The sequence below is a fragment of the Aeromicrobium erythreum genome (assembly GCF_001509405.1).
In the GTDB taxonomy this organism is placed as follows: Bacteria; Actinomycetota; Actinomycetes; order Propionibacteriales; family Nocardioidaceae; genus Aeromicrobium; species Aeromicrobium erythreum.
In genome coordinates this window covers 900,181-1,013,898 of sequence record NZ_CP011502.1, presented here as the reverse complement: position 1 = coordinate 1,013,898, position 113,718 = coordinate 900,181, and the positions used below count along the sequence as shown (strand labels likewise).

Sequence of the window (113,718 nt, the reverse complement as noted above, 5' to 3'; positions counted from 1 at the left end):
GTCGACCTCGGCTCAGCCCAGGAGGAGGCGGGCGGGTTCACCGCCACCCCGGCCTACGACGGCGTGCAGGTCACCGGGGTGCCGCAGGTCCGCCCGTACGGCTCGTTCCCGCAGTCGTTCATCGACTTCCAGCGCACGACCGGCACCGCCGCCTACTGGTACAGCAGCGGCGGCTCGGCCGACCCGTACAAGAAGGCGTCGCCGATGACGGTCTCCTGGGCCGGCGCCGACGTCACGCCGCCGCCGACGCCCGGTCCGGCTCCGCTCGACCCGATCGAGAACCCGGTCGTCCAGCCACCGCGGCCGTCCGCCGCCACCCCCACGACGTCGTCCGCCGGACGGCAGACCCGCACGGCCGCCCCCGGCACGCCCGCCGCCAACCTGGCCCCACCGGCCGGCGCCGCCGTCCGTGGCGAGCTGGTCCAGACCCGACCGGTCTCCACCCTGCTGCCGCCGCCGGCCGCCGCGTCCGAGCGCTCCGGGGACGCGCTCTGGTGGTGGCTCGCCGCCGCGCTGACCGGCATCGCCGCGCTCGTCGTCGCCGGCAGCAGCGTCGCGGCCTCCCGCACGTCCCGCCCCTCCCCCGACACAGCCCCCCGGCGGGGCTGACCACCTCCGAAAGGAACACCATGTCCACCACCCCCATCCGCCGCAGGACGCGACTCGTGTCGCTCCTCGGCGCCGGCGCCCTCGCGGCGGCGACCCTCGCAGTCGTCACGCCGTCGGCAGGAGCGGCACCCGCCGCCTCGGCCGCGTCGGACACCGTCAGCGAGGCCACCTTCACCTGGGGCCTGAGCGGCTACGCGCAGGACGGCATCTTCGGCCCTTGGACGTTCAAGAACCCGACCGGCGACGCCCGCTACCTCACCGGCGACGTCAGCACGGTGCCGAACACCTCCCCGCAGCAGGTCTACCGCGTCGCCCCCGTCCCCACGACGTCGTTCCCGACGTCGAAGGCGGGCAAGGCGCCGAACGTCGTGCAGTTCACCGGCGGCGACGGCACGGTCGACCGCAGCACGGGCGCGGCGGAGCTGAGCTGGAGCGGCAGCTACACCGTGAACGCCTACCCCGCGCAGTACGGCGCCCCCGACGAGATCTACGCCGACCCGCAGCTCGACGTGGAGCCCGACGGCTCCGGCACGCTGACCATGCGCTTCACCATCGGGGCCGGCCAGTCCATGACCGGGGAGGCCTTCCCCGCGAAGGACTTCGGCCGGCTCACGATCGCGACGTTCGACGCCGGCTCCCTGAGCGCCCAGTCGTCGACCGGGTACCGGGTGACCCCCGACTACCAGGGCGTCACGTGGGACGCCCCGTCGGGCGCCACCGCCCAGACACGCACGTGCTCGGCGCAGGACGGCGCCACCGGCTGGTGGGGCGCGTGGCCGACGGACTTCCTCGACGCCCTCGCCACCCACGAGGCGGGCTCGTCCGTCCTCGCGCACTTCTACTCCACCGGCTGCGCCGGCAAGCAGGACAACAAGCCGCAGCTGCCCTTCGACGTGACCTTCGCCCAGACCCCGACGGTCACCGTCTCCGACACCGAGGTCACCCGCGGCGACACCACCTCGGTGACCGTCGAGGGTCGCGGCTTCGACCCGTCCCTCGCCACGGGCACGCGGCCGCCGTTCGCCGGCCAGAAGTCCGGCGTCTACGTCGCGTTCGGGCGCTACGCCGACGTCTGGCGTCCGTCGCAGGGCGCGCCGTCGTCGGCGCGGGCCAACGCCGACAGCGGCGACACCTCCGCGCCGGCCGTCAAGTGGGCCGTCCCGCGCGCGTCCTTCGCCGCGAGCAGCCCGGCACAGGACCCCGAGGCGCCGAACTACACCGAGCTGCGCGCCGACGGCACCTTCACCGCGACGATCCCGGTCGACGAGGACTGGCTGAAGGACCGCACCGGCACGTACGGCATCTACACCTACGCCGGTGGCGGCGCGACCGTCGCCGCGTACGAGACCGCCACGCCGCTCACGTTCGTCGACCCCGCGCCCGAGCCGCTCACCCCGACGCTCTCGCGTGGCTCGGAGGTCAAGCCGACCCGCACGACGACGGGCTCGACCCGCGTGACGGTGGCGAGCCCCGACGACTCGGTGCCGACCGGCACGGTGCACACGACCCTGGTCAACGGCAGCACCACCCTCACCGGGCCGAAGGCGACGCTGAAGGACGGCGTGGCGACCGTCAAGGTGCCGAAGGCGACGCGGCTCGGGCGCTGGACGTCGACCGTGCACTACTCCGGCGACACGACGCACGCCGCCGCCACGGGTGCGACGACGACGATCGAGGTCACGCAGTACGCCGCCACGGTGCGTCGTCCGTCGACCACGCGGCCGACCAAGCGCAAGACCGGGCGCGCGACGGTGGTCGTCACGTCCGGCAGCCCCGCGCAGGCGACGGGCACGGTGCGCGCGGTCCTGAAGAAGGGCCGCACGGTGCGGTACAGCCGACCGGTGACGCTGAAGAACGGCCGCGCCGTCGTCGGCATCCCGGCAGCGGGCTCGACGGGCACGTGGACGTACTTCATCCGCTACTCCGGCGACGCCAACCACCCCGCGAAGGACGGCACCCGCACGGCGCTGCGCATCACGCGCTGACCCCACGGCGACGGACGGCCCGGCACCTGCAGGTGCCGGGCCGTCGGTCGTCCGCGACTCAGGCCGTCAGGGTCTCCACGACCGTGGCCACCCACTGCAGCAGCTCGCGACCGCGCAGGGGACGCCCGCCGACGGGTGCCGTCTTCGGCGCGGGCACGAGCGCGACGTGGGTCGCCGGCTTGTACAGGCTCTTCGGGTAGACCCGGCGCAGCCGCATCTGGGCCGACTCCGGGAGGTCGACGCCGCCGAAGCGGATCTGGGAGCCGGCCGACGTGACCTCCGTGAGGCCGGCGGTGCGCACCGCCACGCGCAGACGTGCGACGTCGAGCAGCACCTCCGTGACCTCCGGCGGCTCGCCGTACCGGTCGACCAGCTCCGCACGCAGCTCCTCGACGTCGGCGTCGGAGCGGACGTCGGCGAGCCGTTTGTACATCTCCAGGCGCAGCCGCTCGCTCGGCACGTAGTCGTGGGGAAGGTGGGCCTCCACGGGGAGCTCGAGCTTCACCTCGCGGCCGCCCGGCAGGCCGTCCTCGCCGCCGTCGCCGCGGAACTCCGCCACGGCCTCGCCCACGAGGCGCACGTACAGGTCGAAGCCGACGTCGGCGATGTGGCCCGACTGCTCGCCGCCCAGCAGGTTGCCCGCGCCGCGGATCTCGAGGTCCTTCATGGCGACCTGCATGCCGCCGCCCAGCTCCGAGTGCTGCGCGATGGTCGCGAGCCGGTCGTGGGCGGTCTCGGTCAGCGGCTTGTCGGGCGGGTACAGGAAGTAGGCGTAGGCCCGCTCGCGACCTCGCCCGACCCGGCCGCGCAGCTGGTGCAGCTGCGAGAGGCCGAGCGTGTCGGCCCGCTCGATGATCATCGTGTTGGCGTTGGACACGTCGAGGCCCGACTCGACGATCGTCGTGCAGACCAGCACGTCGTAGCGCTTCTCCCAGAAGTCGACCATGACCTTCTCCAGCGCCTGCTCGCCCATCTGGCCGTGGGCGGCCGCCACGCGCGCCTCGGGGACGAGCTCGGCCAGCCGCTTCACGACCTTGTCGATCGACTGGACGCGGTTGTGGATGAAGAACGCCTGTCCCTCGCGCAGCAGCTCGCGGCGGATCGCGGCGGCCACCTGCTTGTCGTCGTACGCGCCGATGAACGACAGCACGGGGTGCCGCTCCTCCGGCGGCGTGGCGATGGTCGACATCTCCCGGATGCCGGTGACCGCCATCTCGAGGGTGCGCGGGATCGGTGTCGCCGACATCGCCAGCACGTCGACGGCGGCGCGCAGGTGCTTGAGCGCCTCCTTGTGCTCGACGCCGAAGCGCTGCTCCTCGTCGACGATCACGAGACCGAGGTCCTTGATCTGGACACCGGGCTGCAGCAGGCGGTGGGTCCCGACGACGAGGTCGACGCTGCCGTCGGCCAGACCGGCGAGCGTCTCCTGCGACTCCTTCTCGGTCTGGAACCGCGAGAGCGGGCGGATGGTGACCGGGAACTGCCCGAAGCGCTCCGCGAACGTCGCGTAGTGCTGCTGGACGAGCAGGGTCGTGGGCACCAGCAGGATGACCTGCTTGCCGTCCTGGATGGCCTTGAAGGCGGCCCGCACCGCGATCTCGGTCTTGCCGTAGCCGACGTCGCCGCAGACCAGGCGGTCCATGGGCACCGAGCGCTCCATGTCGCGCTTGACCTCGTCGATGGTCACGAGCTGGTCCGGCGTCTCGACGAAGGCGAACGCGTCCTCGAGCTCGGCCTGCCACGGGGTGTCGGGCCCGAACGCGTGCCCCTTCGTCGACTGGCGGGCGGCATACAGCTTGATCAGCTCGCCGGCGATCTGCCGGACGGCCTTGCGCGCCTTGTTCTTGCGCGCGGTCCAGTCGGCGCCGCCCAGCTTGTCGAGACTCGGGCTCTCGCCGCCCACGTACCGGCTGACCTGGTCGAGCTGGTCCATCGGGACGAACAGCCGGTCGCCCGGCTGCCCGCGCTTGCTCGGCGCGTACTCGATCACGAGGTACTCGCGGGCCGCGCCCTGCACGGTGCGGTTGACGAGCTCGACGTAGCGCCCCACGCCGTGCTGCTCGTGCACGACGTGGTCGCCGGCCTTCAGCTCGAGCGGGTCGACCTGCTTGCGCCGGCGCGCGGGCATGCTCGAGCGGTCCGGACGCTCGGCGGCGCGCTGGCCGACGAGGTCGTCGTGGGTGAGCAGGACGGCGCGCGGCGCGACCAGGCCGTGGCTCAGGTCGGCGACGACGACCGCGACCACGCCAGTGCCGGCCGCCGGCAGCGCACCGTCGCTCCCTGCGTCGCCGGCGGCGTCGACGATCGTCGCGGGCACGTCGTGCTCGGCCAGCCACTCCACGGTGCGCTGGGCCTGGCCGGCCGCGGGCGTCGCGAGCACGACGAGGCGTCCTTCCCCGAGCCAGGCGCGGACGTCGGCGACCGCGGCCTCGGTGTCGCCGCGGTAGAGCGGGGCCGCCTCGGCGGTGGCGGCGACGGTCTCCTCGTCGTCGAGGCCGAACGGCGACACGCTCCACCACGACGACCCTCGGGCGAGCGCGACGTCGCGGACGTCGTCGAGCTCGCGGAAGGCCGCGGAGCCGAGGTCGATCGGCGCCTCGGCACCGGTCGCGGCTGCCGCCCACGACGCCTGCAGGAACTCCTCGTTCGTCGCGTTGAGGTCGGCGGCGCGCGCCTTGACCTTCTCCGGCTCGTGGACGACGACGACCGCGTCGTCGGGGAGCAGCTCGACGAGGAGCTCCATCTCCTCGACCAGGATCGGCGAGAGCGACTCCATGCCCTCGACGGCGTGCCCCTCGGCCAGCTTGCCGAACAGCTCGCCGAGCGACGGGTGCTCGACGGCGAGCGCCTTGGCGCGCTGACGGACCTCGTCGGTCAGGAGCAGCTCGCGGCACGGAGGCGCCCACAGCCGCTCGACGGGATCGGTCGTGCGCTGGTCCGCGACGGAGAACGAGCGGATCTCCTCCACCTCGTCGCCCCAGAAGTCGACTCGCACGGGGTGCGCCTCGGTCGGGGGGAAGACGTCGACGATGCCGCCGCGCACCGCGAACTCGCCCCGACGCTCCACCAGGTCGACCCGCACGTAGGCAGCGGCGGCGAGGTCGCGGACGACGTCGTCGAGCGGCGCCTGCTGGCCGACCACCAGCTCGACGGGGCGCAGGTCGGCCAGGCCCCTGACCTGCGGCTGCAGCACCGAGCGCACCGGCGCCACCACGACCCGCACCGGCGGCGCGCCCGGTCCCGGGTGCACGAGACGGCGCAGGACCGCCAGGCGACGACCGACCGTGTCCGAGCGCGGGGACAGCCGCTCGTGCGGCAACGTCTCCCACGCGGGGTAGACGGCGACGGCCTCGTCGCCGAGCAGCACGGCGACGTCGGCCGCGAGCTCGTCGGCCTCGCGCGCGGTGGAGGTGACGGCCAGCACGGTGGAGGCGTCGGCCAGCGCGCGGGTCACGAACGGCTGCACCGCGGCGGGGCCCTGCACCGAGAGGGTGCGCGGACGCTCGGCGAGCGCCTCGGCCAGAGGGCCGTTCAGGTGGGGCGAGAGGAGGGCGTGGAGGTCCATCTACCGGTTGAACGCGCTCTGCGTCTCGGATAGTCCGCGGGTGACGAGGCTCTCGATCGCGTCGGCGGCCTCCTCCAGGTACACGGGGAGGTCCTTGCGCTCGGTCGAGGAGTACGGCTTCAGCACGAAGTCGTGCACGCTCTGGCGTCCGGGGGGCCGGCCGATGCCGACGCGCACCCGGTGGAAGTCGCCGGTGCCGATCGACTGGCGGATCGACTTCAGTCCGTTGTGACCGTTGTCGCCGCCGCCGAGCTTCAGCCGCAGGGCGCCGAAGTCGATGTCGAGCTCGTCGTGGACGACCACGAGGTGCTCGGCGTCGACGTCGAAGTACTTCATGAGCGTCGAGACCGGACCGCCGCTCTCGTTCATGTACGAGCGCGGACGGCCGAGGACGGCGCGCTCACCCGCGAGCCGGCCCTCGACGACCTCGGCGCGGCCGGAGGCGTGCGCCTTGAAGCGCCCGCCCATGCGGTCCGCGAGCACGTCGGCGACCATGTACCCGACGTTGTGCCGGGTGGCGGCGTACGTGGGGCCCGGGTTCCCGAGCCCCACGACCAGCCAGGTCACGACTCGGTGTCGCCCTCGGCGTCAGCCTCGGACTCGCCCTCGGTGCTCTCGCCCTCGGCGTCCTCGGGCTCGTCACGCTCGATGCCGGCCTCGGCCTCGGCCTCCTCGAGCTCGGCCTCGATGTCGGCGGCCGTCGGGGCGGCGGTGACGTTGACGACCAGCAGGTCCTCCTCGACCGCGAGCGCGGCGCCGGAGGGCAGGGACAGGTCGGAGGCGAGCACCTGGGCGCCGACCTCGAGACCCTCGATCGAGACCTCGACGGCCTCGGGGATGTGGGTGGCCTCGACCTCGAGCGACACGGTGGCGTTCTCGAGGACGACCAGCGTCTCGGGCTGCGCGTCGCCCTCGAGCTGGATCGCGACGTCGACGACGACCTTCTCGCCACGCTTGACGATGAGGAGGTCGGCGTGCTCGATGAAGCCCTTCAGCGGGTCGCGCTGGACCTGCTTGGGGATGGCCAGGTGCGACTCGGAGCCGACCTCGATGGAGAGCAGCGCGTTGCTGTTCTTGAGGGCGAGCATGAGCGCGTGGCCCGGCAGCGTGACGTGCACGGGGTCGGTGCCGTGGCCGTACAGGACGGCGGGGACCTGGTCGGCGCGACGGATGCGGCGGGCAGCGCCCTTGCCGAACTCGGTACGGGGCTCGGCGGGGATGGTGATCTCGGCCACGAGGGAACTCCTGGAGGTGTGGTGCGGGCGAACGATGTGGGGCGGCCGTGGACTCGGCCGGACGTCGCCCCAGCAGGTCGGACACGACACTCCGCGGAGCGCCCTGTCGATCACGGTCGGACCTGCCGACCCTCGCCGAGGCAACTGCGTCAGCGTACAGGAGCCCTCCGCCGCCAGCGAAATCGGCCACCGTCGAGGGTGCCGGATTGCTAGGGTCGGCTCATGCGGACGCCGACTTCCCCGGGCGGTCCCGGGGAGATCCCCGCGACCCCGGGCGACGGCGTGCCCCGCACCCGCAGCACGGTGGTCCCGAGCGAGGTGTTCGCGGCGCAGTTCCTGTTCCTCACCGGGCTCGCGCTGCCGGTCGTCTCCGCCCTCGTGACGTCGCTGCCGGTGCACGAGGGCTCCTTCACCGCCGGGGTGGTGGTCGCAGGCGTCACGGCCCTCCTGACCGCCATGCTCGGGTCGCTCGGCATCGACCGCGCCGGCTCGACCGTGGTGGCGGCCACCCTCATCGCCGTGCTCGACGTGGTCGTGTGCGGCCTGCTCTACTACGCCACCCCCGGTGCCGGGTTCGCCGTGCTCGCCGTCCTGCCCGTCGCGTGGACGTCGATCCAGCTCCCCGCGCTCTCACGGGCCTGCGTGCTGGGCACGGCGCTCGCAGCGGTCGTCGTCGTGGTGACCGTGCGTGACCTGACCGGCGAGCAGTCGTGGACCACGGCCGTGACCACCCTCCTGAACCTCGCCCTGCTGTTCGCGCTGACGTCGTGGGCGGGCTCGCGCTGGACGGCGCGGAACCGCTCGCAGCGACGCCTGCTGGAGTCCCAGACCCGGCTCGTCGGCTCCGCGCTCGACTCCGCCCGCACGCAGGAGCGCACCCTCGCGGAGGTCCTCGACGTCGTCGACTTCGCCGTCGTCACGCTGGACGCGGACGGGGCGGTGACGGCCAACCGGGCCGCCGAGGCCCTCGCGCGTCGCGTCGGCGCGCCCGACGCGACGGAGGCCGTGCTGCACGCCCCGCTGTACCGGGCCGACGGCACCACGCCGCTCGCCGCGAGCGAGAAGCCGCTGGCGCTCGTCCGCTCGGGCCAGGACGTCGAGGGGCTGCTGGTCCGGCTGGGACCGCCCGGGCCTGCCCAGGTGCCGCTGAGCGTCAGCATCCGCCGCGTCACCGGTCCACGCTCGGACCGCTACGTGTTCGTGGCCCGCGACGTCAGCAAGGAGCTCGCCGACGCCCAGGCCCGCGACGACGCCGTCGCCGCCGTCTCCCACGAGATCAAGACGCCCCTCACCGCCGCGCTCGGCTACCTCGAGCTGGCGCTCGCGGAGCCCGACCTCGGCGACGAGGCCCGCGAGCTCGTCGAGGTGGCGCTCGACAACACCGAGCGGATGCTGGCGCTGTCGCGCGACTTCCTGTCGGCGCGCAGCCGCACCCCCGGTGTGCCCCTGCAGCTGCTGATGGAGCCGTGCCGGCCCAGCGAGCTGGCTCGCAGCGCCGTCGAGGGCGTGCGGCCGCTGGCGACCGAGCGGCTCATCACGGTCCGTCTCGACACCCGCACCGAGTCGACCATCCCGGCTGACCCGCTGCGCCTGCGCCAGGTGCTCGACAACCTGCTGACCAACGCGGTCAAGTACAACCGCTACGACGGGACCATCGACGTCGTGGTCCAGGACGCGCACCGTGCCGACGAGGCGCTCGACCTGCCCGTGGAGCACGACATCGCCAGCGAGGGGGCGGTGGCCGTGCCCGGTGTGGAGATCGTCGTCCGCGACACCGGACGCGGCATGACGGAGGACGAGCTGGCCTCGCTGTTCACCCGCTTCTACCGCACCGACCGCGCCCGCAGCTCCGGCGTGCAGGGCACGGGCCTGGGGCTGAGCATCACCCAGGACATCGTGCGCGCCCACGGCGGCTCCGTCGACATCACGAGCCGGCTCGAGGAGGGCACCACGGTCACCGTGTGGCTCCCCGCTGCGGCCGACGAGAGCGTCGCGCGGGACGTGGCCTGATGTCCGACCTCGACCTCGTGCTCCTGGGCACGGTCGTGCCCTACCTCGCGGTGGCCGTGACCTTCTCGGTCACCACCGCCATGCGGCACAACGACCCCGCCAACCGGCTCTGGGCCGGCGGGCTCATCGCCGCCGCCGGCGCCGCCCTCGCGAGCCTCATCACCAACGACACCGTCCTGAGCTTCGAGACCGACACCGCCGGTGCAGCCTGCGGGGTCGTGGCGATCGGCCTGGTCTGGTCGGGCCTGCGCTGCTTCCGCGGTGCCGTCGCGCTCCCGGTCGCCCCGCTCGTCGTCGCGGTGGGGGTCGTGCTGCTGCGCGGCGGCCTGGAGGCGGTCGGCTCGCCGATCCTGCCCGACGGCTACCTCGCGGCGGCCGGCTTCGCGGTCGCGGGCGTCCTCGAGCTGCGCCGCAGCAGCATGCGCATGAACGTCAACGTCACCCTCCTGCAGGTCGTGCTCGGCCTGTTCGCCGGTGCCGTCGTGGTGAACGTGCTCCTCGGCCGGGTCTACCGCGGCTCGGACCACCTGCCGGCCGTGTTCCTGCTGGTCACCATGCTCGTCCTGCTGCAGCTGCTCGTCGCCATGCGCGCGGAGCGCGAGGGCGCCTGGTGGTCCGAGGACCACGGCACCGGACGAGTGTTCGGTGTGCACAGCCGGGGTCAGTTCGTGGAGGCCGCCGCCGACCGGCTCGGGCGCATCCAGCTGCGCGGCGGGCACGCCGGTCTGGTCCTCGCCGAGATCACCGACCTCGTCGAGCTCAACGAGGCGTTCGGGCGCCGCGGCGGCGACCTCGCGCTCGCGACCGTGGCCGACACGCTGCGCCGTCACGTGCCCGCCTGGTCCGTGCTCGGGTACCTCGGCGTCGGCAGGTTCGCCGTCCTCGCACCCGCGGAGACCCCCGAGCGGACCGCCGAGATCGCCGCCGCGGTCGAGCGCGCCGTCTACACGCGCTCGAACGAGGCCCTCGGCGAGCAGGACGTGCCCGTCCCCGTGCTGTTCGGCACCTCCGACACCTTCACCACCGCGCCCGACCTCGACGCGCTGCTCGCCGAGGCCGGCTACGTCCCGCGCACTTGAGCAGATCTTGAGCAGACCTTGAGGCCGGACCGCCGGGTTTCCTGAGGTCGGCGCCCCAGGATGGGGTGACGCCCACCGTGCAGGAGCCCCTGTGTCCCACGACGCCCTCGGTCCCATGGACCGACACCCCACCGCCTTCGACCTCAGCGACGAGGCGCTGCACCGCGCCCTCGGCACCGCCGTCGAGGAGGTCGCGGGCAGCATCAAGCCGCGCGCGACGGTCGCCTGCGTCGTGCCGTCGTACAACGAGGCCGAGACCATCGCGTCCGTGCTCGACGCGCTCCTGGTGCAGACCCGACTGCCGGACGTCATCCACGTCGTCGTCAACAACACCACCGACGAGACCGTCGAGATCGCCAGCCACTACGCCGGCCAGCACCTCATGGAGCGCCCCGAGGGCACGCAGCTGGTCGAGATCTTCGTGCACGACATCGGCGAGAACCCCGACAAGAAGGTCGGCGCGCTGAACTACGGCTTCTTCCTGGCGGAGGGCTGCGACTACATCATCGGCGTCGACGGCGACACGACGCCCGAGCCGACGGCCGTCAAGGACCTGGTCGACGAGATCACCAGCGACGACCGCATCGGCGGCATCTCGGCGATCTACAGCATCGACGACAGCGCCCTGCCGACGACGATGGCCAAGTTCCTGACGGCCGGCCAGCGCGCGCAGTTCGCCGCCTTCAACATGCAGAACCTGCTGCGCGGCCGCAACATGGCGGTCCTCGGCGGCCAGTTCTCGATCTTCGCCACGCAGGCGCTTCGCGACGTCATGACGCAGACGCACCAGCGGGCCCCGTGGGTCAAGGACAGCGAGGTCGAGGACTCGCTGCTGTCGCTGCAGATCAAGAGCGCCGGCTACCTGACGAAGATCAGCGCCACCGCGCGCGCCCACGTGGGCGGCATGAACACGCTGCGCTCCCTCGACGCCCAGCAGGTCAAGTGGAACTTCGGCGCCATCGAGCTCATGTGGCCCGGCCAGCGCGGCGACACGAAGGGCCAGCCCTTCCACCCCAACCTGCGGCTGCGCTGGTTCGAGCACATGTCGATGGTGCTCAACATCATCACGCGGCTCATGTTCTTCAGCCTGCTGCTCGCGTCGCTCTCGATCCACGCGTTCGTCTTCAGCCCCTGGTGGCTCGTGCCGCCGGTCGTGGCGATCCTGCTGAACTACCGGGTCGCGCGGTCGATGCACTACGGCCACCGGCGCGACATCCTGTTCGCCGTGCTGCTCCTGCCGGCCGAGATCTACATGTGGATCCGTATCGGCCACTTCCTGCGGGCGTGGACGAAGTTCGCGAGCCGCAAGCAGACCGACAACTGGGCCGCCCAGGCCAAGGCCGAGCGCGGCTCGGGCAACAGCTACCTCTACCCCTTCGCGATCGCCCTGCTGGGCTTCGTCGCGGCCGCCGCCGTCTGGTTCCAGGTCCCGATCGACCTGCAGTCCTCCATCCTGGCCGTCGGCTGGCCGATCCTCGGTGTCATCACCGTCGCCCAGACCTTCTGGATGGGCATCAAGATCCTGCGCAACTACCGTGGCTACACGGTCTGAGCGCCTCCTCCATCCCCCTCGTCCTCTCGAAGGAAGCACACCCGTGACCAGCGCACCTCGCCGTCCCCTGCCCGTCGCCCGCGTGACGTCGACCGTCGTCCTCGCCCTCGTGGCGTCGCTGGTCCTCGGCGCGTGCGGCCTCGTCGACCGCGAGCCGGCACCCGCCGCCACCCCGACCGCCACCGCCTCGCGCACGCCGGCGTTCAACTCCCAGTTCACGCGCGACGGCACGTTCCAGTCGCACGTGAAGGTCGGCACCCTCGACTTCGTCTACACGATCTGGCCGACCAAGTCGACGCCGCGCACCAACGAGTGGTACCCCCTGGGCGACAAGTACTTCTCCTTCACGCTGCAGGCCTACGACCTGTCGCGCAGGCTGCGTGACCCGTTCCGCACGAAGCGGCGCGTCTACCTCGGGAAGATCCAGGTGTCGTCGGCCACCACGACCTCCTCGGGCGAGGTCGAGAACCCGTACACGCTCGACGCCGACGCACGACGCATCACCTTCGACCCGGAGCCGGTCGCCTCGCGCTACGGCATGCTCATCACGTCGCCGAAGGGCGCCTTCGAGCTGCGCAACCAGAAGATCGGCCCGCTCGCCGCGGACACCAAGGGCGTGACCCTGACCTTCAAGGCGACGGTGTGGATCCAGCGTCGCGCCGGCAGCCGGGAGTACGTGCCCGAGCTGGTGACGCAGGAGGTCCCGATCGCGATCTTCGCCTCCAAGACCCCCACCGAGGCCCAGAAGATCCCGATCAACGCCAACTGACGCGGGTGCCGGACGAGGACGCCGGGCGGGCTGGACCGCTCAGGCGTCCTCGGCCATGCGGTACCCGACGCCGCGGACCGTCTCGATCCACCGCGGCGTGGTGCTGGAGTCGCCGAGCTTGCGCCGCACGTTCGCCATGTGCACCTCGACGGCGCGTTTGTCGGCCTCGTTGACGAAGTAGGTCGTGACGTAGTTCTGCCCCCGCAGGGTCAGGACGAGGTCGGCCTTGCTGCGCACCCGACGACCGGTCGCCATCAGCGAGGCGACGAGGTCGAACTCGGTCCGGGTCAGGTCGACGGTGCGGCCGTCGACCGTGACCGTGCGGGTGTCGACGTTGACCGCGAGCCCGTTGCAGCGCATCCAGGCGTCGTTGCCGGTCTGGGCCGGCGGCGGCGCACCGGCGTGGACGGCCGGCGCGTGGCTCACCGCGTGCCCGCCCGCCTGGTGGGTCGGATAGGCGGGCCCGGGGTCGAGCGGCGGGGCCACCGGCTGGGGCGCGGCCTGGTAGCGCGGGCCAGGGTCGGTGTACGGAGCCTGCTGCTGCGGGACGTCGCCGTAGCGGGGCTCCGGGTACGCCGGCGCGGGGGGCTGGCGCTCGGCGTAGGTCGGCTCGGGATAGCCCGGCTCGGGGTAGGCGGGCTCGGGACGGGCGGGCTGCACGGGGTAGGAGGCCGGCGCCTGGTGCCGGGCTACGTCCTGGTGGGGCCGCTCGTACGGGGGTGCCTCGACCGGAGGCGGCACCGGACGTGCCTGCGACTGCTGCGGGAGGTCCTGCGTCGCCGACGGCGGCGTCGAGGCGACACCGTTCGGCACGGGCTCGAAGCCCTCGACGTCGACGTGGTGACGCGGTCGGCGCATGACCGACTCGATGCGGGCACGCAGCTCGCGGGGCCGGAACGGCTTCACGAGGTAGTCGTCGGCACCGGAGTCCAGACCCTGCACGACGTCGATCTCGTCGTCGAGTCCGGTGAGCATGATGATGTAGGTGGCGCTGAACTCGCGGATCAGCTTGGCGGCGGCGAACCCGTCCATGCCGGGCATGTTCACGTCGAGCGTCGTGAGCACGGGGTCGTACGCCCGCACCGCCTCGACACCCTCCGGACCGTCCTTCGTCAGGACGACCTCGAACCCGCTCCGGACGAGGATCGTCCGGAGCAGATGCCGGACGTCCGCGTCATCCTCGATGACGACGGCGATCGGCGCGCCACTCTCTCCCATGCCGCGAGCGTAGCAACGACCAGGGCCGCCGCAGACCGAACTGTCCCCGGTGGGGGCGAAGTCACCACCCGGCGGCGCGCGCCAGGTCGAGCGCGCGCTCGTCCCACCACTGCCCCGCGGGGGGCCCGCCGTTGCACGACCCGTCGCTCTCGCCGGGCGGCTTGATCCACAGGAAGGCGTCGAGCGATCCGTCCCCGGCGGCCGGCGTCCGACCCAGCGCGCGACCCGGCGGGTTGCACCACTCGCCGTCCGCGCCGTTGCCGTTGCGGCCCGTGTCGATCACGTAGTGGCTGCCGCCCAGCGCCTGCGAGACGGCCTCTGCGTAGGCCCGTTCCTGGGCGTCGTCGGCGTAGAAGGAGACGTTGGTCGCGAACCCGCGCGCGTCGCCGACGCCCGCGCGCTCGAGCCGCGAGGCCATCTCCTGGGGGTCCACCCAGTCCGAGTGGCCGCCGTCGACGTAGGTCGTGACGTGCGCGTCGGCGAGGGTGTCGACCGCGTCGTGCAGCAGCGCGAGCCGGCTGTCGGCGTCGGCGCACTGTCCTGCGTCGGCCACGGCGTCGGGCTCGAGCACCGCCACGGTCGTGCCGATGCCTCGCGCACCGTCCGCGACGGCACCGACCCAGTCACGGTACGCGTCCGGCGGCAGCCCGCCCGCCGACTCACCGCCCTGGCAGTCGCGGTCGGCGATGCCGTAGACGACGAGCAGCGCCACCCGGTCGGCGTCGCGCGCCGCGGTCGCGATGCGCCGCACGTGCGCCTCGACCTGCTGCTGCGGCCACGCCTCGGGCGTCAGCCAGATCGCCGTGGGCGTCTCGGCCACGCGGCGCAGCACCGTGGCGTCGTCGCCGGACGCGGCCTCGGCCGCCTGGCGCGCCTGCGAGTGCGGGTCGACGTAGACGCGGCCGGATGAGAACGGGTTCGAGCCCTGCGCCCCTGCCGGCCAGAACGGCAGGGAGACCCCGAGCAGGTGCAGCACGACCGAGACCGCCACGGCGGCAGCGACCACCCCGGCGGCCAGCTCCCAGCGACGCGTGTGCGACGACTGCACCTCGGCCCTCCCTCTCGGACCGGCACCCGGTCACGCGCCGAGGATACTGGCCGGTGCCTCGTCGCGCGGGCCGACGGTCCCGACAGATCCAGGACCTTCGGCCCCTGCGAAACCGGGGATCGCGGCGCAGCCCCGCACTAGGATCGCGGTGGGAGACACGAGAGCCGTCCGCCGGCTCCGGAGGGAGATCGTCATGTCCGACGTACGCACGCGGGTGTCCGCACCCCGGCTGCTGCTCGGCATCCTCGCCGTCGTCGCCCTGCTCCTCGGTCTGGTCGCCCCCGTCCAGGCCGACGAGACCGGCCGTGTCCGCGGTGCGATCACCGAGGCCGGTACCGGTCGTCCGGTCAAGGACGTCACGGTCACCGTGTTCGACGCGTCGTGGCGCCAGAAGACGTCGTTCCGCACGAGCGGCGGCTACGCCACCCCGTGGCTGGCTCCCGGCACCTACCACCTGCGCGTGAGCGACCGCCGCCCCCGTTGGGACGTCAACGCCCGCGTCTCCCGCGACGTGAAGGTCGTCGTGCGTGGCGGCAGCACGACCATCGCCAACATCAGCATGGCCCGCGGGGCGAGCATCACCGGCCGCATCTCCAAGGGCCCGGCGAAGCGTCGGGTCCTGGCCGCCGGAGCCCGCGTCACCGCGGTCACGCGTGACGGCACCGCCTACACCGTCACGGCCGACCGCCGCGGCGGGTTCGCGATCGGCGGCCTGCCGGCCGGCAGCTACTCGGTGTTCGTCTGGGACGCCCGCCAGAAGTGGGTGGGCCGCAGCCTGTGGGTCAGCGGGCTGCGCCAGGGCCGCAACCGCGACGTCCGCATGGCCCTCGGCACGCGCGCGGGCACCCTGGTCGGCGACCTCTACGCCGGCCAGTCGGGCGTGCGGTCGGCGGTCACCCTGACCCTCGTCAACCGCACGACCGGACAGTGGTGGGTCGTGCGCGCCCGCGGCGGCGCGTTCACCGCGAAGGGTCTGGCCCCGGGCCGGTACGACGCGATCATCCCGGGCGTGCAGGGCTACGCCGGGGCCCGCGTCCACCTCGCAGGGAGCGTCCGCTCCGGCAGCACCACCGCCACGTCCGCCCGACTCACCCGCGTCGGCGGCCGGCTCATCGGTCAGGTCAAGGACGCCACGTCGAACGAGCCGCTCGCCGGCGTCAAGGCCCTGCTCTTCGACGACAACGGCACGCGCATCGGGTCCGCGACCAGCGAGGCCGACGGGGTGTTCCGGCTCGGTGGCACCCTGCCCACCAAGAGCTGCTGGCTGACGCTCGTGCTGCAGGTCGAGCAGCCCATCAAGGGCCAGAAGTACCACAAGCTCACCGTCTCCGGCCTCGGCTCGAAGATCGGCACCGTCGTCTCGGCCGCCCAGCCGACCGTGGACGGCGGGCCGTGCCGCAGCGTGAACGCACCCTCCGGCGGTGCCTTCGGACTCGTCCGCGACGGGGCTCCCGCGCCCACGCCCACCCCGACGCCCACGCCTACCCCCACGGCCACGCCGAGCCCGACCGCCTCGCCGACGCCGACCGTCTCCCCCACGCCGACCGCCGGCTGACCGCAGCTCGACCAAGCAGCACCACGACGTAGCACCACGACGAGGGGCCCCGGCACGTGTGCCGGGGCCCCTCGTCGTGCGGTGGTCAGCTGAACAGGCTGGTGACCGAGCCGTCCTCGAACACGGCGGCGGTGGCCTGGGCCAGCAGCGGCGCGATGGAGAGCACGGTCAGCGAGTCGAAGCGCTGCTCGTCCGACAGCGGCAGCGTGTTGGTGACGACGACCTCGCGCGCGACCGAGTTCTTGAGCCGGTCGACGGCCGGCCCGGAGAACACGGCGTGCGTCGCGGCGATGATCACGTCGGCGGCGCCGTCGGCCTTGAGCGCCTCGGCCGCCTGGACGATCGTGCCGCCGGTGTCGATGAGGTCGTCGACGAGGATGCAGGTGCGACCCTCGACCTCGCCGACCACGCGGTTGGCCTTGGACTCGTTGGGGCGACGCGGGTCGCGGGTCTTGTGGATGAACGCCAGCGGCGCACCGCCGAGGGCGTTGGCCCACGACTCCGCCACCTTGATGCGGCCCGCGTCGGGCGAGACGACCGCGAGCGGCTGGTCGCCGTAGTTGTTCTTGACGTAGCGGGTGAGGATCGGCATGGCCAGCAGGTGGTCGACCGGGCCGTCGAAGTAGCCCTGGATCTGCGCGGTGTGCAGGTCGACGGTCATCAGCCGGTCGGCGCCGGCAGCAGTGAACAGGTCGGCCATGAGGCGCGCCGAGATCGGCTCGCGACCCAGGTGCTTCTTGTCCTGGCGGGCGTAGCCGTAGAACGGCAGGATCACCGTGATGCGCTTGGCCGACGCGCGCTTGAGGGCGTCGATCATGATGAGCTGCTCCATGATCGCCTCGTTGATCGGCGCAGAGTGGCTCTGGATGACGAAGGCGTCGCTGCCGCGGACCGACTCGTCGAAGCGGACGTAGATCTCGCCGTTGGCGAAGTCGTACGCCGTCGTGGGCACCAGCGGCACCTCGAGCAGGTTCGCGACCTCCTCGGCGAGCACGGGGTGAGCACGACCCGAGAAGAGCATGATCTTCTTGGTCGGCGTCTTCTTGAGCAGGTCACTCACCGGCGGTCTCCTCGGCGGGGTCGTCGACAGGGGCAGCGGCGTCGGCGGAGGGGGTGCCCGGCCGCTTGCGCTGCACCCACCCGTCTATGGTCCTCTGTGACCCCGAGCTCACGGCCAGCGCCCCCGGCGGGACGTCCTCGCGGACGATCGTCCCGGCCCCGGTGAAGGCTCCGTCGCCGATCGTCACAGGTGCCACGAACACGTTGTCCGAGCCGGTGCGGGCGTGCCGGCCGACGACCGTGCGGTGCTTGTGCACACCGTCGTAGTTGGCGGTGATCGTGCCGGCGCCGATGTTCGTGCCCTCGCCGATCTCGGCGTCGCCGACGTAGCTCAGGTGCGGGACCTTGGCACCCTCGCCGAGGGTCGCGTTCTTGACCTCGACGAACGTGCCGATCTTGCCGCGCGCCCCCAGCTCGGCGCCGGGACGCAGGTAGGCGAACGGGCCGACGCTCGCGCCCGCCCCCACCACCGCGTCGGACCCGTGCGTGCGGACGACGCTCGCACCGTCACCGACCTCGACGTTGCGCAGCGTGGTGTCGGGCCCGATCGTGGCCCCCTCCCCCACGGTCGTCGCGCCGAGCAGCTGCGTGCCGGGGTGCAGGACGGTGTCGGCGCCGAGCGTCACGTCGGAGTCGATCCACGTCGTGGCGGGGTCGACGATCGTCACGCCCTGGCGCATCCAGTGCTCGGTGGTGCGCCGGTTCAGCTCGGCGGCCAGCTCAGCCAGCTGCACGCGGTCGTTGACGCCCTTCGTCTGCCAGACGTCCTCCAGCACGTGCGCCCCGACGGGCTGGCACTCGTGGACGGCGCGGTCGACGATGTCGGTGAGGTAGAGCTCGCCCTGGGCGTTGTCGGTGTCGAGCGTGCTGGTGGCGTGGTCGAGGAACACGGCGTCGACCACCATGATCCCGCTGTTCACCTCCCGCACCTGACGCTCGGTCTCGGAGGCATCCTTGTGCTCGCGGATCGCGACGACCGCCCCGTCCGCGTCGCGCAGGATCCGCCCGTAGCCGGTGGGGTCGTCGACGATCGCCGTCAGGATCGTGACGCGACTGCCCGAGCGCTGGTGTCCCTCCAGCAGCTCGACGAGGGTGTCGGGAGACAGCAGAGGGACGTCGCCGTAGGTGATGAGGACCGTGTCGTCGAAGTCCTCGAACGAGGTGCCCTCGGCTTCCAGCTGCGACGCAAGGGTGTCGAGCGCGACCCGCACGGCGTGGCCGGTGCCGCGCTGCTCCTCCTGGACCGCCTGCACGACGCCCGCGTCGTGCGCGGTGACGGCAGCGGACACCTGCTCGCGGTCGTGCCCGACGACGGCGACCACCCGCGCCGCACCGACCTGCCGGACGGCCTGCAGCGCGTGGACGAGCATGCTCCGCCCGCCCAGCTCGTGCAGCACCTTGGCGGTGCGCGACTTCATCCGCGTCCCCGCCCCGGCGGCGAGGACGATCGCGGTCACGGGCGACGAGGAGGTCTCAGGCACGCCCGCCAGTGTACGGAGCCACCCGGCCCACCCGCCCCGTCCACCACCCGGCCCCCGAGCGGCGGGATCCGCTGGTCGAGTAGCCGTCACGGCGAGCGCCAGCGAGCGCGCGACGGCGTTGGAGCCGTCGCAAGAGGGGCGTAGCCGCGACGGAGCGAGACCACCCGGCAACGGCCCGCGCGGGCCGACCCCCAGCGTCTGCTTGGAGCGGTCTCGATACGTCGCTGCCTGCTCCTCCGTCGCGGCATCGACTACTCGACCAGCGAAACCCTCCGCTGGTCGAGTAGCGGCGACGGCGAGCGCCAGCGAGCTCGTCGCTGCGTATCGAGACCACCCGGCAACGGCCCCGCGCGGGCCAACCCCCAGCGTCTGCTCGGAATGGTCTCGATACGCCCGGAGCACGCTCCTTCGTCGCGGCGTCGAGTACTCGACCAGCGGAAGGTTCCGCTGGTCGAGTAGCGGCGACGGCGAGCGCCAGCGAGCTCGTCGGTGCGTATCGAGGCCACCCGGCAACGGCTCAGCGCGGGCCAGTTTCCAGCGACGGCTTGGAGTGGTCTCGATACGTCGGCCCCAGGCTCGTTCCTCGCCGGGACCGACTACTCGACCAGCGGAGGGTTGCGCTGGTCGAGTAGTCCGACCGGCTGGGGGCACCTCCCGCTTGCGGGGGCCGAAGGAGCTCGTCGGTGCGTATCGAGACCACCCGGCAAGGGCCCCGCGCGAACCAACCGAGACCCCACTGTCAACAGGGGTTTTCCGGGTTGGAGGGGGGTGTCGGAGGGGGTCTCTAGGTTGGAGACATGAACCCCACCGACACCCTCCTGGCCGACGCGCTCGATGCGTCGCGGACGGTGTGGGCTGGTGAGGCGGAGCAGGCTCGGGCGGTGCTGCGGTTCGTGGAGACCCGCCGCACCGACGCCCTCGCCCAAGGGTTGAGCGCTCGTCAGGTCGAGGACGCCCGTCAGGTCGCGATCCTGGAAGTCGCCGTCGAGCTCCACGTCGCCACCGCTCTGATCTCGAACCTGGTCTCGTCCACCCGCACCCTGGTGATGGACCTGCCGACCGTGTGGGCTGCTCATGTGCGGGGTGAGGTCGACCGGGCGAAGGCCCGCGAGATCGCCTCGACCGCCTGGAAGCTGCACGCACCCGAGAACATCACCCGGCTGGACGAGACCGTCCTGGCCTACGCCACCACCCACACCCTGGGTCAGTTGAAGGGGTGGCTGCGCCGGTTCCTCGTCCGGGTCGAGCCCGACCGTGCGATCGAGCGCCGCAAGGCCGCCCACGCGGACCGCACCGTCACCATCACCGCCCTGGATGACGGGATGAGCCTGCTGCAGGCCCTCATCCCCACGGTCGACGCCCTCCTGATCGAGCGTGACCTGACCCTGGCCGCGAAAGCCTCCCGTACCCAGACCCTCGACGATGACCGGACGTTGGCGCAGGCCCGCGCCGACGCCCTCGTCGACACCCTCCTGCACAAGGACGAGACCGACACCGCTGACCACGCGCCGGTGAGCACGTCTGGCCGCGGTCGGTTCCACGTCGGGATCACTGTCTCCCTGGCCACCCTCCTCGGCCTGTCGAGTGAGCCGGGCGTCTCCGCTGATGGACAGCACGTCCTCGACCCCGCCCTGATCGCCGAGCTCGCCGCCCAGGACGGAACCCTGTTCTCGCGGTTGTTGACCGACGAGAACGGCGGGATCCTCGACGTCACCGAGCTCGGCCGGTTCCCCACCCAGCCCCTGCGCCGGGCGTTGAACCTCATCGACGGGACCTGTGACGTCCCGGGCTGCACCCGACCCGCCGTCGCGTGCGACGTCGACCACCAGATCCCCTACGACCCCGGACAACCACCCGGACAGCAGCGCGGACCCACCGCCGCAGGCAACCTGCACCACCGCTGCCCACCCCACCACGGACTCAAGACCCGAGGAGCACTCACCGTCAGCCACGACAAGGACGGCAACGCCCACTGGCACCTACCCACCCGCACCATCGAGGCCGAGACCGCGTTCACCCGCGCCTGGAACCGCCGAGACCGCACCATCCAGTTCGTCGAGATCCACCACACCCGCCTCGACCACATCCAGTACCGACCCCGATGAGACAGGCCGCGCTCGCCCAGCGGGGTGCCCGCGTCCGCGTCACCATGGACGCATGAGCGACCCCATCGAGGAGACCACCGACGTCCGGACGCAGGAGGCTCTGCGCTCCCTCGAGAAGGCCCTGGAGGACCCCGAGATCGCGGACGCCTTCCGCGGCGTGCAGGAGCACCTCGGGTCCTTCACCTTCGACCCGGTCGGCACCCTCGACGAGGACTGACCCTGCGGCTCCCCGGGTAGGAGTCGAACCTACGTCGCTTGTCCTGATTCAAAGTCAGGCGGGCCCTGCCGGCAGACCAACCGGGGATTGTCGCGACGCACGGCCACGACGGCCGTCCCAGGCTACCCGAGCGGCCGGACGGCGACCGCGAACGTCCGACGGAACGGCAGGACCGTCCCGTACGGCCGGCGAGGGTAGGCCTCGCGCAGCGCCGCCTGGTACTCCGTGACGAACTGCTCCCGCAGACCGTCCGGCAGCGCCTGCAGGACCGGGCGCGCCCCCGTGCCCTTGACCCACTCGAAGACCGGGTCGTCGCCCGGCAGCACGTGCAGGTACGTCGTCTCCCAGGCGTCGCACGACCAGCCCAGCGACGCGAACAGGTCGAGGTACGTCTGCGGACCCGTCCCCCGCACCGAGAGCACCCCCGCCGTGTGGTCCGCGTACGCGGGACGGTCCGCGACCTCGCGCATCAGCGCATGGCTCGGCGCGTCGGCGTTGTTCGGCACCTGCACGGCGATCGCGCCACCGGGCGTCACGTGCTCCGCCAGACGCCGCAGGACGTCCTCCTGCTCCGGCACCCACTGGAACATCGCGTTCGACGTGATCACGTCCACCGGCCCGTCGGGCGCCCACGTCGTCACGTCCGAGACGACGTACGACGCCTCGGGGTCCTCGTTCGTCGCCGTCGCGCGCGCGACCATCTCCGGCGAGGAGTCGACGCCCAGCACGCGGGCGTCGGGCCAGCGCCCACGCAGCACCGTCGTGAGGTTGCCGGCTCCGCAGCCGAGGTCGACCACCACGTCGGCGTCCGACGGCACCCGGGCGACCAGGTCGACGAACGGACGCCCCCGGTCGTCGGCGAAGCGCAGGTACTGCTCCGGGTCCCACCTCATGCGGAACTCCGCAGCGCCGCCTCGACCTGCGCGGCCACCGACATCAGGAGCGGGTCCTGCTCGCGGCGAGCGACGAGCTGGACGGCCAGCGGGAGCCCCCGCTTGCGCGACCGGCCGACCGGGAGCGAGACCGCCGGCAGCCCCGCGTGGTTCCACTGCGCCGTGTACGGGTAGAACGCGTTCATGCCGAGCACGGTGCGCAGGCCGCCCTTGCCCGCGAAGTGCCCGACGGGCAGGGCCGGACCGCTCATGACGGGCGACAGGAGCACGTCGACGCCGAGCCGGTCGAGCACCGTCGAGCCGAACCGGTGCCCGGCGCGCTGCGCCCACGCCACGGCCGACGGGCCGAAGGGGCGGCCGAGGCGCGCCACCTGACGCGTGCGGGGCTCGAGCAACGACGGGTCGTCGACGCGCGACGCCGACTCGGCGATGCCGGCGAGGTAGCGCACGGTGAGCGCCTTCGCGTCGAGACCGTACGGCACCTTGACGGTGGTGACCTCGTGCCCGAGCCCGTCGAGCAGGCCCGCCACGTGGTCGACGGCCGACTTCACGTCGCGGTGCAGCGGCTCGGGACGCCCTGCGGCCGCAGCGCTGGTCGTCACGCCGATCCTGAGCGTCCGTGGAGCCGTGTCAGCCGCGTGCGCGAGCGCGCCGGGAGCACCGTGCCCCACCGCGTCGAGGTAGACGGCGGTGTCGCGCACCGTCGGGGTCACGCAGCCCTGCGTCGAGAGACCGTGCCAACCCCCCGAGCCAGGCACGAACCCGTGGGTCGTCTTGAACCCGACGAGACCACAGCTCGCCGCGGGGATGCGGATCGAGCCGGCACCGTCGGACGCCGTCGCCACCCCGACCGCGCCCGCGGCGACGAGCGCGGCCGACCCTCCGGACGAGCCCCCGGGCGTGCGGTCGAGGTCGTGCGGGTTGCGCGTCACGCCCCGGGCCGCCGACTCGGTGAACCCGTAGATCGCGAGCTCGGGGAGCGTCGTCGTGGCCACCGGGACGGCACCCGCCGCGAGCAGCGCCTCGACGAGCGGGCCGTCCTGGCGCGCCACCTGGGTGACCGCCCGCGACCCCAGCCCGGTCACCCGTCCAGCGAGGTCGACGTCGTTCTTGATGGCGACGGGCACGCCGAGCAGCGGCCCCGTCTCGCCGCGGGCGATCCGCGCGTCGGCCTCCGTCGAGGCGTCGAACGCCTCGTCGGCGAGCAGCTCGACGACGGCGTTCACCCGGGCGTCCTCACGCTCGATCGCGTCCAGCGTGGCGATGGTCAGCTCGCGCGCGGACACCGTGCGGTCGCGCAGCAGCGGAACGAGGGTGGCCGGGCCACGGCCCACGAGGTCGTCGACGTCCATGGGCGACACCGTAGGCCCCCACCGGCTCGACAACAATCTCGACATCAAGATTCTTAACGAACTACAGTGTCGCCATGGGTGCTGACGAGCTCGACGAGGTCGACGGCATCGTCGCGGCCTGGCAGCGCGAGCGCCCCGACCTCGACACGCGCCCCATGCAGGTGCTCAGCCGGGTGACCCGTCTCGCCCGCCACCTCGACCGCGCGCGCCGGGCGGCGTTCGCGGCCCACGCGCTCGAGCCGTGGGAGTTCGACGTGCTGTCCGCCCTGCGCCGGTCGGGTCCGCCCTACCAGCTCTCCCCCGGCCGGCTCGTCACCGAGACCATGGTCACGAGCGGCACGATGACGAACCGCGTCGACCGGCTCGCGGGGCGCGGGCTCGTCGCCCGCGAGGCCGACCCGGGCGACCGGCGGGGCGTGCTCGTCACCCTCACGCCCGCGGGGCGCGCAGCCGTCGACGCCGCCCTCGACGAGCTCCTCGAGCAGGAGCGCTCGCTGCTGTCGAGCCTCGACCCGGACGACGCGGACACGCTGGCCGCGTCGTTGCGCACGCTGGCCCGCCACGTCTGACCCGACGTCGGATCAGTCGGCGACCTCGAGCCACCGCTCCTCCAGGCGCTCGCGCTCCGCGACGACCTCCGCGTGCTCCGCGGAGAGCGGCACGAGTCGGGCCGGCTCGGTCGCCGCCTCCACCATGCGTCGCTCGAGGTCGGCCTCCTGCGCGCTCAGCCGCTCGATCTGCCGCTCCAGGCGGGCCGCCTCCTTCCGCGCCTGACGGTCCTGGGCGGAGCCGCTGCCCGGCGACCCGGCCGGGACGGTGGGCGATGCCGGCGCGGGAGCGGGCACATCGGACCCCGCGGGCTGGGCGGACCGACGCAGCCGCAGGTACTCGTCGACGCCGCCCGGCAGGTGCCGCAGCCGGCCGTCCAGCACCGCGTACTGGTGGTCGGTCACCCGCTCCAGCAGGTAGCGGTCGTGGCTGACGACGAGCAGCGTGCCGGGCCACGTGTCGAGCAGGTCCTCGATCGCCGCCAGCATGTCGGTGTCCATGTCGTTGGTCGGCTCGTCGAGGATCAGCACGTTCGGCTCGTCGAGCAGGGTGAGCAGCAGCTGCAGGCGACGGCGCTGGCCGCCCGACAGGTCCTTGACCCGGTTCGAGAGCTGGGCGCTGGAGAACCCGAGCCGCTCGAGCATCTGCGACGGGGTCACCTCCGCCCCGTCGGCCTGGTAGCTGGCGCGCCGCGACGCCACGACGTCGCGCACGCGGTCGTCGGCGATCGCGTCGAGCTCCGTCAACGCCTGCGTCAGCGTGGCCACGCGGACCGTCGTGCCGCGCTTCACCCGACCGCGCGAAGGCTGCAGCCGGCCGGCGACGAGCGAGAGCAGCGTGCTCTTGCCGGCGCCGTTGGGGCCCAGGATGCCGGTCCGCTCCCCCGGCGCGATCCGCCACTCGACGTGCGAGAGCACCTCGCGGTCGCCGAAGGAGACCGACACGTCGAGCAGGTCGACGACGTCCTTGCCGAGCCGCGCCGTCGCGACCCGCCGCAGCTCGACGCTGTCGCGCACGGGCGGCTCGCGCTCGATCAGCTCGTTGGCCGCGTCGATGCGGAACTTCGGCTTCGACGTGCGGGCCGGCGCGCCGCGCCGCAGCCACGCCAGCTCCTTGCGCAGGAGGTTCTGCCGACGCGACTCGGCCGCAGCGGCCTGGCGGTCGCGCTCGACGCGCTGCAGCACGTAGGCGGCGTACCCGCCCTCGAACGGCTCCACAACCGCGTCGTGGACCTCCCAGGTGTCGGTGCACACCTCGTCGAGGAACCAGCGGTCGTGCGTGACCACCACGAAGGCGCCCTGCCCCGACGCGAACCGCGCGTTCAGGTGGGCGGCCAGCCAGGTGACGCCCTCGACGTCGAGGTGGTTGGTGGGCTCGTCGAGGAACAGCACGTCGTGCTCGTCGACGAGGACGGCGGCGAGCGACACGCGGCGACGCTGGCCGCCGCTGAGGCCGGCGACGGGACCGTCCCAGTCGACGTCGCCGAGCAGCCCGGCGACGACGTCGCGCACCCGCGGGTCGCCCGCCCACACGTGCTCGGCGGTGTCACCGACGACGGTCTGCGCGACCGTGAGCCCGGGGTCGAGCGTGTCGGACTGGTCGACGTAGCCGACGCGCAGGTCGCGACGCCACGTGACCCGGCCCTCGTCGGGCTCGAGCCGACGTGCCAGCACCCGCATCAACGTCGACTTGCCGTCGCCGTTGCGGCCGACGACGCCGACGCGCTGCCCCTCGGCCAGGCCGAGGGTGACGTCGTCGAGGACGTCCTTCGTCGGGAACGACAGCTGCAGCCCCTCGCCGCCGATGAGCGGGGTCCGACGGCTGGCCGGTGCGGCCACCTCAGACCACCCGCACGCCGGGCACGGGCCCGATCGACTGGACGACGTCGGCGCAGCGCCCCGTGCCGGCGAGCGCGATCGCGATGTCGAGGCTCTGCTGCTCGTCGGCGGCGAGGAACACGCACGTGGGGCCGGAGCCGGACACCAGCGCGCCGAGCGCACCGGCCTCCACCCCCACCTCGAGGGTCTGGGCCAGGTCGGGCCGCAGCGAGAGCGCGGCCTCCGTGAGGTCGTTGGAGAGGGCGGCCCCGAGCGCGACGGCGTCGCCCGAGCGCAGGGCCGCGAGCAGCGCGTCGGGGACCTCGGGCGTCGCCAGCTCCCGGTCGGCGTTCAGCCGGTCGAACTCGGCGTACACCGAGGCCGTCGACAGTCCGATGCCGGACACGGCGACGACCCAGTGGTAGGAGCCACGCGCCAGGACCGGGCTGACCAGCTCGCCGCGTCCGCCGCCGATCGCGTTGCCGCCGTGCAGGAGGAACGGCACGTCGCTGCCGAGACCGGCCGCGACCGGCTCGAGCTCGTGCCGCGACCACCCGAGACCCCACACGTCGTTGCACGCGACGAGCGTCGCCGCAGCGTCGGCCGAGCCGCCGGCCATGCCACCGGCCACCGGGATCGCCTTGCGGATCACGAGATCGACGCCGGCCTCGACGCCCGTCTGCTCACGCAGCGCGAGCGCGGCGCGCACGGCGAGGTTGTCCCGACCGCGCGGCACGAGCGACGCCTCGGTCTCGGCGCCCGGGACGTCGCTGGTCGTCTCGACCGTCACCTCGCCGGTGTCGTTCGCCGTCGCCCGGACCTCGTCGTAGAGGTCGACGGCCTGGTAGACCGTCGCGAGCGGGTGGAAGCCGTCCTCACGGACGCCGCCGACGCCGAGGGCCAGGTTGATCTTGGCTGGCACGCGCACGCTGACGGTTCTCACCGCACCAACCTACCGATCCGCTCAGCCGAGGGCAGCGGCGATCCGCGCGAACGCCACGACGTCGAGCTGCTCACCCCTGGCCTGCGGGTCGACGTCGGCCGCGCGCAGGGCCACCTCGGCCGCCGCGCCGGAGCCTGCGAGGCCGGAGAGCGCGGCCCTCAGCGTCTTGCGACGCTGCGCGAAGGCGGCGTCGACGACGCGGAAGGTGGCACGCCGTAGGTCGTCGTCGCCGGGCGTGCCCCGCCGGCGCAGCGACACGAGCGCGGAGTCGACGTTCGGCACGGGCCAGAACACCTGACGTCCGACCGTGCCCGCGAGGGCGACGTCGCAGTACCAGGCCGCCTTGACGCTCGGGACGCCGTAGGTGCGGGAGCCGGGAGGCGCCGCGAGCCGGTGGGCCACCTCGGCCTGCACCATGACGAGCACCGACGCGAGCGTCTCGAAGCGCTCCAGCAGGTGCAGCAGCACCGGGACCGACACGTTGTAGGGCAGGTTCGCGACCAGCGCGGTGGGCGTGGGGCCGGGAAGCTCCTCGACGCGCATCGCGTCGGCCAGGACGAGGTCGAGACGCTCGACGTGACCCGGTGCCTGCTCGGCGACGGTGGTCGGCAGCCGCTGGGCGAGGACCGGGTCGACCTCGACGGCCACGACGTGCCGGGCGACCTCGAGCAGCGCCAGGGTCAGCGAACCGAGACCGGGACCGACCTCGACGACGACGTCGTCGGGGCCGATCCCGGAGTCGCGGACGATACGGCGCACGGTGTTGCCGTCGACCACGAAGTTCTGGCCACGCTGCTTGGTGGGCCGCAGTCCGATCGCGTCAGCGATGCGTCGGACGTCGGCCGCACCCAGCAGCGAGACCGGGGTGGGCGGGGTGCCGCTCAGTGCACACCGACCTTCGCGGCGCAGGACCACTGGCCCCAGCCGGAGCGCTGCTGCAGGATCTTCGCGTACTTGATCTGCACCTCGCGGCTGTTCTCGTGCGGGAGGCCGGGGCCGCCGACGCTGTGCCACGTGGCGGCGCTGAACTGCAGTCCGCCGTAGTAGCCGTTGCCGGTGTTGATGCTCCAGTTGCCGCCGGACTCGCACTGCGCGATGCGGTCCCAGACGCTGTCGTCGCCGACCGCAGGGGCCGACTCGGGAGCCGCGGCCGCCAGCGTGGTCTCTTCGGGCTCGGGCTCCTTCGTGCCGCGGAGCACGACGCGCTTGCTGCCCTCGTCGGCGACCTTCTGGGTCAGCACGAGGGTCGAGCGGACCTTGCCGTTCGCGCGGGTGACGAGCACCTTCTGCTGCACGACGCGCGGGGCGCCGGCGCGCAGCACCTTCTCCGTGCCCTTCTCCAGGGTGTCGTCCTCGCGGACCTCCGTCTGCGGGGCGGTGCGCACCGTGCGGGCGGTGTCGACCATGCGCACCCGCACGACGTCGACGCGCTCGCCCGGCTTGACCAGGGCGGCTTCGCCGAGCGCGTCGCCGGCGCGGACCTCGTCGGCGGCACCGAGACGTACGCCGGCCTCCTCGAGCACCTCGCCCGCGGTGGGGGCGGCGCTCGTGACGGTCTTCTTGCGGCCGTCGGCGCGGACGGTGAGCTTCTTGGGGTTGGAGACGACCACGGTCGACGCGGTGTCGTCGAGGCGCGTGTCCTTCGCGGCGTTGACCTCGGCACCCTTGCGGGGCGAGACGTCGAGCTCGTCGAGGACGTCGCCGACGGTGGCGGCGTGCAGCCGCTCACGACGCACGGTGCCGTCGACGGCGACCGTGACGTCCTTGGCGTAGCGGACCTTGATCGTGTCGCCGTCGGAGACCGACGCGGTCGGCTCGGCGTCGACGGCGGCGTCCTTCGTGCGGACGTCGTGGCTCTTGAGCAGCGACCCGACGGAGGTGCCGAAGGTGCGGACGGTGTCCTTGCGGCCGTCGACGTCGAGGGTCACGGTCTTGGAGAGGCTGCCGTAGGCGGCGACGCCGGCTCCGAGAACGAGGAGGACGGCCAGGTTGAGGGCGATGACGACGCGCTTCGTGGTCTGGCGGTGGCGGCGCCGAGTGGCGTCCGCGGAGTCCTGGGGGGTGGTCTGAGGGGTGTTCTGTCGAGGGTGGTGCACTGCTTTCCTCTGGTCGGGGACAAGGTCAGCTGGAGATGGGCAGCCCGTCCACCCTGCGGGAGGACGGCGCTGACGTCAAACAGCCGGGGTGTGCCGAGGCCAGGAGCCGCCGAACGCGCGGTCGGTGTTCTCATCGATCGCCCGGCACAGGTCGTCGACGGATCGGCCCAGGAACTCGGCCATGAAACGCACCGTGTACGGCACGAGGAACGACGCGTTCGGCCGTCCACGGTGCGGCGTCGGTGTGAGGAAGGGCGCATCGGTCTCGACGAGGATCCGGTCGGTCGGCGTGACGGCCAGCGCCTCGCGCAGCGGCTCGGCGTTCTTGAACGTGACCGTCCCGGAGAACGAGAGGTAGGCGCCACGGTCGAGGCAGCGTCGGGCGACGTCGGCGTCGCCGGAGAAGCAGTGCATGACGGTGCGCTCGGGGACGCCCTGGTCGTCGAGGATCGCCAGGACGTCGTCGTGCGCGTCGCGGTCGTGGATGACGAGGGTGCGGTCGTGACGTCGGGCCACGTCGATGTGCGCCCGGAACGAGCGGTGCTGCGCGGCACGTCCGTCGACGCCGGTGCGGAAGTAGTCGAGACCGGTCTCCCCCACCGCCCGGACGGTGGGGTCCTGCGCGAGGGCCTCGATCTCGGCGAGCGCGGCGTCGAGCGTGCCCGCCTGCTCCAGGAGCGGCGCCTCGTTGGGGTGCAGGGCGACGGCCGCGACGATCGCCTCGTGCTGGCGCGCCGTCTCGACCGCCCAGCGCGACCCCTCGAGGTCGCAGCCGACCTGCACGATCCGGTCGACGTTCACGGCCGCGGCCCGGTCGAGGGCGTCCTCGACGTCGATCAGCAGGCCGCCCTTGATCCTGTGGTCGAGGTGGCAGTGGTTGTCGACCACGGGCGACGGGAGCGGCTCGGGCGCGTCGGGCCAGGGCCAGTCGGCCTCGCTCACGCGTCGTCCTCGAGGCGCGGGAACAGGCTGGGCACCTTCGTGACCACCGAGCCCTCCGGCAGACGTCCCCACTGCGCGACGGTCCCGATCGGCTGGTCGGCAAGCGCACCGAGCGCAGGCTCGGCACCCAGCGACTCCCACAGCGACGCGGTGGCGCGCGGCATCACCGGGTGCAGCAGCACCGCGAGCACACGCAGACCCTCGGCCGCGGTCACGAGGATGGTGGCGAGCCGCTCCCGCTGCGCCGCCTCGTCCGCCTGCTTCGCCACCTGCCACGGCGCCTGCTCGGTGAGGTAGCCGTTGAGGGCCTCGACGATCCGCCAGACCTGCGCCAGCGCGTCCTGCGGCGCGATCCGGTCGATCGCCCGGTCGGCCTCGACCGAGGCCTCCGCGACGAGCGCGACGAGCGCCTCCTCGGCGGCCGTGTGCTCACCGGCGGCCGGCAGCGTGCCGTCGAAGTACTTGCCGATCATGGCCGCCACCCGCGACGCCAGGTTGCCGAACCCGTTGGCGAGCTCGGCGTGGTAGCGGGCGCGCATGTCCTCCCACGAGATCGAGCCGTCGGAACCGAACGTGAGCGCGCGCGAGAAGTAGTAGCGGTAGGCGTCGGAACCGAACACCTCGACGATCTCGTCGGGGCGGATGCCGTTGGCCTTGCTCTTGCTCATCTTCTGCCCGCCCACCAGCAGCCAGCCGTGCGCGAACACGCGGTGCGGTACGGGACGTCCGGCGGCCATCAGCATCGCCGGCCAGATGACGGCGTGGAAGCGCGCGATGTCCTTGCCGACGAGGTGCACGTCGGCGGGCCACAGCTCGCCGAAGCGCTCGTCGTCGACGCCGTAGCCGGCGGCGGTGACGTAGTTGAGCAGCGCCTCGATCCACACGTACATGACGTGCGAGGGGTCCCACGGGACCTGGATGCCCCAGTCGAACGTGGAGCGGCTGATCGAGAGGTCCTTCAGGCCGCGCCGCACGAAGGAGACGACCTCGTTGCGCGCCGACTCGGGCTGGATGAAGTCGGGGTTCGTCTCGTAGAGCTCGAGCAGCCGGTCGGCGTACTTGCTGAGCGGGAAGAAGTAGTTCTCCTCCGTCACGTGCTCGACGCGCGACCCGTCGAGCGACGAGACCTTGTGCCCCTCGTCGTCGCCCTCGCCGTCGACGACGTCGTCCTCGGCCACGAACTCCTCCGAGCCGACCGAGTACCAGCCGCTGAACTCGCCCTTGTAGACCTCGCCGCGGTCGTACAGGTCCTGCCAGAACGCCTGGGCGCTCTTCTCGTGTCGCTCCTCGCTCGTGCGGATGAAGTCGTCGTTGGCGATGTCGAGCAGCTCCAGCAGCGGCTTCCACTCCGTCTCGACCAGCCGGTCGGTCCACTCCTGCGGGGTGGCGCCGTTCTGCTGCGCCTTGCGCAGCACCTTCAGGCCGTGCTCGTCGGTGCCCGTGAGGTACCAGACGTCCTCGCCGCGCTGACGGTGCCAGCGGGTCAGGACGTCGCCGATGACCGTCGTGTAGCCGTGGCCGATGTGCGGGGCGTCGTTGACGTAGTAGATCGGCGTGGTGACGTAGTAGGACACACCACGATCCTAGTGACCCGGTGGGACGCCCTCAGCGGGCGTGCGCGGCGTCGTAGACGACCCGCTTGCGCACGCCGGTGTCGGCGGCGACCTGGGCGACCGCGTCCTTGCGGCTGAGTCCCGTCGCCTCGGCGTCGGCCACGAGGGCGCGGAGCGCGTCGGTGTCGAGGTCGGCGACGACGGGGACGTGGCCGGCGACGACCAGGGTCACCTCGCCGCGCACCCCGTGCTCCTGCGCGTCGGCCCAGGCGACGAGCTCGGCGAGGCTGCCGCGGGCGACCTCCTCGTACGTCTTCGTCAGCTCGCGGCACACGGCGGCGGCACGGTCGGCCCCGAGCGCGGCGGCGAGCGCGGCGAGGGTCGCGCGGGTGCGGTGCGGCGACTCGAAGAAGACCATCGTGCGCTGCTCGGTGGCGAGCGCCGCGAAGGCACGGTCGCGCTCGCCCGCCTTGCGGGCCGGGAACCCCTCGAAGCAGAACCGGTCGACCGGCAGGCCGCTGACGGCGAGCGCCGTGAGGACGGCCGACGGTCCGGGGATGGCGCGCACGTCGACGTCGGCCTCCAGCGCCGCGGCCACGAGCCGGTAGCCGGGGTCGGACACGCTCGGCATCCCCGCGTCGGTGACGAGCAGGACGTCGAGCCCGGCCAGGAGGTGCTCGACGAGCTCGGGCGTCCGCTCCCGCTCGTTGCCCTCGAAGTAGGACACGACACGTCCGCCGACCTGGGCCCCCAGGTCGCCCGCGAGCCGCCGCAGCCGCCGCGTGTCCTCTGCGGCCACCACGTCGGCCGCCCCGAGCGCCGCCACCAGCCTCGGCGACGCGTCGTCGGGCCGACCGATGGGCGTCGCAGCGAGGATCAGCACCCCCTCATCCTCCCACCCGCACGCTGCTCCCCCTATCGGTGGATGAGCAACCCCAGACCCGCCCGTCGGCCCGGGCGGTGGTCCAGCAACCGCAGGACGCCGCCTGCGGTTGCTGGACCACCGATGCGCAGCGTCGGCGTCACGCCGCACAGCGTCCACAGCCCGGCCGAGAGGGCGAGGTCGAGCGAGTGCTCGTCCACAGCGTCATGCGACGCCCTCCCGTCGCTGCACTCCGCACGGTGTCCTGGACGTCATGGGAACACCCCGCCCCCTCCCCGAGGCGCTGCGGAAGGCGCCGTTCAGCCGCCAGCAGGCCCTCGACCTCGGCCTCACGTCCCGTCAGCTCCAGCACGAGCGGTTCGAGCGACTCTTCCCGGCCGTCTTCCGTTGTCGCAGTCACCAGATGTCAGCACGCGACTGGGTCCAGGCGGCCCGACTCACGCTCCCGCCCGACACGGCGGCCAGCCACCAGACGAGGTTCGTCGAGCTGGGGGTCGAGGTCGGGCCTCTCTTCCCCCTGCACTTCACGATCGGCCGTGACCTCCACCTTGCTGCCGATCGCGACCGGTTGTTCCTGCACCGCACGCTGGTCATGCCGAGCGTCGACGGCGGCGGGGTCAGCGTGGCGGCGGCGCTGGTGGGAGCAGCCAGTCTGCTGCGGCGCCTCGACGTCGTGAGCCTGGCCGACTGGGCGCTGCACCGAGGTCACGTGGCTCTCGGGGAGCTGCGGCACGTCGTGGAAGCCGAGCCGTGGCGCCCAGGAGCCGCGCAGCTCAAGGCAGCGCTCGCGCTCGTCGACCCGCGGGCCCGGAGCCTGCCGGAGAGCCAGCTGCGCTGCCTGCTCGTGGCCGCCGGGCTGCCGCGGCCGGAGACGAACGCCGACGTCCACGACTCCTCGGGCCGCTTCCTGGCCTGCGGCGACCTCGTGTACCAGTGGCTGCGGCTCCTCCTGGAGTACGAGGGACGTCAACATGCCGCGGACCCGTACCAGTTCAACCGCGACATCCATCGGTACGCGGGTCTGCGGGACGAGGCCTGGCGCTACCTCCAGGTCACGGCGGCGATGCTGGGCGCACCGGTGACGCTCGTGCGCGCGGTGCACCGCGTCATGGTGCAGCAGGGGTACGACGGACCAGCCCCGTCCTTCTCGCGGTCGGCCTGGCTCGAGCTCTTCGACACTCCCGACGACTGGCGCCACGACCGACGACGGCAGGGTCGGGCCGCGTCCTGACCCTGGCCCCGCCCGGCCGCCCCAGTCTCGGTGCCACAAGTACCGGCACCTCAGCGTCGGTGCCTCAGCAACCGCAGCAGCGCTCGTGCGGTTGCTCGTACACCGTCACGATCCCGACACCCCTCAGATGTTGCTGAGCCACCGATGGGGGGCGCGGGTGACAGGATGTGCCCGTGGAGGCACGGGATCGGGTGGTGGGCTGGCTGGGACCGGCGGCGGTGGCGCTGCTGGCGCTCGGGCTGCGGGTGTGGCACCTGGGTCGGCCGAACCTGCTCGTCTTCGACGAGACGTACTACGCCAAGGACGCCTACTCCCTGCTGCAGCACGGCTACGTCCAGGACTTCGTGTCCGACGCGAACGAGAAGATCGTCGACGGCGTCCTGACCGGGCTGACGAACGGCCAGCCGGCCTACATCGCGCACCCGGACGGCGGGAAGTGGCTGATCGCGGTCGGCGAGGCGATCTTCGGCATGAACTCCTTCGGCTGGCGGATCAGCGCCGCGGTCGTCGGCGCGCTCACGGTCCTGGTGCTGGCCCGCCTGGTGCTGCGGCTCACCGGGTCCGTGTGGGTGGGGTGCCTCGCGGGACTCCTGCTCTGCCTCGACGGGTTGCACTTCGTCATGTCGCGGACGGCGCTGCTCGACGTCTTCCTGACGTTCTGGGTCGTCGCGGGGGTGGCCTGTCTCGTCGCCGACCGCGACGCCGTGCGCGAGCGGCTGGGCACCTACGTCCGCTGGCGGCCGTGGCAGCTGGCCGCCGGCGTGTGCTTCGGCATGGCCGTGGGCACCAAGTGGAGCGGGCTCTACGTCCTCGCGGCGTTCGGCGTGGTGGTCGTCGTGTGGGAGGTGCTGGCCCGCCGCACCTACGCCCGGATGCACGCCGCGCACGGCGCGAGCGACGCGGACGTGTCGACGGTGCCGCGGTTCGGCTGGGTCCGCACGACCCTCGCGACGGGCCTGCCCGCGTTCGGCTACCTCGTGCTCGTCGCCCTGGTCGTGTACCTGCTCACCTGGACCGGGTTCCTGCTGCACCAGGAGGCGTACGCCGTCCGGTACGGGCTCGGCGACCCGTCGTGGGGGTCGTACGTCAGCTCACCGACGCCGGGCTTCCTCGGCGGGGTGCTCGACGCGTTCCGCTCCCTGTGGCACTTCCACGTCATGGTCTTCGACTTCCACACCGGCTCCTACCTCGCGGGCAAGACCCACCCGTACGCGTCGAACCCGGCCGGCTGGCTGCTGCTCGAGCGGCCCGTCGCGTTCGACGCGCAGTTCAAGCTCCCGGCCACCGCGTGTGGGGCCCCCGAGGGCTCGACGTGCATCCGCGAGGTCACCGCGCTCGGCAACCCGGCGGTGTGGTGGCCGGCCGCCGTCGCCGTCGTGGCCGCGGTGGTCGCCTGGATCCGCACCCGCGACGGTCGCTGGGCGGTGCCGGTCGTCGGCGTCGCGGCGGGCTGGCTGCCCTGGTTCGGCAGCACCGACCGACCGATCTTCAGCTTCTACGCCGTGCTCGTGGTGCCGTTCATGATCGTGGCGCTGTGCCTGCTCGTCGACGAGGCCCGACACTGGGCCGACACCGCCCAGCGACGCTACGCGGTCGGCCTCGGCGTCGGACTGCTGGTCGTCGCCGTCGTCGCGTGCTTCTGGTACTTCCTGCCGATCTGGACCGACCGGACCATCCCCTACGACGCGTGGCTCGACCGGATGTGGTTCCGCCGCTGGATCTGAGGCCTGCGCCCCGTCCCGCGATCAGCGCGCGGCGGCGCGGGTCGCGGTCTGACCCTCGAGCGCGAGGCCGAGGATCCACGCGATCTCCTGCGCGGCGACGGCCGCAGGCTTCGACGGTCGCGTGATCGAGGAGAGCACGAGCCGCACCACCGCCTCGACGGCCACGACGAGCTCAGCGTCGTCGAACGGCAGCGGCGCGAACCGGTCCAGCAGCTCCTGCCGCACGACGAGCGACGCGGCCTCGACGATCTCGCCCGACTCGGTGGTGAGGACGCTGAGCAGGTCGCCGTCCTGCTCCGACGGCACCGACGTGACGATCGTGCGGACGAGCAGGCTGCGCTCCCCGAGCTCGAGCGCGCCCTCGCACGCCGACCGGACGGCCTCGACCACGTCGTCCGCGGCTCGCAGCCGGTCCCGCACGACGGCGAGGAACCGGTCGAGCTCGCGCAGGGCGAGCGCCTGGGCGAGCGCGTGCTTGGTGCCCAGCTCGTTGTGCACCGTCTGACGGCTCACCCCGGCGAGGCGCGCGATGCGCGCCATCGTGACGGCCGTCCACCCGTCGTCCTCCACCACGTGCTGGGCGGCGTCGAGCAGGCGTTCGCGGGTCGAGGGCACACCCGCACGGTACGCCCCCGCGCCCAGCGCCAGGTCGGTCATGTCGCCTGCAGCGCGGCGGCCAGGTCGTCGGTCGTGTCCAGGGCGGACACGTCGGGACGGGCCTTCGCACCGATGGCCTGACGAGCCACCCGCACCTCGGCGGGCCGGCCGATCGAGACGGCGCCGCGCAGGACCCCGTCGTCGAGCAGGAACGCGGTGAAGTCGCGCGCCTCGAGCGAGCCGCGCACGACGAGCTCGTGGGCCGCCGCGAGCCATCCGGTCACCTGCAGCGTGTGGCCGTACTGGTCGGACCAGCACCACGGGACCTCGTCGAAGGCCGCGTCCTGGCCGGCGACGTTGCGGCCGACGGCCGTGCCGTGGTTCTGCGCGCCCTGCCAGTGCTCGACCCGTTCGGGACCGCCGCGCAGCACGCTGGGGCGCAGCACGACGTCGCCCGCCGCGTAGACGTCGGGGGCGCTCGTGCGGCCATGGTCGTCGACGACCACGGCTCCGCGCTCGACGGCGAGGCCTGCGGCGGCGGCGAGCTCGCCGTTCGGCGCCATCCCGACGGCCACGACGACCACGGGCGCGGACCAGCGCCGACCGTCCGCCGCCTCGACGACCGTCTCGCCGTCGTCGCCGGCGACGATCGCGGTGACCTCGACGCCGAGCTGGAGGTCCGTGCCGTGCGTGGTGTGCAGCTCGGCGCACAGCGCACCGAGGTCGGGCGGCAGGAGGTGCTGCAGCGGCGACGCGGCCGCCTCGAGGAGGGTCACCTCGGCGCCGAGCTCCCGCGCGCTGGCGGCGATCTCGGACCCGATGAGCCCCGCCCCGACGACCACGAGCCGGCCGCCGGGACGCAGCGCCTCGAGCACGCCGTCGACGTCGGCCAGGTCGCGGAGGGTCCGGACGCCGGGCGCGTCGGGTGCGGTGATCGCCTCGAGCGTCCGGGCCCGACCTCCGGTGGCCAGCACCAGGCTGCCGTAGTCGAGCTCCTCCCCCGACGCCAGCGTGACGCGGTGCGCCTCGACGTCGATGGCAGCGACCCGCTCGCCCGTGCGCAGGTGCACCCGCTGCGCCTCGTACCAGTCCGCCTTGCGGATCCGGATGTCGTCGGCGCCCTTCTCCCCGCGCACGACCTCCTTCGACACCGGCGGGCGGCGGTAGGGCAGCTCGGGCTCCTCGCCCAGGAGCACGACCTCGCCCTCGAAGCCGGCGAGCCGCGCGGCACCGACGACGCTCACGCCAGCGATGCCCGCACCGACGACGACCAGCCGGTCGGTGTCACGACCCACGCCTCAACCCACCTGCGTCATCGTGAAGTCGGCCTTGGCCGCACCGCAGTCGGGGCAGGTCCAGTCGTCGGGGATGTCCTCCCAGCGGGTGCCGGGCGGGAATCCTTCCTCCTCCCAGCCCTGCGCCTCGTCGTAGATGAACCCGCACTGCTGACACTCCCAGACCTTCACTGCTGCGCTCCCTGCTCCGCCTGCCGGGCCTGGGCGGCCCGGGTCTCGGCACTGATGATGTCGCCATCCTGGTCGTTGTGCGTGAACTCCGCCTCCGGCACGAAGTCGACCTGCTCACGCACGCCGCAGTCGGGGCAGGTCCAGTCGGGGTCGACGTCGGAGAACGCCGTGCCGGCGGGCCAGCCCTCGCGCGGGTCGCCGACGGCCTCGTCGTAGACGTACTCGCAGTTGGGGCAGATGAACCGCGCCATCAGGCCACCGCCTCGTGCGTGCCGCGGCGACGGTCGCCGTAGCGGGCGCGGTAGGTCTCGGCCATCCGCGGGTGCAGGTTGGCACGCTCGACGTCGCCGTCGTAGTGCGCCAACACCCGCTCGTCCATGACCTTGCGCCAGACCGCGGGAATCCAGGTGGCGACGATCATGCCGGCGTAGCCGGTGGGCAGCACCGGCGCCTCCTTGAAGTCGCGCAGGGCCTGGTAGCGACGCGTCGGGTTCGCGTGGTGGTCGCTGTGGCGCTGCAGGTGGTAGAGCAGCACGTTGGTGCCGATGTTGTTGCTGTTCCAGCTGTGCGAGGGGTTGACGCGCTCGTACCGGCCCGACTCGAGCTTCTGGCGCTTCATGCCGTAGTGCTCGAGGAAGTTGACCGACTCGAGCAGCCAGATGCCGAGCACGGCCTGCACGAGCAGGTAGGGCAGCAGCTGCCAGCCGAAGGCGGCGAGGGCGAAGCCCCAGAGCAGCACGCTGAACATCCAGGCGTTGACGAGGTCGTTCTTGAGACTGAGCGGGCTCTTGCCGAGGCGTCCGAAGCGCTTCTTCTCCAGCTCCCACGCGCTGCGCAGGCTGCCGACGACGGTGCGCGGCATGAACTCCCAGACGTTCTCGCCGAGCCGGCTGCTCGCGGGGTCCTCGGGCGTGGCGACACGGACGTGGTGGCCGCGGTTGTGCTCGATGTAGAAGTGGCCGTAGAAGGTCTGGGCCAGGGCGACGCGGGCGAACCAGCGCTCGTGCTCCTCCTTCTTGTGGCCGAGCTCGTGCGCGGTGTTGATGCCGATGCCGGCGACCATGCCCATGCCGGTGGCGAGGCCGAGCTTGTCGTACCAGGTGAGCGGGTCGGTGATCCCGGGAAGCACGCTGGCCGAGAACGGGTCCCAGCCGAAGATCGTGCCGTCGCCGAGCAGGAAGCAGCCCCACAGGAAGCCGGCGAGCTGCAGCGGGATGAACGCGTACGTGACCCAGCGGTAGTAGCGGTCCTCCTCGAGGGACTCGATGAGCTCGTCCGGCGGGTTGTTCGGGTCGAGCCCGGCGACGAGGTCGACCAGCGGGACCACGACGAACAGGAAGAACGGTCCGAAGTACCACCACACGTGCCAGCCGGTGGCGGCGACGGCGCCCCAGATGACGAGCGGGATCAGGGGGACGATCGCCCCGATGAGCCACAGGTAGCGCTTCTTGTCGGTCCACTCGACGGTGCGTCCGTCGACCGTGGTCGAGAGCGTCATGGGTACCTCCTGGTGCCGGTCACGCTGCGGCGGGGTGCGGCGTGGATCACTTGACAGGACGGTACCGACTGTCAAGTGACTTGACAACCCCTCGAGGAGTGTCAAGTGAGCGGTGTCACGTCGACACAGGGGCGAGCCGCCCCCGATTGGGAGATCGGGGACGGCCCGCTGAGGGCCCCGGACCGGGGCAACAGGGAAACCGCGGTCCGGGGTGCCTGGGGACCGGACGAGCCGGTGTCTTCGGTTGTGGTCGGGTGCGGCGTCAGTTGATGGCGTAGGCGTAGACGATGGCAGGACCCATGACGATCGCGAACAGCACGGGCAGGATGCAGGTCATCAGGGGAATGAGGATCTTCACCGGCACCTGCTGAGCCCTGGCCTCCGCCCGACGGCGGCGGCTGAGCCGCATCTCCTGCGCCTGGCTGCGGACGACGGACGCCACGGAGACGCCGAACTCCTCGGCCTGCACGACGGCCTTGCAGAACGTCCTGAGCTCGTCGACCGACGTGCGCTCGGCGAGGGCCAGGTAGGCCTCCCTTCGCGCCATGCCCAGGCTCATGTCCTGCATGAGCCGCGACGCCTCCTCGGCGAGCGGGCCGGTCCCCCGCTCCGCCGCCTTCGACAGCGCCGCCTCGAACCCGACGCCTGCCTCGAGCGAGATGACGATCTGGTCGAGCATGTCCGGCAGCCGCTTCTGGATCTCGGCCTGTCGTTTGGTGGCCTGGTTGTAGACCAGCAGGTCCGGGACCATGTAGCAGAAGCCGATGATGCCGAGGGCGACGAGCGGCATGAGCGGGTTGCTGGTCTTGCTCACGAGCAGCGCGCCGAAGAGCAGGCCGAGGACCGCGGTCGCCGGCTTCATCAGCACCACGCGTTCGCGCGTCCACCCCTCGGGGTGACCCGCCAGCACCAGGTTCCGCTCGAGACGGCGCAGGGTCGAGCTGGGCGTGAACCGCTCCCAGAGGTCCGCACGGGTGCGGTCGACCTTCACCACGCCGGTGTCGGAAGCCGCCTCGGCCGCCGCCGACAGGCTGCGGGCGCGCTTGCGCACCCCGCCCCCGCCAGGCGTGGCGACGGCTCCGGTGCCCATGAGGAGGAGCAGGAGGGAGCAGACGAGCAGGAAGGCTGCGAGCATCACCATGTCAGAACTCGATCCGGACGATGGAACGCATCCAGAACCCACCGAGCACGTACATCAGCCCGCACACCACCATGATCACCTTGCCGATGAACACGTCCACGAAGACGCCCATCTGGGTCGACGCGACCATCGAGTAGTAGATCCCGACACCCACGGGGAGCCCCATGAGGATGTAGGCGGAGAGCCGGCCCTCGGCCGACAGCGCCATCACCTGCTCACGCACGTGGTGCCGCTCGCGGATGGTCTCGGCCACTTGGTCGAGGATCTCGTTGAGGTTGCCGCCGGTCTCGCGCTGGGACTCGATGGCCTGCGCGATCCACCGGAAGTCCTCGGACTGCATGCGGTCGGCCACGTCCTCCATCGCGTCCACCAGGTCGCGCCCGATGCGGTACTCGTTGACGACCCGCGACAGCTCCTCCGACATCGGCGCCTCTGCGTCGTGGGAGGCCGCGTCCATCGCACGCGGCAGGCTCTGGCCCGCGCGCAGCGACGACGCCATCATCTGCAGCAGCGGCGCCAGCTGGCTGGCGAACCGCTTGCGCCGCCGCGCGACCTTGACGCGGACGCCGACCTTGGCCGCGACCGGGACCAGCAGCGACAGCAGGAAGGCCGCGACGACCGGCAGCTGCAGGATCACGAGCCCGAAGAAGGTGGCCCCTCCCAGCACGAGCACGGTCACGACCAGCGAGGCGACCGAGCGGCGCACACCGGCGAGTTCGAGCTCCTCGGCCGAGAACGGCCGCCAGCCGCGTCGGCTCAGCAGCTTCTCGACGGCCTCGACGGCCCCATCGTTGGCCCGGCGCAACAGCGGCTTCTGCTCCACCACCGCATAGGCGGCCACCCGCCCACGCGTCCCGCGCGTCTCCGGCACTCCGACGACCGCGAGGTAGGCGCACACGAGCGACCCGATCACCAGCACCGCACCGATCACCAGCATCGCGCTCACCCCACCCGTCCCTGGCGCACCAGGTTGTCCAGGTCGAACGCGATGCCGTGGTCGGCGAACCGCTCGCTGAACCGCGGCCGGATGCCGGTCGGCACCGCGTTGCCGCGGAACCGTCCGTGCTCGTCCACGCCGGCGGCGAAGTCGAAGGTGAAGATGTCCTGCAGCACGACCGTGTCGCCCTCCAGGCCCATCACCTCGGTCACGTTCACGACACGGCGCGACCCGTCGCGGAGCCGCTGGATCTGCACGATCAGGTCGACCGCGCTGGCCGCCTGCTCGCGGATGGCACGCAGCGGCAGGTCCATGCCGGCCATCAGCACGAGCGTCTCCAGACGTGACATCGCGTCGCGCGGGGAGTTGGCGTGCAGGGTCGACAGCGAGCCGTCGTGGCCCGTGTTCATGGCCTGCAGCATGTCGAGGGCCTCACCGCCACGACACTCGCCGACCACGATGCGGTCGGGCCGCATGCGCAGCGAGTTGCGCACGAGGTCGCGGATGGTCACCTCGCCCTGGCCCTCGATGTTCGCCGGCCGGGCCTCCATGCGCACCACGTGCGGCTGCTGCAGGTTGAGCTCGACGGCGTCCTCGATGGTGACGATCCGCTCGCCGGCCGGGATGAAGCGGCTCAGCACGTTGAGCAGCGTCGTCTTTCCGGTACCGGTACCGCCGCTGACCAGGATGTTCAGCTTCGCCTGCACGCAGGCCTGCAGGAGGTGGGCCATCTGCTCGGTCATGCTGCCGAAGCCGATGAGGTCGGTGACCGTGAACGGGTCCTTGCTGAACTTGCGGATGGTGAGCGACGAGCCGTCGACCGCCAGCGGCGGGATCACGGCGTTCACGCGGGAGCCGTCGGCGAGCCGGGCGTCCACGAGCGGCGACGACTCGTCGATGCGACGGCCGACCTTGCTGACGATGCGCTCGATGACGCGACGCAGGTGGTCCTCGGAAGCGAAGCGCGCCGTCACTTGGGTGAGTCGACCGCGCCGCTCCACGTACACCTGGTCGAAGCGGTTCACCATGATCTCGGTGATGCTCTCGTCCTCGAGCATCCGCTCCAGCGGGCCCAGCCCCAGAGCGTCGTCCTCGACGTCGCGCACGAGTCGACGGCGCTCGTCGGACGTGAGCAGCAGCTGCTGGTCGCCCTCGATCACCGACGTCAGCTCCTCGCGCACGAAAGCGTGCAGCTGGTCCTCGGTGAGGCTCGGGTCGTTGATGCGTGCGCCGATGCGCCCCATGAGGGCGTCGGACGCACGCGCCTTCATCGACGCGTAGGCATCGCCCAACGCGCCCGAGCCGTCGACGTCCTCCAGCTCCTCGGTCTCGACGACGGCGCTGGTGAACGTGCTGGCCTCGCGCGCACTGGCAAGTCGGTCGCTCAACCGCATGTCAGGCCACCTCCAGCCGCTTGTGGCCCGGCTTGGCCTCGGCGGCCCGGGCCCGGTCGTAGACCTTCTTGGCCAGGGCCTTCACCGACTTCACGAACGGGTTCGACCGGCTGCTGACGACCAGCGGGACGCCCTTGTTGGACGCGACCGGCACCTCCTTCGCGCGCGGCATGACGACGTCGACCGGGAGGCCGAGCATGGCCTCGACGTCCTTGACCTTGAGCCCGGACTGCTTGTCCGCGAAGTTCAGCACCACGTGACGCGACGCCGGCAGGATCGCCAGCTCGCTCAGCAGCTCGACCTCCTTGCGCACGCTGCGCAGGCAGGCGATGTCCATCGTGCTCACGAGCACCGCGTCGTCACTCGCCTCGAGCGCCCCGAGCGTCGCCTCGTCGAGCCCTGCGGCGGTGTCGACGACCACGTAGCGGAACTGCTCCTGCAGCTGGCGCACGAGCGCGGTGACCTGCTCGGCGGTCACGTGGTCGTTTGCGGCAGGCGACTCCGCACCGCACAGCACGAAGAACCCGGCGGTGTGCACCGTCAGGTACGTCTTGAGCAGCAGGTTGTCGCGCGCACCCGGGCCGAACGCGTCCTCGAGGGTGTGGCTCGGGCGCAGGTCGAGCACCGTCGACACGTCACCGAACTGCAGGTCGAGATCGACCAGCACGACCTCCATCGGCGACTGCTGCGCCAGCGCGACCGCCAGGTTGGTGGCGATGCTGGTCTTGCCGACCCCGCCCTTCGGCGAGAGCACGGTGAGCGTGCGCGAGCGGAAGTCGACCGGCGCCGCGGGCCTGGCGAGCTTGAGCGGGTCGCTCGTCGTGGCCGGCGTGCGAGCGTCGAGCCGTGCTCGCAGACCTGCGAGCAGGTTGGGGTCGTCGATGCTCGGCGCGACGTCGCGGATGCCGGAGCGCATCGCCTCGAGCATGACCTCCTTCTCGGTCGCCGCGACGAGCACGAGGTCGACGTCGGGTCGCACGGCGGCCACCTCGCGCGCCAGGGCCATGGAGGCCTGCAGGGGCACCGCGGCGGTGAGGATCATGGCGTCCGGGATCACCGTCGGGTCGAGCCCGCGCAGGAAGCTGGAGGAGTCGCCCTGCATGGCGTCCGCCCCGAGCGCCACGCACTGGTGGCCGATGGTGCCCTCGACCCGACCGGCGAGCTCGTCGTCGCCGCCGACGATCAGCACGAGGCTCATGGCGCCACCACCTGGCTGTCGATCGTCCGGCCTCCGCCGGTGTCGGTGTCGGTGGTCTGCTTCGTCAGCCAGACCTTGCCGAACTCCATCGCGTTGACGATCTTCTCGGCGTCGAGCGTCCGGACGGCGACGGTGACGGTGGCGTTGGAGGCCACCTGCGCGTCGCCGACGCCCGCAGCGACCGCGAGCACACGGACCCGGTTGACCGCTACCGCGGTGCGCCCCTCGTAGCTGGCCATGACGCCCACGAGGTCGCCCGGGGCCAGCGCACCTCCGACGATGCGCTGGCTCTCGAGCTGGACGGCGAGCTCCTGCATGCCCTTCGGGACCGAGGTCTCGCCCTTGACGTCGTCGGGCGAGGCGAACTTGGCCGCCGTGAGCTGGTCGCCCGGCACGAGCACGCCCTGGGTGACCTCGCCCTCGACGTCCGACAGGTCGGTGAGTGCTCCAGGCACCACCGCCGCCTTCGGCAGGTCGACGGTCTCGACGCTCTTCGCGAGCTCGCTCGCCGGCGTCTTGGTCGCCACCTCCCGGGTGACCCGCAGCACCGTGGTGCGCTCGGTGCCCTCGAAGGCGCGGTCGTCGGCGCCCTGCGCGTAGACGACGAGCGCGGCGAAGCCGAGCACCGCCAGCAGCACCGCAGCGCCGATGGCCAGTCGTTGCTTGTTCACGACAATCTCCCTGTTCCCGTGAAGCGTGCGTCCCATGACCCCGGGACGCGGGGGCGGTGGGGATCACGACAGGACGCCCCGAGATGCTGCTGCACCCCGTCGCGGGACGGTCCCTCACCCTGTTGCCTGATGTGCCGCCCTCCGGGCTCCCTCTCCGGTGGGCGGCGGGGACGGTCCGAAAGTCTCAGATCTTTCGAACCGTCCGTGGTGTGCCGGGGCGGCGGCGCGAGCCCGAGCTCGCGCCGCCGCGTCTTCCGGACTCAGCCCAGCGCGGGCAGGTTGCCGCTGATCTTCGTGAAGGCCGCGTTGATCTGGCCGCCGAGCGTGACGACGATGGTGACGATCACAGCGGCGATCAGGGCGACGAGCAGGCCGTACTCGACGGCGGTCGCGCCCTTCTCGTCGCGACGGTTCTGCGCGGTCGCGAAGTAGGCCAGGATGGTCGACAGTGCGTACATGACATAACTCCCTCAGATGTTTCGAGCCCCGGTTCCCCGATTGCTCCGTCACCCCTGTTGGTGACGCTCCCTGAGAAAAAAGTTAAGTCCGAAAGTCCTGTTTGTCATGCGAGTTACGGGCCATCTTTTGTTAGTCCGGTCGGACTATGGCGTTCGTCACATGCATGGTGTGGCGCAGGTCTCAGAACGGGGGCACGCGCTCGAACAGCTCGAGCACGTCCTGGCCGAAGATGCCCACGGTCGCAGCGATCACCGCGGCGATGAACACCGCCAGCAACGCGTACTCCACCGCGGTCGCGCCGCGCTCGTCATGGGTCATCGTGCCCTCCTCCGGACATCGTCACCGTAGGCGAACTAGTCCGGCAAGGGTGACCAAACCCGCGAGAAAGTGCTCTCAGACGCCCCGGTCGGGGACCTTGGACAGGGCCACGAGCACGAGCTGGGTCTGCGACACGCAGGTCTGCAGCACGACGTCTGCACTTGGGCGCAGGTCGCGCACGAACACGTCGCGACGCTGGTGCCGGTCGACGACGTCGACCCGGTAGAGACCGGCGTCGACACCGGGGCCGTCCAGCTCGACGACGTCACCGCGGTCGAGCTCCGGGATCCAGGCCGCCCCGCCGCAGTAGTCGTGCTCCGAGACCAGCAGCGGACGGCCCTCCTCCTGCACGTCGATCGCCACCGGGCCGCGGCACGCGTCCAGCGGCGCCTTGAAGGTGGCGAGCGTCGCCGCCGCCGACATCGTCCGCCGCACGTCCGGACGAGGGGCCGGCGAGGGTGACGCCGGCGCGGCCTCCAGCCTCGGCAGCGTCGCGGCGGAGAACGACTCGCCGCCGCCCGGCTGCTCGGGGCTGGTACATCCCGCGACGAGCGCGGCCGTCGCCGTGGCAGCTGCCACGGCGGCAACGCTGGCGCAGGCACGGACGGACATGCGTCGATCGTAGGCGGACCGGGCGCCGGGCGGCACCCGCCGGCGGCACGTCGACGCATGACCTCGCACGAGCCGGGTACTCGACCAGCACGGGCTCGTCCCCCTGGCGGGCCGCGAACGGTGCGGGCCCGTCCCCCTGGCGGGTCCGCACCCTCATGTCTGGAGGTCCTCGTGCCATCACCCCGTCTCCGGTGGGTCCTGGGCGTGTCCGCGACCCTGGCGCTCGCCGTCGCCGGCCTCGCCGGCTCCGCCGTCGTCCGCTACGGCCCGCTGACACAGCCTTGGGGCTACCTGTTCCTCACCCTCGCCGTCCTCGGCACGGTGGGCACGACGCTGCTGTTCGTCATGCGCGCGCACGGCATCGACGACTGAGGCGGTCGCCTGCACGTCCCGGCCCCGCCGGGGTACTCACCCCGCGACCCCGACCGAGGAGAACGCCATGGACGACCAGCCCGACGACGACTGGAGCGGAAGCACCCGTCGACCCTGGTACAACCCCCCGATGCGAACGGGCGGCTCGGAGACCGGCGTCGGCGCCTGGCGCTGGGCCGTGCTGGGCATCGCCGTGCTCGTCGTGGCGGCGATCGTCGTGATCGTGCTGGTCGACCAGGACGTGCTCCCCCGCGCCTGGGCCTACGCGGTGCTGCCGGTCGCGATCATCGCCGCGGCCGCCTCGCGTGTCGTCACGACCCTGAAGGCGAAGGCCGCGACGGACCGCCGCACCTCACGCGACCCCGACGGACCCGACGTCGACGAGCCGTAGGGCGCGCGTCACGGCGCGGGACGGGGCGCCGACGCGGGACCGAGGCCGCGTGTCGCCGGACCCTCCACGAGCGCCCCGTCGGGCTCGAACCGCGACCCGTGCAGGGGGCAGTCCCACGTCTGCTCGACGTCGTTCCAGCGCACCACGCCGCCCAGGTGCGGGCAGACGCCGGAGACCGAGCGGACGCACCCGTCCACCGTCGAGGTGGCCACCGGCGGCCGGCCCCGCGTGACGACGCCCTGGCTCTCCCCCGGCACCTCGCTCGGGCGTGCGAGGGCGCCGAGCCAGCCCGACGCGAGGTGCCCGCCGACCGCGGCGTTCCACTGGGCCAGCGACGTCATCGAGCGCGGTCCCGTGAGCCGACCGGGCGGCACGAGCGGGAGCCGACGGCCCTGCGCGACCGCCGCGGCGACCGCTCGCGCACCTGCCACCCCGGCCAGGAGGCCCCATCCTCCGAGACCCGTGACGACGTGGACCGGGGCCCGTCCTGGGGCCCGTCCGGCGATGGGCACCTCGTCGGGCGTCAGGTAGTCCTGTGCCGACCAGGCGGCGACCTCGGCGCCGACGTCGAGGTGCTCGCGGGCCCACTGGCGCACCGCCTCGAGGTGACGCCCTGCGGGTCCGGAGCGGCCCACCACGTGGCCGTGGCCCCCGACGAGCGCGAGCGGCGCCCGACCCGGTCGCGGCACCCCTCGAACCGTCCACGACGGCGACCCGACCGACACCGCCATCGGCAGCGCCTCCTCGCTCGTCTCGAAGGCGACGACGTACGAGCGGTGCGGCTTGACCGTCGCGAAGGCGGCCGTCCGGTCGAGCACGGGGATGCCGGTGGCGACGAGCACGTGAGCGGCCCTCAGCTCCTCACCGCCCTCGAGCGTGACGCAGGGGCTCGCGCCGCCGCTGACCTGACGGACGCGACGCCCGAGCCGGACGTCGACCCCCGCGGCGACGGCCTCGGCGCCGAGCGCCGCCACGTACGCGAGCGCGTCGACCTGCGGCTGGTCGTCCAGCACCACGGCTCCGTAGCCGGGCAGGCCAGCAGGTACCTCACGCTGCCAGCGCGTGGGAAGTCCTGCGCGCCGGGCGGCCGCGTCCTCGGCTCGCGTGTCGGACGTCCGGTCGCCGTCCGACGCCCAGGTGACCGCAGGGCGGTGCTGCACGTCGACGTCCCAGTGGTCGAGCAGCTGCTCGACCCACGTCTGCGCCTCCCGGCAGGCCTCGACGTACCGCGCGCTCGTCGCCGGCCCGTGGTGGGTCTCGATCGTCGAGAGACGCGTGCCCTGGAGCAGGCTGAGCTTGCCCGTCGACCGTCCGGACGTGCCGGCGCCCAACGTCGGGTGCGCCTCGACGAGCACCACCCGCCGTCCGTGGCGCGCGAGCTCGACGGCCGCGCTCAGGCCGACGACACCGCCACCGATGACGATGTCGTCGACGATGCCGCCGAGGGTGGTCCGTGTCGTCGGTGCGAGGCTCGCCTCGGTGTGCCAGCTCGTCCGTGCCGTCATGCCTGCTCCGTCCGTCGGGTGTCGCGACCCTCCTCGTACCCGGCGAGGTCCGTGGCATGCAGGCGGACGACGTGGGTACGACGACGGCGTGACCACCCCCACGACCCCCGAGACCGACCCCAGCAGTTCCGAGCCCAGCACCACCGGGCCCAGCACGCCCGGCCCCAGCAGCACCGCCCTCGTGCTGATCGACCTCCAGGAGGACTTCCTCTCCACGCCCGGCCTCGCCCGACGTCGCGCCGGGCTGCTGGCGGCCGTGCACTGGTGGGTCGGTCAGGCGCGTCGACACGGTGCGCCCGTCGTCGAGGTCCGCACGGTGCTGCCGCGGGACCCGGCCACCTGGGCGCTGAACATGCGCGACGACGACAGTCCCGTCGCCCTCGAGGGCACCGACGGTGCGGGGCCGGTCTCCGAGCTGGCGGACGTCGACACGATCCTGGTGACCAAGCGTCGTGACGACGCCTTCCTCGACACCGAGCTGCTCGAGGTGCTGCGGGCCCACGACGTGGACCGGCTCCTGCTCGCCGGCGTCGCCACGCAGGCGTGCGTCGCGATGACCGCCGCGAGCGCGTACGCGCACGACTTCCGGGTCAGTCTCGCCGGCGGCGCGGTGGCCTCCGACGACGACCACGCACACCAGGAGGCGCTGCGCTGGCTGGCCGAGGAGTACCGCCAGGACGTCCGGGAGCCTCGCGAGGGCTGGCCGACGGCCTAGCGGCGTTGCTCGACCCGTGCCCGGCACTGCGGGCGCGGCGGCATCCGTCGCAGCGAGACGGTGCCCTCGTGCACGACGGCGCCTGAACGGGCCAGCTCGGGCAGCATGACGCTGAGGTAGGCGAGCGTCAGGTCCTCGCCGGGACACCGGTGGCCGCGCTCCCGCGAGCCCCCGCCCTGCGGCACGAGGTTGACGGCGGTGACCCGCTCCCTGGCGTACCGGAGCGGGTCAAAGACGTCGGGCCGCGCCCAGCTGCGCGGGTCGTGGTCCGTTCCCCACACGTCGAGCACGACCAGGGTGCCTGCCGGCACCTTCACGTCGCCCCAGCGGGTGTCCCGCCCGGCGCGAGCGGCGAGCAGCGGGACGAACGGCGTCGTCCGGCGCACCTCCTGCGCGACGTCGATCGGTGACAGCGTCCCGTCCGCCAAGGCCGAGCGCAGCGCCGGGTGCTCGTCGAGCGCTCGCGCCCCACCGGCCACCAGCCAGGCGACGGCCACCTGCGGGCGCACGACGTTGAGGAGCTCCGTCGCGGCGACCTCGGCGGCGACCTGTCGCCCGTCCTCGTCGCCCAGGTCCGCCACCGCGCGCACCAGGCCCGAGGCCTCCGTGCCGTGTCGCGCCGCGCGCACCTGGTCGACGACCCAGGCCTGGGTCCTGGCCCGCGCGGCTCGCGCACGCTGGTGGCGAGGGCCCGCGACGGCACCGAACCCGTCGACCATGGCGACGAGGTCGCGCCGCAGCGGCTCCCACCCCCGAGGGTCGACCGCCAGGCCGGCCCGCTCCACGGCGACGCGCGTGAGCACCGCGCTCGCCCGCTCGAACACGTCCACCTCGCCGTCCCAGCCGGACACCTCCTCCCGCCAGGCCGTCCCGAGACGCGCGGTCGAGGCTCGCACCGCCTCCGCGTCCAGCACGTCGACGAACCAGTGCTTGCGCACGGCATGGTGCTCACCATCGAGGGTGTGCACGGCACCCGGACCGAAGAGCGGTTGAGCCACGAGGCCCGGCACGGCGTCGCGCCGTCGCAGGGCTTCGTCGCCGTAGAACCAGGCCGCCGCCTCCGCGCCGCGCACGATGAGCGCCCGCGCACCCGCGACCCGGGTCGGGGTGACGTCCTCGGCGTCCCGACGACGACGCTCGGAGAAGCGGTAGCCGTCCAGCAGGAGGAGCGGGCTGCGATCGAGCCAAGGGTGGTCCAGGGCGATGTTCTTGGTCATGCCCCTCGTGTTCCCGTCACGGCGTCGGGGAACCGCCGTGTGGCGGACGCGGGACGGGGTACGTCGTGCGACGGACGTGAGGAGGACCTGATGCGCCCCACCGGCAGCGGGAGACGCGCGGGGGTCGCCCTCGCGGTCGCGACGCTCCTCGTCGCCGCCGGGTGCGGCGTCGCGGACGATCCCTTGGCGTCGACCGTCGACGAGCTCACCTCGTCCGCGCGCTCGGCGTCGCTGGCCGTCCAGCTGCACGCGGAGGGTCGGACGACGTCCGCAGCGGTCAGGACGCAGCTCGACGACGCGACGCTTGATGCGTCGGACGCGCTACGCCGGACGGCCTCGCTCGACGTGCAGCCAGGACAGGTCGAACCACGCCACCAGGCCCTGCGCGTCGGTGCCGACACCCTCGACCTCCTGCACCGCGTGTCCGACCTCGTGCGCGCGGGACGCGACGTACCTCGGCGGACCGCTGCCCGCCTCGACGACGTCGCGAACCGCCTCGCGCTGCTGTCGGCCGACGCGCGAGGAGCGACCTCGTGAACCGCCTGTTCGCTGCGACCCTCGGCATCCTCACCGCCATCGGCGGGTTCGTCGACATCGGCGACCTGGTGACGAACGCGGTGGTCGGATCGCGCTTCGGCCTCTCCCTCGCCTGGGTGGTCGTGGTCGGCGTCGTCGGCATCGTCCTGTTCGCGCACATGTCGGGCAAGGTCACGGCGATCAGTGGACGCGCCACGTTCGAGATCATCCGGGAGCGTCTGGGGCCGCGCGCCGCCCTGGTCAACCTCGGCGGCTCGATGGCACTCACGCTGCTGACGCTCGCCGCCGAGATCGGCGGGATCGCCCTGGCGCTGCAGCTGCTGGCCGGCGTCGCGCCGCTCACGATCGTGCTTCCCCTGGCGTTCGCGGTCTGGTGGATCGTCTGGCGGGTGCGCTTCAGCTGGATGGAGAACGCCGCAGGGCTCCTCGGCCTGCTGCTCGTCGGCTTCGTCGTCGCTCTCGTCGCCCTCGACCCCGACTGGACGGCTCTCGGCCGGCAGCTCGTCCCCTCCGTCCCGGCCGGGGGTGGCGAGAGCGGTCTCACCTACGCCTACTACGCCGTAGCCCTCTTCGGGGCCGCGATGACGCCGTACGAGGTGTTCTTCTTCTCCTCCGGCGCGGCCGAGGAGGGATGGACCTCCCGCGACCTGTGGATGTCGCGGCTGAACGTGCTGGTCGGCTTCACGCTCGGCGGTGTGCTCTCGCTCGCCATCGCCGGCTGCGCCGCCGTCGTGCTCCTCCCGGCGGGCATCGCGGTCACGAGTCTCTCGCAGGTGCTGGCACCGGTCGCGGTCGCTCTGGGCGTCGTCGGCGTCGTCGTGGTGCTCGTCGGGGTCGTGGCCGCCACGACCGGAGCAGCGCTCGAGACGGCGCTCGCGTGCGGCTACTCCATCGCGCAGTACGCGGGCTGGCCCTGGGGCAAGCGTCTGCGGCCGGTGCAGGCGCCGCAGTTCCACGTCGTGGTCGCTGGCGCCGTCGCCCTGGCGTGCGTCGTCCTGGCCACGGGCGTCGACCCGATCATGGTCACCGAGTTCTCGGTCGTCTTCAGCGCCGTCGCCCTCCCCCTGACGTACTTCCCGGTCCTCGTCGTCGCGAACGATCCTGACTACGTCGGCGAGCACGTCAACGGGCGAGTCGTCAACGCGGTCGCGCTGGTCTACCTCGTGATCATCGGCGTCGCCGCGGTGGCAGCAGTGCCGCTCATGGTCCTCACCAGGATGGGGGCCTGACATGACCGAGGGCCCGCGACACCCGGCTCGGGGCCGGCTGGTCGACGTCAACCTGCACCTGCTCGACCGTCAGGTGCTCGACCGCGACGGCCTCCCCGTCCTCGCGGTCGACGACCTCGAGATCACGTGGCCAGGCCCCGGACCCACCGGGCGGCCTCAGGTCGACCGTCTCCTGCTCGGTTCCGGCCTGCTGACGCGGTTCTTCGGCGCTCGTGCGCCGTCATGGCAGCGCCGCGGCGTCCCTTGGCACGACGTCGCCTCGATCGACACGGCCGTCCACCTCGCCGTCGGCCGTGAGGAGCTCGATCTGCTCTGGGTGGAGCGGTGGTGGCGCGATGTGGTCGTCGCACGGATTCCCGGAGGCCGTCATGATCCTCGGTGAGCTGCTCGGCGCACTGGTCCTGCAGGACGGCGAGCGGGTCGGCGTGGTCGTCGACGCACGGCTCCTGGTGCCCGACGACCGGTCGGCGCCCGAGGTCGTCGGTCTCGTCATCGGTCCGCGACGAGGCACGGCGTTCCTGGGCTACGAGCGACGCAGCGCGCGTCGGCCGGCCCTGCTCGCGCACCTCTTCGCGTGGCGTCAGCGCGGGTCCTACCTCGTCGACGTCGCCGACCTGAGCTGGCAGCCCGACGACCGTCAGGTCGTGCTCACGAGCGGCTGCACGCGCTGGTCGTCGAGGCTGGACGACTGATCGGGGTCCTGGCCGGGGTCGAGCTCCTCCGCGTCGGCGTCGGGCTCGGCGCCTTCGGCGGATGCCTCGGGATGGGGCGTGGTCATGACGGTCCTCCTCGGATCGGGTGACCGACGCGTACCCCGACGGCGGTCCCCCACGCACCTGTCGGTGTCGAGGCGCGGATCGGGTACGTCAGCCTCCATGGACGACACCGCCTGCACCCCTGCCGACCTCGACCGGCTGCACGACGCCATGACCGAGGAGAGGTCGCGGCTCCTCGAGCGGGTGGGCGACCACCACCGCTCGGGACCGGTCAGCGGCGACTCGGCCGACCGCGCGGAGCTCGGCGTCGAGACTGAGCTCGACGTCCTCATCGAGACGCAGGACCGTGAGCTCCTGCGCCAGGTCGACTTCATGCTCGAGCGGCTCGAGAGCGGCCTCTACCCGGTCTGCGTCGCCTGCGGCGCGCCCGTCGGCCGCGCGCGCCAGGAAGCCTTCCCGCGCGCCACGAGCTGCGTCGACTGCGCCCGCAGACCACGCCGCTCCTGAGCGGAGAACCCCCTCCCCCGCTCGGGACGCGTCAGTCCTGCTGCTCCCCGCTGATGCCCAGTTCGTGTTCGAGTTGGGTGATGCGTTGGGGTGCGTCGGTGGTGTGGTGGGGGTCGGTGGCGATGACGCGGTGGAACCATTGGAGGGCTTCGTGGGTGTTGCCGGTGGTGTGGAGGGTGTCGGCGTAGGTGTATTTGAGGCGGGTGGCCCAGGGGGCGCGGGTGGTGGTGTGGAGGGGTTCGGTTTGGAGGAGTTGGAGGGCGGCTTGGTGTTGGCCGAGGTCTCGGCGGGCGCCGGCGATGACGATGGTGAGTTCGATGTTGCCGGTTTGGTCGAGGTGGTTGCGGGTGGTGGGGGTGTCGTAGGTGAGGGCTTGGGTGGGTCGGCCGAGGGCGCGTTCGCAGTCGGCCATGATGGGGGCGTAGAGGTGTTGGCCGTTGATGCGGCGGGCGGCGCGGAGTTCGGCGAGGGCTTGGGCGTAGTGGCCGGCTGCGTAGGCGGTTTCGCCGCAGGCTTCGCGGATGAGGGCGTTGCGGGGTGCGCGGGCGCGGGCTGCGAGGGCGTGGGCGTAGGCGGTTTCGGGGTCTTCGTCGAGGAGGAGGCCGGCCATGATGAGGTGGCGGGCGACGCGGTCGGCGAGTTTGGCGGGGAGGTTGGAGAGCTGGTCGCGGGCGTAGCGGTCCAGGTCGGTGGCGGCGATGTCGTCGGGGATGGGGGGTCCGTCGTAGGTCTGTTGGTCGACGGTGCGTTCCTCGCGGTCGCGGTTGCGGGCCGGGCCGCCACGACGGTCGCCGGGCTTGCCGCCACGACGCTCCCCGGGCTTGCCGCCACGACGCTCCCCGGGCTTGCCGCCACGGGTGTCTGCGGGCTTGCCGCCGCCGCGGGTGTCTGCGGGCTTGCCGCCACGCCGGTCGGCGGGCTTGCCGCCGCCGCGGGTCTCGGCGGGCTTGCCTCCGCGGGTGTCGGCGGGCTTGCTGCCGCCCCGGTCGCTCGGCTTGCCGGGCCTGCTGCTGCCGCGGGTCTCGGCGGGTCTGCGGGGGCGGTTCGGGCCGCGTCCAGAGGACTGGTTCATTCCTTGTACTCCTGGTGAAATGCAGCAAGGCCGCCCCCAGTGGGGGCGGCCTTGTGCGTAATGATTGTCCGGCGGCGTCCTACTCTCCCACGCAGTCTCCCGCGCAGTACCATCGGCGCTGAAGGGCTTGACTTCCGGGTTCGGAATGTAACCGGGTATTTCCCCTTCGCCATGGCCGCCGAAACTCTATGGAGATATCAATCGTTCCCGACTCATATCTCGGGAACCTCACAGTGGACGCGCATGCTCTTGTTGTAGTGAAACAAGCCCTCGGCCTATTAGTACCGGTCAGCTCCATGCATTGCTGCACTTCCACTTCCGGCCTATCAACCCAGTGGTCTGCTGGGGGCCTTACCTGGTAAACCAGTGGGAAACCTCATCTTGAAACGTGCTTCCCGCTTAGATGCTTTCAGCGGTTATCACTTCCGAACGTAGCCAACCAGCCGTGCTCTTGGCAGAACAACTGGCACACCAGAGGTTCGTCCATCCCGGTCCTCTCGTACTAGGGACAGCCTTTCTCAAGTTTCCTACGCGCGCGGCGGATAGGGACCGAACTGTCTCACGACGTTCTAAACCCAGCTCGCGTGCCGCTTTAATGGGCGAACAGCCCAACCCTTGGGACCTGCTACGGCCCCAGGATGCGACGAGCCGACATCGAGGTGCCAAACCATCCCGTCGATATGGACTCTTGGGGAAGATCAGCCTGTTATCCCCGGGGTACCTTTTATCCGTTGAGCGACGCCGCTTCCACATGCCAGCGCCGGATCACTAGTCCCGACTTTCGTCCCTGCTCGAGCTGTCACTCTCACAGTCAAGCTCCCTTGTGCACTTACACTCGAAACCTGATTGCCAACCAGGCTGAGGGAACCTTTGGGCGCCTCCGTTACATTTTAGGAGGCAACCGCCCCAGTTAAACTACCCATCAGGCACTGTCCCTGATCCGGATAACGGACCTAGGTTAGATATCTAGTACGACCAGAGTGGTATTTCAACGATGACTCCACTCGAACTGGCGTCCGAGCTTCACAGTCTCCCACCTATCCTACACAAGTCGAACCAAACACCAATACCAAACTATAGTAAAGGTCCCGGGGTCTTTCCGTCCTGCCGCGCGTAACGAGCATCTTTACTCGTAGTGCAATTTCGCCGAGTTCATGGTTGAGACAGCGCCCAAGTCGTTACTCCATTCGTGCAGGTCGGAACTTACCCGACAAGGAATTTCGCTACCTTAGGATGGTTATAGTTACCACCGCCGTTTACTGGGGCTTAAGTTCTGTGCTTCGCTTGCGCTAACACGTCCCCTTAACCTTCCAGCACCGGGCAGGAGTCAGTCCGTATACGGCGTCTTTCGACTTAGCACGGACCTGTGTTTTTAGTAAACAGTCGCTTGGGCCTGGTCTCTGCGGCCTTCAACGCTTCGTGGAGCAAGTCCACTGACGAATCCGGCCCCCCTTCTCCCGAAGTTACGGGGGCATTTTGCCGAGTTCCTTAACCATGATTCACTCGATCACCTTAGTATTCTCTACCTGACCACCTGAGTCGGTTTGGGGTACGGGCGGCTCTGAAACATCGCTAGATGCTTTTCTCGGCAGCATAGGATCACTCACTTCGACTAAAACGTCTCCCCATCAGCTCTCAGGCACATGAACGGCGGATTTGCCTACCGTTCGCCCTACGACCTTGGCCGCGGTCTACCATCGCCGCGGTTGAGCTACCTTCCTGCGTCACACCATTGCTTGCCTAGTACCAGTTCGGGTCATGCGCTCTGCCGGTTAATGCTCCCGAAGGAGCTGGAAACCGGTTTCGGGCACTTAGCATCACTGGATTCAGCAGGGTCGCTTCAGTGCCGGTACGGGAATATCAGCCCGTTGTCCATCGACTACGCCTGTCGGCCTCGCCTTAGGTCCCGACTTACCCAGGGAAGATTAGCTTGACCCTGGAACCCTTGGTCATCCGGTGGAGGAGTTTCTCACTCCTCATTCGCTACTCATGCCTGCATTCTCACTCGTGTCGCGTCCACGACTGGGTTACCCCGCCGCTTCACTCGCGACACGACGCTCCCCTACCCATCCACGCACCTGGACCACGAAGGCCTGGTTCATGCGCGAATGCCATAGCTTCGGTGGATTGCTTGAGCCCCGCTACATTGTCGGCGCGAAATCACTTGACCAGTGAGCTATTACGCACTCTTTCAAGGGTGGCTGCTTCTAAGCCAACCTCCTGGTTGTCTCTGCGACTTCACATCCTTTTCCACTTAGCAATCTCTTGGGGACCTTAGCTGATGGTCTGGGCTGTTTCCCTCTCGACTACGGAGCTTATCCCCCGCAGTCTCACTGCTGCGCTCTCACTTATCGGCATTCGGAGTTTGGCTGAGTTCAGTAAGCTTGTAGGCCCCCTAGCCCATCCAGTGCTCTACCTCCGACAAGAAACACGCAACGCTGCACCTAAATGCATTTCGGGGAGAACCAGCTATCACGGAGTTTGATTGGCCTTTCACCCCTATCCACAGGTCATCCCCCCAGTTTTTAACCTAGGTGGGTTCGGTCCTCCACGCGGTCTTACCCGCGCTTCAACCTGCCCATGGATAGATCACTCCGCTTCGGGTCTAGATGGTGCAACTCAAACGCCCTGTTCGGACTCGCTTTCGCTACGGCTACGGCCCTCGCCTTAACCTCGCTACACCACGCTAACTCGCAGGCTCATTCTTCAAAAGGCACGCTGTCACCCTTCACAAGGAAGAGCTCCAACGGATTGTATGCACATGGTTTCAGGTACTCTTTCACTCCCCTCCCGGGGTACTTTTCACCTTTCCCTCACGGTACTAGTCCGCTATCGGTCATCGAGGAGTATTTAGGCTTAACGGGTGGTCCCGCCAGATTCACACCGAATTTCAGGGGTTCGGTGTTACTCGGGGTAACGAACAAGAGCCATGAGCTTACGACTACGGGGGTATCACCCTCTATGCCACGACTTTCCAGTCGGTCTCGTCTTCACTCATGGTTTATGACTCTTCGCTGATACGGCAGTCTCAGCAGTTCGGCCCCACGACCCCCCAGTGACAACGCCTGCCGGCTATCACATCACTAGGGTTTAGCCTCTTCCGGTTTCGCTCGCCACTACTTCCGGAATCACGGTTGTTTTCTCTTCCTGCGGGTACTGAGATGTTTCACTTCCCCGCGTTCCCTCCACACGCCCTATGTGTTCAGGCGCAGGTACCTGGACTTTCCTCCAGGTGGGTTTCCCCATTCGGACATCCCCGGATCACAGGTCGGTTGTCACCTCCCCGGGGCTTTTCGCAGACTCCAACGTCCTTCATCGGCTCTCGATGCCAAGGCATCCACCATGTGCACTTAGTAGCTTGTTACATACATTGCTACAAGATGCTCGCGTCCACTGTGAAGTTCTCAAGATACGTCCGGTCCCGCACTCCGATCCGACGCCTACCCACCAACACGCGGGCGGTTCACCGGGAAGAACGGTCCAAGAAGACCCAACCAACGGCTGATCCTTCAGGACCCAACAGTGTGCTAAGCGCGACCGCCACCAGATACTCGAGGTTCCTGCCCCCACCCGAAGGAAGAGGTGTACTGACAAGCACCAGTCAACGACCGGCCAACTAATCGACGTCCACTAGTGAGCTGCACTGCGCAGGACATTCGCCCACGACCAGCACATATGGACCCACCGACACTGCGGCGAGCCAAAAGCTCCTTAGAAAGGAGGTGATCCAGCCGCACCTTCCGGTACGGCTACCTTGTTACGACTTCGTCCCAATCGCCAGCCCCACCTTCGACGGCTCCCTCCACAAGGGTTGGGCCACCGGCTTCGGGTGTTGCCGACTTTCATGACGTGACGGGCGGTGTGTACAAGGCCCGGGAACGTATTCACCGCAGCGTTGCTGATCTGCGATTACTAGCGACTCCGACTTCATGGGGTCGAGTTGCAGACCCCAATCCGAACTGAGACCGGCTTTTTGGGATTCGCTCCACCTTACGGTTTCGCAGCCCTTTGTACCGGCCATTGTAGCATGCTTGAAGCCCTGGACATAAGGGGCATGAAGACTTGACGTCATCCCCACCTTCCTCCGAGTTGACCCCGGCAGTCTCCTATGAGTCCCCACCATCACGTGCTGGCAACATAGGACGAGGGTTGCGCTCGTTGCGGGACTTAACCCAACATCTCACGACACGAGCTGACGACAGCCATGCACCACCTGTATACCGACCACAAGGGGGGCCACATCTCTGCAGCTTTCCGGCATATGTCAAACCCAGGTAAGGTTCTTCGCGTTGCATCGAATTAATCAGCATGCTCCGCCGCTTGTGCGGGCCCCCGTCAATTCCTTTGAGTTTTAGCCTTGCGGCCGTACTCCCCAGGCGGGGCGCTTAATGCGTTAGCTGCGGCACGGAAACCGTGGAAGGTCCCCACACCTAGCGCCCAACGTTTACGGCATGGACTACCAGGGTATCTAATCCTGTTCGCTCCCCATGCTTTCGCTCCTCAGCGTCAGGTAATGCCCAGAGAACCGCCTTCGCCACCGGTGTTCCTCCTGATATCTGCGCATTCCACCGCTACACCAGGAATTCCGTTCTCCCCTGCATACCTCTAGTCTGCCCGTATCGGAAGCACGCTCAGGGTTGAGCCCTGAGTTTTCACTCCCGACGCGACAAACCGCCTACGAGCCCTTTACGCCCAATAATTCCGGACAACGCTCGGACCCTACGTATTACCGCGGCTGCTGGCACGTAGTTGGCCGGTCCTTCTTCTGCAGGTACCGTCACTCTCGCTTCGTCCCTGCTGAAAGAGGTTTACAACCCGAAGGCCGTCATCCCTCACGCGGCGTTGCTGGATCAGGCTTTCGCCCATTGTCCAATATTCCCCACTGCTGCCTCCCGTAGGAGTCTGGGCCGTGTCTCAGTCCCAGTGTGGCCGGTCACCCTCTCAGGCCGGCTACCCGTCGTCGCCTTGGTGGGCCATTACCCACACCAACAAGCTGATAGGCCGCGAGCCCATCCTTCTCCGCCAGAGCTTTCCACCCCCCACCATGCGACAGGGGGTCATATTCGGCATTAGACGTCGTTTCCAACGCTTATTCCAAAGAGAAGGGCAGGTTGCTCACGTGTTACTCACCCGTTCGCCGCTCGTGTACCCCCGAAAGGGCCTTACCGCTCGACTTGCATGTGTTAAGCACGCCGCCAGCGTTCGTCCTGAGCCAGGATCAAACTCTCCGTTGAAAACCCCACAAGGGGCCAACATCAAAATGACCCGGCAAACTGACTGCTGACAGTCAAAATTGTCGGAATTGCCACCGCGACACACACAACACCCCAAAAAGAGGCACCATGCCTGCCGACGGGGGTAAAACTGATTACTTCTCGTCGACTTTTAGCACACTGTTGAGTTCTCAAACATCAGACGCACACCCACCAGACAGACCCACATCAGGGCCCACCCACCAGGGGCTGGTCTATCCTACGCGGCTCGTGATCACCGGGTCAAACCCGGGGTCCTGCCACGATCACTCTCCGTTGTCAGCGGTCAGTCTCCGGAATTCAGTTCCTGGCGTTAACCGTTTCGGTTCGAGTGGCTGCTCGCTCCGAGTGCCCGGCCTCTCGGCCTTGCGCTCCGTCGTGCGGTGCAACAAGAAGAACATTACTCAGACGACCGGAGCAGGGTCAAATCCGTGCGGTGTGACCCCGGCCATACTCACGACCGGACCCGACGAATCCCTGCAACGGCGCGCTTTCCGCGGCGCAGGACGAGCCAGGAGCCGTGCAGGGCGTCCAGCGAGGCGAGCGGGGCCTCGGCGTCGTCGACCCTGCTGTTGTTGACGTACGCGCCACCCTCGGACACCGCACGGCGCGCGGCCGAGCGCGAGTCGACCAGGCCGGTCTCGAGCAGGGCGTCCGTGAGTGTCGCGTCGCCACCCAGCTCGACGACGCCGGTCTCCCCCAGCGCGGCCGCGAGGGTGTCCTCCGGCAGCTCGGCCAGCTCACCGCGACCGAACAGGGCCGTCGACGCGAGCTCCGCCGCGTCGACCTCGGCCTGCCCGTGCACGAGCGCCGTGACCTCGGCGGCGAGACGTCGCTGTGCGAGGCGTCGTCCGGGTGCGGCGGCGTGCTCGGCCATGAGCGCGTCGATCTCCTCGACCGGCACGAAGGTGAACTGCTTGAGGTACTCCCCCACCTTCGTGTCCTCGGCCTGGATCCACGACTGGTAGAAGGCGTACGGACTCATGAGCTCGCGGTCGAGCCACACCGTCCCCGACTCCGTCTTGCCGAACTTCGTGCCGTCGGCCTTCGTGATGAGCGGGGTGGCGAGGGCGTGCACCCTGCGTCCCTCCGAGCGACGGACGAGCTCGACGCCGGCGGTGATGTTGCCCCACTGGTCGCTGCCGCCGGTCTGGAGCACGCAGCCGTGGCGACGGTGGAGCTCGAGGTAGTCCATCGACTGCAGCAGGACGTAGCTGAACTCGGTGTAGCTGATGCCGCTCTCGAGCCGGCTGCTCACCACGTCGCGCGCCAGCATGCGGTTCACCGGGAAGTGCTTCCCGATGTCGCGCAGGAAGTCGATCGTGCTGAGGGACTCGGTCCAGTCGAGGTTGTTGACCATCGTCGCGCCGTTCTCCCCCTCCAGGTCGACGAAGCGGACGACCTGGTCGCGGATCCGCTCGACCCACGCCGCGACGGTCTCGTGGGTGTTCATGACCCGCTCGCCGGTCTCCTTGGGGTCACCGATGAGACCGGTGGAGCCACCGACGAGCAGGAGCGGTCGGTGCCCGGCGAGCTGGAGTCGCCGCGCGGTGAGGATCTGCAGCAGGTTGCCCACGTGCAGGCTGGGCGCCGTGGGGTCGAAGCCCACGTAGTAGACGATCGGGCCGGCGTCCATCTCGGCCCGCAGCGCCTCGAGGTCGGTCGAGTGCGCGACGAGTCCGCGGGCGGTCAGGTCGTCGAGGACGGATCCTCCGGCTGTGCTCACGTGGGGCTCCTGGTCGGTCGGGGCGGACGGCCCCATTCTGGCGCGCGACCGCGAGGGCCCGCGCAGCGGCGTCGGGAACACCAGCGGCGGCCCGACGGTTGGGACGGGCATGACGGTGGACGTGCAGATCTGGTCGGACGTGGCGTGCCCCTGGTGCTACGTCGGGAAGCGGCGCTTCGAGAAGGCCGTGGAGCGGTTCCGGGAGGAGGGCGGCGACGTGCAGGTCACCTACCGCAGCTTCGAGCTCTCGCCGGACACCCCGGTCGACTTCGAGGGCGACGAGGTCGACTTCCTCGCCCGCCACAAGGGCATGGCGCGCGAGCAGGTGGTGGGCATGCTGGCGCAGATGACGCAGGTCGCGTCCGACGAGGGGCTCGACTACGACTTCGCGGCGCTGCAGCACACGAACACCGTGCTGGCGCACCGTCTGCTCCACCACGCGCGCGCCGAGGGTCGTCAGGAGGAGATGAAGGAGCGGCTGCTCGCCGCGTACTTCGTCGAGGGCCGGCACGTGGGTCGGGTCGACGACCTCGCCGATCTCGCCGCGGAGGTCGGGCTCGACCGCGACGAGGTCGTGGCAGCCCTGTCCGGCGACGCCTACCTGGAGCAGGTGCGCGCGGACCAGGAGCAGGCGATGGCGCTCGGCATCCGTGGCGTCCCGTTCTTCGTGCTCGACGACCGGCTCGGCGTCTCCGGCGCGCAGGACCCTGACACGTTCCTGGGCGCCCTGCGCCGCGCGGCCGAGGAGCAGCCCGCGTGAACGGTCCGCTGGAGATGCTCGGCGACGACGCCGCGGCCGTCTGCGTCGACGGTGTGTGTGCCGTCCCCGCGACGACGTCGGCCCCGTCCGAGCGCGCTGCTCAGGACGGGGCCGACGAGGCGGGCACCAAAGACCCGGGATCAGCGCGTCAGGACGGTGTCAGCCGCGAGGCTTGACCGCCAGCACCGGGCAGGTCGCGTCGAGCAGCACGCGCTGCGACACGCTGCCCATCAGCGCCTTGCCCACCGGCGAGCGGTGCCGCACGCCGACGACGACGAGCTCGGCGTCGCGCTCCTGCGCGACCCGCACCACCTCGGCGCCGACGTCGGGCACGACCTCCTGGAGCACCTCGACCTCACCGACGCGCTCGCGCAGCCGCGCGACGGTGTCGGCGTCGGCGAAGTGCGGGTCGACGTAGGCGTCGCCCCGGGTCGCGTTGACGACGACGAGCGGGACCGAGCGTCGGCTCGCCTCCTCGGCGCCGGCGGCCAGGGCCGCCTCGCCGTACTCGTCCGGGCTGTAGGCCACGACCACTGCGGTCATGCGGACACCTCCTACTTCTCGACGGTCGACGCGCCGCGACGGGCGGCGCGGCCGCGCACGGCGGCCACGGCCATCGCGACCAGCGCGAGGACCAGCACCGCGTACACGACCTTCGCGACGGGCTCGCTCCACAGCGTGGAGACCTGGCCGCCGGACAGCGCCAGGGCCTGGGTCAGCTGGTTCTCCAGCGACGGGCCGAGGATGACGCCGACGATCAGCGGCAGCACCGGCAGTCCGAAGCGGCGCATGGCGACGCCGAGGAAGCCGAGCACCAGCAGCAGGGCCAGGTCGAACGGCTCGAAGCTGACGCTGTAGGCGCCGAGGGACGCGAAGAACAGGATGCCCGCGTACAGGTAGGGCCGCGGTACCCGCAGGAGCTTCGCCCAGATCGGCGCGAGCGGCAGGTTCAGCACCAGCAGCAGCGTGTTGGCGACGAACAGGCTGGCCAGCAGGGTCCACACGAGCGCGGGCTCGTTGTCGAAGAGCTGGGGACCGGGCTGGATGCCGTAGGACTGGATGGCGTTGAGCATGATCGCGGCCGTGGCCGTGGTGGGCAGGCCGATCGCCAGCAGCGGCACCATCGTGCCCGCGGCCGACGCGTTGTTCGCGGCCTCCGGTCCGGCCACGCCCTCGATGGCGCCCTTGCCGAACTCCTCGGGGTGCTTCGTGAGCCGGCGCTCGGTGATGTAGGACAGGAAGGTCGGCACCTCGGCGCCACCGGCGGGCAGCGCGCCGAAGGGGAAGCCGAACGCGGTGCCGCGCAGCCACGGCTTCCAGGAGCGGCCCCAGTCCTTGCGGTCCATCCAGGGGCGGCCGACGGGGATGACCTGCAGCGGCCGGCGGCGCAGGTGCGCCGCGACCCACAGGGCCTCGCCGATGGCGAAGATGGCGACGGCCACGACGACGACGTCGATGCCGTCGGCCAGCAGCGGGCTGCCGAACGTGAGCCGCGCCTGCCCGGTCGACGTGCCGACCAGCGCAATGGCGAGGCCGAGGAACAGGGCGATGAAGCCGCGCATCTTCGAGCTGCCGAGGACGGCCGAGACGGCGACCAGCGCCAGCAGCAGGATCGCGAAGTACGACGGTGCGCCCAGCTGCACCACGGCCGAGGAGACCTTGGGCGCGAACAGCACCAGGAGCGCGGTGGCGATGGTGCCGGCGACGAAGGACCCGATGGCGGCGGTCGCGAGGGCCTGGGCGGCCCGGCCCCGCTTCGCCATCTGGTTGCCCTCGATCGCGGTGACGACCGACGAGGACTCCCCTGGCGTGTTGAGCAGGATCGACGTCGTCGACCCGCCGTACATGCCGCCGTAGTAGATGCCGGCGAACATGATGAGGGCGCTGTCGACCGGGACCGTGTAGGTGATCGGGAAGAGCAGGGCCAGCGTCATGGCCGGCCCGATGCCCGGCAGGACGCCGACGGCGGTGCCGAGCAGCACGCCGATGACGGCGTACAGCAGGTTCTCGGGCGTGAGGGCGTTCATCAGCCCGTCGAGGAACAGGTCCATCAGAGCACTCCGTCCAGGATCCCCGCGGGGATCGGCAGACCCAGGCCGACGTAGAAGCCGTACCAGGTGATGAGGGAGAGGGCGGCGCCGATGGCGACGTCCTTGAGCAGCGTGCGGCTGCCGAGCGCCCAGGCGCAGCCAGCGAAGAGCAGCGCGCCCGTGATGGCCCAGCCGAGCGTGTCGACGAGGAGCACGTTCGCCAGGAACACGCCGGCGAGCTTCGCGACGGTGAACCAGTCGCTGGGCTCGGTGAGGTCGACGTCCTCGCCGCCCTCCGGCTCCGCGACGTTGCCGCGCGCCGTGGCGACGGCGAGCGTCGCGGCCAGCACCAGCAGCGCGGTGCCGACGACGTAGGGCAGGAACGACGGCTGCACGGGCTGGTCGGCGAAGCCGGGCCGCAGACCCGTGGCGTCGACCACGATGACGACGCCCACGACGGCCAGGAAGGCCGCGAGCCCGTACTGGGCGCGGTCGACGACGCGAGGTCCGTCCGGACCTGTCGTCGTCTCGGTGGTGGTGCTCATGACAGTCCCAGCTCCTTCAGCGTCGAGTCGACGCGCTCGTCCTGCTCGGTCAGGAAGGTCCCGAACTCCTCGCCGGTGGCGAAGGCGTCGATCCATCCGTTGCGCTTCAGCGCCTCGCGCCACTCGGGCGTGTCGTGCATCTCGGTGACCAAACCAGTCAGGTACTCGCGCGTCGCGTCGTCGATGCCAGGCGGGGCGAGCAGACCGCGCCAGTTGGTGAAGACGAGGTCGATGTCGGACTCGGTGAGGGTCGGGGCGTCGATCCCCTCGAGACGCTCGTCGCCGGAGACCGCCAGCACGCGGAGCGAGCCGTCGTCGATCTGGCCCTGGAACTCCCCGAGGCCCGACGTGCCGACCTGGATCTTCTCGCCGAGCAGGGCCGTGGTGAGCGGGCCGCCGCCGTCGTAGGCGATGTAGTTGACGTCCTTCGGGTCGATGCCGAGGGTCTGCGCGAGCTGCATCGGGAAGAGGTGGTCGGGGCCGCCGGGCGACGAGCCGCCGCCGACGGTGACGGAGCGCGGGTCCTTCTTCCAGGCGGTGACGAGGTCGTCGACCGTCTCGAACGGGGAGTCCGCGGGCACGAGCAGCCCCTCCTGCTCCTCGACGAGCCGCGCGATGGGCGTCGCCTTCGAGACGCGGGCCGCCGAGTCGTTGGTGTACGTCGCGCCGACGACGCCGAGGCCCATGAGCATGACGAGGTCGTCGGCGCCGCGCTCGTTCAGCAGTCGCTGCATGGCGACCGTGCCGCTGGCGCCGATGACGTTCGTGATCTCGAAGCGACCCGTGAGGTCGTCCTCCTCCATCACCTGTGCCGCGGCGCGACCGGTGAGGTCGTAGCCTCCGCCCGGGCTGTTCGGGATCATCATGCGCAGACGGCGGTTGTCGGGGTCGTCGCCGCCACGCGTCACGCCGCACGCGCCGAGCGTCGCGGCGAGTGCGAGGACGAGCGCCACGACGGTCGCCGTCCGGGTCCTGCGGGGGCGACGTGCGGATCGTCGCTGACCTGTGTCGGCCATCACACCTCCTGGTGGGTCGACCCGAGCATGACGGCGAACGTGGCCTGCGTCACGATTGGGTGCGCAAAGGAGGTTGTGTTCGTTGTGGTCGCCGCGACCGGGCCGACGTACGTTGGCCGGTCAGTTCCTGCTGCTCCAGCTCGCCGTCGTCGCGCTCGTGCTGGTGATCGTCGGCGTGCTCTCGCTGCAGCAGGCCACCCGCGGGTTCGAGGACGACCGCGGGGCGCGGCTGCGCTCGACCGCGGAGTACCTCGCGAACGTCGCCGTCGTCCGCTCGCGTCTCGGCTCGACCGACGCGTCGCGCGTGCTCGCGCCGGCCATCGACCGGGCGCGGTCGCTGTCCGGCGCCGACGTCGTGTCGGTGACCGACCGCACGGGCCGGGTGGTCGCGTCGTCCAGGCCGTCGCTGGTGGGCACGGAGGCGCCGCTCGGGGGCAGCCGCGTGCTGGAGGGTCGGGGGTGGACCGGGTCGGTGCCGACCGACCGGGGGCGCACGCTCGCCGGGCACGCCCCTGTGCTGGCCGACGACGGGTCGTTCGCGGGTGCCGTGCTGGCGGAGCAGAAGTACCCGACGGCCTGGCAGCGCGCGACCAACGCCGCACCCGACCTCGCGCTCTTCCTTGGGGTGGGCGCGGGCCTCGGGATCCTCGGCTCCTGGACCGTGTCGCGCATCGTGCGCCGACGCACGCGTGGGCTCGCCGCCGGTGACTTCGCCAAGCTCGCCGACCACCGCGAGGCGCTCCTGCACGGCATCCGCGAGGGCGTCCTGGGCGTCGACCCCGACGGTCGGGTCAGCATGGTCAACGACGCGGCCCTCGAGCTGCTCGGCCTCGAGGGGCCGGTGCTGGGCCGCCGGGTCGTCGACGTCGCCCCCGAGCCCGACGTCGCCGCGCTCCTGCAGGACCAGGGCGACGCGAGCGACGTGGTGCTCGTGACGCGCGACCGCGTGCTGGTGCTGAACCGGCGCCGCGCCGCGACCCGGGGCGAGGGGGTCGGCACCGTCGTGACGATGCGCGACCGCACGGAGCTCGTCGAGGTGCAGCAGCAACTCGGCTCGAACCTGACCATCACCGACGCGCTGCGCGCGCAGACGCACGAGTTCGCCAACCAGCTGCACACCATCGGTGGTCTGCTGGAGCTCGACGAGCCGGAGGAGGCGCGCGCCCTCGTGACGCACATCGTGGGATCGCGCGCGGCACGGCAGGACGACCTCGCCGACCACGTGGAGGACCCGGCCACGGCGGCGCTGCTGCTCGCGAAGTCGAGCCAGGCCGACGAGGCGGGCGTGCTGCTCAGCCTCGACCCGGACTGCGAGATCCCCCCGCTCGGCACCGGTCTCGCGGCCGACGTGACGACGATCCTCGGCAACCTCGTCGACAACGCCGTCGACGCGTGCCGCGGCACGCCGGGCGCGGAGGTGCGGGTGACGGGGCGCGCCGACGACGACGCGCTCGTCCTGGAGGTCGAGGACAGCGGCGACGGCGTGCCCGCCGAGCTGCGGTCGGCGGTGTTCGTGCGCGGCTACTCCACCAAGCCCGACGTGCTGGGCGGCCGCGGCGTCGGCCTGGCGCTGGTGCGGCTCCTGTGCGAGCGACGTGGTGGGTCGGTGACGATCGACGCCGCGCGGCCTAGCCTGTTCCGCGTGGTGCTGCCCTGGGAGTCGACGTGACGTCGGTGCTCGTCGTCGACGACGACTTCATGGTCGCGCGGCTCAACGCCCGGTTCGTCGAGCGCACCGAGGGCTTCGAGGTCGTCGGCGTCGCCGCGAACGGCGAGGAGGCGATCGCGCTGTGCGCGGCGCTCGACCCCGACCTCGTCCTCCTCGACGTGCACCTGCCGGACCTCGGCGGGCTGCAGGTGCTCGCCCGGCTGCGCGAGGCGGGCAGCCGAGCGGGCGTGATCATGGTGACGGCCGAGCGCGACGCCGACACGGTGCGTGCCGCGGTGGCGGGCGGCGCGATGCAGTACGTCGTCAAGCCGTTCGAGCAGCACGACCTCGCGGAGCGTCTGCACCGCGTCCGCAACGCCCTCCTCGCCCTGGGCGAGGGCGACGCCGACCAGGCCACCATCGACCGTGCGTTCGGCGCGGCGCGCAGCCCGTCCAGGGTCGCTCCCCTGCCGAAGGGGCTCAGCCGGGAGACGGCGCAGCTCGTCGAGGGTCTGCTGGAGCAGGACGAGGAGGTCTCCTCGTCCGACGCCGCCGAGCGGCTCGGCCTCTCGCGCGTGACCGCGCGTCGCTACCTCGAGCACTTCGTGACCACGGGCGAGGCGCAGGTCCGGCTGCGCTACGGCGGCGCTGGACGCCCGGAGCGCCGCTACCGTCGCCCCTGACGATCCTCGACGCCGGCTCTCGGGACCTTCGTCCGTCCGCGTCGGGCCCTTCGCCTTCCCCTGACTGGGCCGTGTGGCACCCTTCTGCCATGCAGACCACGACCTCGCTCCCGACGTCGCTCGTGCGCCCGGCGCCCGCGCCGCGCCCGAGCCCGGTGTGGTCGGCGGTCAGCGCGGTCCTCGTCGGCGGGCTCACCGTCCTCGACCGGCTGCTGGAGTCCGTCGGTCGCTGACCGCGACACCCCGGTCGGTCAGTCGTCCCGTCCGTCCGCCTCATCGCGGATCGCCCGGCCCCTCCGCTCGTCCTCGCGCTCCTTCTCCTGCGCCTTCTCGATGCCGCGCTCGTCGCGCGGCGGCAGCTGGATCTCGCGCTCGGCGGCGAGACCCGCCTGCAGCTCACGACCACGCTCGAGCTCGGCGTCGACCTCCGCACCGAGCAGGAGGGCGAGGTTCGTGATCCAGAGCCACAGCAGGAACACGACGACGCCCGCGAGGGACCCGTACGTGGAGCTGTAGCTGGCGAACGTGGCGACGTAGAAGCCGAACGCGAGCGACGCGAGCGCCCAGACGACGATCGCGAACGCGGCGCCGACGCTGATCCACCGGAAGCTGGGCTGGCGGACGTTCGGGGTGGCGTAGTACAGGATCGCGACCACGAGCACCACGACCAGCACGACGACCGGCCACTTGGCGACGTCCCAGACCATGACGACCGTGGAGCCGAGGCCGACAGCGTCGCCGACGGCCTGCGCCACCGGGCCGGTGAGCACGAGGGCCAGCGCGACCAGCGCCACCAGGACCAGCGTCACGACGGTCACGAGCAGCATCACCGGCCGCAGCTTCCAGACCGGCCGGCCCTCGCGGATCTCATAGACCCGGTTCATGGCACGCCCGAACGCGTTGACGTACCCGGACGCCGACCACAAGGCCCCGAGCAGTCCGACGACGAGGGCGATCCCGGCGCCGGGCGCGTCCGCGAACGACTCGATCGTCGGCCGCACCGTGTCGACGACGGACGCTGGCGCGACGCTCCCGACGACGTCGAGCAGGGCCTGGATCGTCGATCGTCCCTGCCCGAGCAGCCCGAGCAGCGACGTCAGGGCGATCACCGCGGGGAACAGGGCCAGGACGGCGTAGTAGGTCAGGGCGGCGGCGAGGTCGGTGCACTGGTCGTCGGAGAACTCCCGGACGGCCTTGCGGGCGACGTACGTCCACGAGCGACGTCCGAGGTCGGTCGGCGACTCGGGCTTGCGCTCGTCGTCGGGGTCGGGGTCGCTGTGTCGAGGTTCGGCGGTGCGGGGGTGTCGGGACATGGGGCTCTCTCGCTCTCGGTGGCTCGACCGGTCCGGTCGGCCCTGCTGTGCAGGACCGACCGGACCAGAGTGGTGCGGGTCAGGTGCCGGGTGCGTCGTCCTTCACGGCGTCGGCGGCCTCCTGGCCCTGCTGCTGGACGGTCGAGGCGGACTCCTGTGCGGACTCCTTCACGTCCGAGGCGGCGTGCTTGGCCTCCTCCGTCAGGTGCTGCGCGACCTGCTGGCCGGCGTCCTTGGCCTCGTCGAGCACCGGCTGCGCATGCTCCTTGGCCGCGTCGACGACACGGCTCGCAGCCTGGGCCTCCTTGTCGCTCGGCGGGATCAGCGAGGAGACCACGAGACCGAGCCCGAAGGCGACGAGCCCCGCAGCGAGCGGGCTCCCCTCGGCCCGGGACGTGAGGCCGTCGACGGCACCGCTCACGCTGTCACCGGCCGAGGAGGTGGCGTCGCCCAGGGAGCTGCCGGCGTCCTGCGCCGATCCCATGAGCTTGTCCTTCGCGCTCGTGACCTTGGTCCTCGCGCCCTCGACGCGACGGTGGACCGCGCGGCCGGGGCTGACCTTCTCGGCCAGCGCGTCGACGTCGCGGGAGAGGTTGCGCCTGCTCTCCTGCAGGTCCTGCTCGGTCAGCTGTTGCGGTTCGTGGCCCATGACACGTCCTCCTTGAGGTTCCTGCGGGTGGGGTCGATCGGGTTGCGGATGTCTCGCGCCTTGGCTCGGCCGAACAGCGCGAGGGCGACGGCGGCGAGCGTCCAGACGCCGAACACGATGAGCGCGGCCCAGGCCGTCTCCATCGCGTCGTCGAGCAGGTACATCACGAACAGCGACAGGAACAGCAGCGCGAACCAGCCGCTGACCGCTGCGCCACCGAAGGCGCCGCCGGCCTTGCCGGCCTTGGCGACCTCCTGGGTCACCTCGGCCTTCGCGAGCTCGAGCTCGGAGCGGACCATCGTGCTGAGGTCGTCGGCGATGTCACCGACGATCGCGCCGATCGAGCGCTCGTCGTCCTGGGGCTGCGCGGCACCGGGTGCGGGCTCGGTGCTCACGCCGTGACACCTCCGGTGCCGGCTGTGCCGACCGACGTCGGCGACGCCGTGTGCTGGCCGCTGGTGCCGGGCGACGCCTTCGCGCCGCGCGCGAGCCGTCCGGCGACCACACCGGCGGCTGCCGCGCCCAGGAGGAAGGTCCCGGGTCGGCGGCGTGCGAAGGAACGGACGTCGTCGAGGACGGCGGTCGGCTCCCGTCCGTCGAGGTGGCGGCCCAGGCCGCGCACCTGCGTGGCGAGCTGGTGGGCGAGCTCGGTGGCCGCGCCCTGCTGGTCGCTGGCGCCGGCCATCGACTCGAGCTCGTCACCGAGCTCCCCGAGTCGCGACGACAGGGCCTGCAGCTGGGTCCGGGACTGCTCCTGGACCTGCTGGCGGGCCTCGTCGACCAGGCTGGCGGCCTTGTCCTTGGCCTCGGCCGCCACGCTCGCGGCCTCGTCCTTGGCGGTGGAGGCCACGTGGGCGGCCTGGTCCTGGGCGGTGGACGCGGCCTGCTTCGCCTGGTCCGTCGTGCCACTGTGCGCGGTGTCCCCGGCGGGGTCGAGCGGGGGCAGTGGCGCCTGGTCGGTCCCGGGTTGGTCCAGGACCTCACCGATCGGCTCGGTGAGGCGGGTCTCGCGGGGGTCTGCGGAGCTCGGCTCCGAGGTCCAGTCATGCGGTTGGGTCATGAGGTCCTCCGTGGTGGGATGGTGACTCACCTCGTACCCGTGGGCCTGGGTCCGTAACGACGGGGCACGCGCGCAGGCCCTGCGGCAGGGTCCCTGCGCCCGCGCCAGGCCTGCCGGCACAGGCGTCGCGGACCGTCCCAGCCCGGCGCAGAAACCAGACCCGGACGTGCACCTGCGGCTCCCCGGTCGCACGACGCGGGAGGGCCGACGCCGTCCGTCGCCCTGCCTGGCGCGACGGGCGGCCGTCGGGCGATGATCGCCCTGATCCCTCCCGAGACAGGACCCTGTACCCATGGCAGCGAAGCCGAACGTCACCGACCTGGCCGTCGCGGAGAGGGCCGACCTACACGCCCTCGTCACGTCGCTGTCCCCCGAGGAGTGGCACCGGCCGTCGCTCTGCGAGGGCTGGACCGTGCGGGACGTGGTCGTCCACGTCGTCAGCTACGACGAACTCGGCTGGAGCGGCCTGCCCGGCGCGTTCCTGCGGGGCGGCCTGAGGGTCGATGCCGTGAACCAGCACGTGCTGGAGCGCTACGCGGACCTGACCGTCCCCGAGGTCGTCGGCCTCGTGGCGAGGTCGTCCAGGCCGCGCGGGCTGACGTCGGGCTTCGGCGGGGCCATCGCGCTCACCGACGGGCTCATCCACCAGCAGGACGTCCGCCGTGCGACCGGTCGGGTCCGCACCATCCCCGAGGACCGTCTGACGGTCGCCCTGGACTTCGCGCTCAGGGCCCCGACGCTGCCGGCGCGCGGCCACGCCCGGGGGCTCCGCCTCGTCACGACCGACCTCTCGTGGGAGCGCGGCGACGGCCGGGAGGTCCGCGGGCCGGGCGAGGCGCTCCTCATGGCCGTCGCGGGTCGGTCCCAGGCCCTCGGCGAGCTCGAGGGGGACGGCGTCGCCACCCTCGCACGTCGTCTGGGAGCGGTCTCCTAGACCGCGTCCCACCGAGACGCTCGTCGGGCGACCGCGTGGTCGGGATGACAGGATTTGAACCTGCGACCCTCCGCTCCCAAAGCGGATGCGCTACCAAGCTGCGCTACATCCCGATGCCCCCGCGCGGACGGCGCGGTGGGGCGAGGCACGAGTGTAGCCCCGTGGGGGCGGGGCTCAGGTCGCCGCGGGGCGTCCCTCGGGCTGCTCCTCCTCCGCGACGTGGCGCTGACGCGTGTTGAGGAAGTGCCGCTCGACGAGCAGGTAGAAGCCGTAGCAGATCACCATCACGACGGGGACCACGAGGAACGTCAGCACGAAGTACTGCGTGACGGTGCTGAGGCCGAGGGGCAGCAGCAGGAGGTTCGCCAGGCCGATCAGCGGGCTGTGGCACAGGTAGAGCGTGTAGGAGAACAGGCCGAGCCGCAGCAGCGGAGCGCTCGAGAGGAGCCGCAGCACCGCGGGACGGTCACCGCGCAGGTAGACGTGGCCGGCCCACACGAGCAGTGCCGCGACGGCGAGGCCCAGGGCCATCTCGGGCCAGTAGGTCGTCTTGTACAGCCAGTCGCGGTGGTTGATCTTCGCGCTGCGGGCGACGAAGAGCGCCACCGGCGCGGCGAGCAGGAGCGCCAGGCCCACCCAGCGGGCGACCTTGTCGGCGCCGGGCCTCAGGGTCAGCTGCGCGGCCCACATGCCCGCGGCGAACAGGCAGATGTACCAGGGGTGCATGAACTCGTAGCTGCCGCCGATCGCCAGCCAGCCGGTCCAGACCGCCGTCACCAGCACGACCAGCGACGGGGGCACCAGCCGGAACAGCGGCAGCAGCACGAGCGCCATGATGAAGTAGATCTGGAACTCGGCGGCGACGCTCCACAGCGGTCCGTTGATCTCGCCGAACCAGTCGCGGTCGAGGTTGTGCACCATCAGCAGGTGCGAGACCAGTCCCTCGGTCGTCACGGGGATCTTGGTGTCCCACTGGGTGTTGCGGGGCTCGCCCATGATCGGGACGAACCAGATGAGCACCAGTGCCATGAGCAGCGAGAAGTAGTACGGCGGGAGGATGCGCCGGCTGCGTCGCTTGACGAAGTCCCAGGTGCCGCGACGGAAGCGCAGACCCTCGGGGTTCGTCGCCACGGGGAGCATGAGCAGGTAGCCCGACAGCACGATGAAGATGGCGACCCCGACGTAGCCGGAGCTGATCGCCCACGACCACGTCGGCATCGCACGGTACGCGTCGCCACGCTCGCCCGTGTAGAGGAACGTGTGGTACAGCACCACCGACAGGGCGGCCAGGCCACGCAGGCCGTCCAGGTACGGGAACTCGATGCGCTTGCTCACCGAGCCAGCCTAGGCACCCACCGGTCCCCCGGGGTCACCTGCCCTGTCGTGTCGCGCCGCTCACCCGAACCAGCTGATGTCGTCGGTCCCGTCGCCGTCGTAGTCGCCGACGACGGCCTGGTAGACGGCGCCGCCGTCGAACGAGCGCACCGACGTGACCTTGGGCGTACCCGTGCGCCGCAGCGTGGACCACTGCACCTCGCTGACCGAGCGGGGCCCGTACCAGAGCACCTCCGCGCCCGGCGTCGAGCGGTCGAAGTCGCCCGCGACCGGGACGCGACCGGCCGTGCGGGTCGCCGAGTCGACGGCGAAGGACGTGCGGGCGGCCGAGGAGCCCTTCCACCAGACCGTCGCCCGCGCCTGCCCCGGCACGTACCAGAGCAGGTCGTCGAACCCGTCGGCGTCGAAGTCGGCGACGGCCGGGGCCGTGGTGCCCGGCCCGGGGATGTCGCCCTGGCGGCGCGCCATCGTGCCGGCCGCCGCGTCCCAGGTCCACCGCTCGTCCGACGCCTTGCCGGGCACGTACCACCACAGCTCGTCGCCGGGGCGTCCGTCGACGTTCGCGACGATCGGGACGGCGGTCCGGTCCTGCGCGAGCGGGATCTTCTGCCAGCCGCCGGCCCGGGACAGCCACAGCTCGTCACGGCGGGCGTTCGGCTCGTAGTGGCGCTTGTTGCGCGGGTCGAGGAAGTCGTTGTGCGGGTCGGCGCCGGGCTGGTACCAGTAGACGTCGGTGTGACCGTCGCCGTCGAAGTCGCCGGAGACGGGCACGAACGCACCGGCCTGGCGCACCAGCGCCGCCGAGCCCGACTGCAGCGTCCGGGCCCCCTTGGCTCCGAGGCGTGCGGCGTCCGCCCGACCCCAGCCGCCGTAGTAGCCGACGTCGTCGATGCCGTCGTGGTTCAGGTCGGCGACGAACGGCACGAACGCGCCGCTCGCGTCCTGCTTGACGCGGGTGAAGGCGCCGTTGCCGCCGAACCACGTGCCACCCTCGCGACCGGGCGCGGCGGCGACGGCCCGCTGCCGGATCGAGACGCGCTTCGTGCGCGGGTCGACCGTGAACTCGGCGGTGCGCAGGGTCCGGCCACCGGTGCCGGTGCTGCCGCTGGCCGTCGGGTAGGCGTGGTACGCGAGCAGGTGGCGACCTCGGGCGTCGGTCAGGGCGTCCGCACCGCCCGGGCCGTACGAGCCGCGCGCCGACGTGAGCAGCCGGTTCGACCCGGGACGCGTGCAGGGCGCCGACGGACCGCGCTTGCACACCGCGTAGCCGGTCGCGTAGCGGGTGCTCGTGTACTCGTTGCCGGAGTAGAAGAGGACGTAGACGCCGTTCACCTTCGCCATGGACGGGTTCTCGACGACGCGGCCCTCCCAGGAGCCGCGCGGGGTCGTGAGCAGCCGCACGGGCTTGGACCCCTTGAGGAAGCGCGTGCCGCTGGAGTCGAGCCGGCGCGACCAGAGGGTCGGCAGGTTGCCCTGCAGGTTGCCCTCCGTCTTGTAGAGCAGGTAGGGGCGGTTGTTCGCGGGGTCGGTGAACACCTCCGGGTCGATGACGCCGGCCGGGTCGCGGCGCGTGTCGGTGCGCACGATCGGCGAGGAGGAGACGGACGAGTAGAGGCCCGTCGCGACCGACGACGCTGCGCGGTAGATCGCGAAGCGGCCGTAGGAGGAGTAGCGGTCGGACACCTTCACGGCGCTGAACAGCACCCACCGTCCGCCCACGAAGTCGAAGCCGGGCGCCCACATCTCGCGCGGGTCGCAGCCCGAGCGGGTGCGGGGCGTCTCCGTGCACGACGCGTACGAGCCCCAGCGCGGTGCGTCGATCCCGTCGTTGAAGAAGCCGCGGCCCTCGCCGTCGCGCGTGCGGTTGCCGTCGGCGTACTGCGTGCGGGCCGTCCAGAGGCTGAGGTCGCCGGACCAGACGAAGGGCAGGTCGCTGCCGCCGTGGTTCGTCGACGTCGCGAGCACGTACGGACCGAGGGAGACCGCGCTCGGGTCGGGGTGCTGCTGTCCCTGCAGCGGCACCCCGGGCTTCAGCCAGTCGTTCGGCTTCTTCGGCGACGCGCCCGTGGCGGGGACCGCCGCGAGCACGAGGGCGGTCGCCACGGCGACCACGATCCGTCCAGTCCTCATGGAGTGACAGTAGGTCGCGTCCTGCCCTCGTGGGGACGAACCGGCCGATCCGTCCGCAGCCGCCGCTCGGTGCGTCGCCATGAGTCCGGCCACAGGCCCGGGGTTCGACGTGCGGAGGCGCCGATTCGGTTGAACAGTGAAGGAGATGGGCGCGGCCGACCGCCGCCGCCCGTACCCGATCCGAAGGAGAGAGATGACCACCGTCTTCGACCCGATCACCGTCGGCGCCTGGACGCTGCCGCAGCGCTTCGTCATGGCGCCGCTCACGCGCAACCGTGCGGAGGCAGGCGGCGTGCCCGGCGACCTCGCCGCCACGTACTACGGGCAGCGCGCCGGTGCCGGCCTGATCGTCACCGAGGGCACGCAGCCCTCGGCCGTGGGCCAGGGCTACCTCGACACGCCGGGTCTGCACTCGTCCGAGCAGGTCGCGGGCTGGCGCAAGGTCGCCGACGCCGTGCACGCGCGCGACGGCCGCATCGTCGCGCAGCTGATGCACGTGGGTCGCATCGCGCACCCCGACAACAAGGACGGACTCGAGACCGTCGCCCCGAGCGCCCTCACGGCCCCCGGGGAGATGGTGACGGCCGACGGGCAGAAGCCCCACGTCGAGCCGCGCGCCCTGGAGACGTCGGAGGTGCCCGGACTGGTCGAGGAGTTCGTGCAGGCAGCGCGCAACGCGGTCGAGGCCGGCCTCGACGGCGTGGAGGTGCACGGCGCGAACGGGTACGTCCTGCACCAGTTCCTCGCACCGTCGACGAACGAGCGCACCGACGAGTACGGCGGAAGCCCCGAGAACCGGGCACGCCTGACGATCGACGTCGTGCGGGCCGTGGCCGAGGCGATCGGGGCCGAGAAGGTCGGTCTGCGCATCTCCCCCGCGCACAACATCCAGGGCGTCCTCGAGACCGACCCCGACGACACCCGCGCCACCTACGAGGCGCTGGTCGACGGCATCGCCGACCTCGGCATCGCCTACCTGAGCATCCTCGGCGACCCCGAGGGCGAGCTGTTCCAGGACCTGCGCACGCGCTTCGGCGGCACGGTCGTCGCGAACACGGGCTTCTCGCAGGTGACCGACCTCGACGAGGTGAAGCACATCGTCGACGGCGGGCTCGCCGACCTGGTGGCCGTCGGCCGTCCGTTCCTCGCCAACCCCGACCTCGTCGAGCGCTGGCGCGACGGCACGGAGCTGAACGAGCCGAACCCGGACACCTTCTACGGCGGTGGCGCCGAGGGCTACACCGACTACCCGACCCGCGACGCGTCCTGACCGATGGCGCGCGTCGTGGTGGTCGGAGCCGGGCTGTCCGGTGTCGTGTGCGCACGCGAGCTCGTGGCCCACGGGCACGAGGTCGTCGTCCGCGACACCGGGCGGCGTCCCGGGGGTCGCATGGCCCTGCGCCGCCACGACGGGCGCGTCGTCGACATCGGCGCGAGCTACTTCACCGTCCGTGACGACGCGTTCGCCGCCGTCGTGGACGACTGGGAGCTGCGCGGCCTCGCGCGACCTTGGACCGATCGGTTCACCACTTGGACGCCCAGCGGTCGCGAGGTCAAGCCCGGCCCGCTGCGATGGGCCGCGCCCGACGGCCTGCGCAGCCTCGTGGAGGACCTCGCCGGACGGCTCGACGTGCGCAGCGCCGCCCCGGTGGGCCGTGTCGAGGTCGGTCCGGAGGGTCCGAGCGTCGACGGCGAGCGGGCCGACGCGGTCGTGCTCGCCATGCCCGACCCCCAGGCCCGACGTCTGCTCGAGCCGGGCACCCCGGCCCACGACGTGCTCGACGACCCCTACGAGCCGGCGCTCGCGCTGACGGCCGGGTGGGACGAGCGGACGTGGCCCGACGAGGACGGCATCTTCGTCGGCGACCACGCCGACCTGGCGTGGGTCGCCGACGACGGTCTGCGGCGTGGCGACCGCGCGCCCGTCCTCGTCGCACACAGCACGGCCGGTCGGGCCGAGCAGCACCTCGACGACCCGGCGTCGGCCGCCGGACCGATGCTGGCCGCGCTCCGCGAGGTCGTCGAGGTCCCCGACACCGAGCCGAGCCTGGTGCACGTGCAGCGGTGGACCTTCTCGCGGCCCGCGCACGGGCACGACGCCACGTTCCACCTCGGGGACGACGGGGTCGGCGCGTGCGGCGACGCGTGGGGTCCTACGTCGTCGGTGGAGACGGCCTACGTGTCAGGCCGGTCGCTCGGGCTCGCCCTGGTGGAGCGCCTGGCCTGACACGGTCGGCGTCGGACTACCGCACGCGCACCGTCAGCGACGACGAGCGGCTCGGAGCGACGAGCTCGCTGCCGAGGTAGCGCACCTCGTAGCGATGCGTGCCCTTCGCGGTGGCCTTGAGCCGCACCGACGCACGGCCCTTCACGAGCGCGACGGTGGCGACGACCTTGCCGGCGCGTCGCACCTGCACGCGACCAGTCGGCACCACACCCGACGAGACGACGCGCGTCGCGAGCACGAAGGTCTGGCCGCGACGCACCGACGTCGACGACGCCGACACCCGGGTGGTGGACGACGCGCGCGCGACCTCGACGGTGACGGGCGCGCTGGTGCTGGCGCCCGCGAGCGCGGACCCTGCGAAGCGCGCGGTCAGCGTGCGGCGTCCGGGCTCCAGGCCCGACAGGTCGAGCGTGGCCGACCCCGACTGCAGGGCGCCCGTCGCGACGACCTTCGCGCCGTCGAGCACCTCCACCTCGCCCGACGCGCTCGCGCCGGAGACCGTGACCTGCGCCGTCGTGCGCGTGCCGAACGCCCAGCCGCGCGCGACGTCGATCGTGGTGGTCGTGGCGAGCGCGTCGGCGAACGCGTCGGTCGCGCGGCCCAGACGCAGGAAGACGGTCTCCCCCGTCGCGTCCTTCAGGCCGTCGTTGTCGGTGACGCCGTAGAGCGATCCGTCGGCGGCGATCGTGAAGCCCTCGAGCTTCTCCTGGACCCAGCCGTTCGGGGCCTTCAGCGCGGGGAGCACGTCGATCGCGAGCTTCTTGCCGAGCACGGGCAGGTCGCCGTCGAGGCCGGTGAGGCCCTGCGCGCCCGAGGACACGTCGACCGTGTAGACGCGCTTGACGCGGGCGGACGGACCGTTCAGCTTGTCGCGCTCGACGACGGCGAGCGTGTCGCCGTCGACCGCGGTGACCTCCGAGAGACCCATCCAGTCACCAGCGCCCTGACGGGGCGCGTTCAGCCGGTAGCCGAACCAGTGCCAGGTCGCGTCGGCGACGTCGTACCGCCCGATCCGGGTGACGTCGGCGCCCTCGTACGGGTCGAGGTCGGCTGCCGACGGGTCCTTCCAGAGCGGACGCTGCAGGACCGTCCAGACGTGCTCACCTGTGGCGTCGTTCGTGGCCGTGACGCCCTCGAACCCCCACTTGCCGACGTGGGCCGCGACGTCCTGCGGCAGGGCCACCTTCTGCTGCACGACGCCGGCGGCGTCGGTGCGCACCAGCTGGTTGCCCGACCCGGTCGATCCCTCAGAGGCCAGCCAGAAACCGCCCTGCGGGCGCGCGAACAGCCCCTCGACATCGAGCGTCAGCGGGCTGCCGCCCTCGGTGACGACGGTCTCGTCGGTGATGACGGCCGGCGTGCGGGAGACGTCGACGCCGAAGATCCGGCCCTTCGTGAGCACGCTGTCCGACGCCGCGTAGACGCGCTGGGGGTCCGTCGGGTCGCCGCTGAGCGCTCCGAGCGCGGACCAGCCGATCGGCGCGCCGTCGCGTCCGTCGACCGACTCGATCGTGGGGAACGCGGGAGCAGAGTCGCCCAGGCGGTAGAGGGCGACCGAGGAGCGGACGCCGGTGCTCGGGCTGTCCACCTCGCTGGAGACCGCGAGCAGCCCGCGCGACGGGATCGGCAGGATGCCCTCCGGCCCGTTCGTCGTCGGCAGCGCCTGCAGGTACCGCGGCTTGGCAGGGTCGCTCAGGTCGTAGACCGCCACGACGTTCGAGCGCTCGGAGCCGACGAACGCGTACCGCGTGCCGTCGATCGTGGCGAGGGAGAGACCCTCCAGCTCGATGCCCTTCTTGCCGGCACGGTCCTCGTTGTGCAGACCCAGGCGCACCGCCTCGCGCTCGAGCGTGTTGCCGGAGTCCCAGGCCACCGCACCGGTGCGGGCGTCGAAGACGGTCCAGCCGCGCGTCCCGCCCTTCCAGTCGCCCTCGTTGGCCGTCGCGACGTGCTGGTCGTCGACCCACCCGATCGCGTCGGGCTCGCGCGGCACGTCGGTGATCGAGCCGGTCTGGTCGATCTGGCCGTCCTTCTTCGTGTCGATGCCGCTCACCGTCGAGCGACCGGCGCTGAACACCTTCGTGACGGAGGCGCTCGCGAGGTCGACCAGCGCGACCGCGTTGTTCTCCTGCAGCGTCACGGCCGCCTGGCCGGCACCGTTGATGCTGACGTACTCCGGCTCCGGGTCGGTCGGCGCGACCACGCCCGCCTCGGTGAACGACGGCAGCGCGGACCCGTCGGCCTGCGTCAGCGGCACCTTCGTGGCGGACCAGTCGGCGACCGGCCCGGAGAGGTCGAGCACCTGCAGGAAGCCGGCGGGCAGCTGCGGCAGGTCACCCTTGCTGCCACCGCTCGGCTTGAACTCCTCGTCGCGCTCGTTCTCGATCGCGACGATCCCGCGGTTCCCGGAGACGTCGATCGAGTCGGGCTGGCCCCCGAGGTCGATGCTGCGCACCCGCTTGGCGTCGGCGAGCCGGACGACGTCGAGCCGGCCGCTCGGCTGCGTGAACGACTCGCTCGTGTTGACGACGACGAGCACGTAGGCACCGTGCACCGCGACCGACGTCGGCTCGTCCTCGGCGTCGCCGAGCTGGGCGAGCGACAGCGAGCCCGCCCCCCGCGGGTCGCTGGCGTCGCTGATGTCGAGGAAGCCGATGCGCTTGCCGACGGCGTCGGTGTAGACGAGCGTGTCGCCGTCGTCGGAGACGTCGGAGATCTCCGCGACCGTCTCCGACGACGACGGCAGGTCGGCGGGCAGGTTCTTGTAGACGGGGTAGGTCGCCGTGCGCGTGAAGGCACGGTCCGGCTCGGCGGCGACGGAGGGCGACGTGGCCGCGGGGACGGCCAGGGCCACGGCGGACGCCGCGAGGGCGGTGACCACGGTGACGGGACGACGAAGGTTCACAGGTGCTCCTGGTCGGGGGGAGGAGGATCGAGCGAAGACTGTCGGCGTCCGCGGAACGGACCTCGTCGCCGCGGTGAACGGCGCACGAACCTAGGCTGGCGGGGTGGAGGCGCTGCTGGAGCTGGTGCGGACCCGTCAGCCGGCGTGCGGGCGCGTGCGGGTGGTCGCCGTCGACGGGCCCAGCGGGGCCGGCAAGTCCTCGCTCGCCGACGCGCTCGCCGACCGCACCGACGCCGTGGTCGTGCGCACCGACGAGTTCGTGCCCGGATGGACGGGGCTGGCGCAGATGCCGCCGGCGCTCGCGGACGGTCTGCTCGCGCCGCTCGCCCGCGACGAGACCGCCTGGCCACCGCGGTGGAGCTGGGTGCGGGACACCTGGGTGCGTGCCCTGCCCGTGGAGCCCGTGCCCCTGCTCGTGCTCGACGGGTGCGGCAGCGGGTCGAGGGTGCTGCGCCCGTTCCTCAGCGTGCTCGTCTGGGTCGAGGCCGACGTCGCGACACGTCAGCGGCGCGCGTTGTCGCGCGACGGCGACACCTACGCGCCGTGGTGGGACGTCTGGGCCGCCCAGGAGCGCCGACTCTTCGCCGCCGAGGGAACCCGCGCCGCCGCCGACCTGGTGGTCCGCACCGACGACCCGGCGGCGAGGTCGCTCAGCTGAACCAGCCGCCCACGGCGGCCGGCAGCTTCGCGGCGAGCTGCTCGAGGTCGGTGGCCATGTCGGTCACGGCCATCTTGGGCCCGAGGTGCCCGCAGCGTGAGCGCGTACGCCTGGTTCATCGCGGTCGGTAGTGGATGTGGTCGAGGCGGGTGTGGTGAATCTCGACGAACTGGATGGTGCGGTCTCGGCGGGTCCAGGCGCGGGTGAATGCGGTCTCGGCGGGCAGGGTGCGGGTGGGCAGGTGCCAGTGGGCGTTGCCGTCCTGGTCGTGGCTGACGGTGAGTGCTCCTCGGGTCTTGAGTCCGTGGTGGGGTGGGCAGCGGTGGTGCAGGTTCGCGGCTTCGGTGGGTCCACGCTGCTGGCCGGGTGGCGGGTCGAGGTCGTAGGGGATCTGGTGGTCGGCGTCGCAGGCGATGGCGGGTCGGGTGCAACCCGGGACGTCGCACGTGCCGTCGATCAGGTTGAGTGCCCTGCGGAGGGGTTGGGTGGGGAAGCGGCCGAGCTCGGTGACGTCGAGGATGCCGCCGTTCTCGTCGGTCAACAACCGCGAGAACAGGGTTCCCTCTTGACTGGCGAGCTCGGCGAGCAGGGCGGGGTCGAGGACGTGCTGCCCGTCGGCGGAGACGCCCGGCTCGCTCGAGACCCCCAGCAGGGTGGCCAGGGAGACAGTGACGCCGACGTGGAACCGACCGCGGCCCGAGGCGCTGACCGGCGCGTGGTCAGCGGTGTCGGTCTCGTCCTTGTGCAGGAGGGTGTCGACGAGGGCGTCGGCGCGGGCCTGCGCCAACGTCCGGTCATCGTCGAGGGTCTGGGTACGGGAGGCTTTCGCGGCCAGGGTCAGGTCACGCTCGATCAGGAGGGCGTCAGCCGTGGGGATGAGGGCCTGCAGCAGGCTCATCCCGTCATCCAGGGCGGTGATGGTGACGGTGCGGTCCTGCTGGGCGGCCTTGCGGCGTTCGATCGCGTGGTCGGGCTCGACCCGGACCAGGAAGCGGCGCAGCCACCCCTTCAACTGACCCAACGTGTGGCTGGCGGCGTAGGCGAGGACGGTCTCGTCCAACCGGGCGAGGTTCTGCGGTGCATGCAGCTTCCAGGCGGTCGAGGCGATCTCGCGGGCCTTGGCCCGGTCGACCTCACCCCGCACGTGAGCGGCCCACACGACGGGCAGGTCCATCACCAGGGTGCGGGTGGCCGAGACCAGGTTCGCGACGAACCCCTGCGCGACGTGGAGCTCGACGGCGACCTCCAGGATCGCGACCTGACGGGCGTCCTCGACCTGACGCGCCGACAGACCCTGGGCGAGGGCGTCGGCGCGGCGGGTCTCCACGAACCGCAGCACCGCCCGAGCCTGCTCCGCCTCACCAGCCCACACCCGCGCCGACGCGACTGCCGCGTCTGCGAGGAGGGTGTCGGTGGGGTTCATGTCTCCAACCTAGAGACCCCCTCCGACACCCCCCTCCAGCCCGGAAGACCACTGTGGATACGGGGATTTCGGCTGATTTGCGCTGGGCCGTTGCCGGGTGGTCTCGATACGCACCGACGAGCTCCTTCGGCCCCCGCAAGCGGGAGGTGCCCCCAGCCGGTCGGACTACTCGACCAGCGCAACCCTCCGCTGGTCGAGTAGTCGGTCCCGGCGAGGAACGAGCCTGGGGCCGACGTATCGAGACCACTCCAAGCCGTCGCTGGAAACTGGCCCGCGCTGGGCCGTTGCCGGGTGGTCTCGATACGCACCGACGAGCTCGCTGGCGCTCGCCGTCGCCGCTACTCGACCAGCGGAACGCGTCGCTGGTCGAGTAGCGCGGAGCCGCGAGGCACGAGCGTGCTCCGGGCGTATCGAGACCACCCCAAACCATCGCTGGGGGCCGACCCGCGCTGAGCCGTCGCCGAGTGGTCTCGATACGCACCGACGAGCTCGCTGGCGCTCGCCGTCGCCGCTACTCGACCAGCGGAACCCTCCGCTGGTCGAGTAGTCGACGCCGCTGGGGGCACCTCCCGCTTGCGGGGGCCGAAGGAGCTGGCGGAGGTCGAGACCACTCGAAGCGGTCGCTGGGGGCCGGCTCGCGCTGACCTGTTGCCGGATGGTCTCGATACGCAGGGACCTCGCAAGCTCGTCCCTGCTACTCGACCAGCGGAACGTTTCGCTGGTCGAAAGGGACGACGCCGCGACGGGGCGGGTGGAGACGTGATTCGGCCCCGAGAGCGGACGACGAGACTCGAACTCGCAACATTCTGCTTGGAAGGCAGAGACTCTAACCAATTGAGCTACGTCCGCTCTCGGGGCCGAAGCGGGTCCATGATGCCACACCGCGTCGACCCGGGGCCGGGGCGGGGCTCGGTCAGTCCTGGCGTGCGACGAGCAGGACGGCGCGGTCGTCGTCCTTCGCGCGGACCCGGCCGAGGATCCGACCCGCAGCACCCTCGACGCCTGCGCGGAGGGCACGCGTCGCCGCCGTGCGCAGCCACGCGACGCCCTCCTCGACACCCTGGTCGCGCGACTCGACGACGCCGTCGGTGTAGAAGAGCAGCGTCTCGCCCGGCTCCAGGCGTCCGTGCGTCTGGGTGAAGAGCGGGTGACGCATGATGCCGAGGGCCGTGCCGCGCGCCTCGTCGATCGCCCACTCCCCCGTCGACGGGCGCCAGTGCAGGACGGGCGGGTGACCGGCGCTGATGATCCCGTAGGAGCCGGTGCGCAGGTCGATCGAGACGTGCACCGCCGTCGCGAAGCCCTCCTCCCACTGCTGCCGCAGCAGGAAGTCGTTGGCGGCCGCGAACAGGGCCTGCGGCGGCAGGGCGCCGATCAGTCCGCCCAGTGCACCCGCGAGCTGCAGCGACTGCGTGCCCGCCGCGACGCCCTTGCCGCAGACGTCGACGAGGATCATCTCGAGCTCGACCTCGTCGGCCGACAGGTTCGCGACCATGAAGTCGCCGGAGAAGTGCACACCACCGGCGGTGAGCATGGCCGACTCCGAGTACCACCCGCTCGGCAGCGGGGGCACCTTGCCCTGCGCGTGGAGCCGGTCGCGCAGGTCGACGAGCATGGCCTCGCCCAGCGGTCCGGGGAGTCCGCTGCGCCGACGCCGCGCCTCCCAGAGCTGGATCGCGGCGACCGTCGCCATCATGACGAGGGAGCTGACCCGGCTGACCGTGATCCCCTCGCGCACGTACTCCAGCGAGACGGTGATCGTCACCAGCACGACGATGACGCCGACGAGCACCAGCAACGGCTGGAACCGCAGGGTGATGCTGCCGATCAGCAGCGGGATGACGAACGTGAGCGCCGGGAACACCGCGTAGTTGGTGATCGACAGCGCGAAGATCCCGAGGCAGGCGACCAGCAGCACGGCGAGGACGGCGACCTGTCCCTCGCGGGTGCCCGTCTGCCAGCGGACGACGCGGTCGTCCACGTACCGGCTCAGGCGCATCCGCGCATGGCTCACACGTGACCTCACCGGCCGAGCGTACCCGCGCGCTGGCACGTCGGGCACCAGAACAGGTTGCGGGCCGCGAGCTCCTGCTTGCGGACCGTGTCGCCGCAGACGTAGCAGGCGCGACCGTCACGTCGGTACACGTAGACCTCCCCGCCGTGGTCGTCGCGACGCGGCGCGCGACCCATGACGTCGGGACCGTGCTCGACGTGCACGGTGTCGATGCGACCCTTGCGCACGCCCTCGCGCATCAGGGCGATCAGGTCGGCCCACATCGCGTCCCAGAACGGCTCGGGCAGCTCCCGGCCCGGCAGGAACGGGTCGATGCCGCCACGGAACAACACCTCCGCCCGGTACACGTTGCCGATCCCCGCGACCACCGACTGGTCCATGAGCAGGGTGGCGATCGGTGCCCGCGAGCGGTGGATGCGCGCCCACGCGCGGCCCGGGTCGGCGTCGTCGCGCAGGGGGTCGGGCCCGAGCCGCGACAGCAGCGTGTCGATCTCGTCGGGCAGCAGCAGCGTGCAGGCCGTCGGCCCCCTCAGGTCGCCCGTCCGCGTGGGCCACTCCGCCGGTCCGACGAGCCGCCAGCGCACCTGTCCGGTGACCTCGGGGACCTCGCCCTCCGGGTGCTTGCGGACGCGGAACTTGCCGAAGAGCCCGAGGTGCACGTGCACCTGCTCGGCCAGGCCGTCGAACCGGACCAGCAGGTGCTTGCCCCACGCGTCGGCCGAGACGAGCGTCAGCCCGTCGATGCGTGCGGCACCCTCCTCGAAGCGACCCTGCGGGCTGCTGGAGGTGACCCGGTCGCCGGCGAACGCGTCGTCGACGCGCTGGGCGAGCCGGTGGATGGTGTGACCCTCAGGCACCGTGGGGCCCTGCAGGTCGAGAGGTCGGGAGGGACCCGTGGGTCACCCGAAGCCGCCGGTGGTCTCGTACGTGCCGAGCAGGTCGATCCGACGCTGGTGACGCTCCGCGCCGCTGAACGGCGTCGTCAGGAAGGTCTCGATGATCTCCACGGCCTCCTCGAACGTGTGCATGCGACCGCCCACGGACACCACCTGCGAGTCGTTGTGCTCACGGGCGAGCCGCGCCGTCTCGACGCTCCACGCGAGCGCGGCGCGGATGCCGCGCACCTTGTTCGCGGCCATCTGCTCGCCGTTGCCGGAGCCGCCGATGACGACGCCCAGCGACCCGGGCTCGTCGGCGACGGCCTGCGCGGCCGCCACGCAGAACGGCGGGTAGTCGTCCTCCGCGTCGTACTCGTAGGCGCCGTGGTCGACGGGCTCGTACCCGTGGTCGGTCAGCCAGGCGGCGAGACGGTCCTTCAGCTCGAGTCCGGCATGGTCGGTTCCCAGGTGCACGCGCATGCCGTCAGTGTCCCAGAACCGGGGCCGGGGTCGTCGTCCGCCCGTCAGGGCGTGCGGGACGACGCGCGGGCGGCGTCGAGCCACGCGCCGACGGCGGCGACCGTGCTCCGCGCCGCGTCGAAGACCTCCGGCTGGCGCCAGAACGAGTGGATCATGCCGAGAGCGCGGACGGCCATCACGGGAACGCCGGCGTCGGCGAGCGCCGCCGCGTACGCCTCGCCCTGGTCGCGCAGCACGTCGTGCTCGCACGTGACCACGACGGCCGGCGGGTGGTCGGCGAGGTTCGTCGCCCGGGCCACGCTGACGTCGGGCCGGTCGGCGACGTCGTCGGCCGCGTAGGCGTCCCACATCCACGTCATCGACGCGAGGTCGAGCGCGGCGTTCTCGAGGGCCGGGTCGAGCGGGGCGCGACGGTCGGTGACCGGGTACAGCAGCACCTGGTGGTCGAGCAGGCGCGGGTCGCGCACGCACAGCCCCGCCACGAGGTTGGCGCCAGCGGAGTCGCCGATGCCGGCGACCCAGGCGGTGTCGACGTCGAGCGAGTCGCCGTGCGCGCGCAGCCACCGCGCCGCCCGCTCCACGTCGTCGAGCGGCGCCGGGTAGGGATGCTCCGGGGCGAGCCGGTAGTCGACGGCCAGCAGGGCCCACCCCGTCGTGTCGGCCAGGTACCGGCAGAACGAGTCGTGCGTCTCGAGGTCGTGGAGCACCCACCCGCCACCGTGCACGTACAGCGCCACCGGTGCGCCCGCCGCCGGCCGGTACAGACGACACGGCACGCCGTCGGCGTCGACGTCGGCCACGTGGTCGACCTCGGTCCGCACCGGCTCCGCCAGCGCCGCCTCGCGCGACACCGACCGCATCGTGCGGACCAGCTCCACGTCGAGCGGCGTGTCGTCGGTGCCGAGCGCGTCGAGGTAGGCGCGGGCCTGCGGGTGCAGCGTCATGGCGTCATCGTAGGTGGGGTGGGGGCCCGCCCAGAGCGGCCGTCGGGGCTACGCCCCTGGACCTGCGTGGGCTTGGACGCCCACCAGGTCTCGATACAGCGGGACCGGCTTCGCCGGTGGACTACTCGTCCGTCGCGGCTACGCCCTGGACCTGCGGGGGTCTGGACACCCACCAGGTCTCGATACAGCGAGACCGGCTTCGCCGGTGCACCACTCGACCTGACTGAACCGTTCGCTCGCTGCGCTCGCTCAGGTTCAGTCAAAAATCGGGTCGCGGTCGCGGGTGCGCTTCAGCTCGTAGAAGCCGTCGTATCCCGCGAGCAGCCGCGCGCCGTCGAACACGCGACCGGCGTCCTCACCCTTCGGAGCCGGCGACAGCACCGGACCGAAGAACGCCGTGCCACCGACCGAGATGACCGGCGTGCCGACCTCCTGGCCCACCCGCTCGATGCCGTCCTGGTGCGAGGCGCGCACCGCGTCGTCCAACGACGTGTCGTCGGCCGCGGCGGCCAGCTCCGTCGGCAGACCGATCTGCTCCAGCACCTCAACGTAGAGGTCGTGGGTGAAGTCGCGACCGCCGGGGTGACGCGCCGTGCCGATGGCCGTGTAGAACTCGCGCAGCTTCTCCTGCCCGTGCTGCTGCTCGATCGCGATGGCCAGGCGCACCGGCCCCCACCCGCGCTGGATCATCTCCTTGTACTCCTCGGGGACGTCCTTGTCCTCGTTGAGCACCGAGAGGCTCATGACGTGGAAGACGGTGTGCACGTCGCGCACCTGCTCCACCTCGAGCATCCAGCGGGACGTCATCCAGGCCCAGGGGCACAGCGGATCGAACCAGAAGTCGACGGTCTCGACGGTCTGCGACTCAGTCATGCACGCCTCAACCACGGGCGACGCGGCACCATTCCCCGCGACCTCCGGCTCACCGATCTCACAGTCGTCCCCACCGCAGCGTGCGGACGGTGTTACCCCGACCTGACACGAGAAGCGCACGACGCGAAACACGCCGTCCCTAACGTCGGCGACGACCACGGGCCGACCAGCGGCCCGCGCAGGAACCGAGCGAGGCAGTCCATGACGATCGAGATCGACACCCCGCGTCCCACCGCGACGGCGCCCGACGCCGACGCGACCGCCCCGCCCCGACGGCGCACCGGCCGCTGGATCGACCACTGGGACCCCGAGGACACCGCGTTCTGGGAGTCGACCGGCAAGCGCGTCGCCCGCCGCAACCTGGCGTGGTCGATCTTCGCCGAGCACCTCGGGTTCTCCGTCTGGCTGCTGTGGAGCGTCACCGCCACCTTCCTCGCCTCGGCCGGCTTCGCGTTCACGCCCCAGCAGCTGTTCTGGCTCGTCGCGGCACCGAACCTCGTCGGCTCGCTCATCCGGCTCCCCTACACGTTCGCCGTGCCCCGCTTCGGCGCACGCAACTGGACCGTGGTCAGCGCGGCGCTGCTCCTCGTGCCGACCGCGCTCTTCGCGTTCTTCGTGCAGCGACCGGACACCCCCTACTGGGTGTTCATCGTCATCGCGGCCACGGCGGGCGTCGGCGGCGGCAACTTCGCGTCGTCGATGGCGAGCATCAACTTCTTCTACCCGGCGAGCCGCAAGGGCACGGCGCTCGGCCTCAACGCCGCCGGCGGCAACCTGGGCGTCTCGCTCGTGCAGCTGTTCCTGCCGGTGATCGTCGGAGGCGCCGGGCTCTTCGGCCTGGTGGCGGCGAGCGGCTCGATCCACCTCGAGCGCGCCGCCTACGTGTGGGGCGGCCTGGCCCTGGTCGCTGCGGCGGGCGCCTTCTTCTTCATGAACAACCTCGCGGTCGCCTCGTCGCGGCCGCGCGAGCAGCTGCGCGTCGTCCGCTACCGGCACACCTGGATCATGGCGTTCCTCTACATCGGCACGTTCGGCTCGTTCATCGGCTTCTCCGCCGCCATGCCGCTGCTCATCAAGATCAACTTCTTCAACCAGCCCACGCCCGACGTGGTCGGCATCGGCATCAACGTCGCGTCCTTCGCGTTCCTCGGGGCGCTGGTCGGCTCGATCACGCGGCCCTTCGGCGGCTGGCTCGCCGACCGCTTCGGCGGTGCGCGCGTGACGGTCGCGTCGTTCGCCCTCATGACGATCGGCACGCTCGCCGTGCTGGTGACGCTGACCCGGCTGACGCCCGTCCCGAAGGTCGACCCGACGACCGTCGACCCCGCGACGTTCACCTACCCCGACGCCGTCCGCAGCGCCGTCGAGTCGAACGAGCAGGTCTTCTGGTTCTTCCTCGCCGCCTTCCTGTTCGTCTTCGCCGCGTCGGGCATGGGCAACGGCTCGACGTACCGCATGATCCCGATCATCTGGAAGGTGCGCGCCGAGGCGGCCGGCCCCGAGGGGTCGCCCGAGCGGGGCGCGGCGCTCGTCCAGGCCACCCGTGAGGCGTCGGCCGTGCTCGGCATCGTCGGTGCCATCGGCGCGATCGGCGGGTTCCTCATCCCCATGACGTTCGGCGCCCCGTGGATCGACGACCCGGTCGCCGCGGTGCGCAGCGCGTTCGCCGTGTTCGCCGGGTTCTACGTGGTGTGCCTGCTGGTCACCTGGGCGGTGTACCTGCGGCCCGGGTCGGCGATGTCCCGCGCCCGGGTCTGAGGTGCCCGTGCCCCACGACCAGGTCGCGCAGGGCCCGACGACCGACTCCCACTGCCCCTACTGCGCGCTGCAGTGCGCGCAGCGGCTCGGCGGCCACCCGGTGGCCGCCGAGCCGCGGGACTTCCCCACGAACCGCGGGGGGCTCTGCCAGAAGGGGTGGACGTCGGCCGACCTGCTGCGCGCCCCCGACCGGCTCACCCAGCCGCTGCGTCGCACCGCCGACGGGCTCGTCCCGACCACGTGGGACGACGCACTCGACGACATCGCGGCACGCGTGCGGGCGCTGCGAGCCGATCACGGACCCGACGCGGTGGCGGTGTTCGGCGGTGGCGGGCTCACCAACGAGAAGGCGTACCAGCTCGGCAAGTTCGCTCGGCTCGCGCTGCGCACCCGCCTCGTCGACTACAACGGGCGGTTCTGCATGGCGTCGGCCGCGGCGGCCGCCAACCGCAGCCTCGGCGTCGACCGGGGTCTGCCGTTCCCGCTCACCGACCTCGACGACGCCGACGCGGTGCTGCTGCTGGGCAGCAACCTGGCCGACACGATGCCGCCGTCGGTGCAGCACCTCGCAGGACCACGCGCGCGGGGCGGCCTCGTCGTCGTCGACCCTCGGCGCTCGGCCACGGCACGGCTCTGCGACGACGGCGCAGGCACGCACCTGCAGCCCCTGCCGGGCACCGACCTCGTCCTGCTGCTCGGCCTCCTGCACGTGGTGCTGGGCGAGGGGCTCGCCGACGTCACCTACCTGGACGAGCGCGTCGACGGCGTCGAGGACGTGCGCCGCTCGGTCGCGGCCTGGTGGCCCGAGCGGGTCGAGACGGTGACGGGCGTGCCGGCGGGCCAGCTGCGCAGCGTGGCGCACCGGCTCGCCGACGCGTCGCCGCACCGCGGCGGCCGGGGCGCGTACGTGCTCACCGGCCGTGGCGCCGAGCAGCACGTCGACGGCACCGACACGGTCAGCGCGGCGATCTCCCTCGCCCTCGCGCTCGGCCTGCCGGGCGCGCACCGCGGCGGGTACGGCGCGCTCACCGGCCAGGGCAACGGCCAAGGCGGACGCGAGCACGGGCAGAAAGCGGACCAGCTCCCGGGGTACCGCTCGATCGAGGACCCCGCCGACCGCGCGCACGTCGCCGCCGTGTGGGGCGTCGACCCTGAGCTCCTCCCCCGGTCCGGGGTCCCCGCGGTGCAGCTGCTCTCGTCGCTCGGCACCGAGAGCGGGCCCCGCGGTCTGTTCGTGCACGGCAGCAACGTCGTGGTCAGCGCGCCGCGCGCGGGCGGCGTGCGCGACCGGCTCGCGTCGCTCGACCTGCTGGTGGTCTGCGACGTCGTCCCGTCGGAGACCGCCCTGCTCGCCGACTACGTCCTCCCCGTCACGCAGTGGGCCGAGGAGGAGGGCACGATGACCAGCCTCGAGGGTCGGGTGCTGCGCCGCCGTCGCCACGTCGACCCGCCGGCGCACGTGCGCGACGAGCTGTGGATCTGGTCCGAGCTGGCCCGGCGCCTGGACGCCCCCGGCACGTGGTCCACCGACGCGTCGTTGGTCTTCGACGAGCTCGCGCGGGCGAGCGCGGGCGGACGTGCCGACTACGCAGGACTCAGCCACGCCCGGCTCGACACGGGCGAGGCGCTGCACTGGCCGTGCCCCGACCCGGACCACCCGGGCACCCCGCGGCTGTTCACCAACCGCTTCGCGACGCCGTCGGGCCGGGCCCGGATGGTGCCGGTGCGACCGGTCGGACCCGACGACGACGTCCACGCCGAGGCGCCACTGCACCTCGTGACCGGCCGGCTCCTCGCGCACTACCAGTCGGGGGCCCAGACCCGTCGCGTCCCGGCCCTCTGCGACGCCGCCGGCGGACCGCACGTCGAGCTGCACCCGAGCCTCGCCGCGCGGCTCGGCCTCGACGGGGCCGAGCTCGTGCGCGTCACGTCGGCCCGCGGCTCGATGGTCGCGCCCGCCCGCATCACCCGCGACGTGCGGCCCGACACCGTGTTCGTCCCGTTCCACTTCGCCGGGGACAGCCTGGTCAACGCGCTCACGAACGACGCGACCGACCCCGTGTCCGGCATGCCCGAGTTCAAGGTGTGCGCGGTCCGCGTCGAGCGGGTCGCCGACGACGCCGGGCCGTCCGCCGCCCGCGTGCTGCAGGAGGTCGAGTCGTGAGGATCGTCGTCGTGGGGGCCGGGATGGTCGGCCACCGGTTCGTCGAGGAGGCGCTGCGGCTCGACCCCGCGGCCGACGTGGTGCTGCTCGGCGAGGAGTCCTACGAGCCCTACAACCGCGTCCTGCTGTCGGAGCTGGTCGCCGGTCGCACCGACCTCGCGTCGCTCACGCTGCCCGAGGCGTCCGGCGCGCGGGTCCGGCGCGGCGTGCGGGCGGTCGAGCTCGACGTCGCCGCCCGTCGGGTCCTGCTCGACGACGGGTCGGACGAGCCGTGGGACCACCTCGTGCTGGCGCTGGGGGCGCGGGCGCGCGTGCTGCCGCTCGCCGGGCTGGACGCCGGCGGCGGCCGGCTCGTCGGTGGGGCGCACGTGCTGCGGACGGTCGACGACGCGCGCGGCGTCGTCGCGGGCGCGCTCAACGCGCGTCGGGCGTGCGTGGTCGGGGCGGGCGCGATCGGCGTCGAGGTCGCGTGCGGGCTGCGTCGGCGCGGCCTGGACGTGACCGTCCTCGCCTCCCGCGACGGCGTGCTCGACCGCGACCTCGACCCGCGCGTGTCGGCCGTAGCGACCCGCACCCTGCGCGACCTCGACGTCGCGGTCGTGCCGCAGGCCGGCGTGCGGGCGGTCGACGTCGCGCAGGGCCACGTCGACGCGGTGGTCCTCGGCGACGGGACCCGCGTGCCGACCGACCTCCTCGTGCTCGCGACCGGGTCGGTCCCGCGCACCGAGCTGGCCGTCGAGGCCGGTCTGACCGTGCGCCACGGGATCGTCGTCGACGCCGACCTGCGCACCAGCGACCCGAGCGTCAGCGCGATCGGCGACTGCGCCGAGACGCCGGACGGCGTGAGCGGCCTGGTCGCCCCGGGGTGGGCGCAGGCCGACGCGCTCGCCGCGCGACTCGTGCGCGACCGACCCGTCCCGGCGCTGCCGGTCCAGGGCGCGACCCTACGGCTCAAGGCCGTCGGGCTCGACGTGGTCACGGCGGGAACGCGCGCGTCGACGGCGCACGAGGACGACCGGGTGCTGGCCCTCGACGACGCGGGCGCCCGGCGCTACGTCGAGGTCGTCGTCCGGCAGGGCACGCTCGTCGGGATGACGTGCGTCGGCTCGCCGGAGCTGGCCGCGCGGCTCGCCGTGCAGCTCGACCGTCCGGGCATCGTCCCGCCCGACCCGCTCCAGCTCCTCGTCGGCGCACCCGAGGACCAGCCGGGCTCGCCCACGACCATGCCGTCGAGCACGACCGTGTGCCGCTGCAACGGGGTCACGAAGGCCGACGTCGTCGCCGCCTGGGACGGCGGCTGCTGCACGGTCGACGACGTGGTCGCGAGCACGCGCGCGACCACGGGATGCGGCGGCTGCCGCACCCTCGTGTGCGGCCTCGTCGACTGGCTACAGGAGGTCGACCCGGCCGTCCCGGCGACCTCACAGCAGGCGGCTGCGGTGCGTGAGCGAGGTGTTGCAGCCCGGTAACCGGCGGCGTCGGGACCCGACACACGGGCTGCCTAGCGTCGTCGACATGGAACGCAGCACCCTGGTCGTGGCCGGAGCCGGCATGGTCGCCCGTCGTCTCGTCGAAGCCCTCGTGGAGCGCGACGCGACCTCGCGGTGGGACGTGGAGGTCTACGGCGAGGAGGTGCACGCCCCGTACGACCGGGTGGCGCTGACCAGCTACTTCGACCTCTCCGGACCCGAGGAGCTGCTGCTCGGCGACGCGTCGTTGTGGGACACCCCCGGGGTCACGCTGCACACGGGCACGGCGGTCGAGTCGGTCGACGCGTCGGCGCGCACGGTCGTCGTCGGCGGGCAGGAGCGGCGCTACGACGCGCTCGTCCTGGCCACCGGCTCGTACGCGGCCGTGCCGCCGGTGGAGGGCGCCGACCTGCGCGGCTGCTTCGTCTACCGGACGGTCGACGACCTCGACGCCCTGCGCACCTGGGTGTCCGAGCGCGAGGCCGCGCTGGGCCGCCCCGTCCGCGGCGCGGTCGTCGGCGGCGGGCTCCTGGGCCTGGAGGCCGCCGGCGCCCTCACCGCGCTCGGCACCGAGACCACCGTGGTCGAGTTCGCCGACCGGCTCATGCCGGTCCAGGTCGACGCAGGCGGCGGCGAGGCGCTGCGCCGGCTGGTCGAGGGCCTCGGCGTGGCGGTCCGGACGTCGACCGCGACGTCGCGCGTGGTCGCCGACGACGCCGGCCGGGTGGAGCGGATGGAGTTCGCGTCCGGCGACCCGCTCGACGTCGACGTCGTCGTGTTCGCCACGGGTGTCCGTCCGCGCGACGAGCTCGCCCGCGGCGCCGGGCTGGCGGTGCACCCGCGCGGCGGGGTGCTCGCCGACGAGGGGTGCCGCACGAGCGACCCCGCCGTCTACGCCGTCGGCGAGGTCGCCTGCGTGTCCGACCGGGTCTGGGGGCTGGTCGGGCCGGGCTACACGATGGCGGAGGTGGTGGCCGACCGTCTGCTCGGCGGCGAGGCCACGTTCGCCGACGCCGACCTGTCGACGAAGCTCAAGCTGCTCGGGGTCGACGTCGCCAGCTTCGGCGACGCCTTCGGGACGACGCCCGACAGCCTCGAGGTCGTCTACGCCGACCCCGTGCAGGGCCTGTACAAGAAGCTCGTCCTCAGCGACGACGCCTCGACCCTCCTGGGCGGCGTGCTCGTCGGCGACGCGTCCGCGTACGGCAGCCTGCGTCCGCTCGTCGGCCACCCGCTCGGCGGCGACCCGTCCGCCTGGCTGCTGCCGGAGTCGGCGGAGGGCCCGACGACGGGCGCCCTGCCCGACGCGGCGACCGTCTGCTCGTGCAACAACGTCACCGCCGGCACGGTGCGCTGCGCCGTGACCGACCAGGGCTGCACCGACGTGGCCGGCGTGAAGGCGTGCACGAAGGCCGGCACGAGCTGCGGCTCGTGCGTGCCGATGGTCAAGCAGCTGCTCCACGCCCAGCTCGCCGAGGCGGGCATCGAGGTCGGGAACGACTTGTGCGAGCACTTCTCGCTGAGCCGCGCCCAGCTCTTCGACGTCGTGCGCGTCAGCGGCATCCGCACGTTCAGCGAGCTGCTCACGACCCACGGGCGCGGGCGCGGCTGCGACGTGTGCCGCCCGGTGGCCGCGTCGATCCTCGCGTCGCTGTACCAGGAGCACGTGCTCGACGGCGAGCGCGCGGCCCTGCAGGACACCAACGACCACGTCATGGCCAACATGCAGAAGGACGGCACGTACTCGGTCGTGCCGCGCATCCCCGGCGGCGAGGTGACGCCCGAGGGGCTCATCGTCATCGGCGAGGTCGCCAAGGACTTCGGGCTCTACACGAAGATCACCGGCGGCCAGCGCATCGACCTGTTCGGCGCGCGCATCGAGCAGCTGCCCGCCATCTGGTCGCGGCTCGTCGACGCCGGGTTCGAGTCGGGCCACGCGTACGGCAAGTCGCTGCGCACCGTGAAGTCGTGCGTCGGGTCGACGTGGTGCCGCTTCGGCGTGCAGGACTCGGTGGGCCTGGCCATCGCGCTCGAGCTGCGCTACCGCGGCCTGCGCTCGCCGCACAAGATCAAGCTCGGCGTCTCCGGCTGCGCCCGCGAGTGCGCCGAGGCGCGCGGCAAGGACGTCGGCGTCATCGCCACCGACCACGGTTGGAACATGTACGTCGGCGGCAACGGCGGGTTCACGCCGCGGCACGCCCAGCTGTTCGCCGAGGACCTGACGACCGAGCAGCTCGTCCGCGCGATCGACCGGTTCCTCATGTACTACGTGCGCACCGCCGACCGGCTGCAGCGCACGGCACCGTGGGTGGAGTCGGTCGAGGGCGGCATCGACGCGATCCGCGCCGTCGTGCTCGACGACTCGCTCGGCATCGCCGCCGACCTCGACGCCGCGATGGACGCGCACGTGGGCGGCTACCGCGACGAGTGGGCGGCCACCCTCGAGGACCCCGAGAAGCTGCGCAAGTTCGCGTCGTTCGTCAACGCCCCCGACGTCGCCGACCCCGACCTCGCCTACGTGCCCGAGCGTGGCCAGAAGCGCCCCGCCACGGCCGAGGAGCGTGGCGTCGTGATCGGTGGACCCACCCTGCCCGTCCGCACCGCCGGAGGACCCCTGTGACCACGTTCCTCGACGCGCCCCACGCGTCCCCGACGCTCGTGCCCGTGTGCCGGCTCGACGACCTGCACCCCGACCGCGGCGCCGCCGCGCTCGTCGACGGCCGGCAGGTGGCGCTGTTCCGGCTCGCCGACACCGGCGAGGTCCGCGCGGTGTCCCACCGCGACCCGTTCACCGGGGCGAACGTCATCGCGCGTGGCCTGGTGGGCTCGCGCGGCGACGTCGCGATCGTCGTCTCGCCGCTGCACAAGCAGGCCTTCGACCTGCGCACCGGACGCTGCCTCGACGACCCCGACGTGGCCCTCGACACCTACACCGTCGACGTCGTCGACGGTGTGGTGCACGTCGGCGTCCCGCAGACTGGGTGATCGTGAACGTCCTGCGTCCCGTCCTGTCCGGCACCACCGTGCTGGTGACCGCCCAACGGCGAGCCGACGAGCTGTCCGGCGCCCTGCAGCGGCGCGGCGCCGAGGTGACGACCGCGTCGGCGCTCGGCGTGGAATCCCACCTCGACGAGGCCGGTCTGCTGGCCGCGACCCGCGAGCTCGTCGCCGACCCTCCCGACGTGCTCGTGGTGACCACGGGCATCGGGTTCCGCGGCTGGTTGGACACCGCGGAGGCGTCGGGCCTCGGCCACGACCTCGTCGAGGCCCTCGCGCAGACCCGGATCGTGGCCCGCGGGCCCAAGGCGCGCGGTGCGCTCCAGGCGGCGGGTCTCGTGCCCGACTGGGTCGCGGAGTCCGAGACGTCGGCCGAGATCGTGCAGCTGCTCCTGACGGAGGGCGTCGACGGCCTGCACGTGGCGGTGCAGCACCACGGCGCGGGCGACGACGGCATCGAGAAGGCGCTGCAGGGGGGCGGGGCGGTCACGACGACCCTCGTCGTCTACCGCTGGGGCCCTCCGCCGGACCCCGAGGCCGTCGAGCGCTCGGTGGTCTCGGCGACCGCGGGCGGCTACGACGCGGTCGTGTTCACCTCGGCGCCCGGCGCATCGGCGTGGCTCGAGGTCGTCGAACGGCACGACGGTCTCGACGCGCTGCGCGCCCTGGTCGCGGCGGGCCGGCTGACCCTCGCCGCCGTCGGCCCGGTGACCGCCGAGCCGCTCGTCTCCCGCGGCTTCGAGCCCCTCGTGCCGGAGCGGTACCGCCTCGGGGCCCTCGTGCGGGAGCTGATCGTGCACCTCGGCGAGGACGCCGCCGCGATCGCGCTGCCCGACGGCCAGCTTCGGCTGCACGCCACCACGGCCACGCTCGACCACCAGCCGCTCCCGGTCTCCCCGAGCGGGCTCGCCGTGCTGCGGCTGCTCGCCGAGCGGCCCGGCACCGTGTGCAGCCGCGAGCAGCTGCTCGCCGTCCTGCCCGGGGAGTCGACCGACCCCCACACCGCCGAGATGGCCGTCGCGCGCCTGCGCGAGGCGATCGGCCGGTCCGCCGTCCTCACCGTCGTCAAGCGGGGCTACCGCCTCGCCGTGCAGGAGCACCCATGAACCCGCACCCCACCCGTCCCGCGCTCGTCGCGACCAGCCACGGCACGTCGAGCCCCGCAGGTCGGCGGGCGGTGCTCGGCCTCGTCGAGGCGGTGCGTCGCCGGCTGCCCGACGTCGACGTGCGTGACGCGTACGTCGACGTGCAGTCGCCGACGCCCGACGACGTGGTGGCCGGGCTCGCCGGTCCCGCCGTCGTGGTGCCGCTGCTGCTCGCCCCGGGGTTCCACGTGCGGGTCGACGTCGCCCGCGCCGCGTCGGCGCCCGGCTGCGTGGCCGCCCCGACCCTCGGTCCCGACGACCGGCTCGTGGGCGCCCTGGTGCGCCGGCTGCTCGAGGCCGGCACGCAGGACGCCGACGTCGTCGTCATGGCGTCGGCCGGCTCGAGCGACCCGGTCGCACAGGCCTGCTTCGAGCAGATGGCCCGCGACCTGAGCGTCGCCATCGGCCAGGTCGTGCCGCTCGGCTACGTCGGCGGCACCGGTCGTCCGCTCGACGACGTGGTCGCCGACGTCCGGGCGCAGAACGCCGACCGTCGGGTCGTGGTCTCGTCGCTGCTCATGGCCCCGGGGTTCTTCCACGACCGCGTGGCGCGCTGCGACGTCGACGTCGTGAGCCGTCCCCTGCTCGACGCCGACCCGGCCGACCCCCGGCTCGTCGACCTCGTGGTCGACCGCTACGCCACCGCGTCGGCGGCTCAGGGAGCGCTGACCGGCACGGGGTGACCGGCGCGCATCTCCGCGACGAGCGAGGCGACGACGGCGTCGAGACGTCCGTCGTGGGCCTCGGCGACCCGACGCTGACGTCGGTACGACGGCCCGGTGCGCACGATGTCGGCGACGCCGGCGAGCTCTTCGCTGCACCCGAGCCGCTCGGCGACCGGCTCCAGGGTGAGGAGGAGGCGGGAGAGGTCGGCGGTCACGAGGTCCTCGCGCGCGTGCTGGTCAAGGATCAGCCAGGAGTCCATGCCGTAGCGCGCCGAGCGCCACTTGTTCTCCTGCGCGAACCACGGCGGCAGGTCGGGCAGGTCGCGACCTGCGTCGAGCTCGCTCGAGAAGTGCTCCACGAGGCAGTGGGTGAGCGCCGAGATGCTCAGCAGCTCGCTCATGGTCGGGATGCCGTCGCACACCCGCACCTCCAGCGTGCCGAACTTCGGCGACGGGCGCAGGTCCCAGCGGATCTCGTCGAACACGTCGATGACGCCCGTGGTGGTGAGGTCGTCGACGTACTGCTCGAGCTCGGACCACTCCTGGAAGTGGAACGGCAGACCCGCCGTCGGCAGCTGCTGGAACATCAGCGCGCGGTTCGACGCGTAGCCCGTGGCCTCACCGCCCCAGAACGGCGACGACGCGCTCAGCACCTGCAGGTGGCCGTAGTAGGCGAGCATCGCGTTGCTGATGGGCAGCACCTTCGCGCGGTCCTCGATGCCGACGTGCACGTGCACGCCGTAGATGAGCATCTGCCGGCCCCACCACTGCGTGCGGTCGATGAGCGTCGCGTACCGCTCCTTGTCGGTGACCTTCTGGTTGTCCCACCGCGCGAACGGGTGGGTGCCGGCGCTCATCAGCTCGACGCGCAGCGGGTCGGTGACCGTGCGGATCTCGTCGATGGCCTCCTGCAGGTCGGCGCCTGCCTCCGCGACCGTGCGCCGCACGCGCGAGACCACCTCGACGGTGTTGAGCAGCAGCTCCTGCCGGATCAGGGGGTGCTCGCCCCCGCCGGCGGGGGCGACGGCGTCGAGCACGGTCTGGGCGACCTGGCGCAGGTCGCCCGAGTCGGCGTCGACGAGGGCGAGCTCCCACTCGATCCCGACGGACGAGCGCTCGGAGCGCGCGAAGGGAAGGTCCACGGCGTCCATCCTGCCGCAGGTCCGGGCCCGAGGTCGTATCGTCCCACCATGAGCGACGGCAGGCGCGACTCGAGCGGCACGTGGCAGCGCGACCACCCGTGGGCCGCGGTCTACGACCGGATCAGCGGCGACCCGCACCTCGGGGCGCTGCTGTGGCGGGTCGGCATGGGCTCGAGCGTCGAGGAGCTGCACCGTCGGGCGCGTCGCGAGCTCGCCGCCGTGCCCGCGGGCGGCACGGTGCTGGACCTGCCCTGCGGGGGCGGGGTCGTGCTGCGCGACCTGCCGGTGGACCACGCCCTGCACTACGTGGCTGCCGACATCTCGCCCGCCATGCTCGAGCGCACGCGGGGCGAGGCCGAGCGGCTCGGCGTCGCGGCCGACGTCGAGACCCGCGTGGCCGACGTGGAGCAGCTCGCCGACGCCGACGAGACCTACGACCTCGTGCTCACGTTCACGAGCCTGCACTGCTTCCCCGACCCCGAGGCCGCGGTGCACGAGCTGGCGCGGGTGCTGCGGTCCGGTGGACGACTCGTCGGGAGCGCCTTCTGCGTCGACGCCGGCCTGCTGTACCTCCCGGGGCATCGGATCGGGCGGGCCCTCGGCGTGCTCGGTCCTCCCGTGCGGAGCACCGAGGTGCGCTCCTGGCTCGTCGCGGCCGGCCTCGTCGACGTGCGGCTCGACCGCGCCGGCGCACTCACGTACTTCGAGGGCACCCGCGCCTGAGCACCCGAGGGGATTCGGCGCGTCACGCCCGACCGTCGGTGCATAGAGTGGGCGCCATGCCCGGAACGAACCTGACCCGTGAAGAAGCCACCGAGCGCGCCAGCATCGTCTCGACCGACCACTACGTCGTCGAGCTCGACCTGACCCAGGGCACGGAGAGGTTCGGGTCGGTCACCACCGTGCGGTTCGGCGCCGTGCCCGGCTCCTCCACGTTCGCCGACCTCGTCGGCGGCGAGATCGCGTCGATCACCCTCAACGGCACCTCGCTCGACCCCGCCACCTACGCCGACAGCCGCATCCCGCTGCCCGACCTGCAGGCCGAGAACGAGCTGCGCGTCGAGGCCACCTGCGCCTACTCCCACTCCGGCGAGGGGCTGCACCGCTTCGTCGACCCCGCCGACGAGCGCGTCTACCTGTACACCCAGTTCGAGGTGCCCGACGCACGCCGTGTGTTCACCACCTTCGAGCAGCCCGACCTCAAGGCCACCTTCGACTTCCGCGTGACCGCGCCGAGCCACTGGGCCGTCGTGTCCAACGCCCCGGTCGCGGAGACGGTCGAGGGCGACGGCGGCGTCAGCACGCGCGTCTTCGAGACCACGAAGACCATGTCCACCTACATCACCGCCCTCGTGGCCGGGGAGTACCACGGCGTCACCGACGTCTACTCCGGCGAGTACGGCGACATCCCGCTGGGCGTCTGGTGCCGTCAGTCGCTCGTCGAGCACCTCGACGCCGACGACATCCTCCTCGTCACCAAGCAGGGCTTCGCGTTCTTCGAGAACGCGTTCCAGATGGCGTACCCCTTCGTGAAGTACGACCAGCTGTTCGTGCCGGAGTACAACATGGGCGCGATGGAGAACGCCGGCTGCGTGACCTTCCGCGACGAGATGATCTTCCGCAGCCGCCAGACGGTGGCCGCCTACGAGCAGCGCGCGAACACGATCCTGCACGAGATGGCGCACATGTGGTTCGGCGACCTCGTGACCATGAAGTGGTGGGACGACCTGTGGCTGAACGAGTCGTTCGCGGAGTTCGCGGCACACCACTCCTCGGTCGAGGCCACGCGCTTCACCGACGCGTGGACGGGCTTCACGAACAACCGCAAGAACTGGGCCTACCGCCAGGACCAGCTGCCCTCCACGCACCCCATCGCGGCCGACAACTACGACCTGCACGCCGTCGAGGCGAACTTCGACGGCATCACCTACGCCAAGGGCGCGTCGAGCCTCAAGCAGCTCGTCGCCTGGGTGGGTGTCGAGGACTTCTTCGCCGGGCTGCGGGCCTACTTCACCAAGCACGCGTACGGCAACACCACGCTGCAGGACCTCCTGACCGAGCTGGAGGCGGCCTCGGGCCGGGAGCTGGCGTCGTGGGCCGAGGAGTGGCTGCAGACGTCGGGCGTCAACACGCTCCGCGCCGACGCCGAGGTCGGCGACGACGGCACGTTCACGTCCTTCGCCGTCGAGCAGACCGCGATCGAGGCGTACCCGACGCTGCGTCGCCACCGCATCGCGATCGGCCTCTACGACGTCGTCGACGGTCGCCTCGTGCGCACCGAGCGGGTCGAGACCGACGTCCGCGGCGAGCGCACCGAGGTCCCCGAGCTGGCCGGTCTGCGGCGCCCGGCGCTCGTGCTGCTCAACGACGACGACCTCACCTACGCCAAGATCCGGCTCGACGAGCAGTCGTTCGCGTCGCTCGTCGAGCACGACATGGCGTTCGAGGAGTCGCTGCCGCGTGCCCTCTGCTGGGGGTCGGCCTGGGACATGACGCGTGACGCCGAGCTGTCGTCGACGGACTTCGTGTCGCTGGTGCTCGCGGGCATCGGCTCCGAGAGCGACCTGACGGCCGTCTCGTCGCTGCTGCGCCAGGGCCAGTCCGCGGTGAACCTGTACACGTCCGACGAGAAGCGTCCCGAGCTCGCCGAGCGCTGGGAGGCCGGGGTCCGGGCCCTCGCCGAGGCCGCCGAGCCCGGCAGCGACCACCAGCTGGCGTTCGTGCGCGGCTACGCGTCGGCGGCCACGTCGCCCGAGCCGCTGCGTGGCCTGCTCGAGGACGGCCTGCCGGGTCTCGACGTCGACACCGACCTGCGGTGGACGCTCGTGACCGCGCTGGCGCGTCTCGGTGCGGCCGACGAGGCCGAGATCGCGGCCGAGCTCGAGCGCGACCAGACCATCTCCGGCCGCGAGCGGGCCGCCGCGGCCCGCGCCGTGCGCCCCTCGTCGGAGGCCAAGGAGGCCGCGTGGCAGGCGGCGGTCGTCGACACGTCGACGCCCAACGAGACCCGCCGCCAGACCGCCTCGGCGTTCCAGGTGTCGGGCCAGGCCGACGTGCTCGAGCCGTTCGTCCAGCGCTACCTCGAGATGGCCGACACGGTGATCGAGGACAAGGGCGTCTGGATCGGCCAGGTCGCGCTCGTCTACCTCTTCCCGCTGGCCAACCCGACCCAGGCCACCCTCGACGCGGTCGACGCCTGGCTCGGCTCCACCGACGCCCCGGCCGCCGCCAAGCGCTACGTGTCCGAGGGGCGCGACGACCTCGCCCGCGCCCTCCGCGCCCGCGCCGCCAGCTGAGCTCCTTGAGGGTGGAGATTCCCAGGTCGACCTGGGAATCTCCACCGAGCACGGGAATCTCAGGGAAGCACGGGTACCTTTCCGTGCCTGGCTGAGATTCCCGTGCCTGGCCAGAGATTCTCGCGCCTAGCGAAGATTCCCAGGTCCACCTGGGAATCTCCCGCCCCACGACGCACCTCGGCCGGCCCGCCGAGGACGAGCCGGCCGAGGTGAGGGTCGGTCAGTGGTGGTGCGCAGCCTCGTTGCCGGGCGCGACCTCGAGGTCGGTGGACGGCGGCGGGGGCACGTAGTTGTTGCGCGCCGTGAGCAGGCCGAAGAGGGCGACGACGACGAAGAGACCCACGGTGCCGCCGCCGACGAGGAGGATCCACTCGAGCGTGCTGCGCTCCGGCGGGGCGGGCCAGGCCTCGGAGGCGGGCGAGTCGGCCCAGGCCGTGGCAGAGGTCGTGCCGAGCACCACGAGCGTGGAGACGACGACGGCGAGGATGCGCGCGGGAGCCTTCATGGGGCCATCGTATCGTCCCTGGCCCCGCCCGTAGGCTGGTGACCATGCTGAGCCTCGACGTGAACCTGCCGTCGGCCTGGACCGGCGACCGGCTGATGGAGAGCGGGACCCAGATCCTCGTGATCCTCCTCGTGGCGATGGTGGTCCGCTGGGTCACCCGCCGCGCGATCCGTCGGGTCGTCAAGCGAGCCGGCGAGGGGCAGGTGCCGGACGCGCTCGCCAACAGCCGCGCCGGGGCCCTCCTGTCGGACCTGCGCCCCGGCTCCGGCGAGCGGCGCAAGCAGCGTGCCCAGGCCATGGGCGACCTGCTGAGCTCGATCGTCGGCCTCGTCATCGCCGGCGTCGCGTTCGTGATGGTGCTCGGCGTCGTCGGCGTGCCGATCGCGCCGCTGCTCACCAGCGCCGGCATCCTCGGCGTCGCACTCGGCTTCGGCGCCCAGACCCTCGTCAAGGACTACCTCGCGGGCGTCTCGATGATCCTCGAGGACCAGTACGGCGTCGGCGACTCCGTCGACCTGGGCGAGGCGAGCGGCACGGTCGAGGCCGTCGGCCTGCGCGTCACCCGCCTGCGCGACGTCAACGGCACCGTCTGGTACGTCCGCAACGGCGAGATCCTCCGGGTCGGCAACCAGAGCCAGAACTGGGCGCGCACCGTCCTCGACGTCACCGTCGACTACGACTCCGACCTCGACGAGGTGCAGTCGATCCTCGCCGAGGAGGCCGAGTCGATGTACCGTGAGGACCGCTTCGCCGGCGTCATCATCGAGGAGCCCGAGGTGTGGGGTGTGGAGCGTTTCGACAAGGACGGCGTCGTCGTGCGCGTCGTCCTGAAGACCGCCCCGCTGCAGCAATGGCTCGTGGCCCGCACGCTGCGCCAGCGCGTCAAGCGTCGCTTCGACAAGGCCGGCATCCGCATCCCGTCGAGCGCCATCCCGTTCGAGAGGCCCGCGCCGTGAGCACCACGTTCTACGAGGAGATCGGCGGCCGCGCGACCATCGAGCGGATCGTCGCCGTCTTCTACGCCGGGGTGGCCACCGACGCCCTGCTGCGCCCCATGTACCCGGAGGAGGACCTCGCGCCGGCGGCCGAGCGGTTCACCCTGTTCCTCGAGCAGTACTGGGGAGGCCCGACGACGTACAGCGAGACGCGCGGCCACCCGCGCCTGCGCATGCGCCACGCGCCGTTCGCCGTCACGATGGCCGCCCGCGACCGCTGGCTGCACCACTTCCGCGCCGGCCTCGACGCGGTCGACCTCACGCCCGAGCAGGACGCGCAGTTCTGGGCCTACGTGCAGCACGCGGCGACGTTCATGGTGAACACCGCCGACGACGCGCCCGTCAGCTGAGCTGCGCCTCCAGCACGGCCCGCTCCTCGGCGCCGAGCACGCGCGACGTCTGGGTCTCGAGGTCGAAGCCGACGAGCACCGCGTCGGCACGACCCTGGCGCCCGTCGTCGAAGAGCGTGGTGACGGTGAACGACGAGCGTCCGACGCGCGTGACGACGCTGCGTGCCCGCGTGGTGACGGCACCCCAGGTGAAGGGGCCGCCGCGCTGCACGTCGACCCTCGCGACCACGTACCGACCGCTCCCCGCGGTGCCGGCCACGCGGACGACCGAGACGATGCGCGCCTCCTGGGCGAACTCGAAGAGCGCCTCGACCGTCGCGTCGCCGTCGGGGCCCAGGTCGCTCTGCCGCACGCGCAGGTCGTAGGTCTCCCCCGAGGCACCGAGGCCGAGGTCGGGCAGCGGCTCGTCGTGCCAGGTCGCCCGGGCGAACGGGGTCGTCGCCGTGGCCGGCGCGATCTCCTGCACCAGGCGCTCGCCGTCGTCGGTCGACGTCACGCGCACGGGGGTGCTGCTCAGCAGCAGGGGCCGCAGGTACTCCACCGACACGGTGCGCGCCCGCCGGTCCTGCAGGTCGCCGTCGGCCACGTGCACCGCCCGCGCCTCGGCGGCGTAGTCGACGTAGGTGACGTTGTTGACGTGGCCCAGCTGGTCGAGGTCGGCCCAGCGCATCGGCAGGTCGTGGACGAGGGGCGTGGTCGGCTCGGTCACCCGAGCATGCTCTCAGACGGGAGCCGGCCCCTCGTCCGCGGTGGCGATGACGACGAGGGGGTCGCCCTCCTGGACGATCTGCCCCTCGGTGACGAGCACCTCCGCCACGGTGCCAGTGGCCGGCGCGTGCACGGGCAGCTCCATCTTCATCGACTCGAGCACGGCGAGGACGTCGCCCTGGCGCACCTGCGCGCCGATCTCGGTGACGAGCTTCCAGACGTTGGAGACGATGTCGGCGCTCGCCGTCGCGGTGGTCGTGGCGCTCATGCGCGGCCCCCCTCGACGCGCGGGGCGAGGACGCCGAGCGCCTGCACCATGCGGTCGCGCGTCTCCTCCGGGACGATCACGTCGTCGAGGATGCCCGCCTCGGCGGCGAGGTAGGGCCGGGCGACGTTCTCGCGGTACTCGGCGGCGAGCTCGTCGCGCAGGGCGTCGGGGTCCTCGGCGTCCTTCAGCGCGCGGCGGTGCAGCAGCGCGACGGCGCCACCCGGGCCCATGACGGCGATCTCCGAGCCCGACCACGCCCAGGTGAAGTCGGCGCCCAGGGAGCGCGAGCCCATGGCGATGTACGCGCCGCCGTACGCCTTGCGGACCACGACGGTGAGCACGGGCGACTGCGCCTCGACGTACGCGCGCAGCATGGTCGCGCCCTGCGTGATGACGCCGCGCCCCTCCTCGACCGTGCCGGGCAGGAAGCCGGGCACGTCGACGAAGGTCAGCACGGGCAGTCCGTAGCGGGCGCAGAAGTCGACGAACCGCGAGGCCTTCACCGATGCCTTGGCGTCGAGGATGCCGCCACGCGCCTTCGGCTGGTTGGCGACGATGCCCACCGGACGGCCGTCGAGGTGGGCGAGCACCGTCAGCACGCTCGGGGCATGGCCGGGGCTGAGCTCGAGGCGGGGGCGGTCGTCGAGGACACCGTCGAGCACCTCGTGCATGTCGAAGACGATGCTCGACTTGTCGGGCACGACGTGCGGCAACCGGGCGACCGCCTCGGCCCGGGCGGGCACGGGGTCGACGAGCGCCGGCGCGCCGCCGACGTGCGAGGGCAGGAAGGAGAGGATGCCGCGGGCGGCGTCGAGCGCGGCCTGCTCGTCGTCGACCTCGAGGTGGGCGACGCCGCTCGTGCGGGTGTGCATGCCCGAGCCGCCGATCTCGTCGGCGGTCGCGTCCTCACCGGTGGCCGCGCGGACGATCTCGGGGCCGGTGAGGAACATCTGTCCCTGCTCCTTGACCATGATCGTCCAGTCGGTCAGCGCCGGCGAGTACGCGGCGGCACCTGCGCAGGGGCCGAGGATGAGCGAGATCTGCGGGATCTTCCGGCTGGCCTCCACGTTGTTCGCGAAGATGCCGCCGCACCCGTGGAGGGCGTGGATGCCGTCGTGGATCCGCGCTCCCCCGGAGTCGTTGATGTAGACGATCGGGTGGCCGCGGTCGATGGCGATGCGCTGCGCCCGCTGGACGGTCTCGGCGAACACGGCGCCGATCGCGCCCGAGGCGACGGCGGCGTCGTGGCTGGCCACGACCACCGGACGTCCGCCGACGAGGCCCCAGCCGATGACGACGCCGCTGCCGCTGGAGGGACCCGCCGTGCGCAACGGCGAGATCTCGACGAACGTGCCCTCGTCGACGAGGAGGTGCGCCCGCTCGCGGGCGGTGTGCTGACGGCGACCGCGAGGCTCGACGCGCGCCGTGCGGTCCGCCCGTCGCTGCGCGAGGACGTCGCGGTGGTGGGGCCGGCCTGCCTGCGCCGCCGCACCCGCCGCGGGGTCGACCGCGACGTCGGGGGCGGGCACGTCGAGCTGCGTCATGCGATCTCCTGAAACATGAGGGTTTCCTCAACCTTACCCCAAAACCGAGGGATTCCTCATCTTCTGTGACTCACCTCGCGCGTCGCCGCCGCGCCGCGCCTGGCGACGACCGAGGGCCGGGTCGGGCCCTGGTCGCGGCGAGCGCCGTGCGCTACCGTGAGCCCAGACCTAAGCAAGCGCTTACCTCAGGAGAACTGCATGAGCGAGAACCGCCGCACCGCCCTCGTCACCGGCGCCGCCCAAGGCATCGGTGCCGCCGTGGCCCAGCGCCTGGCCGCCGACGGCCTGGCCGTCGCCGTCGTCGACCTCGACGAGAACGCCTGCTCCGACACCGTCGAGGCCATCACCGCGGCCGGTGGCGCGGCCCTCGCGGTCGGCGCCGACGTCTCCGACCCCGCCGCCGTCGACGCCGCCGTCGAGCGGATCACCGCCGAGCTCGGCGGCCCGACCGTCGTCGTCAACAATGCCGGCATCATCCGCGACAACCTGCTGTTCAAGATGACCGTCGAGGACTGGGACGCCGTCATGGCCGTCCACCTGCGCGGCTCCTTCAACACCGTCAAGGCCACCCAGAAGCACATGGTCGAGGCGAAGTTCGGCCGCATCGTCAACCTCTCGAGCACCTCCGCGCTCGGCAACCGCGGCCAGGCGAACTACTCCGCCGCCAAGGCCGGTCTGCAGGGCTACACCAAGACCCTCGCCATCGAGCTCGGCAAGTTCGGCGTGACGGCCAACGCGATCGCCCCGGGCTTCATCCAGACCCACATGACGGCCGCGACCGCGGAGCGCATCGGCGTCCCGTTCGACGACTTCATCAAGTTCAGCGCCGAGCAGATCCCCGTCCAGCGCGTCGGCCAGCCCGAGGACATCGCGCACACCGCGTCGTTCCTCGTGAGCGAGGGCGCCGGCTTCGTGTCGGGCCAGGTCATCTACGTCGCCGGCGGACCGAAGGACTGAATCGACCGTGAGCACGCCCGAGGGACTCGACCTCGACGCCTTCGCGCGCTGGCTCGACGAGCAGGCTCCCGGCCTGCTCGTCGGCCCGCTCGAGGCGTCGCTCATCACCGGCGGCAAGTCGAACCTGACGTACGCCGTCACCGACGGACGTCGCGACGTCATCGTCCGCCGGCCGCCCCTCGGGCACGTGCTCGCCACCGCCCACGACATGGGCCGCGAGCACCGCGTCATCGCGGCGCTCGCCGACACCGCGGTCCCCGTGCCGACCACCTACGGGCTCTGCCAGGACGACACCGTCGTCGGGGCGCCGTTCTACGTGATGGAGCGCGTCGTCGGCACGCCGTTCGCGCGGGCGTCGGACCTCGCCGCCCTCGGCGAGCAGCGGGTGCGGACCATCACCGGGCGCATGGTCGACGTGCTCGCCGACCTGCACGCCGTCGACCCCGACGACGTCGGCCTCGGCGACTTCGGCCGGCCCGACGGGTACCTCGAGCGTCAGGTGCGGCGCTGGAAGAAGCAGCTCGACGCGTCGCGCAGCCGCGACCTCCCGGGCATGGACGAGCTGATCGCGCGCCTCGACGCGTCGATCCCGGCGGCCGGTGAGGGCACGATCGTGCACGGCGACTACCGCCTCGACAACCTCCTCGTCGACGCGAGCCCCGACGGCGGTGACCAGGTGACCGCGGTGCTCGACTGGGAGATGAGCACGCTCGGCGACCCGCTCACCGACGTCGCCGTGCTGCTCGCCTACCAGCAGCTGGCCGAGGAGGCGGGCGCAGGCGCCGGGGCCGGGCTGGTCACCGACGCCGCGCAGGCACCCGGGTACCTCTCGCGCGATGAGGTGCTGGCGCGCTACGCACAGCAGTCCGGACGCGACGTCTCCGACATCGACTTCCACCTGGCGCTCGCCTTCTTCAAGCTCGCCGTGATCCTCGAGGGCATCCACTTCCGGCACAGCCACGGCCAGACCCTGGGCGCCGGCTTCGACGGCATCGGCGACCTCATCGAGCCGCTCATCCAGGCCGGCCTGCGGGCCTGAGGCGCCGCTCCCCCACGTCGTCGCCCCGTCGCCCCGTCGTCGTCGCGGCGGAGCGCGTGGTGACCCGCGAGTAGGTCACGGCCGGGAACGCACTCCTCGTCGTCGCGCGTCCCCTAGGGTGGGCCGCGTGACCGCCGAGATCCTCGAGCCCCGACGTCGCCCCACGCAGGAGCGCAGTCGGGCCAAGTTCGAGCTGCTGCTGCGCACGGCGCGCGACCTGCTGCTCGACGTCGGGTTCGAGTCGTTCACGTGCGAGGAGGTCTCGCAGCGCGCGGGGCTGCCGACGGGCACGCTCTACCAGTACTTCGCGAACAAGTACGTGATCGTCTGCGAGCTCGACCGCCAGGACGCCGTCGCCGTGCACGAGGAGCTCACCCGCTTCTCGGAGATGATCCCGTCGCTGGACTGGCTGCGCTTCCTCGACCGGATGATCGACCACATGGCGGGCCTGTGGTCCGACGACCCGTCGCGGCGCGCCGTGTGGCTGGCCGTGCAGTCGACCCCCGCGACCCGCGCGACCGCCGCCGTGACCGAGCGCGAGCTGGCCGCCGCCGTCGCCCGCTTCCTCGCCCCCCTCACCCCGGGCACCCCGCGCGAACGTCGCCAGATCATGGCCGAGGTGCTCGTGCACGTGACCTACTCGATGCTGAACTTCTCCGTCCGCGACGGCCAGAGCCACGCCGAGGCCGTCATCGAGCTCAAGCGCCTCCTCGCCTCCTACCTCCTCGCCTCCGAGCCCGACCCCCGCTGACCCCTCCCCGCACGTGCGCGTTTACGTGGGGCCCCACGTAAACGCGCACGTGAGGCGCATTCTTGCGTGGGGCGGAGCCGGTTTACGTGGGGGTGTTGGTCCACAAAGACGCCGCGCACCCACCGGAGACGATCAGCTCGTCCACAGGGCGTCGGCGTGGCCTCCTCCTCCAGCTGGAGAAGGTCTTGGTTGGGAGGATGACTCACGACGAGCTCGCCGCACTCGCCCATCATCACGGCGGCTACCTGCTGACGCGTCATCTGCTCGAGCTGGGACTCAGCCAACGGCGCATCTGCTCGCTGACCCGCGAGGGTGTGCTCGCACGGCCGCGCCACGGTACGTACGTGCCACGGGGCTTGTGGGAGCATGCCGACGCCGTACAGAAGCACGCGATCCTCACCCGCTCGGTGCTCGAGCGCGCTGACGACGGTGCCGTTGCGACCCACCAGTCCGCAGCGGCATTGCTCGGTCTCGACCTCTGGGGCACCGACCTCTCACTCATCCACCTCGCCCGCACCGACGGGAGGTCAGGGCGTCACATAGCGGGGGTCGTCTGGCACGAACCGGACCTCCGCGCGGACGACGTCACCATCGCCGCCGGCGTGCCCACCGTCCTCCCATCGATCGCAGCGCTGCAGATCGCTGCGTTCACCGGCGTGGAGCAGGGCGTCGTCGCGCTGAGCTCGGCGCTTCGATCTCGCGGGACGACCGAGGCCGAGCTCGGCGAGCAGGTCGCACGCTTCCGGTCATGGGCAGGGGCAGAGACGGTGCGCCAGACCGTCCAGCTCGCCGACGGACGCCTGGAGAGCGCGGGAGAGGCTCGCTCGTTCGTGATGTTCTGGCGCCATGGGACAGACCTGCCCGACCTCCAGGTCATCATCGTCGATGGTCACGGCCGAAGGGTCGGACGCGTCGACTTCGAGTGGACCGCAGATCGCCACGTCGGCGAGTTCGACGGACTCATCAAGTACGGACGCCTGAACCCGCACCTGCAGGACCCCGGCCTGGGGATCGTCGAGGAGAAGCTCCGTGAGGACGAGGTTCGTGACACGTGGCGCGGGGTCTCCCGGTGGGGCTGGGTGGATCTGCACTGGTCGAACCAGGCGTCCACCGTCGCCCGCATCGAGGCCGCGCGCGCTCGCTCCCGGCGTCTGTACCTTCCGGTCGCCTGACTCCCCCAAGCAAACCGGCTCCGCCCCACGCAAACATGCGCCAGTTCTGCGCGTTTACGTTGGGCCCCACGTAAACGCGCACCGCAGGGAGGGGGAGGGGGCTAGTGGGTGAGGAGGACGTAGGCGAGGGCGTGGTCCGCGTCGTGGGCGAGGCTGAGGTGGGTCTCGACGTCGGGGAGGTGGGTGGCGACGGCGCCGAGGAGGCGCAGGCGGGGGCGGCCCCACGCGTCGCACACCACCTCCACCTGGCGCAGCGCCTCGTCACCCATCACCGGCGGCTCACCGAAGAGCGACGCCGACCACGCCTTCACCAGCGCCTCCTTCGCCGCCCAGCGCACGGCCAGGTGGCGCCCCGAGCCGCCGCCGTGACCGGCCGCCCGGTCGGCGACGTCGCGCCGCTCCCCCGGCGTGAACACGCCCGCGAACCGCGACCCCGCCAGCTCCAGCTGCTGCTCGAACGACGGCACGTGCACCAGGTCGACCCCGACGCCCAGCACGACAGCACCGGACACGACGATCTCGGGCACGGCGACCCCGGGCGCGACGGCCTCCGCTGCCCCCAGGCCGGCCCGCTCGACCCGGCCCGCCCCAGCGGCCGCGGCGCCGGACGGGTCCGACGTCACGAGCACGACGGCCCGACGTAGACGCCGTCGTCGCCGAGACGCGCCTGCGGGTCGAGCAGCACCGACGCCTCGCGACCGCGGACGCCGTCCGTGCCGAGCCGACGTCCCGACGGACGCTCGTACGCCGACGCCGCACCGACCATCACCCGCGCGAGGCGCATCCGACCAGCGACGGCACGCTCGCGCGCCCGCGCCCGGTACGTCTCGCGCTCGCCCTCGGGGAGCGTCTGCACGAACGCCTCCGGGTGGGCCAGCGCGATGAGACCAGCCACGTGGCCGAACCCGAGGCTGGTCACCAGGCCCGCCTTGAGCGGCGCTCCGGCGAGCGGCTCGCGCAGCCACACCAGGTGCTCGTGCTCGGCCAGCACGTCGTCGACGCAGTCGAGGCTGCGGTTCGGCGGCAGGACGCCGCTCGCGAGCACCTGGGTGAGACCGATCAGCTGGAATGCGGCAGCACCGCCCTTCGCGTGACCGGTCAGCGTCTTCTGCGACACGACGAACAGCGGGTTGCCGGCGCTGCGCCCGATCGCCGCCGCGAGCCGCTCGTGCAGCTCGGACTCGTTCGGGTCGTTCGCGGCCGTCGACGTGTCGTGCTTGCTCACGACGCCGACGTCGTCGGCGTCGAGGCCGAGCGTGCGCAGCGACCGCGCCAGCTGCGACTCGCGGCCCCCGATGCCGGCCGCCAGGGCCCCGATGCCGGGCGCCGGGATCGACGTGTGCACGCCGTCGGCGAAGGAGCCGGCGTACGCGACCACGGCGTGCACCGGCAGGCCCATCCGCGCCGCCACGTCGCCGCGGGCCAGCAGCAGCGTGCCGCCGCCCTGCGACTCGACGAACCCGCCGCGACGTCGGTCGTTGGCGCGACTGACGCGACGCGGGTCGATGCCCTGGGCGAGCATCGCGCCGGAGTCGGCCGTGGCCGACATGTCGGCGAAGCCGATGATGCCCTCCGTGCTCAGGTCGTCGAAGCCACCGGCCACGACGAACTCCGCCTTGCCGACCTTGATCTTGTCGACGCCCTCCTCGACCGACACGGCCGTGGTGGCGCACGCGGCAACGGGGTGGATCATCGCGCCGTAGCTGCCGACGTACGACTGCACGACGTGCGCGGCGATGACGTTGGGCAGCGCCTCCTGGAGGATGTCGTTCGGGTTGCTCTCACCGAGCAGCGTGTTGATGTACAGCGCGTGCATGGAGGCCATGCCGCCCATGCCGGTGCCCTGCGTGTTCGCGACGAAGGCCGGGTGCACCCAGCGCATCAGCTCGGCGGGCGTGAACCCGCTCGACAGGAACGCGTCGACGGTGCACACGAGGTTCCAGATCGCCACGCGGTCGATGCTCTCCAGCATCTCGGCCGGCACGCCCCAGACCGCCGGGTCGAACCCGGTCGGGATCTGCCCCCCGATGGTGCGGGTGAGCTCCATGCGGCGCGGCACGCGGATCTCGGTGCCGGCCTTGCGGGTGACGGACCACTCGCCGTCGTCGGACGACGTGATCGTCGTGCGCTCGGGGTCGGCGGCGTGCATGGCGCGCGCCTCCGCCTCGCTGCCGACGGCGAACGTCAGGTCCTGCTCGAGGAACACCGACGTCAGCAGCGGTGCGCTGTTGTCGACCATCGAGCCGTCGTCGCCGTACGTGCGGATGCCGCAACGCTCGACGACGGCGTCGTGGTAGCGCTCGTGCACGTCGGCCTCGTCGACCGCCTCGTTCGTCTCGACGTCGTACCAGCCCTGGTTCGCGTCGTCCCAGGCCAGGAGCCCGGTGCTCCACGCCAGCTCGAGCACGCCGGCGGCGGACAGCTCGTCGTGCACCTCCATCTCGAAGCGCGTGCGGGCCGAGCCGTAGGGGCCGAGCTCGCCGGAGCCGACGACCACCACCAGGTCCTCGGGACGCGCCGACACCTCGCCCCACGCGGGGGTGGCAGCGTCGGGCAGCTGCGCGGGCGACGGTGCGAGGGCCGAGACCGTCGCGGTCTCGTCGTCGACGTCGGTGCTCGGTCGCTCCACGCCCTCGGCGAGGGCGCGCAGGTCGAGGTCGGCCTCGCCGAGGCCGCCGGTCAGGTCGAGCTCGACCGGGGCGACGGCGGCCTGCTCGCGCACGACCGCGGTGCAGCCCTGCTCGAGCAGCGCGGACGCCATCTCCTCGGGGCTCCAGGTGCGGACGCCCGCAGCCTCGACGGCCCGCACGAGCGGGTCGTTGCCGCCCATCAGGCCCGTGCCGCGGACCCAGCCGATGATCGCGTGGGTGAGCGTCACCCGCGCGGACCACGCCTTCTCCGCACGCCACTTCGTGACGACGGCGTCGAGCGCGGCCTTGGCCTCGCCGTACGCGCCGTCGCCACCGAACATGCCGCGGTTGGGCGAGCCCGGGAGCAGCACGTGCAGACGCGAGGCGAGGTCGTGGTCGCGGCCGGTCGTGGCGAGGGCGCCGACGAGGCGCTCCACCGACCACAGCAGGATGCGGGCCTCGACCTCGGTGCGGCTTCCCGCGTCGGACAGGTCTCCCATGACGCGCCCCGCCGCGAACGGCACGAGCATCGTCGGCACGAGGGCCGGCTTGGTCACGTGCTTGGTGCTGCCGACCGTGCGCGACTGCTCGGCGACCACCCACGACGCGAGCGCGTCGACGTCGGCGAACGAGGCCATGTTGGCGGGGACCACCCAGA

102 protein-coding genes, 3 tRNA genes and 3 rRNA genes (2 of these 108 cut by a window edge) are annotated in these 113,718 nt (G+C 71.9%); 44 read left to right on the top strand and 64 right to left on the bottom strand.

Annotated features, from left to right (window positions below):
- Both Aeryth_RS04835 and Aeryth_RS04830 read left to right on the top strand, forming a co-directional pair.
- Window positions 1-609, top strand: the final stretch of a protein-coding gene (locus Aeryth_RS04835) for a hypothetical protein (protein WP_067855378.1). Its footprint begins 657 nt before the window's first position; 609 of the gene's 1,266 nt are visible here — the last part of the coding sequence; its start codon lies off the left edge, out of view; it ends in the stop codon at window positions 607-609.
- A 20-nt stretch (window positions 610-629) separates the two neighbouring features.
- Entirely contained in the window at window positions 630-2,594 is a 1,965-nt protein-coding gene (locus tag Aeryth_RS04830; RefSeq protein WP_144433667.1) for a hypothetical protein, read from the top strand.
- Between the two features lie 58 nt (window positions 2,595-2,652).
- Here Aeryth_RS04830 and mfd read toward each other — a convergent pair whose 3' ends face one another.
- Genes mfd through Aeryth_RS04815 form a run of 3 tightly spaced genes read right to left on the bottom strand, consistent with a single transcriptional unit; the run spans window position 2,653 to window position 7,394 of the window.
- Complete coding sequence (mfd, locus tag Aeryth_RS04825) at window positions 2,653-6,159, bottom strand: transcription-repair coupling factor (RefSeq protein WP_067855371.1); 3,507 nt, start codon at window positions 6,157-6,159, stop codon at window positions 2,653-2,655.
- Window positions 6,160-6,726 (bottom strand): aminoacyl-tRNA hydrolase, encoded by a 567-nt coding sequence (pth, locus tag Aeryth_RS04820; protein ID WP_067855368.1) that lies wholly within the window; start codon window positions 6,724-6,726, stop codon window positions 6,160-6,162. It abuts the gene before it with no gap.
- A complete protein-coding gene (locus tag Aeryth_RS04815) occupies window positions 6,723-7,394 on the bottom strand; it encodes a 50S ribosomal protein L25/general stress protein Ctc (protein ID WP_067855365.1) in 672 nt (223 codons plus the stop codon). The genes pth and Aeryth_RS04815 overlap by 4 nt, the downstream gene beginning before the upstream one ends.
- A 222-nt stretch (window positions 7,395-7,616) precedes the next feature.
- Here Aeryth_RS04815 and Aeryth_RS04810 point away from each other — a divergent pair, with 222 nt between their 5' ends.
- The 4 genes from Aeryth_RS04810 to Aeryth_RS04795 all read left to right on the top strand — a co-directional run bounded on the left by Aeryth_RS04810 (window position 7,617) and on the right by Aeryth_RS04795 (window position 12,804).
- Window positions 7,617-9,404 carry a sensor histidine kinase gene (locus tag Aeryth_RS04810; RefSeq protein ID WP_067855362.1) on the top strand — a complete coding sequence of 596 codons (1,788 nt, stop codon included), beginning with the start codon at window positions 7,617-7,619 and terminating at the stop codon, window positions 9,402-9,404.
- A complete protein-coding gene (locus Aeryth_RS04805) occupies window positions 9,404-10,483 on the top strand; it encodes a GGDEF domain-containing protein (protein WP_067855359.1) in 1,080 nt (359 codons plus the stop codon). Before Aeryth_RS04810 ends, Aeryth_RS04805 begins: the two co-directional genes overlap by 1 nt.
- A 115-nt stretch (window positions 10,484-10,598) precedes the next feature.
- Entirely contained in the window at window positions 10,599-12,035 is a 1,437-nt protein-coding gene (locus Aeryth_RS04800) for a glycosyltransferase family 2 protein (RefSeq protein ID WP_067861353.1), read from the top strand.
- 43 nt (window positions 12,036-12,078) lie between these two features.
- On the top strand, window positions 12,079-12,804 hold the full coding sequence (locus Aeryth_RS04795) for a hypothetical protein (RefSeq protein WP_067855356.1): 726 nt from the start codon (window positions 12,079-12,081) through the stop codon (window positions 12,802-12,804).
- Window positions 12,805-12,843: 39 nt separating this feature from the next.
- Here the strand turns inward: Aeryth_RS04795 and Aeryth_RS04790 are convergent, their stop codons facing one another.
- Complete coding sequence (locus Aeryth_RS04790) at window positions 12,844-14,022, bottom strand: response regulator transcription factor (RefSeq protein ID WP_067855353.1); 1,179 nt, start codon at window positions 14,020-14,022, stop codon at window positions 12,844-12,846.
- Between the two features lie 61 nt (window positions 14,023-14,083).
- Complete coding sequence (locus Aeryth_RS04785) at window positions 14,084-15,070, bottom strand: glycoside hydrolase family 6 protein (protein ID WP_067855350.1); 987 nt, start codon at window positions 15,068-15,070, stop codon at window positions 14,084-14,086.
- 193 nt (window positions 15,071-15,263) lie between these two features.
- Between Aeryth_RS04785 and Aeryth_RS18105 the strand changes: the two genes are divergently transcribed.
- Window positions 15,264-16,625: an MSCRAMM family protein gene (locus Aeryth_RS18105; RefSeq protein WP_067855347.1), complete on the top strand. Its 1,362-nt coding sequence runs from the start codon at window positions 15,264-15,266 to the stop codon at window positions 16,623-16,625.
- 85 nt (window positions 16,626-16,710) lie between these two features.
- Here Aeryth_RS18105 and Aeryth_RS04775 read toward each other — a convergent pair whose 3' ends face one another.
- Together Aeryth_RS04775 and glmU are read right to left on the bottom strand one after the other, a co-directional pair.
- A complete protein-coding gene (locus Aeryth_RS04775) occupies window positions 16,711-17,676 on the bottom strand; it encodes a ribose-phosphate diphosphokinase (protein WP_083516573.1) in 966 nt (321 codons plus the stop codon).
- 1 nt (window position 17,677) lies between these two features.
- The gene (glmU, locus tag Aeryth_RS04770; protein ID WP_144433666.1) at window positions 17,678-19,165 is read right to left on the bottom strand and encodes a bifunctional UDP-N-acetylglucosamine diphosphorylase/glucosamine-1-phosphate N-acetyltransferase GlmU; all 1,488 of its coding nucleotides are present in this window, start codon (window positions 19,163-19,165) and stop codon (window positions 17,678-17,680) included.
- A 797-nt stretch (window positions 19,166-19,962) separates the two neighbouring features.
- Here glmU and Aeryth_RS04765 point away from each other — a divergent pair.
- A complete protein-coding gene (locus tag Aeryth_RS04765) occupies window positions 19,963-21,270 on the top strand; it encodes an HNH endonuclease signature motif containing protein (protein WP_067855344.1) in 1,308 nt (435 codons plus the stop codon).
- Window positions 21,271-21,322: 52 nt separating this feature from the next.
- Complete coding sequence (locus Aeryth_RS17845; RefSeq protein WP_158509177.1) at window positions 21,323-21,487, top strand: hypothetical protein; 165 nt, start codon at window positions 21,323-21,325, stop codon at window positions 21,485-21,487.
- Window positions 21,488-21,495: 8 nt separating this feature from the next.
- On the opposite strand, the gene Aeryth_RS04760 is transcribed toward Aeryth_RS17845, so the two are convergent.
- The 3 genes from Aeryth_RS04760 to Aeryth_RS04750 form a co-directional block, all read right to left on the bottom strand.
- Window positions 21,496-21,574 (bottom strand) — tRNA-Gln (locus Aeryth_RS04760).
- Window positions 21,575-21,609: 35 nt separating this feature from the next.
- A complete protein-coding gene (locus tag Aeryth_RS04755) occupies window positions 21,610-22,380 on the bottom strand; it encodes a methyltransferase domain-containing protein (RefSeq protein WP_067855340.1) in 771 nt (256 codons plus the stop codon).
- Window positions 22,377-23,732, bottom strand: a complete 1,356-nt coding sequence (locus Aeryth_RS04750) for an amidase (RefSeq protein ID WP_067855337.1) — start codon at window positions 23,730-23,732, stop codon at window positions 22,377-22,379. The genes Aeryth_RS04755 and Aeryth_RS04750 overlap by 4 nt, the downstream gene beginning before the upstream one ends.
- Before the next feature lie 74 nt (window positions 23,733-23,806).
- Between Aeryth_RS04750 and Aeryth_RS04745 the strand changes: the two genes are divergently transcribed.
- Complete coding sequence (locus tag Aeryth_RS04745) at window positions 23,807-24,301, top strand: MarR family winged helix-turn-helix transcriptional regulator (RefSeq protein ID WP_067855334.1); 495 nt, start codon at window positions 23,807-23,809, stop codon at window positions 24,299-24,301.
- A gap of 12 nt (window positions 24,302-24,313) precedes the next feature.
- Here Aeryth_RS04745 and Aeryth_RS04740 read toward each other — a convergent pair whose 3' ends face one another.
- The 7 genes from Aeryth_RS04740 to rsmI form a co-directional block, all read right to left on the bottom strand.
- A complete protein-coding gene (locus tag Aeryth_RS04740) occupies window positions 24,314-26,119 on the bottom strand; it encodes an ABC-F family ATP-binding cassette domain-containing protein (RefSeq protein ID WP_067855331.1) in 1,806 nt (601 codons plus the stop codon).
- 1 nt (window position 26,120) lies between these two features.
- Window positions 26,121-27,041: a 4-(cytidine 5'-diphospho)-2-C-methyl-D-erythritol kinase gene (locus Aeryth_RS04735; protein ID WP_067855329.1), complete on the bottom strand. Its 921-nt coding sequence runs from the start codon at window positions 27,039-27,041 to the stop codon at window positions 26,121-26,123.
- Between the two features lie 21 nt (window positions 27,042-27,062).
- Window positions 27,063-27,950, bottom strand: coding sequence for a 16S rRNA (adenine(1518)-N(6)/adenine(1519)-N(6))-dimethyltransferase RsmA (gene rsmA / locus Aeryth_RS04730; RefSeq protein WP_417864596.1), 888 nt, complete (start codon window positions 27,948-27,950; stop codon window positions 27,063-27,065).
- Window positions 27,923-29,137: a resuscitation-promoting factor gene (locus Aeryth_RS18505; RefSeq protein WP_067855325.1), complete on the bottom strand. Its 1,215-nt coding sequence runs from the start codon at window positions 29,135-29,137 to the stop codon at window positions 27,923-27,925. Before Aeryth_RS18505 ends, rsmA begins: the two co-directional genes overlap by 28 nt.
- A gap of 75 nt (window positions 29,138-29,212) precedes the next feature.
- A complete protein-coding gene (locus tag Aeryth_RS04720) occupies window positions 29,213-30,079 on the bottom strand; it encodes a TatD family hydrolase (RefSeq protein ID WP_067855321.1) in 867 nt (288 codons plus the stop codon).
- The gene (metG, locus tag Aeryth_RS04715) at window positions 30,076-31,653 is read right to left on the bottom strand and encodes a methionine--tRNA ligase (protein WP_067855318.1); all 1,578 of its coding nucleotides are present in this window, start codon (window positions 31,651-31,653) and stop codon (window positions 30,076-30,078) included. The genes Aeryth_RS04720 and metG overlap by 4 nt, the downstream gene beginning before the upstream one ends.
- A gap of 31 nt (window positions 31,654-31,684) precedes the next feature.
- Window positions 31,685-32,515, bottom strand: coding sequence for a 16S rRNA (cytidine(1402)-2'-O)-methyltransferase (rsmI, locus tag Aeryth_RS04710; RefSeq protein ID WP_067855315.1), 831 nt, complete (start codon window positions 32,513-32,515; stop codon window positions 31,685-31,687).
- A gap of 253 nt (window positions 32,516-32,768) precedes the next feature.
- Between rsmI and Aeryth_RS04705 the strand changes: the two genes are divergently transcribed.
- Window positions 32,769-33,746 carry a hypothetical protein gene (locus Aeryth_RS04705; RefSeq protein WP_067855311.1) on the top strand — a complete coding sequence of 326 codons (978 nt, stop codon included), beginning with the start codon at window positions 32,769-32,771 and terminating at the stop codon, window positions 33,744-33,746.
- Window positions 33,747-33,919: 173 nt separating this feature from the next.
- Window positions 33,920-35,470 carry a dolichyl-phosphate-mannose--protein mannosyltransferase gene (locus Aeryth_RS04700; protein WP_158509176.1) on the top strand — a complete coding sequence of 517 codons (1,551 nt, stop codon included), beginning with the start codon at window positions 33,920-33,922 and terminating at the stop codon, window positions 35,468-35,470.
- Window positions 35,471-35,491: 21 nt separating this feature from the next.
- Here Aeryth_RS04700 and Aeryth_RS04695 read toward each other — a convergent pair whose 3' ends face one another.
- From Aeryth_RS04695 to Aeryth_RS17600, 13 genes are all read right to left on the bottom strand, one after another.
- Window positions 35,492-36,085 (bottom strand): TetR/AcrR family transcriptional regulator, encoded by a 594-nt coding sequence (locus Aeryth_RS04695; protein ID WP_158509175.1) that lies wholly within the window; start codon window positions 36,083-36,085, stop codon window positions 35,492-35,494.
- Window positions 36,086-36,123: 38 nt separating this feature from the next.
- A complete protein-coding gene (locus Aeryth_RS04690) occupies window positions 36,124-37,362 on the bottom strand; it encodes an NAD(P)/FAD-dependent oxidoreductase (RefSeq protein ID WP_083516259.1) in 1,239 nt (412 codons plus the stop codon).
- 3 nt (window positions 37,363-37,365) lie between these two features.
- Window positions 37,366-37,533 carry a rubredoxin gene (locus Aeryth_RS04685; RefSeq protein WP_067855302.1) on the bottom strand — a complete coding sequence of 56 codons (168 nt, stop codon included), beginning with the start codon at window positions 37,531-37,533 and terminating at the stop codon, window positions 37,366-37,368.
- Window positions 37,530-37,784, bottom strand: a complete 255-nt coding sequence (locus tag Aeryth_RS18500; protein WP_067855299.1) for a rubredoxin — start codon at window positions 37,782-37,784, stop codon at window positions 37,530-37,532. The genes Aeryth_RS04685 and Aeryth_RS18500 overlap by 4 nt, the downstream gene beginning before the upstream one ends.
- Entirely contained in the window at window positions 37,784-39,031 is a 1,248-nt protein-coding gene (locus Aeryth_RS04675; RefSeq protein WP_067855296.1) for an alkane 1-monooxygenase, read from the bottom strand. The genes Aeryth_RS18500 and Aeryth_RS04675 overlap by 1 nt, the downstream gene beginning before the upstream one ends.
- Before the next feature lie 262 nt (window positions 39,032-39,293).
- Window positions 39,294-40,172 carry a type II secretion system F family protein gene (locus Aeryth_RS04670; RefSeq protein WP_067855293.1) on the bottom strand — a complete coding sequence of 293 codons (879 nt, stop codon included), beginning with the start codon at window positions 40,170-40,172 and terminating at the stop codon, window positions 39,294-39,296.
- 1 nt (window position 40,173) lies between these two features.
- Window positions 40,174-41,109 carry a type II secretion system F family protein gene (locus tag Aeryth_RS04665; RefSeq protein WP_236749867.1) on the bottom strand — a complete coding sequence of 312 codons (936 nt, stop codon included), beginning with the start codon at window positions 41,107-41,109 and terminating at the stop codon, window positions 40,174-40,176.
- Window positions 41,110-41,114: 5 nt separating this feature from the next.
- Complete coding sequence (locus Aeryth_RS04660) at window positions 41,115-42,503, bottom strand: TadA family conjugal transfer-associated ATPase (RefSeq protein WP_067855287.1); 1,389 nt, start codon at window positions 42,501-42,503, stop codon at window positions 41,115-41,117.
- 1 nt (window position 42,504) lies between these two features.
- Window positions 42,505-43,701 (bottom strand): CpaE/TadZ family protein, encoded by a 1,197-nt coding sequence (locus Aeryth_RS04655; RefSeq protein ID WP_067855285.1) that lies wholly within the window; start codon window positions 43,699-43,701, stop codon window positions 42,505-42,507.
- Window positions 43,698-44,372 carry a Flp pilus assembly protein CpaB gene (cpaB, locus tag Aeryth_RS04650; protein ID WP_158509174.1) on the bottom strand — a complete coding sequence of 225 codons (675 nt, stop codon included), beginning with the start codon at window positions 44,370-44,372 and terminating at the stop codon, window positions 43,698-43,700. The genes Aeryth_RS04655 and cpaB overlap by 4 nt, the downstream gene beginning before the upstream one ends.
- Before the next feature lie 260 nt (window positions 44,373-44,632).
- Window positions 44,633-44,830, bottom strand: coding sequence for a Flp family type IVb pilin (locus Aeryth_RS04645; RefSeq protein WP_067855281.1), 198 nt, complete (start codon window positions 44,828-44,830; stop codon window positions 44,633-44,635).
- Window positions 44,831-45,011: 181 nt separating this feature from the next.
- Window positions 45,012-45,149 carry a Flp family type IVb pilin gene (locus Aeryth_RS17285; protein ID WP_083516257.1) on the bottom strand — a complete coding sequence of 46 codons (138 nt, stop codon included), beginning with the start codon at window positions 45,147-45,149 and terminating at the stop codon, window positions 45,012-45,014.
- A 75-nt stretch (window positions 45,150-45,224) separates the two neighbouring features.
- The gene (locus Aeryth_RS17600; RefSeq protein ID WP_144433665.1) at window positions 45,225-45,761 is read right to left on the bottom strand and encodes a hypothetical protein; all 537 of its coding nucleotides are present in this window, start codon (window positions 45,759-45,761) and stop codon (window positions 45,225-45,227) included.
- A gap of 204 nt (window positions 45,762-45,965) precedes the next feature.
- On the opposite strand from Aeryth_RS17600, the gene Aeryth_RS17840 reads away from it, so the two are divergent.
- Together Aeryth_RS17840 and Aeryth_RS04630 are read left to right on the top strand one after the other, a co-directional pair.
- Entirely contained in the window at window positions 45,966-46,133 is a 168-nt protein-coding gene (locus tag Aeryth_RS17840) for a hypothetical protein (RefSeq protein WP_158509173.1), read from the top strand.
- A gap of 67 nt (window positions 46,134-46,200) precedes the next feature.
- Window positions 46,201-46,524 carry a hypothetical protein gene (locus Aeryth_RS04630; RefSeq protein WP_067855273.1) on the top strand — a complete coding sequence of 108 codons (324 nt, stop codon included), beginning with the start codon at window positions 46,201-46,203 and terminating at the stop codon, window positions 46,522-46,524.
- 8 nt (window positions 46,525-46,532) lie between these two features.
- On the opposite strand, the gene Aeryth_RS04625 is transcribed toward Aeryth_RS04630, so the two are convergent.
- Window positions 46,533-48,029: an FAD-dependent oxidoreductase gene (locus Aeryth_RS04625; protein WP_067855270.1), complete on the bottom strand. Its 1,497-nt coding sequence runs from the start codon at window positions 48,027-48,029 to the stop codon at window positions 46,533-46,535.
- Between the two features lie 88 nt (window positions 48,030-48,117).
- On the opposite strand from Aeryth_RS04625, the gene Aeryth_RS04620 reads away from it, so the two are divergent.
- Window positions 48,118-48,744, top strand: a complete 627-nt coding sequence (locus Aeryth_RS04620) for a cysteine hydrolase family protein (protein WP_067855267.1) — start codon at window positions 48,118-48,120, stop codon at window positions 48,742-48,744.
- Here the strand turns inward: Aeryth_RS04620 and Aeryth_RS04615 are convergent.
- Window positions 48,741-49,961 carry a cytochrome P450 gene (locus tag Aeryth_RS04615; protein ID WP_067855264.1) on the bottom strand — a complete coding sequence of 407 codons (1,221 nt, stop codon included), beginning with the start codon at window positions 49,959-49,961 and terminating at the stop codon, window positions 48,741-48,743. The two genes, Aeryth_RS04620 and Aeryth_RS04615, sit on opposite strands and share 4 nt — an antisense overlap.
- A 90-nt stretch (window positions 49,962-50,051) precedes the next feature.
- Here Aeryth_RS04615 and Aeryth_RS04610 point away from each other — a divergent pair, with 90 nt between their 5' ends.
- The 4 genes from Aeryth_RS04610 to Aeryth_RS04595 are packed head-to-tail and all read left to right on the top strand — an operon-like array spanning window position 50,052 to window position 52,419.
- The gene (locus tag Aeryth_RS04610) at window positions 50,052-50,498 is read left to right on the top strand and encodes a hypothetical protein (protein WP_067855261.1); all 447 of its coding nucleotides are present in this window, start codon (window positions 50,052-50,054) and stop codon (window positions 50,496-50,498) included.
- Window positions 50,495-51,727, top strand: a complete 1,233-nt coding sequence (locus tag Aeryth_RS04605; RefSeq protein WP_067855258.1) for an NRAMP family divalent metal transporter — start codon at window positions 50,495-50,497, stop codon at window positions 51,725-51,727. Before Aeryth_RS04610 ends, Aeryth_RS04605 begins: the two co-directional genes overlap by 4 nt.
- A 1-nt stretch (window position 51,728) precedes the next feature.
- The gene (locus tag Aeryth_RS04600; protein ID WP_067855255.1) at window positions 51,729-52,109 is read left to right on the top strand and encodes a hypothetical protein; all 381 of its coding nucleotides are present in this window, start codon (window positions 51,729-51,731) and stop codon (window positions 52,107-52,109) included.
- Window positions 52,096-52,419: a hypothetical protein gene (locus Aeryth_RS04595; RefSeq protein ID WP_067855252.1), complete on the top strand. Its 324-nt coding sequence runs from the start codon at window positions 52,096-52,098 to the stop codon at window positions 52,417-52,419. Before Aeryth_RS04600 ends, Aeryth_RS04595 begins: the two co-directional genes overlap by 14 nt.
- Here the strand turns inward: Aeryth_RS04595 and Aeryth_RS17835 are convergent.
- Entirely contained in the window at window positions 52,365-52,505 is a 141-nt protein-coding gene (locus tag Aeryth_RS17835) for a hypothetical protein (RefSeq protein WP_158509172.1), read from the bottom strand. The genes Aeryth_RS04595 and Aeryth_RS17835 overlap by 55 nt on opposite strands.
- A gap of 97 nt (window positions 52,506-52,602) precedes the next feature.
- Here Aeryth_RS17835 and Aeryth_RS04590 point away from each other — a divergent pair, with 97 nt between their 5' ends.
- Window positions 52,603-52,950 carry a TraR/DksA family transcriptional regulator gene (locus tag Aeryth_RS04590; RefSeq protein ID WP_067855249.1) on the top strand — a complete coding sequence of 116 codons (348 nt, stop codon included), beginning with the start codon at window positions 52,603-52,605 and terminating at the stop codon, window positions 52,948-52,950.
- A gap of 31 nt (window positions 52,951-52,981) precedes the next feature.
- Here Aeryth_RS04590 and Aeryth_RS04585 read toward each other — a convergent pair whose 3' ends face one another.
- The 5 genes from Aeryth_RS04585 to tyrS form a co-directional block, all read right to left on the bottom strand.
- On the bottom strand, window positions 52,982-54,022 hold the full coding sequence (locus tag Aeryth_RS04585) for a tetratricopeptide repeat protein (RefSeq protein ID WP_144433663.1): 1,041 nt from the start codon (window positions 54,020-54,022) through the stop codon (window positions 52,982-52,984).
- Between the two features lie 66 nt (window positions 54,023-54,088).
- A 5S ribosomal RNA gene (rrf, locus tag Aeryth_RS04580) occupies window positions 54,089-54,205 on the bottom strand.
- Window positions 54,206-54,280: 75 nt separating this feature from the next.
- Window positions 54,281-57,386 (bottom strand): 23S ribosomal RNA (locus Aeryth_RS04575).
- 351 nt (window positions 57,387-57,737) lie between these two features.
- A 16S ribosomal RNA gene (locus tag Aeryth_RS04570) occupies window positions 57,738-59,256 on the bottom strand.
- Together the 16S, 23S and 5S rRNA genes form the textbook arrangement of a ribosomal RNA operon.
- A 472-nt stretch (window positions 59,257-59,728) precedes the next feature.
- Window positions 59,729-61,000, bottom strand: coding sequence for a tyrosine--tRNA ligase (tyrS, locus tag Aeryth_RS04565; protein ID WP_236749819.1), 1,272 nt, complete (start codon window positions 60,998-61,000; stop codon window positions 59,729-59,731).
- Window positions 61,001-61,109: 109 nt separating this feature from the next.
- Between tyrS and Aeryth_RS04560 the strand changes: the two genes are divergently transcribed.
- Together Aeryth_RS04560 and Aeryth_RS04555 are read left to right on the top strand one after the other, a co-directional pair.
- Window positions 61,110-61,760 carry a DsbA family oxidoreductase gene (locus Aeryth_RS04560; protein ID WP_067855243.1) on the top strand — a complete coding sequence of 217 codons (651 nt, stop codon included), beginning with the start codon at window positions 61,110-61,112 and terminating at the stop codon, window positions 61,758-61,760.
- On the top strand, window positions 61,757-61,936 hold the full coding sequence (locus Aeryth_RS04555; RefSeq protein WP_067855240.1) for a hypothetical protein: 180 nt from the start codon (window positions 61,757-61,759) through the stop codon (window positions 61,934-61,936). Before Aeryth_RS04560 ends, Aeryth_RS04555 begins: the two co-directional genes overlap by 4 nt.
- On the opposite strand, the gene Aeryth_RS04550 is transcribed toward Aeryth_RS04555, so the two are convergent.
- From Aeryth_RS04550 to Aeryth_RS04535, 4 genes are read right to left on the bottom strand one after another with little or no spacing between them, the layout of a single operon-like run.
- Window positions 61,920-62,303, bottom strand: coding sequence for a universal stress protein (locus Aeryth_RS04550; protein ID WP_067855236.1), 384 nt, complete (start codon window positions 62,301-62,303; stop codon window positions 61,920-61,922). The two genes, Aeryth_RS04555 and Aeryth_RS04550, sit on opposite strands and share 17 nt — an antisense overlap.
- A gap of 11 nt (window positions 62,304-62,314) precedes the next feature.
- On the bottom strand, window positions 62,315-63,811 hold the full coding sequence (locus Aeryth_RS04545; RefSeq protein WP_067855232.1) for a tripartite tricarboxylate transporter permease: 1,497 nt from the start codon (window positions 63,809-63,811) through the stop codon (window positions 62,315-62,317).
- A complete protein-coding gene (locus tag Aeryth_RS04540) occupies window positions 63,811-64,335 on the bottom strand; it encodes a tripartite tricarboxylate transporter TctB family protein (protein ID WP_067855227.1) in 525 nt (174 codons plus the stop codon). Before Aeryth_RS04540 ends, Aeryth_RS04545 begins: the two co-directional genes overlap by 1 nt.
- Entirely contained in the window at window positions 64,332-65,351 is a 1,020-nt protein-coding gene (locus Aeryth_RS04535; protein WP_067855224.1) for a Bug family tripartite tricarboxylate transporter substrate binding protein, read from the bottom strand. The genes Aeryth_RS04540 and Aeryth_RS04535 overlap by 4 nt, the downstream gene beginning before the upstream one ends.
- A gap of 82 nt (window positions 65,352-65,433) precedes the next feature.
- Here Aeryth_RS04535 and Aeryth_RS04530 point away from each other — a divergent pair, with 82 nt between their 5' ends.
- The 3 genes from Aeryth_RS04530 (at window position 65,434) to Aeryth_RS17830 (ending at window position 67,915) form a co-directional block, all read left to right on the top strand.
- The gene (locus tag Aeryth_RS04530) at window positions 65,434-67,020 is read left to right on the top strand and encodes a sensor histidine kinase (RefSeq protein ID WP_083516255.1); all 1,587 of its coding nucleotides are present in this window, start codon (window positions 65,434-65,436) and stop codon (window positions 67,018-67,020) included.
- Window positions 67,017-67,682, top strand: coding sequence for a response regulator (locus Aeryth_RS04525; RefSeq protein WP_083516254.1), 666 nt, complete (start codon window positions 67,017-67,019; stop codon window positions 67,680-67,682). Before Aeryth_RS04530 ends, Aeryth_RS04525 begins: the two co-directional genes overlap by 4 nt.
- A gap of 89 nt (window positions 67,683-67,771) precedes the next feature.
- Entirely contained in the window at window positions 67,772-67,915 is a 144-nt protein-coding gene (locus tag Aeryth_RS17830; RefSeq protein ID WP_158509171.1) for a hypothetical protein, read from the top strand.
- A gap of 18 nt (window positions 67,916-67,933) precedes the next feature.
- Here Aeryth_RS17830 and Aeryth_RS04520 read toward each other — a convergent pair whose 3' ends face one another.
- The 4 genes from Aeryth_RS04520 to Aeryth_RS04505 form a co-directional block, all read right to left on the bottom strand.
- Window positions 67,934-68,995: a YihY/virulence factor BrkB family protein gene (locus tag Aeryth_RS04520; RefSeq protein WP_067855217.1), complete on the bottom strand. Its 1,062-nt coding sequence runs from the start codon at window positions 68,993-68,995 to the stop codon at window positions 67,934-67,936.
- Between the two features lie 79 nt (window positions 68,996-69,074).
- Window positions 69,075-69,644: a DUF3618 domain-containing protein gene (locus Aeryth_RS04515; protein ID WP_067855214.1), complete on the bottom strand. Its 570-nt coding sequence runs from the start codon at window positions 69,642-69,644 to the stop codon at window positions 69,075-69,077.
- Window positions 69,620-70,039 carry a phage holin family protein gene (locus tag Aeryth_RS04510; protein WP_067855211.1) on the bottom strand — a complete coding sequence of 140 codons (420 nt, stop codon included), beginning with the start codon at window positions 70,037-70,039 and terminating at the stop codon, window positions 69,620-69,622. The genes Aeryth_RS04515 and Aeryth_RS04510 overlap by 25 nt, the downstream gene beginning before the upstream one ends.
- The gene (locus tag Aeryth_RS04505; RefSeq protein ID WP_067855208.1) at window positions 70,036-70,704 is read right to left on the bottom strand and encodes a hypothetical protein; all 669 of its coding nucleotides are present in this window, start codon (window positions 70,702-70,704) and stop codon (window positions 70,036-70,038) included. The genes Aeryth_RS04510 and Aeryth_RS04505 overlap by 4 nt, the downstream gene beginning before the upstream one ends.
- A 292-nt stretch (window positions 70,705-70,996) precedes the next feature.
- Between Aeryth_RS04505 and Aeryth_RS04500 the strand changes: the two genes are divergently transcribed.
- Window positions 70,997-71,638 (top strand): maleylpyruvate isomerase family mycothiol-dependent enzyme, encoded by a 642-nt coding sequence (locus Aeryth_RS04500; protein WP_067855205.1) that lies wholly within the window; start codon window positions 70,997-70,999, stop codon window positions 71,636-71,638.
- 36 nt (window positions 71,639-71,674) lie between these two features.
- Here the strand turns inward: Aeryth_RS04500 and Aeryth_RS04495 are convergent.
- The 3 genes from Aeryth_RS04495 to Aeryth_RS04485 all read right to left on the bottom strand — a co-directional run bounded on the left by Aeryth_RS04495 (window position 71,675) and on the right by Aeryth_RS04485 (window position 75,103).
- Window positions 71,675-71,751: transfer RNA gene (locus tag Aeryth_RS04495), tRNA-Pro, on the bottom strand.
- A 61-nt stretch (window positions 71,752-71,812) separates the two neighbouring features.
- Window positions 71,813-72,973 carry an acyltransferase family protein gene (locus Aeryth_RS04490; RefSeq protein ID WP_067855201.1) on the bottom strand — a complete coding sequence of 387 codons (1,161 nt, stop codon included), beginning with the start codon at window positions 72,971-72,973 and terminating at the stop codon, window positions 71,813-71,815.
- 60 nt (window positions 72,974-73,033) lie between these two features.
- The gene (locus tag Aeryth_RS04485; RefSeq protein WP_083516253.1) at window positions 73,034-75,103 is read right to left on the bottom strand and encodes a family 43 glycosylhydrolase; all 2,070 of its coding nucleotides are present in this window, start codon (window positions 75,101-75,103) and stop codon (window positions 73,034-73,036) included.
- A 193-nt stretch (window positions 75,104-75,296) separates the two neighbouring features.
- On the opposite strand from Aeryth_RS04485, the gene Aeryth_RS04480 reads away from it, so the two are divergent.
- Window positions 75,297-76,373, top strand: a complete 1,077-nt coding sequence (locus tag Aeryth_RS04480; protein WP_067855195.1) for an alkene reductase — start codon at window positions 75,297-75,299, stop codon at window positions 76,371-76,373.
- Window positions 76,374-76,376: 3 nt separating this feature from the next.
- Window positions 76,377-77,330 carry an NAD(P)/FAD-dependent oxidoreductase gene (locus Aeryth_RS04475; protein WP_067855191.1) on the top strand — a complete coding sequence of 318 codons (954 nt, stop codon included), beginning with the start codon at window positions 76,377-76,379 and terminating at the stop codon, window positions 77,328-77,330.
- A 16-nt stretch (window positions 77,331-77,346) separates the two neighbouring features.
- Here the strand turns inward: Aeryth_RS04475 and Aeryth_RS04470 are convergent, their stop codons facing one another.
- On the bottom strand, window positions 77,347-80,235 hold the full coding sequence (locus tag Aeryth_RS04470; RefSeq protein ID WP_083516252.1) for an esterase-like activity of phytase family protein: 2,889 nt from the start codon (window positions 80,233-80,235) through the stop codon (window positions 77,347-77,349).
- 103 nt (window positions 80,236-80,338) lie between these two features.
- On the opposite strand from Aeryth_RS04470, the gene Aeryth_RS04465 reads away from it, so the two are divergent.
- Window positions 80,339-80,893, top strand: a complete 555-nt coding sequence (locus Aeryth_RS04465) for a nucleoside/nucleotide kinase family protein (protein ID WP_067855188.1) — start codon at window positions 80,339-80,341, stop codon at window positions 80,891-80,893.
- 115 nt (window positions 80,894-81,008) lie between these two features.
- On the opposite strand, the gene Aeryth_RS04460 is transcribed toward Aeryth_RS04465, so the two are convergent.
- From Aeryth_RS04460 to Aeryth_RS04430, 7 genes are all read right to left on the bottom strand, one after another.
- Window positions 81,009-82,316: an HNH endonuclease signature motif containing protein gene (locus Aeryth_RS04460; protein WP_067855185.1), complete on the bottom strand. Its 1,308-nt coding sequence runs from the start codon at window positions 82,314-82,316 to the stop codon at window positions 81,009-81,011.
- 775 nt (window positions 82,317-83,091) lie between these two features.
- Window positions 83,092-83,165 (bottom strand) — tRNA-Gly (locus Aeryth_RS04455).
- 64 nt (window positions 83,166-83,229) lie between these two features.
- On the bottom strand, window positions 83,230-84,342 hold the full coding sequence (locus Aeryth_RS04450; RefSeq protein ID WP_144433660.1) for a PP2C family protein-serine/threonine phosphatase: 1,113 nt from the start codon (window positions 84,340-84,342) through the stop codon (window positions 83,230-83,232).
- Entirely contained in the window at window positions 84,339-85,187 is an 849-nt protein-coding gene (locus Aeryth_RS04445) for an Fpg/Nei family DNA glycosylase (protein ID WP_067855179.1), read from the bottom strand. Before Aeryth_RS04445 ends, Aeryth_RS04450 begins: the two co-directional genes overlap by 4 nt.
- A 42-nt stretch (window positions 85,188-85,229) precedes the next feature.
- The gene (locus Aeryth_RS04440; RefSeq protein ID WP_067855176.1) at window positions 85,230-85,688 is read right to left on the bottom strand and encodes a ribose-5-phosphate isomerase; all 459 of its coding nucleotides are present in this window, start codon (window positions 85,686-85,688) and stop codon (window positions 85,230-85,232) included.
- A gap of 44 nt (window positions 85,689-85,732) precedes the next feature.
- The gene (locus Aeryth_RS04435) at window positions 85,733-86,632 is read right to left on the bottom strand and encodes an alpha/beta hydrolase (RefSeq protein WP_067855173.1); all 900 of its coding nucleotides are present in this window, start codon (window positions 86,630-86,632) and stop codon (window positions 85,733-85,735) included.
- A gap of 255 nt (window positions 86,633-86,887) precedes the next feature.
- A complete protein-coding gene (locus tag Aeryth_RS04430) occupies window positions 86,888-87,505 on the bottom strand; it encodes a mycothiol-dependent nitroreductase Rv2466c family protein (protein ID WP_067855170.1) in 618 nt (205 codons plus the stop codon).
- Between the two features lie 201 nt (window positions 87,506-87,706).
- Between Aeryth_RS04430 and Aeryth_RS04425 the strand changes: the two genes are divergently transcribed.
- Genes Aeryth_RS04425 through Aeryth_RS04395 form a run of 7 tightly spaced genes read left to right on the top strand, consistent with a single transcriptional unit; the run spans window position 87,707 to window position 97,721 of the window.
- Window positions 87,707-89,263, top strand: a complete 1,557-nt coding sequence (locus Aeryth_RS04425) for an MFS transporter (protein ID WP_083516251.1) — start codon at window positions 87,707-87,709, stop codon at window positions 89,261-89,263.
- 7 nt (window positions 89,264-89,270) lie between these two features.
- Window positions 89,271-91,427 carry a molybdopterin oxidoreductase family protein gene (locus tag Aeryth_RS04420; RefSeq protein ID WP_067861337.1) on the top strand — a complete coding sequence of 719 codons (2,157 nt, stop codon included), beginning with the start codon at window positions 89,271-89,273 and terminating at the stop codon, window positions 91,425-91,427.
- On the top strand, window positions 91,424-92,896 hold the full coding sequence (locus Aeryth_RS04415) for an FAD-dependent oxidoreductase (RefSeq protein ID WP_067855167.1): 1,473 nt from the start codon (window positions 91,424-91,426) through the stop codon (window positions 92,894-92,896). Before Aeryth_RS04420 ends, Aeryth_RS04415 begins: the two co-directional genes overlap by 4 nt.
- A gap of 46 nt (window positions 92,897-92,942) precedes the next feature.
- Window positions 92,943-95,516 carry a nitrite reductase large subunit NirB gene (nirB, locus tag Aeryth_RS04410; RefSeq protein WP_067855164.1) on the top strand — a complete coding sequence of 858 codons (2,574 nt, stop codon included), beginning with the start codon at window positions 92,943-92,945 and terminating at the stop codon, window positions 95,514-95,516.
- A complete protein-coding gene (gene nirD / locus Aeryth_RS04405; protein ID WP_067855161.1) occupies window positions 95,513-95,881 on the top strand; it encodes a nitrite reductase small subunit NirD in 369 nt (122 codons plus the stop codon). Before nirB ends, nirD begins: the two co-directional genes overlap by 4 nt.
- Before the next feature lie 2 nt (window positions 95,882-95,883).
- Window positions 95,884-96,999, top strand: a complete 1,116-nt coding sequence (locus tag Aeryth_RS04400; protein ID WP_236749818.1) for a uroporphyrinogen-III synthase — start codon at window positions 95,884-95,886, stop codon at window positions 96,997-96,999.
- On the top strand, window positions 96,996-97,721 hold the full coding sequence (locus Aeryth_RS04395) for a sirohydrochlorin chelatase (RefSeq protein ID WP_067855158.1): 726 nt from the start codon (window positions 96,996-96,998) through the stop codon (window positions 97,719-97,721). The genes Aeryth_RS04400 and Aeryth_RS04395 overlap by 4 nt, the downstream gene beginning before the upstream one ends.
- Here the strand turns inward: Aeryth_RS04395 and Aeryth_RS04390 are convergent.
- Window positions 97,694-98,845, bottom strand: coding sequence for a glutamate--cysteine ligase (locus Aeryth_RS04390; RefSeq protein WP_286689780.1), 1,152 nt, complete (start codon window positions 98,843-98,845; stop codon window positions 97,694-97,696). The genes Aeryth_RS04395 and Aeryth_RS04390 overlap by 28 nt on opposite strands.
- 48 nt (window positions 98,846-98,893) lie before the next feature.
- Between Aeryth_RS04390 and Aeryth_RS04385 the strand changes: the two genes are divergently transcribed.
- On the top strand, window positions 98,894-99,568 hold the full coding sequence (locus tag Aeryth_RS04385) for a class I SAM-dependent methyltransferase (protein ID WP_067855153.1): 675 nt from the start codon (window positions 98,894-98,896) through the stop codon (window positions 99,566-99,568).
- A gap of 56 nt (window positions 99,569-99,624) precedes the next feature.
- Window positions 99,625-102,141: an aminopeptidase N gene (gene pepN / locus Aeryth_RS04380; protein WP_067861329.1), complete on the top strand. Its 2,517-nt coding sequence runs from the start codon at window positions 99,625-99,627 to the stop codon at window positions 102,139-102,141.
- Between the two features lie 220 nt (window positions 102,142-102,361).
- On the opposite strand, the gene Aeryth_RS04375 is transcribed toward pepN, so the two are convergent.
- Window positions 102,362-102,646 (bottom strand): hypothetical protein, encoded by a 285-nt coding sequence (locus Aeryth_RS04375; protein WP_067855150.1) that lies wholly within the window; start codon window positions 102,644-102,646, stop codon window positions 102,362-102,364.
- A gap of 44 nt (window positions 102,647-102,690) precedes the next feature.
- Between Aeryth_RS04375 and Aeryth_RS04370 the strand changes: the two genes are divergently transcribed.
- The gene (locus Aeryth_RS04370; RefSeq protein ID WP_067855148.1) at window positions 102,691-103,602 is read left to right on the top strand and encodes a mechanosensitive ion channel family protein; all 912 of its coding nucleotides are present in this window, start codon (window positions 102,691-102,693) and stop codon (window positions 103,600-103,602) included.
- Entirely contained in the window at window positions 103,599-103,991 is a 393-nt protein-coding gene (locus Aeryth_RS04365) for a globin (protein WP_067855145.1), read from the top strand. Before Aeryth_RS04370 ends, Aeryth_RS04365 begins: the two co-directional genes overlap by 4 nt.
- Here the strand turns inward: Aeryth_RS04365 and Aeryth_RS17595 are convergent.
- The 3 genes from Aeryth_RS17595 to Aeryth_RS04350 are packed head-to-tail and all read right to left on the bottom strand — an operon-like array spanning window position 103,984 to window position 106,511.
- Complete coding sequence (locus Aeryth_RS17595) at window positions 103,984-104,700, bottom strand: hotdog family protein (protein WP_067855142.1); 717 nt, start codon at window positions 104,698-104,700, stop codon at window positions 103,984-103,986. The genes Aeryth_RS04365 and Aeryth_RS17595 overlap by 8 nt on opposite strands.
- 12 nt (window positions 104,701-104,712) lie before the next feature.
- Window positions 104,713-104,967, bottom strand: a complete 255-nt coding sequence (locus tag Aeryth_RS04355; protein ID WP_067855139.1) for a biotin/lipoyl-binding carrier protein — start codon at window positions 104,965-104,967, stop codon at window positions 104,713-104,715.
- On the bottom strand, window positions 104,964-106,511 hold the full coding sequence (locus Aeryth_RS04350) for an acyl-CoA carboxylase subunit beta (protein ID WP_083516249.1): 1,548 nt from the start codon (window positions 106,509-106,511) through the stop codon (window positions 104,964-104,966). The genes Aeryth_RS04355 and Aeryth_RS04350 overlap by 4 nt, the downstream gene beginning before the upstream one ends.
- Window positions 106,512-106,709: 198 nt before the next feature.
- Between Aeryth_RS04350 and fabG the strand changes: the two genes are divergently transcribed.
- The 4 genes from fabG to Aeryth_RS04330 all read left to right on the top strand — a co-directional run bounded on the left by fabG (window position 106,710) and on the right by Aeryth_RS04330 (window position 110,430).
- Window positions 106,710-107,468, top strand: coding sequence for a 3-oxoacyl-ACP reductase FabG (gene fabG, locus Aeryth_RS04345; protein WP_067855136.1), 759 nt, complete (start codon window positions 106,710-106,712; stop codon window positions 107,466-107,468).
- A gap of 7 nt (window positions 107,469-107,475) precedes the next feature.
- The gene (locus Aeryth_RS04340; RefSeq protein ID WP_067855132.1) at window positions 107,476-108,507 is read left to right on the top strand and encodes a phosphotransferase family protein; all 1,032 of its coding nucleotides are present in this window, start codon (window positions 107,476-107,478) and stop codon (window positions 108,505-108,507) included.
- A gap of 127 nt (window positions 108,508-108,634) precedes the next feature.
- On the top strand, window positions 108,635-109,258 hold the full coding sequence (locus Aeryth_RS04335; RefSeq protein WP_236749817.1) for a TetR/AcrR family transcriptional regulator: 624 nt from the start codon (window positions 108,635-108,637) through the stop codon (window positions 109,256-109,258).
- An 86-nt stretch (window positions 109,259-109,344) separates the two neighbouring features.
- Window positions 109,345-110,430, top strand: a complete 1,086-nt coding sequence (locus Aeryth_RS04330; protein ID WP_067855128.1) for a type IV toxin-antitoxin system AbiEi family antitoxin domain-containing protein — start codon at window positions 109,345-109,347, stop codon at window positions 110,428-110,430.
- A gap of 101 nt (window positions 110,431-110,531) precedes the next feature.
- On the opposite strand, the gene acpS is transcribed toward Aeryth_RS04330, so the two are convergent.
- On the bottom strand, window positions 110,532-111,053 hold the full coding sequence (acpS, locus tag Aeryth_RS04325; protein WP_236749816.1) for a holo-ACP synthase AcpS: 522 nt from the start codon (window positions 111,051-111,053) through the stop codon (window positions 110,532-110,534).
- Window positions 111,050-113,718, bottom strand: partial view of a type I polyketide synthase gene (locus Aeryth_RS04320; RefSeq protein ID WP_067855125.1) — the 3' portion only. It continues 6,472 nt past the right edge of the window; the window shows 2,669 of its 9,141 coding nt (coding positions 6,473-9,141); its start codon lies off the right edge, out of view — the gene reads right to left on this strand; it ends in the stop codon at window positions 111,050-111,052. Before Aeryth_RS04320 ends, acpS begins: the two co-directional genes overlap by 4 nt.

Excerpts from the sequence above, each read along its gene's own strand:
- Aeryth_RS04830 (WP_144433667.1), top strand. The coding sequence starts at position 630 with ATGTCCACCACCCCCATCCGCCGCAGGACGCGACTCGTGTCGCTCCTC.
- mfd (WP_067855371.1), bottom strand. The coding sequence starts at position 6,159 with ATGGACCTCCACGCCCTCCTCTCGCCCCACCTGAACGGCCCTCTGGCC.
- Aeryth_RS04810 (WP_067855362.1), top strand. The coding sequence starts at position 7,617 with ATGCGGACGCCGACTTCCCCGGGCGGTCCCGGGGAGATCCCCGCGACC.
- Aeryth_RS04805 (WP_067855359.1), top strand. The coding sequence starts at position 9,404 with ATGTCCGACCTCGACCTCGTGCTCCTGGGCACGGTCGTGCCCTACCTC.
- Aeryth_RS04800 (WP_067861353.1), top strand. The coding sequence starts at position 10,599 with ATGGACCGACACCCCACCGCCTTCGACCTCAGCGACGAGGCGCTGCAC.
- Aeryth_RS04790 (WP_067855353.1), bottom strand. The coding sequence starts at position 14,022 with ATGGGAGAGAGTGGCGCGCCGATCGCCGTCGTCATCGAGGATGACGCG.
- Aeryth_RS18105 (WP_067855347.1), top strand. The coding sequence starts at position 15,264 with ATGTCCGACGTACGCACGCGGGTGTCCGCACCCCGGCTGCTGCTCGGC.
- Aeryth_RS04765 (WP_067855344.1), top strand. The coding sequence starts at position 19,963 with ATGAACCCCACCGACACCCTCCTGGCCGACGCGCTCGATGCGTCGCGG.
- Aeryth_RS17845 (WP_158509177.1), top strand. The coding sequence starts at position 21,323 with ATGAGCGACCCCATCGAGGAGACCACCGACGTCCGGACGCAGGAGGCT.
- Aeryth_RS04755 (WP_067855340.1), bottom strand. The coding sequence starts at position 22,380 with ATGAGGTGGGACCCGGAGCAGTACCTGCGCTTCGCCGACGACCGGGGG.
- Aeryth_RS04750 (WP_067855337.1), bottom strand. The coding sequence starts at position 23,732 with ATGGACGTCGACGACCTCGTGGGCCGTGGCCCGGCCACCCTCGTTCCG.
- Aeryth_RS04745 (WP_067855334.1), top strand. The coding sequence starts at position 23,807 with ATGGGTGCTGACGAGCTCGACGAGGTCGACGGCATCGTCGCGGCCTGG.
- Aeryth_RS04705 (WP_067855311.1), top strand. The coding sequence starts at position 32,769 with ATGGGAACACCCCGCCCCCTCCCCGAGGCGCTGCGGAAGGCGCCGTTC.
- Aeryth_RS18500 (WP_067855299.1), bottom strand. The coding sequence starts at position 37,784 with ATGGCGCGGTTCATCTGCCCCAACTGCGAGTACGTCTACGACGAGGCC.
- Aeryth_RS04675 (WP_067855296.1), bottom strand. The coding sequence starts at position 39,031 with ATGACGCTCTCGACCACGGTCGACGGACGCACCGTCGAGTGGACCGAC.
- Aeryth_RS04670 (WP_067855293.1), bottom strand. The coding sequence starts at position 40,172 with ATGGTGATGCTCGCAGCCTTCCTGCTCGTCTGCTCCCTCCTGCTCCTC.
- Aeryth_RS04665 (WP_236749867.1), bottom strand. The coding sequence starts at position 41,109 with ATGCTGGTGATCGGTGCGGTGCTGGTGATCGGGTCGCTCGTGTGCGCC.
- Aeryth_RS04660 (WP_067855287.1), bottom strand. The coding sequence starts at position 42,503 with ATGCGGTTGAGCGACCGACTTGCCAGTGCGCGCGAGGCCAGCACGTTC.
- Aeryth_RS04655 (WP_067855285.1), bottom strand. The coding sequence starts at position 43,701 with ATGAGCCTCGTGCTGATCGTCGGCGGCGACGACGAGCTCGCCGGTCGG.
- Aeryth_RS04645 (WP_067855281.1), bottom strand. The coding sequence starts at position 44,830 with ATGTACGCACTGTCGACCATCCTGGCCTACTTCGCGACCGCGCAGAAC.
- Aeryth_RS17285 (WP_083516257.1), bottom strand. The coding sequence starts at position 45,149 with ATGACCCATGACGAGCGCGGCGCGACCGCGGTGGAGTACGCGTTGCTG.
- Aeryth_RS17600 (WP_144433665.1), bottom strand. The coding sequence starts at position 45,761 with ATGTCCGTCCGTGCCTGCGCCAGCGTTGCCGCCGTGGCAGCTGCCACG.
- Aeryth_RS04630 (WP_067855273.1), top strand. The coding sequence starts at position 46,201 with ATGGACGACCAGCCCGACGACGACTGGAGCGGAAGCACCCGTCGACCC.
- Aeryth_RS04625 (WP_067855270.1), bottom strand. The coding sequence starts at position 48,029 with ATGACGGCACGGACGAGCTGGCACACCGAGGCGAGCCTCGCACCGACG.
- Aeryth_RS04615 (WP_067855264.1), bottom strand. The coding sequence starts at position 49,961 with ATGACCAAGAACATCGCCCTGGACCACCCTTGGCTCGATCGCAGCCCG.
- Aeryth_RS04610 (WP_067855261.1), top strand. The coding sequence starts at position 50,052 with ATGCGCCCCACCGGCAGCGGGAGACGCGCGGGGGTCGCCCTCGCGGTC.
- Aeryth_RS04600 (WP_067855255.1), top strand. The coding sequence starts at position 51,729 with ATGACCGAGGGCCCGCGACACCCGGCTCGGGGCCGGCTGGTCGACGTC.
- Aeryth_RS04595 (WP_067855252.1), top strand. The coding sequence starts at position 52,096 with ATGATCCTCGGTGAGCTGCTCGGCGCACTGGTCCTGCAGGACGGCGAG.
- Aeryth_RS17835 (WP_158509172.1), bottom strand. The coding sequence starts at position 52,505 with ATGACCACGCCCCATCCCGAGGCATCCGCCGAAGGCGCCGAGCCCGAC.
- Aeryth_RS04590 (WP_067855249.1), top strand. The coding sequence starts at position 52,603 with ATGGACGACACCGCCTGCACCCCTGCCGACCTCGACCGGCTGCACGAC.
- Aeryth_RS04585 (WP_144433663.1), bottom strand. The coding sequence starts at position 54,022 with ATGAACCAGTCCTCTGGACGCGGCCCGAACCGCCCCCGCAGACCCGCC.
- Aeryth_RS04560 (WP_067855243.1), top strand. The coding sequence starts at position 61,110 with ATGACGGTGGACGTGCAGATCTGGTCGGACGTGGCGTGCCCCTGGTGC.
- Aeryth_RS04550 (WP_067855236.1), bottom strand. The coding sequence starts at position 62,303 with ATGACCGCAGTGGTCGTGGCCTACAGCCCGGACGAGTACGGCGAGGCG.
- Aeryth_RS04545 (WP_067855232.1), bottom strand. The coding sequence starts at position 63,811 with ATGGACCTGTTCCTCGACGGGCTGATGAACGCCCTCACGCCCGAGAAC.
- Aeryth_RS04540 (WP_067855227.1), bottom strand. The coding sequence starts at position 64,335 with ATGAGCACCACCACCGAGACGACGACAGGTCCGGACGGACCTCGCGTC.
- Aeryth_RS04535 (WP_067855224.1), bottom strand. The coding sequence starts at position 65,351 with ATGGCCGACACAGGTCAGCGACGATCCGCACGTCGCCCCCGCAGGACC.
- Aeryth_RS17830 (WP_158509171.1), top strand. The coding sequence starts at position 67,772 with ATGCAGACCACGACCTCGCTCCCGACGTCGCTCGTGCGCCCGGCGCCC.
- Aeryth_RS04520 (WP_067855217.1), bottom strand. The coding sequence starts at position 68,995 with ATGTCCCGACACCCCCGCACCGCCGAACCTCGACACAGCGACCCCGAC.
- Aeryth_RS04515 (WP_067855214.1), bottom strand. The coding sequence starts at position 69,644 with ATGGGCCACGAACCGCAACAGCTGACCGAGCAGGACCTGCAGGAGAGC.
- Aeryth_RS04505 (WP_067855208.1), bottom strand. The coding sequence starts at position 70,704 with ATGACCCAACCGCATGACTGGACCTCGGAGCCGAGCTCCGCAGACCCC.
- Aeryth_RS04500 (WP_067855205.1), top strand. The coding sequence starts at position 70,997 with ATGGCAGCGAAGCCGAACGTCACCGACCTGGCCGTCGCGGAGAGGGCC.
- Aeryth_RS04485 (WP_083516253.1), bottom strand. The coding sequence starts at position 75,103 with ATGAGGACTGGACGGATCGTGGTCGCCGTGGCGACCGCCCTCGTGCTC.
- Aeryth_RS04480 (WP_067855195.1), top strand. The coding sequence starts at position 75,297 with ATGACCACCGTCTTCGACCCGATCACCGTCGGCGCCTGGACGCTGCCG.
- Aeryth_RS04475 (WP_067855191.1), top strand. The coding sequence starts at position 76,377 with ATGGCGCGCGTCGTGGTGGTCGGAGCCGGGCTGTCCGGTGTCGTGTGC.
- Aeryth_RS04460 (WP_067855185.1), bottom strand. The coding sequence starts at position 82,316 with ATGAACCCCACCGACACCCTCCTCGCAGACGCGGCAGTCGCGTCGGCG.
- Aeryth_RS04440 (WP_067855176.1), bottom strand. The coding sequence starts at position 85,688 with ATGCGCGTGCACCTGGGAACCGACCATGCCGGACTCGAGCTGAAGGAC.
- Aeryth_RS04435 (WP_067855173.1), bottom strand. The coding sequence starts at position 86,632 with ATGACGCTGCACCCGCAGGCCCGCGCCTACCTCGACGCGCTCGGCACC.
- Aeryth_RS04430 (WP_067855170.1), bottom strand. The coding sequence starts at position 87,505 with ATGACTGAGTCGCAGACCGTCGAGACCGTCGACTTCTGGTTCGATCCG.
- Aeryth_RS04425 (WP_083516251.1), top strand. The coding sequence starts at position 87,707 with ATGACGATCGAGATCGACACCCCGCGTCCCACCGCGACGGCGCCCGAC.
- nirB (WP_067855164.1), top strand. The coding sequence starts at position 92,943 with ATGGAACGCAGCACCCTGGTCGTGGCCGGAGCCGGCATGGTCGCCCGT.
- Aeryth_RS04395 (WP_067855158.1), top strand. The coding sequence starts at position 96,996 with ATGAACCCGCACCCCACCCGTCCCGCGCTCGTCGCGACCAGCCACGGC.
- Aeryth_RS04385 (WP_067855153.1), top strand. The coding sequence starts at position 98,894 with ATGAGCGACGGCAGGCGCGACTCGAGCGGCACGTGGCAGCGCGACCAC.
- pepN (WP_067861329.1), top strand. The coding sequence starts at position 99,625 with ATGCCCGGAACGAACCTGACCCGTGAAGAAGCCACCGAGCGCGCCAGC.
- Aeryth_RS04375 (WP_067855150.1), bottom strand. The coding sequence starts at position 102,646 with ATGAAGGCTCCCGCGCGCATCCTCGCCGTCGTCGTCTCCACGCTCGTG.
- Aeryth_RS04370 (WP_067855148.1), top strand. The coding sequence starts at position 102,691 with ATGCTGAGCCTCGACGTGAACCTGCCGTCGGCCTGGACCGGCGACCGG.
- Aeryth_RS04355 (WP_067855139.1), bottom strand. The coding sequence starts at position 104,967 with ATGAGCGCCACGACCACCGCGACGGCGAGCGCCGACATCGTCTCCAAC.
- Aeryth_RS04350 (WP_083516249.1), bottom strand. The coding sequence starts at position 106,511 with ATGACGCAGCTCGACGTGCCCGCCCCCGACGTCGCGGTCGACCCCGCG.
- fabG (WP_067855136.1), top strand. The coding sequence starts at position 106,710 with ATGAGCGAGAACCGCCGCACCGCCCTCGTCACCGGCGCCGCCCAAGGC.